A 112706-nucleotide genomic window follows, 5' to 3' on the forward strand; every position below is an offset into this window, starting at 1 on the left:
CGTTGCGCTCACCGATAGAGCCATCAGCGTTAGGCATAAACTTGGGCACGATGAACAGGGAGATCCCCTTGGTGCCAGCCGGCGCATCTGGGAGGCGTGCCAGCACGATATGCACGATGTTGTCGGTCATGTCGTGCTCACCGGCGGAGATAAAGATCTTGGTACCTGTAATCGCGTAAGAACCGTCGTCGTTGGGCTCAGCCTTGGTGCGCAGGATACCCAGGTCGGTACCACAGTGAGGCTCGGTCAGACACATGGTGCCGGTCCAGCTGCCTTCAACCAGCTTGGTCAGATAAACCGCCTTCTGTTCGTCGGTACCGTGCTCTTCCAGGGTGTTCATGGCACCATGGGAAAGACCGGGGTACATACCCCAAGACCAGTTAGCAATACCCACCATTTCACTCATGATGGTGCCCAGAGAGGGCGGCAGGCCCTGACCGCCGTATTCGGGATCGTGGGGCAGCGCCGGCCAGCCGGCTTCTACAAACTGCTGATAGGCCTCTTTAAAGCCTTCTGGAGTGGTGACTTCACCGTCTTTCCAGGTACAGCCCTGCTGGTCGCCGATCTGATTCAGCGGAGCCAGTACGTTTTCACAGAACTTAGCACCCTCTTCCAGGATGGCATCCACGACATCAGGAGTGGCCTCCTCAAAACCCAGAGACTCGTAATGCTTATCTGAGTCCAGCATCTCGCGCATTACGAAACGCATTTCACGCAGTGGCACTTTGATATCGGTCATCCTGATACCCTCAATTCGGTTATGTTAAGACCAGCCAGAAACTGCCCGGTCATATTTGTGACTAATTAATAAGATTGGTTCATCATAGTAGTAAGGCTACAGCCCTCTCTATGGCGAAATCCGTCCAAAGCGGTGACAAATCGAGGCGGGAATTCGAAAAAATGTGACCAGGCCAGTCAAATATCCAGGCCAGCAGCGGCTCGACCCCCGCGGCGGTATTCGCCTGGCGTGATCCCAGTCCACTTCTTAAAGGCGCGGAAAAAAGCACTGGATTCATCAAACCCGAGCATCTCGGCAATCTGTCCATTGGAGAGATCCGGGCAACTCAGGTAGTGGAATGCCGCTTCCATACGGCACTCATCTTTCAGTTTCTGGTAAGAAGTGCCCTCTTGCTGCAGGCGGCGGCGCAAAGTTGTCACCGACATATTGAGCCGCTCTGCCACAGCTTCGGCGGCGGGCATGGACTCGCTGACATCCCTGTTGAGGATGGTTTTAACCTTGGTTTTGATGCTGTTGGCGCTGCCGTCGCTAATCACCAGATGATAAGGCGCGGTGCGGATAAAATCCTCCACCATCTGGGGGCTCTGCACCACCGGGTAATCGAGATAACGTGCATCGTACTCGAGGGCATTGAATGGCTGCTCAAAAGACAGTTCGCCCGCTTCGCTCTGAGCCAAGCTGCGAAACTCTTCCGGACAGGAGAAAGAAAAATGCAAACGTGCCAGCGGGATTTCACGCCCTGCCAACCAGCAGTAGAAACGGTGCCAAACTGCCAAGGTAGTGCGCACCACACTGGGGCTAGTGGCGGCCAACAGCCGATCAAACTCCCCTTTTTCCAGGGAGCTGATACCGTGGATTTCTACCCGCACGCGGCCATTTTCTCCATCCTGCAGCTCCGGCTTCACTTTAAAGCCGCGACAGATCTCCATAAACTCGGCACACAAAGTAATTGCCTGGCGCAGAGTGGCGCAATTGACCACCGCCATACACAGCAAGCGGAAAGAGCCCGAACGCACTCGCCCGCCACTGAGCATGCCAAACCATTCATTTTGGGCCAGCCACATAACCCGCTGGTAAAGACGGCCGTATTTTATCGCCGAAAATGCCGCCACACCCTCCAGCTCATGCTCATCAATACCGACCGACTCGAGCAGTTCGGCTTTGTCGCAGCCGTGGCGTATCGCCTCCTCTAGCAATCGCTCCAGGTAGGCAATGGGTATACGAATATCCTCTTCTGATGCCGCCATCTGTCTACTTTCGCCTGCGTAACCAGCTCAATACGGCCCCAAAACCCAACGCAGCTGCAATAATGACAAACAGCGCTAACAGCAAAAGGACCAGGTAATAAAGGACATCCTTGACAGGCAGGTCCCAGCTAAAGATCGCCGCCGCAACAAATGCGACACAGGCGAGCACGCTGGTAATAAAGGAGCGGCGACTTTTATTGGCCATGGTGATCTGGATACATTGATTTTTAAAACAGGTGAGATAGCCACTTCTTGTGGCGCTACCATTGTATTGTCGGCACCTAAGAGCCTGTAAAAAGCCCCCATGAAACATTGTGAAATTAATCAAATGTTCCCCAGCTACCGACGCGGCGTCGAATCGTGAGGGATCGGCAGGTATCTGTCAACGCCGCAGGAGGCGCAAATGCCCAGAAGAATGCTGGAACCCGAAGATCAGGCTACCCTGCTGCGCCTCTTCCGCTGGATGATACTTATGACACTGATTGTCACCCTGATAATGCTGGGCATCGCGGTCTTTGCCTAACCCCCTCCTATTTAAAGAGTCGCTACTCCCCCACCAATCCTCCCTTCGCCAGATGTGCCGGGTCCAGCAGTCCCTCAAGAGTTTTGCGATCCAAATCGGTCATCTCCAGCGCCACATCCATCACCGGACGACCACTTTTATAGGCCGCTTTAGCAATTTCAGCGGCCTTCAGATACCCGATGACCGGATTCAGGGCGGTAACCAAGATAGGGTTCCGCCCCAGGGTTTCGTCAATATGGGCGCGATTCACGGTAAAGCTTGCGATAGCCCGATCCGCCAGCAACTGCGCGGCATTGGCGAGCAAGTGAACGCTCTCCAACAATGTGCTGGCCACCAGGGGCAGCATTACATTTAACTGGAAATTGCCACTTTGTCCGGCCACTGTGATGGTTGCGTCGTTACCCATCACCCTTGCCGCCACCATTGCGGCAGACTCAGCAATCACCGGGTTCACCTTGCCGGGCATAATACTGCTGCCCGGCTGCAGGGCTTTGAGCTCAATCTCCTTGAGACCTGCCAAGGGACCACTGTTCATCCAACGCAAGTCATTGGCAATCTTCATCATGGATACTGCCAAAACCTTGAGCTGCCCAGACAACTCCACTGAAGTATCCTGGCTGGAAATCGCCTCAAAAAAATTCTCCGCTGGGCGGAATTGCTGAGAAGTGTGTGCACTCAACTTTTGCGCAAAAAGCTCGGCAAAGTCAGCGTGGGCATTGAGACCAGTGCCCACCGCCGTGCCGCCTTGGGCCAACTGTGCCAGGCGCGGCATACAGCCACGGATGCGCTCTCGACCAGCTTCCACCTGTGCCGCCCAACCACTCAGCTCCTGGGCCATAGTGATAGGAACAGCATCCATCAGATGGGTTCGGCCTGTCTTGACCACGCTCTCCAGCTCGACGCTCTTATTGCATATCCCGGTATGAAGATTACGCAACGCTGGCAGCAGCTTGTCGCGCACTGCCAGCAGAGCCGATACATGTATCGCCGTAGGAATCACATCATTACTGCTTTGACTCATATTGACATGATCATTGGGGCTAATAAACAGGCCATTGCCCTCTGCAGCAAGGTGCGCCAGCACCTCGTTCACATTCATATTTGAACTGGTGCCGGAACCGGTTTGGTAAATATCCACAGGAAAATGGCGCGCAAACTCCTCATCGCCAAGTCGATCACAGGCGTCGATAATCGCTGTCGCCCTCGCCTTATCCAGCAAGCCCAGATCCCTGTTGGCCTCGGCAGCAGACTTTTTAATCAGCACTATGGCCCGGAGAAATTCAGCGGGTAGGGGCTTGCCACTGACAGGGAAGTTCTCTACGGCACGCTGGGTCTGTGCTCCGTAAAGCGCCTCCTGTGGCACTTGGATTTCGCCGAGACTGTCCTTTTCAATGCGGAATTTATCGCCCATTTGTGTCCCTCAGGGTGCACTTATGTGCACCGTTCAGAAATGTGGAATTGGCCGGGATCTACTCGACAACAACGGTAATCTTTTTCGATACCACCGGATTCTTGTGAGGCACATGCATATAGTTGCCCAGCACCAGTTGTAGCGTATGTTTACCGGGCGGCAAGGTAACTTGTGTCTCTGTCTGACCACCACCAAAGTGAATGATATTTTCAGTCGCGGGCAGGGGCTTACTCAGGTCCGGCATATCATCCACATCAATCAGCAGGTGGTGGTGGCCGGTATTTTCACGCTCTACACCCGCCGGAGCCACACCCATGCCGGACAGGCCAAATTTTACAGTGAAAGTCTGTGGCACCTTCTCGCCATCTTTCGGGGAGATAATATAGAGCTTGGTTTGCTGCGGGGCCTTTTCCGCAGCTTCGGTCTTGCTGCCGTGTTCCGCAGCTTGTAACAGCGGCGACAACATCAAGGCACTGGCGAAAAGTAGAGAGTTCACTTTGATCATAATCTTTGCTTCCTGATAAGGCGCCTACGGCGCCAATTCTTATCATCTGGCTGAACAGCCCACCAACCCCACATTCTGCGGCGGGGTGGCAAACAGCACTTTACCAGACCAAAGTCCCACTGAAAGGGGGTTCCAGGGAATATAGTTGCCGAACCGAAGGCGAGCGCCAAAATCTGTGACTGACACCTCGCGAAAAGCCTTAGGCAGAGGAGGACTCTGTAAAGAAGGAGTATTAAGAGCTAAAAAAAAAGACCCAGGATACCGGGGATTGAGGCGCGGAGTGAGCTTGCCAAGTTAGACACTCACCCGCCCCTCCTGAGTCCATTCACAGCGTACCTGCATGTCACCACTTCCGGGTTCATGATAGAGGCCAGCAGCTTCCCAACTAAAGGAGTGCACTCCGGAAAGCTCGGTTTCCAAGTGTACAGTGGCGGACACCCAGTACATGCTTCTCAACAATTCCTCAAACTTCTGAATCCACATATCCCATTCATACTCTACCGCACGATAGGAGGCACCAAAGTGGATCACATCCGTTTGGTATTGGGATTGCTTCATTTTAATGGTGGGAATAGAAAACATATCGCGACAGAGAAAGGGCCACTCGTCGGCACTCGGCAGAGCGAGTACCGCATTGCGGTTAATACGACGGCGTTCGCTACCTCCGGCAAGGCTATTGCTGTCTTTGATACAACCGTAGACTATGGATTCCTGATCGCCCTGAAGCATTAATTCCTTTCCTTACCGCAGCGCCACCGGACATCAGGTACCCAGGGCAAAAAAGATCTCGGAGATGCACTTTAACGGCGAAGCGACCAGAAAGCCATAACTCCACGGGTGATCATTGGCATTACCATAATCATCGCCAATTTTTTTATAAATTACTTGTGAGATTTAACGGGAGGCGCGAGCACCAATTCACAGTGCCCGCAGCGACAGATTAAATTTCAAATCCCCGTTGGCGCAACATATCCATCAGACCCTCTTCATCCATCACCGGAATGTCCAACTCCCGTGCCTTGTTCAATTTTGAACCGGCACCGGGGCCCGCCACTACATGGTGCGTTTTTGCAGAGACACTACCAGCCACCTTGGCACCAAGACGTTGCAGGTAATCCTTGGCCTCGCTGCGTGACAGCGTTTCCAATTTTCCAGTCAGCACCCAGGTCTGGCCCGCTAGGGGTTGCTCCTCGGCTGCGACTTCTTCCACCACCCAGTGCACACCCGCCTGGCGCAAGGCTTCGATCTCTTCCTGGGCGTGGGATTGCTGGAAGAACTCGGCAACAAAATGGGCAACAACAGGTCCCACATCTTCCACCTCCTGTAGTGCCTCTTCACTGGCCGCCATCAATACCTCCAAGGAGCCGAAATGACGAGCTAGGTTGCGCGCAGTCGCCTCTCCCACCTCGCGAATACCCAGGGCATAAAGGAATTTGGGCAGGGTTGTATCTTTGCTGCGCTCCAAGGCATCGAGTAGATTTTGTGCAGATTTCTGTCCCATGCGCTCGAGCCCGGCAACCTGCTCGAGGTCGAGGTGGTAGAGGCCGGAAACCGAGTGCAGCAGCCCCTCATCCACCAACTGCTCTACTAATTTGTCCCCCAGGCCATCGATATCCATCGCTTTGCGCGAAGCGAAGTGTTTGATCGCCTGCTTACGCTGAGCGCTACAAATCAAACCACCACTGCAACGGGCAACGGCTTCCCCGGGAGTGGATTCCACCGGCGAATCACACACTGGGCAGTGCGCTGGAAATTCAATTACACGGGCATCTTTCGGGCGCTTACTCTCCACAACCGAAACCACCTGGGGAATCACATCCCCAGCACGGCGAATTACCACGGTATCGCCGATCATCACACCGAGGCGCTGGATTTCATCGCGATTGTGCAAAGTCGCATTGGAGACGGTTACCCCACCCACAAACACCGGCTTAAGGCGCGCCACTGGGGTAACCGCCCCAGTGCGCCCCACCTGAAACTCCACATCCAAAAGCTCGGTCATTTCTTCCTGAGCGGGAAATTTATAGGCCATAGCCCAGCGCGGCGCCCTGGCAACAAAACCCAAACGGCGCTGCAGGGGAATACTATTGACCTTAAACACAATGCCATCGATATCGTAGGGTAAGCCCTCGCGTTTATCGCCGAGCTCGCGGTGATATTCGATGCAGGCCTGAATATCCGCCGCCAAACGCATTTCGCTATTCACCCGAAATCCCCACTGCCCCAGCAACTCGAGCGTTGCCAGATGCTCTTCCGGCAGAGAGGCCCCCTCGACCAGCCCAGTACCATAGACACAAAGCTCAAGCGGGCGCTGCGCGGTAATGCGGGAATCGAGCTGTCTAAGACTGCCCGCCGCCGCATTGCGAGGATTGACGAACAGCTTCTCGCCCGCGGCGGCAGCCTTGCGATTTAACTCGGCAAAGCCCGCCTTGGGCATATAGATTTCACCGCGCACCTCCAGCACTGTCGGATACGCAGTGACCCCCTTTTCTCGACGCAGACGCAGTGGCACCGAGCCCACAGTGCGTACATTCTGCGTTATATCTTCGCCAGTGGTGCCATCACCACGGGTCGCCGCACGCTCCAAAATGCCATTGCGATAGAGCAGACTGATAGCGATACCATCCAGCTTGGGCTCACAGGCATATTCGATTGCGCCCTTGCTATTCAGGCGGTCTCTCACCCGCCGATCAAACTCCAGCAGCTCCTCGTCGCTAAAGGCATTATCCAGAGAAAGCATGGGCACTTCGTGGCGCACTTCCGAAAAGGAGGATAGCGGCTCTGCGCCGACCCGCTGGGTAGGCGAATCCGGGCTCAGCAACTCTGGGTATTGTTGCTCTATATCCTGCAACTCTCTTAGGCGGCGATCGTACTCCACATCCGGTAATTCCGGATTATCCAGCACATAATATTGATAATTAGCTTTTAGGAGCAGCTCGTGCAAAGCCTCTACTCGCTCGCGTATTGACTGGGGTATGGATTGTTTGGTCATCGACAGTTCGAGTGAAAATAAATCAAAAAAATTAAACTCAAATGCAACAACGGCCCCAGCTCGCGGAAAAGCCCTCAGGCTCAACCGCGGCCTGGGGCCGCGTTGTAACAAAGCAAGAATTGTAAAACTATGCGAACAAATAGTGTTGCAGGTTATCAGCCTTGCGCCTTACTCAGGGCCCGGCGACGCTGATACTCCACGACACGCTGACGATAGTGCTCAGCAGTCTGGGCAGTGAAAACACTGCGATTTTCATCTTTCAACTCGCCCCCGAGCAACTCGGCAATTTTGTAAGCGGTAGAAAGCATTTGATTGAATGCCTGGATCGCCTCGCCCTCAACCGGTAATGCCAGGAACATACTGACCCCCGGGGTGGCAAACTCCTCCATTTGTGCCAGGTCAAAAACACCCGGCACCACAATATTGGCCAGGCTAAATATCACTGCACCATCGGCACCGCCTCCCTCGTGGTAATGGAAGATATTCATCTCTCCGAAACGCATACCAGAGGCCACCATTACCCGCAGAAGATCGTTGCCCTCAAAGTAATCGCCTTCGGGTGCCATCACATTAATAACCAGCACTTCATCGCGGACCGAGCTTTTCTCTACAGCGGATTCTTTGCTTGGCGACACAACCGTATCGGCTTCGCGGGCTTGGGGCTCATCCCGCGGGGATATGGGCTCTACCCGCTCTTCGGTGAGCGCATTGAAGCTCTCAGACTCATCCAGCGCCGGCTCAAAGCGCTGCTCCTCGCCCACAGAATCCATCAAGGTGGGCACCTGCTCCTCCAGGTCCAGCACCCCCTGCTCATGCGAGTTGCGCTGCGGTGCACTGCCTGCGAGGGGCTTGCGCGAGGAAATAAAGCTCTCCTGCACTTGGCGGTTCACATGCAGTGCATCTTCCATTGCACGCCTCTGCACAACACGCACCTGACCTGGCAATTCACTGGTTGCCGGTCGCGGCTTTGTCTCTTCCTGGGAATCTCCGGGGGTACCACTTGTTTCAGGCGGGCGAGCCGGTTCCTGCACAAGGGGGTCCGCATCACCCCCCACTTCGGATTGCATCGCTTTGGACAGATTCCGCGATACCTTCACCGCGGCTTTCTGCCGTAAAATTGCGCGGCGTACGCCGTCCAGCACCACTACAAGCAGCACTACCACGAGGATCGTAACCAGCCAGTTATCCATTTAAGCGCTCCTCCTTTTACGCCTTATGCAGAAGCCAGCTCAGCTGCTTCTTCCACATTCACCGACACCAGGCGAGAGACACCCGGTTCATGCATGGTTACACCCAACAGCTGATCCGCCATCTCCATCGCAATCTTGTTGTGGGTAATATAGATGAACTGAACGTGTTCTGACATTTCTTTAACCATTCGTGCGTAGCGACCTACGTTAGCGTCATCGAGAGGAGCATCCACTTCGTCCAGCATACAGAAAGGTGCTGGATTCAAGCGGAAAATAGAGAATACCAGGGCGATTGCCGTCAGCGCTTTTTCCCCACCGGAGAGTAAGTGAATCGTGCTGTTGCGCTTGCCCGGCGGGCGCGCCATGATCGCAATCCCAGTATCGAGCAGGTCCTCGCCAGTCAGCTCCAGGTAGGCGTTACCGCCCCCAAAAACTTTCGGGAAGAGTTCCTGCAAGCCCGCATTGACCTGATCGAAGGTCTCCTTAAAGCGGCTTCTCGTCTCTTTGTCGATTTTCTTAATTGCATTTTCCAGAGTCTCCAGCGCCTCCATCAGGTCACCATACTGGCGATCCAAGTAATGTTTACGCTCAGACTCCTGTTTGTATTCATCAATAGCGGCGAGGTTGATCGGACCCAAGCGTGAGATACGCGCGGCTACCAACTCCAGATCTTCCTGCACCTGGGGAATCGTCAAGTCCCCGGGTAGCTGTTCGAGCAGCTGATCCAAATCCTGTTCGTCTTCGCGCAGCTGTTCTACCAGGCCATTGCGCTGCACTTCGAGGGTTTGTGCGGAGAGACGTTCCTGCTCCAGCTGGGCGCGCACCCCTTGTAAAGCCGCCTCTACTTTGTGCCGCTCCTGTTCCTGTTCACGCAGCCCCGTCTCCACCTCTTCGAGTTTTTTTCGGGCTTCAGCCAGCTCCGTTTCCACCTCAATACGCTCGCCCAGCTTCTCCTCCAGCTCCATTTGGAAATCCTGGGAGGGGTCCTGGGTTTCAGCCATCTGCTCCTGCAGCTGGGCTCGGCGGCTACGCAAGCGCTCCAGCTGCTCACCCATCACTTGCAATGTGCGCTCCAGAGAAACCATCTGAGTGCGCACCGACTGTTCACGCATAGCCAGCTCGTGGGCGCGATCCTTGTCCTCGCGAGCACGCTGTCTGGCGGCATCCAGGGCTTCGCGCAGGGCTTCGCGCCGCTCCATCAGCATTTCGCGACGATCGGTGTCATCGCTCATGGCCTCCACGGCTTCCTGCAGCATCAGGCGCGCCTCGGAAAGCGACTCACCTTCAATTTCCTGCTGCTCACGCACCTCGGCAATTTCCTGCTCGATGCGATTGCGGCGCTCACTCATCTGCTCTGCGCGGGCGCGGTGAGCAGAGAGCTGGCTGCGCAATTCGGCTTCGCGCCGCCCGAGCTGCTCGGAGTCGTTGCGGGCTTGTTCAATCGCCCGCTCAACACCGGTCACTTGTTCGCGCAGAGATTCACGCTGCTCACTGCACTGCTCAATCTGCTCTTCGCACAGGGATATCTCTGCGGACAGTGTTTCCAGATCCTGCTTGCGGGCGAGCACCCCAGTCTCGGCATCGCTGGCACGGCTCACTCGCAACCAGTTAGGACCCAGCCAGAGCCCATCCCGCGTCACAATAGACTCATGGGGTTGCAGGCCAGTGCGCTGTGCCAGCGCTTCATTGAGAGTGTCCGCGGTATAGATGCCGGCGAGCAGACCGGTAAGAGAGGACGGCCCCTGTACAACGCTTGCCAACGTGGGCAGCTGCCCAACGGTCGCTGCTCCCACCACGGTGCTATCGATAAAGACAGCCTGGCCATTTTGCAGCTGCTCCAAGCCCTCGGTCAGACTTTCCAACTGCTCGACGCAGACCGCCTGTAACTGTTGACCGAGAACGGTTTCCACCGCTGTTTCCCAGCCCGCTTGTGCCTGGATTTGGTCAGCCAGGCGTGGGCGATCGCTCAGGGATTGCTGCTGCAGCCAGTTTTCCACTGCCTTACCCTGCCCCAACGCAGCCTGTTGCAGCGCCTCAAGAGAAGCTTGGCGACCCCGGCTGGTTTGCAACTGCAGGCGCAGCTGGTCCAGCTCTGTCGCCAGCTCCCGCTCGCGATTGCGTATTTCCTGCAGGGATTCTGTGCGTTCGGCAGCTTCCTCGCGACGCTCCTGTACCTGCATCTCCAGCTCGGCAAGCTGTTCATTTAGCTGCTGGGTTTCCTCATCATCCTCGGAAACCTGAAGGCCGGACTGCTCTGCGGTGAGCTTGTTAATCCGCTCCAGTAGTCGCTGCCCGGAAGTCTCCAGATGTTGGATGCGAGACTGCTGCACCTCTGCTTTCTGGCGAGAGCCAGAAGCCCCCTGATTAAATTGATCCCACTCGTTTTGCCAGTTGCGCATCTGCTCTTCGGCTTCGAGTAGCCCGGTGGCGGAATCCTCCTCTGCGGCGAGCACCATTTCCAGATCTGGAACAATTACTTCTAGCTCTTCCTCAAACTGGGCTGCCTTCTCGCGATCTACTTCCAGGTTGGTCTCCGCTTCGCGGAACTCCTGCTCGGTCTGGGCCAAATCGGAATGCAGGCGAGTGGAGCGCTCGCGGGCATGGGCGATACTCTGCTCCAGGCGGGCAATGTCCGCACCCACCGCATAGAAGCGTCCCTGCACTTCATTAAAACCATCGGATAACTCGTGATAGCCAACGCGCTTTTGCTCAATGCCGGTATCACAGTTCACCTGCCGGGTTACCAATTCCTCAACGGTAAGCTCCAGTTCGCCAATCTGTTGCTGCTTGGCGACAGCCTGCTCATTGAGTTCGCGGTATTTTAGGGCTTGCAAATTTGCCTTGTGGCTGCGCTCTTCCTCTTTAAAGCGACTGTATTTTTCTGCCGCGGCGGACTGTCGCTCCAGGCGAGACAATTGCCGATCCAGTTCATCGCGAATGTCGGTGAGACGCTCCAGGTTTTCAGAAGTACGGCGCATACGGTTTTCCGTATCCCGCCGCCGCTCCTTGTATTTGGAAATGCCTGCAGCCTCTTCGATATAGACCCTGAGTTCCTCGGGCTTGGCCTCAATCAGCTTGGAGATCATGCCCTGTTCGATAATCGCATAACTACGCGGACCGAGACCGGTCCCCAGGAACAGATCAGTTACATCGCGGCGACGGCACTTCTCCCCATTTAGGTAATAGTTATTCTGGCCTTCGCGCGTGACCTTACGTTTTACCGAAACTTCGGAGAATGCCGCGTAGGCGCCAGTTAATTTGCCGGCAGAATTATCAAATACCAGTTCAATAGAGGCCTGGCCTACAGGTTTACGACCACTGGAGCCATTAAAGATAACGTCTGTCATAGAGTCGCCGCGCAGATTTTTTGCAGACGACTCACCCATTACCCAGCGCACAGCATCGATCGTATTCGATTTACCACAGCCGTTAGGGCCAACCACCGAGTTGAGGTTTGTCGGGAAATAAACAGTGGTGGGGTCAACAAAGGATTTGAAACCCGCAAGCTTGATGCACTTCAGACGCATGTATTCTTAAACTCGGTATTTTTATCTTTGCCGGCCCGATCACCAAGCACTCAATTGTACATGGCGCCACCGGGGCTTTCAGCGCGGCTTTTCACAGTATCTTTTCACGCGGATTATCGGCCGGAATGGCCAGTGGTCAAGTCAAGATCGCGCAATGGCTTTAACTGGTACCCAATGCCAACATTTCAAGCGGCACAAAATCATCACCAGTGGCAAAACAAAATCTATTTCTACCAGTGCGGCTGTGACCGCCCAGGCGCCAAATAGTTCTCAGGCCGCAGCACTCTCCTGAACACTGCAGCCTGCCAACGCGATGCTTGAATAGGGCCTAAAGCTCCCGGTCAATAACGATAGACTGCGACTCACTCCAGCTGGATTTAGGTAGGGTCTTGATAGAGCCCTGCCAATCGCCCGCCGCGGGGCGCGCGTCACCACGCAAAGCCAAGCGTGCGACCAATTGCACCGTATCTACGGTTGAAATGGAGCGCCCAGGCATCATAGCCCGGGATTCATCCAACACCACTTCGGCTGGTAACTGGCCAGCGGTTAGCCGAACAATCGCCAAAGGCATTGGGCTATCAGTGCTGCGGGCATAAATGAACACCGGCGTTGACGGATCTGCTTTAACTTGGTCACCCAAGCTCACTTGCACTCGAATTTCCGCTGCGGCCTCACCCTCAACTCCAGCATTTTCCTCTACAGCGGCTTGTACTATCTCAACCGCACCATCTTTACCATCTTCGCCCAGGGCCTTTTCGGCGCGGGCAACACCCGCCGCCAATGCCTCTGCCGCCGCAGACCCTGGAGCCAGCTGCGCAAGGGCACCCTGCCAATGATCACGCGCCTTGCGGTAATCCTTGTCCTCATAGGCTGCAATTCCCGCCAAGCCTAATGCTGTCCCATTGCTGGGCTGGGCCTCTAGCACCTGATCGACCAGAGCGCGAATTTCATCCGTTATTTTAGAGCCGCCCGCAAAAAATAACGCTTGCGCCAGCTCGGCCTTGACCATAACTGCCTCGGGTTCCCGTGCCAGCACATAGCGATAGGCCTCTACCGCTCCGGCGATATCACCAGTGACCAGAAGCCGTTGAGCCAGAACAAAGCGACTACTCAAGTCCTCAGGGTGAGTTTCTGCCCGCTGCTTTAACTGCTGAGTGATGCGTTCTTCAGCTGAGGAGTCTGTTTGCCCCTGCTGACTGGCCAACATTTCACGGTACAGAGATACTTCCTGGGGGCGCTCAGAAAAGACATAGGCCCCCACTGCAATCGCAGGCACAAGAACGGCCAGACCAATCAGCAACCCGGAGCCTTTACTCGAGGGGGTTACGGCATTCGCTTCTTCTTTGGCACTCAATAATTCGCGTGCCATCTCCGCTTCCAGCTGGGCAAATTGCCGCTCATCCATAGCGCCACTTTGCACCGCTGCGCGAAGCTCCCGCGTGCGCTCTCGATACAGCTGCGCCAGGGCTTCACGCTTATCTCCACCGGAACGCCGGGCACCGGCTCCACGCAATCCCGGTAAAAGGAAGATAAATGCCAACAGCAATAACAGGATCGCTAAACCAAACCAAATATCAGTCATTTGCTCTTCTTCCCAGGGTCAGTCAAATCGTCCAGGTCATCACCTAGCAGTTTTTTCAGACGGCGCCTCTCTTCTGCAGTCAATTCTCCAGAGTCATCGTCCTGACTGGCACCAGTGCCACTGCGAGAACGCACCACAATCACAATCAAAGCCAGTAGACCCACCAAGGCAAAGATGCCTGGAGCCAGCCAAAGCGCCAGAGTATTGCGCTGCACCGGGGGCCTGTAGAGAACAAAGTCCCCATAGCGGGCCACCATGTAGTCGGTAATTTCTTTGTCTGTAAAACCCTCTTCCAGTAGCCGGCGAATTTCCCGCCGCAAATCTGCGGAAATCGACGCATCCGAGTCGGCCAGGTTCTGGTTCTGGCATTTTGGACAACGCATTTCTTCGATCAGCACCCGGTAGCGCTCCTCCAGTTCCGGAGAGGACAACTTCTCCGTCTCCACCACCGCCTGTGCCACTACGGATAGGCACAAGAGGCCAAACGCAAGTAGAAATTGCCCCAACCAGCTCATCTGTTTCACGGCTTACTCCACGCTCACACCCTGGAAATTTACGCGATTATAACAGTGTCGCCACTTGCCGGACACGCCCACCATCTCGTTCTTAAACGCCTTAACTCATTGAAAGACAAAAAAAAATTCAAAAAAGGCGTTGACGCCGCAAAGAATATCATTAAGATACGCAGCTCCTGACACGGGGTGGTTAGCTCAGTTGGGAGAGCGACGGCCTTACAAGCCGTAGGTCACAGGTTCGACCCCTGTACCACCCACCACTTCTCTTACTCTTGCTAGGCAAGAATTATCAAGAGAAGCAGGAATGCGGACCGGTAGTTCAGTTGGTTAGAATGCCGGCCTGTCACGCCGGAGGTCGCGGGTTCGAGTCCCGTCCGGTCCGCCATATACAAAAAAGCCCTGCTCGCAAGAGCGGGGCTTTTTTGTATGTGCAGACATTAATACCCTGTAAAACTCCTTCTCCAAGCTCCTGCGCCACCCCCAACACCCACCTGCAGCAACTCAAGCAATTAACAACAATAAGCGGCAGTAAAAAATCACTCCCCGCACAACCATTATTACCAGCCTCGCGTGCACACAATTTTAATCGCCAGTAACAAGGCAACCAACAATTCCCAACCCCAACAGGTTTCTTCCACTACCATTTAATTGTCAGCAGGATAAAAAACCAGCAAATTATTTTTAAGTTAAATAAATTCAGCGGATAAAACTCTGAAAGAAAACCCACCACCTAACTGATGTTTTTTATCCTAAATCAAGTTTTTAGAATTTTTTTGTCATAGTTGTTGACCGCTAAAAAAATATCATTAAGATACGCAGCTCCTGACACGGGGTGGTTAGCTCAGTTGGGAGAGCGACGGCCTTACAAGCCGTAGGTCACAGGTTCGACCCCTGTACCACCCACCACTTCTCTTACTCTTGCCAGGCAAGAGCCATCAAGAGAAGCAGGAATGCGGACCGGTAGTTCAGTTGGTTAGAATGCCGGCCTGTCACGCCGGAGGTCGCGGGTTCGAGTCCCGTCCGGTCCGCCATATACAAAAAAGCCCTGCTCGCAAGAGCGGGGCTTTTTTGTATATGCTCCGATCCCATAAGAAGCTCAAAGAAATTTTTGTTAAAAAAATTAATTAAATTTCGAAACTATACCCGGCAACCCGTTAAAGGGATGGCGCAAGTCTGAGCGATCGCCAGCCTGCTACAGAAAACCTCATCGAAGTAAATTCTTACCAAAAGCTTCCTTTGTGGACCACACCAAACAATCACTTCACCCGATAAAATTATCTGCCAGCCCACACCGAAATATTCTTTAGGTTTATTTTTTGCTGACGGCCAGCAAAGACAAAACAGCTCTTTATCTGCCGGAAAAACATTCAGCTAAAAGGTAAATTAAAAAAAATAATTGGGAATTGATGATTTTTCGATCTAAATAAATTTTTATTTAATTTTTTTCGTTAAAGCTATTTACCACAGATAAAAAATCATTAAGATACGCAGCTCCTGACACGGGGTGGTTAGCTCAGTTGGGAGAGCGACGGCCTTACAAGCCGTAGGTCACAGGTTCGACCCCTGTACCACCCACCACTTCTCTTACTCTTGCCAGGCAAGAGCCATCAAGAGAAGCAGGAATGCGGACCGGTAGTTCAGTTGGTTAGAATGCCGGCCTGTCACGCCGGAGGTCGCGGGTTCGAGTCCCGTCCGGTCCGCCATATACAAAAAAGCCCTGCTCGCAAGAGCGGGGCTTTTTTGTATGCGCCAATAATCAACAGAGATTGAGGAAAGTAGAATTGCCTAGAGGCTTTTTAGAGTTTGCTGCGCCTCAACTTTCCAGTAACTCACCCTCTTCTCTTTCGATCACTTCGTGCAGCAGTCTACTCAGCTCATCCATTTCAGGCATCTCCGCAAAATGCTCGGCCTGACCACCAATCTCATCCCAGTACGCTTTAGAATCAACGTGTAAGTGGGCCATCACCTTACCGCGAAACTCTCCGTCTAGTAGTCCAGCCGGCACCCAAAAGTGCGTAGTATTACTCATCAGGTGAGGAACAGAGCTACCACATTCACTACAAAAGTCAGAACGGAAACCGGTAGGTTTTCGATAAGAGGAAATTTTGTCCAATCCACGCACCCAGCGAAACTGTTCACGACTGATGAACAATGCGGTATCTGATGCGGAACCACTTAACTTGCGGCAGAGTGAGCAGTGGCATTGATAGAGACCGGGCAGCGGCTCTTCCAGCTGAAACTCAACAGCGCCGCAGAGGCACTTTCCGTTCATTATCTACTCCTTTACCTTAAGTTTGTTATTCAAAATTTTGCTTGGAATCCCACGAGTCACAGAACCATTCTCCATAGCCCTACAACTCATCCCATCACGGCAAGAAGGGGCAACTTAATGAGCCGGAGCCAGGCAACCCTTCTAGCCGGCAGAAACACTATGAAAATTCAAAGGTTCCTTAGGTTAGCAACATTATCCCCCCTTCACACAAGACTCCTACAGGTCAAAGAAGAAGTAAATGCCAATACTGGGCAAACTCCAGTGAAGCCTCCAGCCAACACGCCCCCAGCCTTACTGGCATACATGCAGCTGCCACCCTAGTGGTGAGCACCCGCAGCCCTTTACGGGCTGTCAGGTCCTATTGGCGGCAACTAATCCCTTGAATTTCTTAGGAAGCTTCGACCCAGCTCACTGCCGACCAGATACCCCTTCTCCAGCAACTCAACCTCCTGAGTAAAACGCTTAACGGGAAAGTCCGCAGGAGGCGCTATCACTGACACCCGGCAATCCGGTGGTGGCGCCTGGATAAAGTCTAAAGCGCGGTTGTAGCGCTCTCCGCGCTCCAAGACCGCTTCAAACAGGCGGGCGTGATCGTGGAAAAACTGCTTGATGAACTTAGGAGCTGAACCCACTGGTTTTCTATAACCCAGTGGGCGAGACAGAATCACAGTAATATCCCGCGCCCCCTGCTCGTATGCTCGAATAACCGGGATTGAGTCAGCCAGGCCACCGTCGGTCATTGGTTCCCCAGCAACAGGAGGAAACTCCCGGTAAGCCATGGGGATAGCGCAGGATGCAGGAAACACTTCATGCATATTCTCGGGCGTGACGCATACGTAATGGGGCTGCCCGCTATTGATGCTAGTTGTCACCGCATAGAGAGGCACGCCATTTTCCGTATAGCGCTCAATATTCAGAGGGACATCATTGTAAGAGGCATGCCATAACCAACTGATATCGCAAAAGTGCCCCCCTCGCAAATAGCGCCGCCAGTCAATAAAGTCCGCGCGTGTGGCATGGTCAAGTAAAATCTGGCGGCTACGACCATGGTCTCCCGCCAGGTAACCAATCAGGTTGGTTGACCCCGCAGAAACGCCAATGGCGAAGTCAAAGGGGCAAAAATCCACCTCGATAAAAGCATCCAAGACTCCGGCTGCAAAAATTCCGCGCATAGCGCCACCCTCTACCACAAGGGCTGACGTGCTATCTCGCTCTTCAATCCGATTCGCCATAGTTAATCCATTGTGAAAATCGATGTTGCTCAAAATCTATTTTTGAAAACCTAAGCCGCGCTAAATCTATTTAGCCTCTCCTTTTATAAAGGGCCAATTACATAGACTGTGACTTTGCCAAGCCGATTCCATCAGCACTATGATTGAGACATTCAAACTGTCCATTACTTATTGAGTAATTTATGCCTCTTGTTGTTTTTCAAGCCCCCTGGAGCCGCCAACTGAAAATAATCAGCTCACTGAGTGCTTTTCTACTTTTGGCAATACCCTTCGTGCTGATAGCAAAATCCCAGCAAAGCCCTTCCCTCCTCTATAGCGTTGCTATTGCCCTGCCACCGGTCATTTTGCTACTAGGTGCCGTGTTTGCCATCCGCGGTTATACCCTCGCCAACGACTGCCTGCAGATACTAAGGCCAGGCTGGAGAACCTCCATCTCCCTAGAAGGCTTGCAGGAGGTCAAAGTCGACCCAACAGCCATGCAAGGATCGGTCCGCATCTTTGGCAACTCCGGCCTCTTTGGCTACATCGGGCTCTTCCAAAACCAGCAACTGGGTCGTTATCGGGCCTTCGTCACGGATCAAGAGAAAGCTGTTGTTTTATATTTCCCCGGTAAAACTCTGGTCATCACCCCGGACAAACCCGAACGCATGGCAGAATTACTGCGCCAACGTATTAGATGACCAAGCGGTACCCTTCAATGATGCTCCCCTCCTCACTGAGCGAGCATCTTGGATTTTTACAGGCCCCGCAGCATACTGCGGCCACGAGAGCCACTGCTGAAAGAAAATCAATGAAGAAGTTTTTTCTCACCCTATCGCTATGCCTTGGGTCTGTATTCGTGGGCGCACCGTCAGTAAACGCCCACTCGGCCTGTGTAATATTGCTGCACGGCCTGGCCAAATCGGATAGTTCCATGGCAAAGCTGGAGCAAGCGATCAGCACCGCCGGCTACAAGACCGTCAATGTAGATTACCCCTCTACCCGCTTCCCCATTGAGGAACTGGCCGGCAGGGCCATAGCCCCGGCACTGGATCATTGCGCAGGACAGACCGAAATCAATTTTGTTACCCACTCCATGGGGGGCATATTGGTTCGCCAGTATCTGAGCCAAGTTAAGATTGAGAATCTCAACCGAGTGGTTATGCTGGGCCCTCCCAATAAGGGCAGTGAGGTGGTGGATAAGCTCGGTAGTTTCCCAGGGTTTGAATTTGCCTTTGGAGATGCCGGCCTACAACTAGGTACAGGCGAGCTGAGTATCCCCAATAAACTAGGCAGCGCTAATTTTGATGTGGGTATTATTGCGGGTACTCGCAGTATCAACCTGATACTGTCACGACTAATCCCTGAGACTGATGACGGAAAAGTCTCGGTTGCCAGTACCAAGCTGGAAGGCATGAACGATCACTTGGAAATGCCAGTCACCCATGTCTTCATGATGAAGGACAAAAAGGTTATTGCGCAGGTACTCCATTATCTCGAGCATGGCTCCTTTGCAAGGGGGACTCAGGAAGCCCCTCTCAATTAAATTAGCAACCAGCCACTGGGCCTTTGTGAAAAAATCAGAGGCCCACTACATACTGACTTTTTTTACCCTACCTGCCGGTTTAATATCCAATCTACTCCTAATAAAAAATACAAACCTAGTAAACCAAGAGGCAATACAAGTGCAGTGGCAATGGTGTAGCTTTCAACAACTCTCTATCGATCAGCTTTATGAAATCTTGCGGGCACGCCAGGAAGTTTTTACGGTAGAGCAAGATTGCCCTTATCAAGATGCAGATGGCAAAGATCAAGAAGCCTGGCACCTAATCTGCTGGGACAAGGAAAGCCAATCCCCACGATTGATGGCTTACCTACGAGTGGTATTTCCGGGCAAAAAATATTCCGAGCCCTCAATAGGCCGTGTGCTTACCGCAGAGTCTAGCCGTGGCACAGGGCTGGGCAAAGAACTGATCCGCCGCGCGGTAGAACAAACCCTGAATGAATATCCAGGTTTGGGGATTCGTATTTCCGCCCAAGAGCACCTACGTAAGTTTTATGGAGATTTTGGCTTTGAGCAGGTCTCCACCCCTTACGAGGAAGATGGTATACCTCATATCGAAATGTTGCGCCCGGCATCGGAGTAGATACCGGGCTATACCCAGCTTAGTTACTTCCAACTGCCTCACCAACAGTGGAAGCAAAGGCGCCATCCCGGTGGCGCACCCAGGTATAGAGGCAGGAGGCCGCGATACCTGCAGCAATCAGCAGCCACACAGCATTGGCAACCAGTGAGGCCCTCACAAAGGAATCCGCCCCATACAGGGAAGCGTGAACAACCACAGCCAGAATGCAGGCTGCGGTGGTAGCTCCGCGGAGCAACATAGACCAACCGGCAACAGTCCCCACAAAAGCAGCTATCACACTTAAAACGATTGTGGTCAACCAGAATACCTGAGCGGCAGGAATAGCAAAGGCCAGGTAAGTCACAGCACTGAATGCAATAGCAAAAGGAATTCCCCAGACCTGAGCCATCCAAATACGCTCAAGGCGCACCGCTGGCTGACCCCGCTGGCGCTTGCGCACCAACCAGATATTAATACCTGAAACCACCAGCACACACATGCCAATGCCCAGTAAGAAATAGGCAATTTTTACTGGGAAACCGGAGAAATGCCCGAAGTGCAGACGGAATGTGGAGAGGTATACTTGCTTGGCCGCATCACCTTCAGACCATCCCTCTTTTTCTATCAGGCTGCCATCCCCATTAAAGTGGTAGCGCTCTCCCCAAACCAGCTTTTCGGGAACCCGCGTCCAAACCTCCACTACCTGCCCCTCGCGTCCAGGGAAGGCAACCTCTAGCTTAGTACGTTCCTCACCCGGTGCGATCTGCTCCATTTGCGCAAGAATCGCAGGAAAATCTGGAAGAGGCACCTGTGCGGCATTCTCTTTCATCACCGGGTGCTCGCGATACAACATATGCTCAACTTTCTCGGTATCCCCAGCAAAGAAAACACCAGCAATTGCAAAAGCCGCAACCTGTGAAAGTCCAATAAAAGCGCCGGTAATAGCAATCGCCAAGTGAAATGGTGCAGCCCAGACGCCCAGCCGGTTGTGCAAGTCCACTTGCTGCAAGCGCTTTGAACCCGCCAGGCGCAAAGAGAAAGCATCCTTAATGATTTTCGGGTGTGCCAATAATCCAGAGATAATCAGTGCGGTCATCAATACACCGATCAAACCTACAAGAGGAACCCCCAACCCCAGGGGCAGATTTAGTGCAAAATGCAAATAGGCGAGGAAGTGCGTCCACTCGTGCTGAACCTCACCCAGCAAAGAACCATCCTCATCGACATAACGCTCAATATCACCCACTTCCACAGTCAACCTGGGCATATCTGAGTTGGGGATGGTAAATTTTACTGATTCAAATTCTTCGTTTTGCTCTTTCGCCAGGGCAACCGCCTGTTCGGTAGCAAGCTGATATACAGAGGGACTGACATCGAGATTTTCCAGCTCTGAAGCCTGCTCCCAGCGTTCAAATTCATTGTAAAAAACCGCAAGTGTTCCACTGACACAAACGATATAGAGCAGAGTGGAGATGGCCAGACCGAGAACCGAATGTCCATCAGTCATATCACGCACAAAAGCAGGGGTTGGCTTTAGAGAAAATTTCACGTTGAATTCCTAGTGAGGTCTCTTTGATCTCAAAATCGTTATTAGCTTACGCCGCTGGCATTACGGCAAAGCCACTCGCCAGTGAAAAAACTACTAGCGCCGCACTGGGGCGCAGCAGTTTCTTATCCGCACTACACCAAACCATCGCCAGGGTCCAAACAATAACGGCAACAAAAGCGCCCCCTACAAGACGGGCACTCTCACCAAACCCGGTGAAGCCAAAATAAAGAAGGCCGGCCAAAAGACCACTGGCTGTTGGTAACAATGCGATAGCCAGGAAACGTAAAACACCTCGAAGCCATAATTGCAGCAAGGCCTCATTGGATGCCGCCCCGCCCGATCTCTGTTTTTCCTGCCGAGGGGGGCCGCTCGGCCAATCACCTTTTAATGCGAGCAGGGTCAGGGCGGCCAGCATGGCCAGGAGAGTGGCAATACTCACACCATATTCCCCCCCCACCACTGCACTCCAAGCGAATGCCGATAACAACAACAGGCCCCAGCCACTCCAGCGGCGCAACGGCTGGGAGCCGCTACGCAGCCAGGCTGAATAGAGACTAAAAATACCGGCAGTGGCAAAAATAGTGGCCAGTCCGGCAATCAAATAGAAGGAACTCGGCATAAATATCACACTGGGAGATTTCGGCTCCCGCCCAATAGTGAAACGCAAAAAAGGGAGCTTGCCCACAGACTCCCCCTGCGGACAAACTCCCAGTCTACTCTAACTTAGAAAGTGTAACGTGCCTCAGCAGTCACGTAGCGACGCTCGCCGTAGAAGCAATCACCACGGCTCAAACAAGAGGTGGTGTGAACTTCATCGGTCAGGTTTTTCACATTCAGCTGGAATTTCCAGCTTTCCAGGGTGTAGCCGATGGTTGCGTCATATAAGGTGTAGGATGGATTTTCTGTGGGGAAATCTTCTGCACCAGCCGGAAGACTGCCATAATAGAATGCGTACAGCGGAAGCACTTTATCAATACCGGTATAACTCTCACCAACATGACGAGCACCTGCCCCAACGCTTAGACCGGGAACCCACTCACTAAAGTCATAGTTGCCCCAGAGAGAGAATTGCTCCTCAGGTACAGTCTCGATCTCAGTGCCAACCTCAAATGGATTGCTGCTTTCTAGCACTTCAGTATCCATCTGGCTGTAATTAGCCACTAGCGCCAGATTGCCCCACTGTCCACTGGCCTCAAGCTCAAATCCATCAATCTGCGCCTCACCGATTTGTCGGAAAGATCCGTCAAGACCGTAAGTTAAGCGATTTTTCTGCTTAATCTCAAAAGCAGAAGCAGTCATCAGGATATTAGTACCTTCTGGCTGGTATTTAATACCGGCTTCAACTTGCTCCCCTTTAACAGGCTCGTAGGTACCACCCTGGCTATTCGGATCGGCTAAAACAGCTTCAAAAGATTCTGAATAGCTAACATAAGGCGATACACCACTGTCGAAGGCATACATTAAGCCAAATCTTTTAGTGAGTTCCGTCTCTCTCTGTTTGCCACTTACATTTTTAGCAACATTACTTTGTGTTCTCGATGATAATCTATCTTCACGCAAGCCCAAGTTAAAAATAAAGTTACCAAGGCTAACTTGGTCTTGGAAATAAATACCTACCTGCTCAGCATTGACATCGGTATTTTCTCTATCCCGCTCTTCCAGTCCTTCTGGTACAGAACCATAAACCGGGTCAAAAATATCAATGTCGCCACCAAGGCCACGCTCTCTCAGAATGCTGTTATCGATTTCTGCATTCTGGCTATCAATACCTGCAGAAATCTGATGCTCAAAAGCACCAGTAGTCAACTCGCCTGATAAGCGCAGGTCAAAAATCAAAAGATCGCTTTTCGCATCTTTCATATAGACAGTACGCGACACTTCACGAAGATCTTTTTGTAAGCGCAGATCATGAGTGTAGTCAGCATACATTGAGTTGTAGTCGACATCCCCTTTTGAATAACGGAGGCCTGCATTGATGCCCCAGCTATCGTTTAAGCGATGATCAACCCACAAGCTATAAGCGGTTTGTTCCGTGTCGTACTTATCCCAACCTGGCTCACTAATAAAGGTATCGGTCGGGATTTCACCGTTTACATTATCAACAATGGTGCCGCCCCAGGGCAGGAAGGCCGCAGTGGTACCTGTGTTTTCTTCTTGATGGTTCACCAAGAAAGTAATTTCGGTATCCGCACTGGGACGCCAGGAAATGGAAGGCATGAACAGAATGCTGTCGTCATCGACATGATCAACCTGAGCATCGGCATCACGAGCATAACCCACTACGCGGTAGAGCCACTCTCCATCGCTATCCAGGGCTCCGGTAACATCGCCAGCAATTACCTTACGATCATAGTCTCCGCCCTGCACCATCAGTTCACCACCAAACTCCTCTTTGGGGCGTTTGGAAACCAAGTTGACGATACCTCCAGTAGAACCCTGCCCATAAAGGACTGAAGACGGCCCTTTAAGAATTTCCACGCGCTCAAAAGCGTAGAGGTTTGCACGTGAGCCGGTATAGCTACCGAAGGTTGTTTTTAGTCCATCGACAAACATGACTGGGTCAACAGCACGCACGGTAGACCAGTCGCCGCGAGCATCAACACCAAACAAGCCGCCATTCACTCCAGCAGAGTACTGCAGGATATCCTGCACAGTTTTAGAGCCAGTAACATCGAAGAAGTCTTTATCACGCAGAGAGATAGAGAACGGTGTCTCATCAACCGGAATATCTTGCTTACCAATAGAAGTCTGGCGGGACAGGTTGAGCTCGCCGGTTACGTTAACCTCTTCAAGAATTTCATTTTTATCTTCGGCAGCAAAAGCTGCTGAACTGCCTGCAGCAACAGCCAGCGCCAACAGAGAACGGCTAAGGCCGGAGATAACAGGAGAGGAGTTTTGGCGTAAACCTTGGAAACGAGCGGTGCCCATGGGGATCCCTCAACAATCATTGGAAGATTTTTATTGCCACAGCTGCTGCTGCCGACATTTGATGACGCGGATCTTAATAGGAATCGTTATCACTTACAACATTATTAGAACATTTTTTTACTAGTGCAACTCACCAAATAGACAAAGACTCGTAAACAGACAGGACTAAACCGGGGTAGAAACTTAACTGGCACCCCAAAAATGATAAGTTGAGAACCTTAGGCACGATGGAGCTGATTAATACAGCCAATCTGTAAGAGCAGAAATTAGTCAATATTTTTATATTTTGGCGAGAGCGTGCAGAGCAGGCTGGCAGGTGTTCGGTTAATTTTCAACCGCAGCTGAGAGGGATAAGAGGCACCCAGAATTGGGGCGCCTCTTATAGAGAATTGTTTTGGCTCCAAAGCGGGTAAACACACTCAGGGGCCAACCACTCATTAAGGTGTCGGATAGGTATAGCTCGCCTGCAGCCCCAATGGCATACCCAGGTTCCAGTAAAGAACGAGGAACAGGGTCCAGCAGATCAGGAACACCACCGAATAAGGCAGCATAATAGATACCAGAGTACCTATACCTGTACTCTTCACATAGCGCTGACAATAAACCACTACCAGCGGGAAGTAAGGCATCAATGGCGTAATGATATTAGTGGAGGAGTCACCAACCCGGTAAGCCGCCTGAGTCAGATCCGGAGAGAATCCAATCTGCATCAGCATGGGCACAAAAATCGGGGAGAGCAACGCCCACTTGGCGGAGGCAGACCCTACAAACAGATTGATGAACGCCACCAGTACAATAATCCCCATCAGGGTGATCGGGCCCGGCAGGTTCATAGCCGCCAGTAGACCACCCCCCTCAATCGACAACAGAGTACCTAGGCCTGAGCGGGCAAATTCGGAAATAAACAGCGCACAGAAAAAGGCCATCACGATGTAATAGGCCATGGAACCCATGGTCTTGGACATCGCATCGATTACATCCTTACTCTTATGGAAAGTCCCTGCGGCAAAGCCAAAAACGACTCCCGGGATAATGAACAACAGGAAGATCAGCGGCACAATAGACTTCATCACCGGCGCAGCAAAGGAGGCGAGCTGCCCCTGGGAATCGCGCAATGCGGAGGTCTCTGGCAACATCCAGGCGATAAGGCCAACAATACCGGCAACCATTACGGTAACTGCCAGGTACATCGCCTTCTTCTCGCGGGCGCCCAGCTCCTGCATTACCGGCATATCTTCTTTATCGCCATCAATGGCAACATTCTTCAAGCGGGGTTCGATCACCTTATCGGTCAGCCACCAGCCCAACATGGTGACCACTAGGCAGGACGCAGAGGTGAAGAACCAGTTGTTAAGCGGGTTGACCTGCATCTCCGGATCAACGATCTGTGCCGCGGTTTGAGTAAAGCCCTGGAGTAAGGGATCAATGGCCGAGGGCACAAAGTTCGCCGAGAAACCACCTGACACGCCGGCAAACGCGGCGGCAATTCCCGCCAGTGGATGACGACCGGCCGCATAGAAAATCACACCACCTAAGGGAATCACCAGCACATAGCCGGCATCCACTGCAGTGTGACTGACAATCGCCACCAGAATCAACATGGGGGTAAGCAGCATCTGTGGCGTTATCGCCAGCAGCTTTTTCAACACTGCATTGATAAAGCCACTCTGTTCCGCGACACCCACACCCAACATAGCCACCAACACGACGCCGAGAGGCGCAAAGCCAGTAAAGGTTGTCACCATACTAGAGAGAAAGCGGGCCAGCTCACTACTGGAGAGAAGATTGGTTACCTGAATCGCTTCTCCCGTGGCTGGATGCAAAGTATCAAAATTCACACCAGATAGCAGCCAGGACAGCACCCAAATGGCCACCATCAATACCAGGAAGAGCACCGCGGGGTCGGGCAGTTTATTACCCACGACCTCAATAAAATTTAGAGCCCGGTTGATCCAACCATTTTTGTTATTGGCATCATCGCCCCCAGTGGGGCTTGCCTGAACGTTTTCCATATCGAAACCCTGTACTTTCGTTATTTATTATTAGAGTGAAAGGCGTGGGAAGAACTTCTTAACCGTAGCTTCCCACGTTGTAAAAATGACTACTGGCCAATCTTGCGAATACCCACCGCGTGACGCAACTTCTCGATAAACGGTGCCGAGTAGGCACGGGCCTTGGCTGCGCCTTTCTCCAGCTCCTCTTCAATTTGGGAAGGGTTCTCAAGCAGAGCATTATAGCGTTCACGCGCCTCGCCAATCTGGCCATTGACCAGTTCGAATAGCTGCTTCTTGGCCTCACCCCAGGCAATGCCCTCTGCAAAGGCCTTGCGCATTTCAGCAGTTTGCTCCTGAGTAGCAAATGCCTGCCAAATTTGAAAAACCGTGGAAGTCTCTGGGTCTTTGGGCTCGCCCGGTTCCAAGAGATTGGTCTTGATCTTGTTGATATGCTTTTTCAGTTTTTTCTCAGGCAGGAATAAGGGGATGGTATTGCCGTAGCTCTTGCTCATCTTGCGGCCATCCAGTCCCTGCAGAACAGCCACGTGGTCATCCACGACCGCCTCGGGTAGGGCAAAATGCTCACCATAGTGATGATTGAAGCGCTGAGCGATATCGCGGGCCATCTCAATATGCTGCACCTGGTCTTTACCCACCGGCACCTTGTTGGCATTGAACATCAATATGTCTGCAGCCATTAGGATCGGGTAGCTATAGAGACCCATGGTGACGCCAAAATCGGAGTCTTCGCCATCTGCACGGTTGGAATCCACGGCGGCCTTATAGGCATGGGCGCGATTCATCAAGCCTTTACCAGTCATACAGGTAAGCAGCCAGGTCAACTCGGGGATTTCATGGATATCCGACTGACGATAGAAAACCACATTATCTGTATTCAATCCTAGCGCCAGCCAGGTTGCCGCGATCTCCAAGGTGGACTGATGCACCTGTTCCGGGTCCTGGCACTTAATCAACGCGTGATAATCCGCCAGGAAATAAAAAGACTGGTTGTTCTCGTCCTGGCTTGCGGCGATGGCCGGGCGAATCGCACCAACATAGTTACCCAGATGGGGAGTACCGGTGGTCGTGATACCGGTCAATACGCGCTGTTTGCTCATAAATCCTTCGTTTTCCGTACTGAGTTCAGGCAATAGAGGAGGAATCATAACCTGTTCGCGCCCGAGGTTGTATCAGCCGAAGGCATCCACTTCCAGGCCTTGCTCCAGCCATACCGGAGTACGTATATCGCTGTCCCTAACGCCAAAACACCAGAGAACCCGACTTCAGCAGAAAACTTCCCGCGGTACTGACTGGCTGAAACCCAGAAGGCTCTGCGAAAGTGGTGCAACTTTCAAAACCGACCAGCTGGGCTGATAACTCACCGACTCCAGCGCCTTTCTATGTAGGACACCCCAATTCAACCTGTGCAACCTCACTGTGTGCCAATATGTCTACGTGTAAAGTCTCCCCCTTTCCTGTCATGCTGGTCTCCACTCCTAATAACCAAATTCCTTGCTCGTTCCGACTAAACCACAAAGAAAACGTCATTGGCGCAAAGTTAGCGCTAATTGGCCTTCAGGCCAATCGCAGCGGATAGCAATTATGAGGATACTATTCCTCAGGCAGTGATATTGATCAGATATCGTCCGGCGATGATGGAAGCCAAAAACCGCTGTCCAACCATGTCTCCAACACCAAAACTACATATAGAGGAAGCTTATGTATCAATTGTTTATTGGAAATAAAAACTACTCCTCCTGGTCTCTTAGACCTTGGTTGTTGATGCACCATTTGGAGATACCTTTTAATGAAAAGCTGGTTACCTTTGAGGAAGGCGGCAGTTGGGAAAAATTTCACGGCTTCTCTCCAACCGGACAAGTGCCCTGCCTGAAAACAGAAGACGTGACGATTTGGGATTCCCTAGCGATTACTGAGTACATTGCCGAAGACTTCCCGCAGGTCTGGCCGAGTGAGCGAGTAACTCGTGCCTGGTCACGCAGCGCTTCCGCAGAAATGCATTCTGGTTTTTCTGCGCTGAGAAATATCTGCCCAATGAACTGCGGCCTAAGCGTTGAGCTGCATGAAATTTCAGAGCCCCTGCAAAAAGATATCAAGCGAATTGATGAGTTATGGAATGAAGGTGTCCAGAGATTCGGCGGACCATTTTTGGCTGGCGAGGAATTTACCGCTGTCGACGCCTTCTTTGCTCCAGTAACAATTAGGGCCAAAAACTATCATTTACCTGTTAGCAAAACCGCGAAGCAGTATATTGAGCTGATTCACAATCTTCCTTCAATGCAAAAGTGGATAGCGGATGCGATTCAAGAACCCTGGAGGGAGACCGCTCATGAGGAGGAGGCACGGAGTTTTGGAACGATTGTGGCAGATTTACGCCAAAAATAGCCCTTACTGGCTTTTTTAATTAGATGCATCCGGCTCCCATAAAAATTACTGATTTTTAGTTCTGGAGCATAGTCATTCATACAGCATGCCCCGGTGCAGCCAAGTACAGCTGCATCGGCAACTGCTCTATGGCAGAATGTCTTACAAAAATTTGCTTTGTAAAACTCACTCTACTAGCAGGTAGAGGCAGCAGCCACAAGTACCAATAGCCGTAATGTTACACACCAAGCAAGAAGCACCTTTAAACTATGTTTTTGGATTTATTACAGATGCTTCACCTATTAAGCCCCTGAATTTTTCAGGCCTAGTACTAGAATGCCAATTCGATCAGGACAATTATCAGGATGATTTGTTTTCAAAGCTGGGTATCCAATTTCCATCTGAAATCACCCACGCTTATAAAAAACGCAAAGCCGAATTCCTTGCGGGCAGGTATTGTGCGCACCTTGCACTAAGTTATTTTGGGCTTATGAACACACCTATACCCATTGGCCCCAACCGAAGCCCTCTATGGCCCGCAGATATCTCAGGCTCTATCACCCATGCGGATAACCTTGCCATATGTGCCGTAAATAATAAGCCACAGGCCCTAGGCATTGATTATGAGCCGACAATCGCTATAAACACTGCGAATGAAATAAAAAGCCATATAATCAACCGAGCAGAGGAAGTCCTCCTTAGTGAAAGCGGGTTACCCTTCCGACAGTGGATGACCATTGCCTTTTCTACTAAAGAGAGCTTATTTAAGGCACTCTACCCTACTGTTAAGCAATACTTCGATTTTCTCGATGCCGAAATAGTGCATATTGACTGTAAAAACCACAAATTAATATTAACTATCAAGCGCGATCTGTGTACCGCTGTCAGTAAAGGGCAGCTGTTTTCAGGAACCTATAGGTCCCACAGGGAGGGCATTATTACACTGGTTGAATATCAGGAATTCTTGTAGGCGCTCTTGAACAAAAATCTGGAGCTTCTCGATTGTATCGAAGTTAATATCCAGCCCTTTCATAGGGCCCAAGATTACGTCGATAGATCAATAGCTTACGCTCAAAAGAACACACGCAGGCACCATGTTGGTTGAGAGCACGGGAACTAACATGCAGTAAACCTTGATCGGGGCGTGATTTGGATTTTCGCTTACCCAATACTTCCGACTCCAAATATAAAGTATCTCCAGCGTAAACCGCATCCACTTTGCAATTTACCATGCTCAAGTTGGCAACCACTTTACCAAATGTCCGGGTTGTCAAAGCCATTGCACTCAAAACAAAGGTCTCAGGCACTCTAACTCTGTCACCATAAACTCTACGAGCGTAGCGTTGGTCAGAATATCCAGGGCTCAAATCAAAAGAGTGGCGCGCATAGCGTAAGCAGCTAGCCTCAGAGAAAGTATGGCCTGGCCGGTGCTCGAATACCTGCCCTTCTTCGAAATCTTCAAAGTCAACGCCACAGGTTTCGATATAGGTATTTGGCTCAACCTCCCTGAGAAAATGCAACGAATCCTTCACAACTTTCTCCCAAGCAAAATAGTAATCAATAATTTTTTGCGGAAAATGGCAGATGTTCTCGCTTGTAAAGCAGCATGGTACAACGTATCTCACAAGTTTTTTGTTGTTTTTGATTGGAGCCGCTCAGTAAAATCTCAATCAGCCCGGACTCCGAATCTTTCAGATTGGCACCGACAAACAGCACTTCACTCTCGGCATATAAAGTATCACCTCCAAATACCGGAGCCAGCATATCAATACTACCCCACTCAACAATTCTCTTGCGACGGTAGTAAGTTTTCCAAATCATACCCATTAAACGCTGAACGATCAGAGTTGTATTAATGAGAGGTCTTTTAAATTCGGTGTGTTCGGCATAGTACTCGTCAAAATGAATCATCGCCTGGTTAAAAGTATTCACACACTCTTCGACATTATCTTGCTGACTGATCGTCACCCCCGGTCGGTGACGAAAAACCTGCCCCACCTTAAAATCCTCGAAATCCAAACCATAACGCTCTCGGTAGCGATTATTGCCAAGAAAAATATACGCGGGGAAACGATATCGATCCATAAGAGCCCTCTGCTTTAGGCATTAATACCAGTAGTCCTGCTTGAATTACTGCCTATCTACCAAGGTAACCAATTTTCTCGCCCGTTCTACCACTGGTAGATCCACCATGCGCCCATCAACCACCACTACACCACTGGGGTTCTCTTTAAACGCCTGCACGATTTTTCGCGCTCTTTGCACAGTTTCTTCTGTGGGGGAAAGCCCTTGGTGAACAGGGTCGATTTGCCTTGGATGCAAAACTATTTTTCCTCGAAAACCTAATGCGGCCACATTTTGGGTTTCCTGTAACAAACCCTCAAGATCCTCTAGATCCAGATATGGGCCATCCACAGCATCTATATTCGCGTATGCCGCAGCCTGTAGAATACGCCCCCTAGCATAACGCAAGGATTCCCAGCTTGTATCTGCCCCCACTTCTGCGCAAAAGTCTGCAAAACCAAAACCAATGGCCAGTACATTATCGGAACTAGCGATATCCAAACTGTTCTGCAGGCCTTTTGCCGATTCAACCAGCGGCAAAAGCCCGATTGATTGCTCAACTGGCGCCAGCAAGTCATTAAACCAAGTGATTTCTTCGGCAGATTCCACTTTGGGGAGAATTACAATATCTGGTTTTGGCCCCTGCCCCAACAGTAACAAAACATCTCTTAATCCCGCCTCTGATGACAATTGATTGATACGCAACGCTCTCAAGGACGATTGAGTGTCTGGAGGTGGAAAAAATTCTGCTACATTCTGTCGCGCCGCACTTTTAAACTCTGGGGCGACGGCATCCTCTAAATCTACGCAGGCTATATCTGCGCCACTCGTGAAGGCTTTTTGATACCTATCCGGTCGACTGGCAGGCACAAATAAAATACTGCGACAAAGAAAGCTCTTCTTTAAATGCATGGCAGTAGTATTCACTTATTGGACCCATTCCCCGACCGTTCTTGTACCCATGCATAGTAGCAGCCGACCTCCGCCTTAAAATAAAAGGTACATTAGATTTAGCAATAACCTTGCCTATGCAAAGAACCTTCCCGCTATACGCTTTTTATCTAACCTAAACTTGCACTCACCAATATAGAAATCACCGGGAATGTCACTCTATGCTCCCCCTAAAAGGCGTACGCGTAGTTGCTGTAGAGCAATATGGTGCCGGTCCTTTTGGCACACTCTATTTGGCCAATTTAGGTGCGGAAATCATCAAGGTGGAAGATGTCTCTCAGGGTGGTGATGTAGGCCGAACAGTTGGCCCTTACTTTGTAAAAGGCGAAGAGGAGGAGGAAAACAAGGATAACACCAGCTTATTTTTCCAAGGGTTTAACCACAATAAAAAAAGCCTGTCACTCAACCTTAGAACCAAGGAGGGACAGCAGATACTGCAAAAACTTATTGCCACTGCCGATGGAGTTAGCTGTAACCTTCGCGGCGATGTACCAGAAAAGCTCGGTATCACCTATCAAGCCTTAGAAAAAATTAATCCACGAATAGTGTGTGCCCACCTTACAGCCTATGGTAGGAGTGGAAGCAGGGCAGCCTGGCCCGGTTATGACTACCCCATGCAAGCAGAGGCTGGATATTTCAAATTAACAGGAGAACCCGACAGCCCCCCTACACGTTGTGGGCTCTCTTTGGTGGACTTATCTACGGGAGTGGCTATGGCTCTGGCCCTAGTATCCGGCATCCTCAGCGCCCGGGAAACGGGTCGCGGCCGCGATATAGATGTCAGTTTATTTGATAACGCGCTGTATAACCTCTGTTACGTCGCCATGTGGCAATTAAATGCCGGTCACAATCAACAGAGACCGCCTCGCTCTGCACACTTTTCCCTAACCCCGTGCCAGCTATACACCACCAAAGATGACTGGATTTACTTGATGTGCAATAAGGAAAAATTCTGGGTTGAGCTGTGCAATGCCGTAGGGCACTCAGAGCTGTGCCAAGACCCAAGATTTGTTGACTTTAAAGCGCGCTTAAAACACCGCGACAGCCTAACGACTGAGCTGGACAAAATTCTCTCAAAAAAAACTACAACAGAGTGGCTCAATATATTAACCGGGCGGGTACCTGCAGCTCCTATTTATGATGTAGAGCAAGCCCTGAATAATCCTTTTGTTACGGAAACCGGCAGAATTCGCTCCATGACTAGCGATGCGGGCAACGAGATCAAAATCCTGGCGCCATCAATACACTGTGGAGATGAAACGGTAGAATTCCGGCGAGCTCCACATATGGGGGAAGATAATGAGTCTATCTTACAAGAATTGGGTTACTCAGCCGAAGAGATCGGAAAATTCGCCAAACAAGGTATCATCTAGCCCAAATAGCTCAGCTTCCTCGGGATTATTTAAACACCTCGAGCAAGCTGGAAAAATTAGTCCTGAAACTCAAATGCCTCCGCTAGCAGCAGCTCTCGTAGGGACTGCCATTGATCTTGCGGTAAAGAAATAGACACTGTTACCTTGCTGGCATAATCCGCCTGGCCGCAACTGCCCTGATGACGGGCCACCAGAAAACGCAAGCGGGATTCCTGGGCAAAATCACAACATACAGAAGCCTGCTGTAACGGCACAAAGCTCTCCAAAGGCATAGCCTGTAAAGCAGCACCCACCGATCCCCGATAGGCACGCATCAGGCCGCCAACCCCTAATTTGGTTCCACCAAAATAGCGGGTCACTATAGCGCCCACATTGCCAACCCCCTGCTTGAGGAGCAGCTCAAGCATTGGGCGCCCTGCACTGCCGCCGGGCTCACCATCATCATCGGCTTGCATCATAGTGGGGTTGGCGGGATTGCCGATAATCAACGCCGTGCAGTGATGACTGGCATCTGGGTACTGCTGGCGAATTTGTTTGAGTTGATGCTGAAAAGCCGTTTTATCCGTTACTGGTCCCAACCAACAGATAAAACGGCTTTTCTTCTCTTCAGTCTCACTGACAACGGGAGATGAGGGAATCTGATAGGTCACCGGCAAATGCGTCCCAGTGCTGGCTTTTTAGTTTTTCGTAAAGTGGCTGAAGTTTAGTTTGCCACACCTTATCGTCCACGATGCCAACGTGTTTACAACGGATAGTGCCCTCGGCATCCACCAGGAAGGTTTCTGGAGCACCAAAGACTCCCAGGTCCAGGGCCAGGCGCCCGTCCCTGTCGGCAACGCTAAAGAGATAGGGATTGTGAAATTTATCCAGCCATTTTATGGCCGCTGAATCATCATCCTTGAGGTTAACACCAATAATAGGTACGCCCTGCTCTGCAAGGGCGTTGAGGTAGGGGTGCTCAACACGGCAGGCCACACACCAGGTGGCCCAAACATTGAGAAGGTGCGGCCCCTTGGGCAGGTCGCCTTTTTGCATGACTTGCTTGTTATCAGCAACCTTTTCCAGGGAAAACTCTGGCACTGGCTTATTCAGCAGCGCCGAAGGCATTTCCTGGGGATTCAAAAACAAACCACGCCAAAACAAAAGCGCCAGGGCCACAAAAATTATCAGGGGTAAAAAGAGTTTTAATCTCGACATTTAATTCTTCCCGAAACTTAGGCCGCCGCCAAATTACCGCTGAGAGATGCCTCGCGCGCCGCCTTAGCTTTGCGGTAACGCTTATCCGCCACGGCAATGCCACCACCAATAGCCATTAGCAAGGCACCCAACCAAATCCACACCACAAAGGCCTTGTACTGCAGGCGCACGGCCCAATCCCCACTGGGATTACTGCGGTCCAATGGCTCGCCGAGGGCAACGTAAATATCACGGAATAAGCCAGTATCAATTGCCGCTTCGGTCATCGTGTTGCCGCCAGAGAAATAATTGCGCTTCTGCGGATACAACTCTGCAACCGGTTTGCCATTCTTGCTAACGTGGATCACGCCCTCGAAAGCACGGTAATTTGGGCCTTGTGCCAGGCGTACTCCACCGAAATCAAAGTCGTAGCCAGCCACCTGATGGCTATCGCCAGCACCCATACGCAAATCTTCTTCCACGCTGTATACGGTCGTTAACACTACCCCCAGCACTGCCACCGCCAAGCCTACATGGGCAAGATGCATCCCGTAGTAACTGGCGCGCTGACGCTTAAGGCCGGCGACAAAAGATTTGGCATTGCGGGTTTTGGAAACGATATCTGCAAGACTCGCGCAAAATACCCAGGCACCAATAAAGAGGCCGAGTACCGCACCCCAGTGGTAATGGTCAAAGGCCAGAGGCCAAACCAGAGCCACCACCAGGGCTGCCAGGAATGGCAGGCGCCAGGCGCTGAGAAGCTTGTCCCAGCGGCTGTCTTTCCAGTTCGCACGCACCCCCATCCCCAGCAGCAGGCAAAGCACCACCATCAGGGGCACAAAGAACAGGTTGAAGAAGGGAGGACCAACACTGATTTTGCCCAGGCTCAAGGCATCTGCCACCAGCGGATATAAAGTGCCAGTCAGCACCATCGCCATAATCAAGATCAGCAGGATATTGTTACCGAGCAGGAAGGTCTCCAATGAGCGGAAGGAAAATACACTGCGAGCACTCACTGCTGGCGCGCGCAGCGCAAACAACAGCAGTGAGATCCCCACAACCACCGCCAGGAATCCGAGGATAAAGCTACCGCGCAACGGGTCAGTGGCGAAAGCATGCACAGAAGTAATCACCCCGGAGCGCACCAGGAAGGTACCCAGCAAGCTTAAACTGAATGCAAAAATTGCCAGCAGAATAGTCCAGCTTTTAAACAAGCCGCGCTTTTCCGTGACTGCCAATGAGTGCATTAGTGCGGTGCCCACCAACCAGGGCATCAGCGAGGCATTCTCCACGGGGTCCCAGAACCACCAACCGCCCCAGCCCAATTCATAATAGGCCCACCAGCTACCCAGAGCGATTCCAAGGGTGAGGAAAGCCCAGGCGACTACCGTCCAGGGTCTGGCCCAACGAGCCCAAACCGCATCCAAATGCCCGCCCAAGAGCGCAGCAATGGCGAAAGCGAAGGCGACAGAGAATCCCACGTAGCCCATATACAATAGAGGCGGATGGAAAATCATCCCTGGATCCTGCAGCAGCGGATTCAGGTCGGAACCCTCCATCGGCGGGAATGGCAAAGTGCGATCGAAGGGATTAGACGTCAATATAATAAAGAGGAAAAAGCCGATCAGTACCATACCCAGCACTGAAAGCACTCGCGCTAACAGCTCCGGCGGCAACTGGCGGCCAAATAGCGCCACAGCCGCAGCCCAACCTGCCTGGATCAACAGCCACAGCAGAATAGAGCCCTCGTGACCACCCCACACCGCGGTGACCTTATAGTAAATCGGGAGAATACTGTTGGAGTTCTGCGCTACATAGTTAACGGTGAAGTCACTCTGGATAAAAGCGACCGTCAGGCAGACATAAGCGATAAAAACAAACGCAAAGACGCCCAAGGCTAGTGGCCTGGCGGCCTCCATCCACAGGGGACGTGCACTATAACTGCCAGCTATTGGCAATATCGAAAGCGCAAGAGACAGCAGCAAGCCGACTACTAGCGCAAAATGGCCCAGTTCAGGGATCATATCTTCGCTCCATCGGTGCAGCCTTCGTGGGAAACCATACTTTCCGCAACTTCAGGAGGCGTGTAGTTTTCATCGTGCTTGGCTAGTACCTGATCGGCACGCAAGACGCCACTGGGCATCAGCTGCCCGCTAATCACTGCAGCTTCACCTTCTGCAAATAGGTCCGGCAGAATCTTATCGAACACGACCGCCAATTCCGCCTCACCATCGGTAATAACAAACTGAACATCCAGGCTGTCTTCCGCGCGCTGAACACTGCCCGGTACGACACAACCACCGGCGCGAATGCGCTTCTCAAAAGGCACCTCACCTGCGGCAAATGCGCTAGGAGCATAGAAATAATCCATATTTTCTCGCATCGCATAGGTGACAAAACCTACGGCGGCACTGGAAAGCGCGACCAGAACAAGTACCAGGATCAGACGTTGCTTGCGTACGGGATGCATTGTTTAGGTGAACTCCATAAGTTTTTGATCTTATCTGCCCGGCCGCAGTAGCCACCGGGCGAAAAACCCTATCGATTACCAGCTAGGCTGGCTCTTCCATATCTGCCTGCTGCGCCTTAGCCTTGCGCCGGCGCTGCGCAATGCGCTGCTGCTCAAGCAACTCCCGCTGTAAACGCCGCCGCGCCAACTGCGGATAGAGGGCTAAGGCTGCGAGGGCCGCAAAAGTAACAGCAAAAGAAATCCACACATAAATGCCGTGGCCATCCATCGCCAGAAAGTCTGCAAAATTGGCAAATTGAAACTGCACTTTACTTCTCCCCAGCTAATTCCTGCTGTACCCATTGGGTTTTCATCTCACGGCGTAGTATCAACGCGCGAGTATGCATAAGCAGGGTCCAGGCATAGGTACAATAGAAACCGATAATCATTACCAGCAGCGGGTAAAACATACTGGGATCGATACTGCTGGATTCTGTCAGGCGAATAGTTGCCGGCTGATGAAGGGTGAACCACCAGTCTACCGACTTGTAAATAATTGGGATATTCACCGTCCCGACCAGGGCTAATAGCGCACTGGCCTTGTCCGCCACCTGCTCGCGACTAACCGCTTGGGACAGCGCCATCACACCGATATAAAGAAACAGCAGGATCAACATCGAGGTAATCCTGGCATCCCAAACCCAGTAGGTGCCCCAGGTGGGCTTTCCCCAGACCGCGCCAGTAAAAAGGGATATAAAGGTGAGTACCGCGCCAATTGGAGCCGCTGCGCGCATCACCGCAAAGGAGAGTTTCATCTTCCAGATAAGGCCTATGGCGCCGCTGATCGCCATAATGTAATAGCCCGCCAGGGCCAGGAAGGCCGCCGGCACATGGATAAAGATAATACGGTAGCTATTGCCCTGCTTGGCATCCTCTGGGGCAAACCCCAGGCCCCATACCGAACCCGTCACCAACAAAACAACGCTGGCCAGTGCCAGCCAGGGCAACCACCCAGTGGTTTTTTGATAGAACCAACGCGGTGAACCCAAACGGTGAAACCATTGCCAAGCCAAGAAGACCTCCGAATCAATTATCCAGGCTGATACGTATTGCTCCCGCTGCCGCCAGTGGTGCCAGGGCTGCGGCAGCAGCCAACAGTGCGGCCAGAATCGCCAGCTGCGCGCTGTAGGCATAGCCATCTATTGCCGCCTGCACCGCGCCGGTGCCGAAGATTAGCACGGGCACATAGAGTGGCATAACAATTAACGCCAGCAACAACCCGGGGCGGCGCAGAGCCACAGTGAGCGCTGCACCTATGGCGCCGATCAGGCTAAGGCTCGCGGTCCCCAGAAACAGCGACACGAACAAACACAAATACCCTTCAGAGGGCAGATTCAACATTAACGCCAGGAGCGGAGATAAAAGTGCCAGTGGCAGGCCCGTTGCGACCCAATGCACCAGGGATTTAGCCAATACGGCAAAATACAGGGGCTGGGGCAACAGAGCTAACTGCTCCAAAGTGCCATCTTCAAAGTCTCCACGGAACAAACTCTCTTGAGAGAGCATGGTGGCAAGTAGCGCCATCACCCAAATCATTCCCGGCGCCATTTTCGCCAACAGTTCGGGCTCTGGTCCCACTCCCAATGGTAAGAGGGCGAGAACCGTTACAAAAAATAATAGTGGGTTGGCAATATCTGCTCGCTTGCGCAATGCCAGGAGCATTTCAATTTTAAAGAGCGCCACAAAACCTGGGGTAGCGCGTACTCCAACAGACTGTAATTGGACATCAGTTAAAGACATGCTCTCCCCCCAAATCGTTAAAAGATTCCTCAACTGCATAGTCAGACAAATCGACAAAGTCCAAGCCAGGCAGGTTGAGAGGCTGGTGGGAGGTCAGAAGGAGAGAGCCGCCACATGCAAGATGGTCAGCCATTTGTTTTTCCAATGCCGCAACACCGGTGATATCTAGAGCAGTCAGGGGCTCATCGAGAATCCACAGGCAGGGCGACAGGGGAAGAAAAAGTCGCGCCAGAGCCACTCGGCGGTTCTGGCCCGCCGATAAGCTGCTGCAAAGAGCACCCTCAAAGCCGAATAGATCAACCCTGTCCAGAGCCTCCATCGCCGAGGTCTCTGTAGCCCCATACCAAGTAAGATTCTCCAGAGGAGTAAGCCCCCCCCGAACCCCACCGCGGTGGCCGATATACAAAAGGGACTCACGCATAGCACGCAGTCCCTTGGGAAAGGGGCTATTGCGCCATAGAATCTTCCCATTGAAATCACTGGTGCTACCGATCAAGGTACGTAACAGTGTGGTCTTACCGGCACCATTACCTCCCTTGATCTGGATTGCCCCGCCGGCATCCAGGGAGAAATCAAGACCCTCAAACAAGCGTCGGCCATCTCGCTCACAGGCGAGATCGCGCACTTGCAATACAGCTGGGGACTTGGGAGTCACAGACATTGCTTGGATAAAACCGCTCTGACGAAAATCTGAACGGCATTATACCGGCACTTGTGCTAATTGCATGATATTCAACACCCCTGACCTCATTAACTTGATCTCAAACAAGAATCTTTAGGAATTCAGCGGGTTTTTATACGCCAGTATTGGCCCCGCACCCAAGCTCTGATATTTTCCTGAGGGTTGTGAGTTGGTACCCAGTACCACCCCTCATAGGGATTCGAGGGAGACTCAGCAGTCAACATCAACAGAAACTTTTGATGTAACCCGGTGCTGAATAGAGGCACCGGACCAGCCTGTAAGGACGCACAATAATGACTAGCCTTGCTGTGGATACCCGTCGCTGGCTCGATACCAGCGCCATAAGCGGTGACGATATCCTTCTCAATCGCCAACCCTTCCCATTTTTTGTTGCCCGTGATGTTTTAACCAAGGAGATGATGCCCTCCTTCCTGAAGGACTTTCCACACCTTAAGGGGGCCGGTTACCTCCCCTACGAGAAGCATGAATGTGGAGATTCCATCAATACCCTGATTGAGGAATTTACCCATCCAGAATTCGCCGATACGATCGGGAATAATCTAGGAATAGAAAAACTCTCCCAGTATCCAACCTATGTATCTATCAGCCGCACCCTGAAAAAGCGTCACGGCAGAATTCACACCGATGGCAAATCGAAAATTGCCACGGCCTTACTCTACCTCAATCCTGAGTGGACACTGGATGGCAACGGCTGCTTGCGCTTTCTAAAGCGCATTGACGACTTCGAAGATACCGTCGCCCCAGAAGTTCCCCCTTCTTACGGAACACTTGCTGCTTTTAAGCGCGCCGAGAATTCCTTCCATGGCCACCTCCCCTTTGAGGGACAGCGCCTGGTTATTCAAGTTGCCTGGCTGGTAAGCGCTGCCGATAAAGAACGCAAGGCCAAGCGAGGAAAGTTTTCTTACAAACTCAAGCAGTTGATGGGCTGGTTTGGCGGCAAGAAAAAAGAAGACAAGGAAGATACGGTTACACAAATGTAAATTGTTCTGGCCATTCATGTTTCACAGAGGGTTCTGGCCTATGGCCGGCACCCTCTTCCTACCCAACTCAAAAATTAATTCCCATTTTAAAAATCAACACCAGAGATGGTTGAGAAATACCAAAAACCCTCAGCGTAAGGCTCAATGACAGGTTGTTGGCCGCTTGATTTTTATCAATTGAAATAGACGAAAGAAGATAGGCGAGATACTTATAACGCGGATCCAGCTGGCTTCGATTAGCTGGTACTAATGCAAACCAAGCATTAACAAGAAAGTGTGCAAAGGCGAAAAATTTAATTGTGCGGTGAACCCTGTTAACGCTCTTATATCACCTACATCAACCCGGCAGACACCGCACTATCCTAAGACTATTGGTTAATTGTTTTTTAACTAGGCATCAAAGTCGTAATCCATTAATTCCCGACTTAAGCGTCTTTCCTCCAGTTTATCCTCAACCATGCGACGAGCATCCCGTGGCGGCTGAGATGTAGCTTGCCTTAGTACTTCATTTGCAATTTGTGGAATATCCACATCATCAAAAACCATGTGCTTTTCGTTTACGTTAACACCCATACGAAACTCCATAATCTTGATCCGTGAAAGCAGAAACGTCCTTATCGCACTTTACGGTGCATTGGCAGATTAGCGATGCCAAACAATCCTGGTCAAGCAGAAATTTACAAGACAACTATGACAGGTTTACTGCAGAATCTTTTAAAATTCCGTCATGCAAAATCATCCGCGAATTAACCCATTAAATGTTACAAAGCTAACAAGATAAGTTGAGAAAATTACCAAGAATTGCCGAAAGTGAAAGAGAAGAGAAACTGCGGGAAGTGCAGTAACCCTGTCACCGTCATGTTACTTCAAGTGACAAGGTTCAAATTTTTAGCGGCTTCTGGAAAAGTAAGGGGACATTCTCAGATAGACAGAGAAGATAAACACGACATGACATTTGTTCTCGTAACAGATAGAATGGCCGCCCTTCGCAACCAACTGCGATCTGCCCCCGTCGGTTAACAGGATAAACCACGGACCTCCTAAGTCCGGACTGGTGGTTCGAGTCCACCCGGGGGCGCCATTAATCACTCCCCCGCAACGCATCAGTTTTACTTCAGCACCTCTGTCAGCTTATGAAACCAGTGCTTTAGCTGAATGCATAAAAAGCGCCAGAAAAAGCCCCGCCAGAAGAAGACCACCCCAAAACATCCTAGCAGAGCGGTTTATATTCCTGCCTCGCTTCGCCTCTTCCCTCGCCGTCTTCGTCATAACTCAACTCCCTTTGTTACGCACTATCGGGCAACAATAGCAGCTCCTCCTTAAAACAGCACGCTTAGAGGCCTCCCCAAGCCCCTCTCCCAAACAAGCAGAGCCCGGGCTGAGCCGGGCTTGTATCACCTTAGTTAGCTGATAGGCGCTACTGTTTCTGCTTTTGCTTCTGCATATTATTGTTGCCGCTGCCATCATTAGTGCCATTGGGGGTTGTGCCTGGATTCGTAGTGCCATTCGGGCTGGTACCTGTATTATTGGTACCGCTACCACCCTGCATATTCATCATCTTATTATCAGACTTGTCCTTGCCGTGATGACGCCCCATTTTGTGCCATTCATCCTTAAACTTGGCCCAAAAAGACTCCTTCGGCGCTTTGGTACAAGCCGTAATAATCATCGGTGTCACCTTTTCAGTGCCATCGATATCCAACATGTCACCCTCTTCCTTACCACGCTTTGAGTAAGCTGAAGCCCAATACACCGCCTTTGGCTTAAATTCATCGTCAATAGCCAGGAAGTCGGCACAGGTCCAGTCCTTTGCTGGCTTCTTGGGGTGTTTGTCTGCCAGGGCAGCAGAAGCAGCAAGACTGGCAATTACCAAGGGAAGGATGTAATGCGTGCTTTTCACAATAAAATCTCCAAGGTTTTCAGGGGCATTACCCCGTGAATTGACAGCAGGTAATATGCAATCCGCTCGCTTCCCAGGAGCAGACCAAGCCGACACCGGCTGGTCACTTTGGGCTGTGCGCAATATAGCGAGTTACTACCTTACAGGCCTCACTCCAGCTCCATGACAGCGGAAACACTAGCCAAGGCACCTCGTGAAAGATTACCTGACCCAATGAAAGGATAGACGCTTTTTTCATTTTTTGGCGTGCCATTCAAAAAACCGTCGGAAAATTCTCTTGATCTCTCAGCTACCTATTAACTATCTCTGCTCCCTCCCAATCATTTCCCTCTTGCTCTTTCCCAAGTAGGGAAATTCCAATCCAGATAAACCAGATGATCTGACTTACGCCAAATATTTCCTTAAAAATTTCCTCTGGATAAATAGTGGCAACACCTGCAGTACCAACGAGCAGGCCAACTAGATTCAGGTATCTTGAAAACACTCCCGCTCGCAAAGCGACTGAACTTATTATGAGTACCCAGAGGCCACCCACCAACTCATTGCCACCCCCCAGGCTTTCAACCATCAGGTAAATCACACCCCAAGCTTCAAAGGCCTTATCCGGGCTGAGCTCCATCAATCCAATGGCATAGGCAAGCCCAATATTGGCAATCATACCGCTAGCAATCACCAATCCCACCCAGATTGCCCCAAACAACGACGCCAAAATGGTGGGTCCAGCATTTTTATTTTTTAACTCTTCATATAAACCTACTACCAAACACCCCAACAAAACAGCAAAGACTAAATATATCAATGTGTATACAATATTAAAAAGTAATTGGCTTTCCTCCAAAAACCTCATCTTTTCAGCAGGGCTTCCGGCGGACGGGAAAGCCCAAAATAAACCAAAAAATATAAAAGCAGCGATATAGATTAGCCCCATACCTATGGCCGAAACTCCTGCAATTCTATTCATGCCCCCTCCTCTAACTAAAAAAACTGATTTAAGGAATTACTTTACCAATTTATGATCCCTAACGGACCAAGAATATCTTCAATTATGCAGCCTTCAATAACCACTACCACAATCCCCAACGCACTAGAAGTTCAAGTAATCGCAGAACCTAGCCTTTTAGCCAAAGGTAGAAGGTGTCCCTTATCACTAGGCTGACATTAATGTCAGAATTCTTGGAGAACCACAAAGGGGCTTTTATTGATAGACGTAATACCACTCGGATACAGCAACCAGCTACTAGCAAAAAAATAGCCAACCGAGAGAGTAAATGGGATATTGGAAATTTAAAAATAAGAGAGGGGTTCTATAGCAAAACAAGCAACCTTGAAGCAATATAATTTGATTACAAATTATCACACGCAACATAAGAAATTATTTCATAGCAAGCCAGCAAAAAGTGGCTTGCTATGAAGGGTACCTCTCAATTTTTACTGAGCGAGCCTGTACTTTCTAGCAATAGCCCTGAACTGCTGCATATAAATGGTTCGAGCGGGCTGATAAGGAGGTAACCACTCATCAGGCCCTCGGCCATTCCGGATCAGGCCATGCCCTTTGCCAACCAACCAGGTGTTGGCCGGGTCTTCAGCAAAGACCCTACGTTGATTACTACTCCAGCCCCTACCGCCATGACGAAGAGCCCACGACTCAGGAACAACTGGCTCAACATCCAGATCGGAAGCCTGTTGGATAAACTTGCCGCTATAGGGATCCATCCACAAACCAGAGACCACCTTGCAGCCATCTCCTCCGCCCAGCCTGACTGGAGCCAGGGAAAGGCGGACTAACAACTTATGCCGATTGCTTTCACAATCCTCTGAGGCCTCCCCTTCTTTAGGCCCCACCAAATCGGATGGCGATTGCAATGTACCCTCATTGCAACCAACAATTACAAATATCAATACCATGCATACAAGACGTAAAAACATCAAAAAAAACCCGAAAAAGCAACAACACTTCTAAACGTTTATTCTAATATGTATACAAGCTTCTGATAAGCCAACCCTCCAACAAAACCTAAAGTTGCAGTTAAAATATTCCACCACCCTCCATTACCCCACCCAAAACACCCTTGATGTAGTTAATCCTTCCACCAAACTTAATTACCTCAACTTCCCTCTCAGATAAGTCATTCCTTAACCATATCGTTTTATTCCGGCTAAGGTTCTTAAGCTCCAAATACGTATTGTCACCAGTGAGGCTCGCAAGATCAAAAAACTGAAGCCTATCCCCCTCACCAAAAAACTGATAATCACTCTCATTCCCCATGGTCAATATCAATACTCCGTGATCAATAAGGTTTTTCCTATAGGGCAAAGTAACACTTTTAGCGATAACGCAACGAACACCTAAATAGCGCAAAGTAATTGCCGCATGTTCTCGTCCAGATCCATACCCCAAATTGTGCCCCGCTACAAGAAATAGATCCTCTTCAATTTCTCTCGCTCGCTCATAAAAGGAATTATCAATTCTGGAAAAGGTATGGCGACTCAATTCTGGGATATTTGACCACATTGGCAATACCTCAGCACCAGCGGGAATAATGTCATCCGTAGTGACATTGTCCTCTACTTTCAAAATAACCGGCCCATCAATCACGCTAAGCATCTTCTCCATAACTGGCAGCTTTTTAATGTTGGGCCCTTTTTTTAACTCCACTTTTACAGGAATTTCTTGCGGGGCCCCCATCAGCGGCCGCATATCCAATAATATTTCCGGCTCTTCATAAACGGGATATTCCATATCCATTTCTCTTGGGTCTGTAATTTTCCCAGTGAGCGCACTTACAGTAGCGGTTTCTGGGCTGCACAAATAAACCTGGTCCTCTTTGGTTCCTGAGCGGCCAGGGAAGTTGCGCGGTACCGTTCTGAGGCTATTATGACCACTCGCCGGGGCCTGCCCCATCCCAATACAACCACCACAACCGGTATCATGTAAGCTAGCACCCGCCCCAATTAACCTCTCGAGATCACCGCTCTGGATCAGACCATGTAACACTTGGCGCGAGGAGGGGTTTATATCGAAAGACATATTATCTGGCACATGACGACCACTCACTATTAATGCCGGTATAGAGAAGTCACGTAATCCCGGGTTTGCAGAAGACCCAATATAGCTCTGGGAGACTGGTCTGCCGCTAACTTCTTTAACTTTCACCACCTTATCTGGTCGCGAAGGGCAAGCAATCATTGGCTCAAGCTCGGACAGATCAATAAAGGCCTCTTCATCATAAGTAGCACCTTCATCAGCGCTCAGCTCCGTAAAATCTTCCTCTCTAGACTGCTGGCGAAGAAAAAACCTAACCTGATCATCAGCCGGGAAAACACTGGTTATAGCCCCCATCTCATGCCCCATATTGGCAATTACATGCCGATCCATAGCAGTTAGGTTTTTTAATCCGGGTCCGTGATATTCAACAATCTTATTCCAACAGCCACTTACGGTGTATCTACGTAAAAGCTCCAAGATAATATCTTTTGCACTTACCCATGACTGCAGATTACCCTCCAAATACACCCCTAAAACTTTCGGCATGACCAAGGTGAGTGGACACCCTATCATCGCCAAAGCAATCTCAATTCCCCCTGCGCCCATTGCCAGCATGGAAAGTGAACCTGCAGCACAGGTATGACTATCAGCTCCAAGCATTGTTTTGCCAGGAATTCCAAAACAAGACATATGTACAGGGTGACTAATTCCGTTTCCGGGGCGCGAATACCAAAGTCCAAATTTTCGACAGGCGCTCTCCAGGAAAACATGATCATCCCCATTTCTGTGATCTGCCTTCAGAAGGTTATGATCTACATACTGCGCACAAAGCTCAGCTTTTACAGATCTAGCCCCCAGAGCCTCAAGCTCTAGCATGACCAATGTACCCGTGGCATCCTCACTGAGAACCTGATCAATTTTGAGTTGCAAAACCTCCCCCGGAACCATTTGTCCACTAATCAAATGACTCTCAATCAACTTTTCAGCAAGATTTAACCTGCTCAAACCACCACCCGCTTTCGAGAAGACTAATTGGAAATAATAAAAGTACTCTAATTAGATATTAATCTGCTTGAATAGAAATCAGCAGTTTTGGAGAAAACCAAGTAAAAGGCGAACCTCTAATGATGTTTAAAAGATAAGCCCTGTGAAATTTTTTAAATTAAAATTACAAATATAACAACCCATTCAGCAACTATTATCTAGAATCAGAACCCAATAAATGGGCATTACAAGCACAAACTAATTTACAGCTTCACCCAATCAAAATAATCAGTATTCATCAACGAAATCAGAAATAGAAAACCATTGCAATACCGTCCTTAAATATTTATAACCATAAACTTATAAAAAAAGTCTCTACAAACCTCCACTTCCTAACTTAAGAAAAAAGATCATTATTCTATTTAACCTTAAGAAGAAGGCTTATAAAGAACCAAACCCCAAGAAGAACAAGCGTTCAACTGCTGACCAACAATCAGTTTGAAAGAGCCTGAAAATCAATGTTATAAAAAAAATTTTAGATAGGCTGACCAGCCAGTCAGCAAAGGGCAAAAAGAAAGAAGCCAACACAATCTCGGCATCCAAATCAATAGCCAAGTGCAACCCCTACATCCTCATCGAACATACAACCACTATTGTATACTTAGTCATACACAAGACATTCCTCTAACAGAAGTAGATTTCCGTTTATCCAGCCACTTAATGGTATCTGGATACACTTCTGCTACTATTGGCTGGAATAGTACAAAACTATCATTTGAGATCATAAGAAACTTCTTTACCCTAGATTTCCACACACATTTAACCAGTGTCTCAATTTTTAACTTAACGAGGATTTTTATATTGAAATATTTGCAGCTTACTAGCTTTACTCTGAAGCTACTTTTAATGGGATGTTCTTCAGAAAATTCTGGAGATCCTAGCCCTGGTGTAGGCTCAGATAAGGATAAACATGGATGTATAGCTTCAGCTGGCTACCTTTGGTGCGCAAAAACAAACGCGTGTGAACGCCCATGGGAGCTGGCAGAGAAGGCTGGTTTTCCAAACACCTCAGATGATTTTGAAGAGTATTGTGGTAAGTAAGAGTGACAGTAAAATATTCGCTGACCCTCAATGCCACGCCAAGACTTATTTCTTTAACCCCTCAAGCTACCAACCAAGACAAATACCTCTGCTGATGTAAGCAGGTGAGGTAACAAACCTGCTGTAGCCTCAAACATCTATTGGGAGTTTCACACTCACAGGGAATCGGCTTGTACTATTTACCAGCCTGCTCATTCTGGAACTGAGCCACCCAATGAATGATTGTGAGGCCAGACTAAACAAGCTACAGCGTCTGGAGGGTAGCACTCTGTATATTCCTGAATGATAGAATTGCTGTTGTACTGCATGTTCTTTACGGTCTCATAGCTATAATTCGAAAGAGGCTCTCCGCTAGTTGGCATCAGCTAAATTCTTACCCTTTTTTTGACTCAAAAAGTTCGGGATGCTTATTCTTCCAATTGTTGATTGTTTGCTGTGTTGCCTCAAAGAATTCGCCCAGCTCTTTGTCAGCCAGAACCAATTCAATGAGCTTTGTGGCCTGCTCAATCAACCGCTCCAACTTGCTATCAATGCGCTGGAGCCTGGTTTGAATGTCGCCCTTAAACTCAACCATGTGTTTTTGCCCCAGAACGTGCATAGCTGATTCATGCTGAATTGCCTGGGTGTTGGCGGTTATCCCTTTCTCAACATCAGAACCCTACATGAAAAAACCAGCCACCAATAAGATAATGCTGGCAATTTGGGTAATAATTATGCTTTTGCTAAGATGCCAACATTCTGCTGCTTGGGTCATAGGATTTACCAAGCAGAATTAATTTTCTACGAAATTTGATTGATAGAAGGTTTGCTTTGAGGGCAAAAGGGACTTTGATTATAGCCCTTTAAGTGCCCATATTTCGACATCCCTCGCTTTAAAAAAAGGTCCAAAATCTAAAAATTTATGTCCAAAACTTAAAACCAGCCAAGCGATATCCAAGTAGATTGTTCATGTTAGAGCAAGGTTATTTAGTTAGTATAAAAGTCTACTCATGCCACCTAGTGGTGCTTTTACAAGGAGAGTCACTATGCCATTCGCTGAACCATGGAGAAGATACTGTTCTGGAGACTTTTTTTATGGGTTTTCGGGAAGTAGAGCGAGGCTAATTCAACAGCTAACGCAAAGAACCATGCAGGATTTTGCCAGCAAAAACACGGTCGCATGGCTTGATCAATTACTAACCGGCACTGCTGTACACGATTGTCATTACTTAAATGAAGACTTTAATAATTTCTGTCGTAGTAAAGAGAAATATAAATGTGTTGTCTCAGATGATTCCAGTATAGAGCCACCCCAAACAGGGGAGGAATCTGAAGACAACAAAAGGTTCAGGAGAAAGAGTAAAGCTGGAATCGAGTTCTTAGTAAAACACCATCACTTCATACATTTTGCAATAGACTATGATATGGATTGGAATGCCGTAATTACCAAACCAGGACAAGGTGAAGGTTTGGTAGAAGCAAAATTTCCATTTGAAAGAAAAACAATGTATCAGTATGACTTCGGGAATGGTTTAAAAAACCGTGTAATTACATATGCAGAAATTAGATTTATCTATAGAAACAGGAATGACGCAGATTTCATGAAACGAATACAGTTTTGGTATCAAGATGCCGCTAACTCTGATAGCGCGTTCAGTCCTGAAGCCCCTCCTTGGGAAAGATACCCTGAAATCTGGGAAAACTATAAACCAAAAAGTGAAGCTTGATTAACTGATAACCCTTAAAAATCACTATTTATAGTTTGTCCGTCTGAGTACCATGCGTTTTATCATATGAACGCATGGCGCCCATTCCGAGCATGGCCGCTATCATCGAGAACAGCGCACCAGTTTCTAGCACTAGCGGTGGAGTCACCCCTGTAAGTATTGAACCCTTAGCACTGTAGAGGGCCCAGACCCAACACAGCAATGGATATAAAACAAACTGATAAGCGAAGGCCAAGCCCCCAACCCATCCAATCCAGGGACGCCAGCCAGCGACAAATATGCTTTTATGCCGGGCTTCGGCTTTGTTGACCTCCAGCTGTCCGAGAAGCAATTGAATTTGAGTATTTAGCTCTACCAAGCTGCCCCTTTGCTTGAGTTCCTTCAGCTTCTGTACTTCCCCAGCACATTTAACCGGGTCAGGCTAACTGCGCTCAATAGCCATTGCGCCTGCATCAAAAATTGCTGTTAGTGGATCGTAACTCCACTCTGTAAGGCTGGTGCGCTCGCCTGGCATAGATTCAAGGTCATCCAGGTGAAGGTATCGCCCTTTGAATACCCCCTTCTACTTTAACCCTATACCTGTGAAGTCTTCCTGTTGGGCTATTTGGATTAACCAGCAGGCTCTTCCTAAAGCCACCTGCACATCGACAGCCTGCCCGGCAGCATGAGTCATGGTGGCATTAACACGGGCGTTGTGTGCGGGGCAGCAGCAACCGGAATTAATGACTATTGGCTTGCCATGGCACTCCCTGACTTTAATCAGGCGATTGAGCGTTTCATCTTGAAATGGTTTTTGCCACAACAACAACAGGCGAACTCCGGCTCTGTGAAGTAGTTTTTTGGGGACATTGGCAGCCTCAAATTTTAGGCATAAAAAAACCGGCTGGGGGGCCGGCTTAAGAAAGGATGAACGGTCGCTGCATGAAAACCAGAGCAGCTATGGGTATAGTAACCCCCGCCAACATACACTGTCAATATATACAACTGTATATATACACAGCCACATGCACTGACTTAAGTTTCAACTCGCCAAACTGGAACAAAAAACCCCGCATTCAGGGAATTTCTGGACATTTAGCTAAGGAATTTCGTACTTATCCCAGTATGGGGCTTCTATATAGTTCTGACAAAGGGAGTGAGCGGTAAAAGCCAGTACCCCACCCTCTAAAAACGCCTCCAGCTGGAAACTAAAAGAGTGATTACCAATATCTGAAACAGAAACCTGGATGTCTAGCTCCTGCTCCCAGGTCACGGGGGTCAGAAACTCCAGATTGAATGCTCTCACTGGCGTCATAAAACCCAGCTGTTTCATTTTAGAAATAGCTGGCCCTTCAAGGAGTACTGCCATAGCATCATGAGTTGCCTCCAGAGCAAAGTCGGAATATCTTGGGGTATATACAATACCTGCGGGATCGCAATCGCCGAACAACACCTTGCGTTTAACGGTAATCATTTAACCAGTCCTTTAATTCTTATGCAGCGCAACGATTGTATGGCAAGGCATCGACTCTATTCCCGCCAAATAAGATAACTAAATCCATCAGGCTTTAGGCGGTATTTACTCGATATTTAACCACTAGTTATCGACAAAAGAGTCACTTCCGGTGGAACCAGGAATCGCACGGGAAAAATACTCGTCCCTACTCCTGGGCTTACATACAGATTTTTACCATCTTCATCGATGTGACCAATCGCATATCGCTGCCCGTAATGAGAGGGAACTATCGGGCGCCCAATAAATGGCAGGTAAACCTGTCCTCCGTGGGTATGCCCAGCAATAGTCAGTGAGATATGCTTCGGTAATTCGGGAAATATATCGGGATTGTGCGTGAAAGCCAAAATGCTCTCAGAACTATCAATGCCATCCATCGCTTGTGCAATATCATGCGGCCCCTCCCAAAAATCACTGATCCCCACCAGGCGTAATTTACAAGCGCCACTATTCAGCTTTGCTGATCGGTCTTCGAGTACCGTAATCCCTCGATCAGCGAATGCCTTCTCTACCCGCTTGGCATCAAACCACCAGTCGTGATTTCCCAACACTGCGAAAACGCCCATGGACGCTTTCAACTCCTCCAGTATCTCGGCAACCTCTTCGGGAGAAGCAAAAGAGCCACCTGCAACACCTTGAATAACAAAATCACCTGGTAACAAAATCAAATCAGGCAAACTCGCATTTACTTCATCAACTAACCACCGAAGGCTATCGGTCCCTTTATACGGGGGAAGGTTTCGGGAGCCCACATGTAAATCTGCAAGGATGGCCACCTTCTTGTTATTACAGGCTTCTGGCCAGGAGCCGATCGTTATCGCCTGCTCTCGGATTCTGAAACTATTTGGCTCCGCAAAGAAAGCCCATATAGCGATGATTAGTCCAATAATAAAAAGTATCGCGGAAATGATACGACGTTTTCTCAAGAAATATACTCACTCAATTACCCAAACCTGGAACACTTCAGGCTACAGTACAGTATCAACTATTTAGGGATACTCTGAAAAACCAGCCTTTATGGCTGTAAAACCAGACAATACACTCTCTGAAACGCTATATGGCCCTACTATTTCTCCGTTAACAGATCGTCAATAAAATCATTCATCCGTTTTAGGGCCCATTCGTTCCTGCCGTAATTGATACGCTCCAGCGCACCGTTATTCATGGAGCATTGAACACCCTCTCCTAGCTCAAAGTCCTCATTCAACACCGCTACAGTAATATCATGGTTACGCTGCCAATGATCCCGCATGGTATCCCGCAACTCAGTCGGAACCAGTGTGGTAATAGCGATGGCCGTTTTATCAACGGCCAGGGGCCTGAACTGCACCCAGTCAATATGCTGATGCTGAATCAGCAAGGCCGAGGTAGGAAACAATGAATACAGAGTATGACTGCATTCTCGCAGGGATTGTTGTTCGACAGGTTTCTCCACCACCGTAGCTAAAGCCTTGGTCGGCATTACCACCCGTAGATGAGGCCCCAGGACATCGATGACCGCAGTGTTGTTATAAAAATAAGGGCCAATACTCTCGCGGTGGGCATAGGAAAAATGGTAGGTTTCAATACCGCCTTCTGCCACTATTTTCCAGTTCGTGTTCCAAACCTTGCGATGTTGCGCAAACACAGAGAGCTGATCTAGCTGCAAGGCCGCTAGCGGCTGCGACACACCCTCCAGAGCTTCATCCAAGTCTGGAGCCGAAGCCCCATCAGGGCAAAGCCAAATGAACCCATGCTTTTCTTTAACAGGCAGTTCAAGCAGGCCATTGTCTGACTTATCAAGATCAGGAAAGCACTGCTGCTTACCAGGAACCGAGGCCAACCCGCCATCTGTAGTATATGACCAGGCATGATAGGGACAATTAATGCGTTTTGCCTGCCGGCTTTCTCCCTCCGCTAGTAGTGTGGCACCGCGATGACGACAGCTGTTGTGGAAGGCATGCCATTGGCCTGAAGCATCGCGACTGACAATCAAAGAGCCGAGTGGCGTCTCGACCGCTTTGAGGCTATTCGCTTCAATCAGTTCAGAAGTATGCACCAGAGGCCATGGCCAACGACGGTGAATCTGCGCCATCTCAAGTTCGAACACCTCTTTACTGCGGTATCGCCGTGTATCAGCGCTGGCCGTCTCATCCGCCAGGGTTGTCGTTTTATCTTGTATCAGTCCCCAGCATTGCTGGATAAGATCGAGCTCTGTTTGTCTGTCCATAATCTCCATCCCTTGCGTTATGGCAATCAAAACCTACCAACCGGTAAGTTTATTGACAGGCTACCTACCAATCGGTAAGGTGTCAAGCTGTCAACCCAGCCCATATTGAAGCTCAATGAAGACACGAGAAAAGTTACTGCTCAAGGCCGAAATTCTCTTTTCTGAGAGAGGTTTTTACGGAACCAGCATCAATGATGTCGCCGCAGAACTGACTATGAGCAAACAAGGGCTGCTCCACCACTTCCCCAGCAAAGAAAAACTCTATGCTGCGGTACTTGAATCCGCTGCTACCTATCTGGTTGAGAACCTGGACCCCAATATTGAGCATGAGCTAGCTCCCAGAGAACAGCTGTTGAAATTATTAAACGTACTGGCAGCACCCGACAAAAGAACCCACCGCGTTATTCTTCTTCTGATGCGAGAGCTGTTAGATAATAAAGAGCGCTCTGAACACGCCCATCAGTGGTTTCTAAAACCAGTTCTCGATCATCTAGAAGGACTGGTGAAAGCGGACCAGAAACTGGGACACTTTCAAGATATAAAGCCGCTTGCCTTTATCTACCAATTACTAGGGGCCGTTCAATATTTTTTGATATCTGAACCCACTTTGAAAAAGCTCTACCCTGCAAAAACCTTCAAGATGCTGAAAAAGCAGCACTTGATCGAACTGGAAAGATTGATCACGAGCGCTTACTAATGACGACAAAAGGCTATACTGCCTCTATGTAGGGTAAGGGCAAGAGAAGCAGCAGCCTATGCTAGGCGGTAACGCTGAGCTTCCCTCATTGCGATAACATTCTGAAGCGCTATCAGCATCTGATTGATAAGGGCTTATTTCCATCATCTAGACGTATGCAGAACTTTGCACCTTCTAAACCTGTAGAAATCGATATCATCAAAGAAAAGCTCATCTATTCGCTGGGTAAATTTGTGATTAACTGGAAAGGTCTTATTGCCCTTAACTCCACCTCATGACTAGCTTAATATCACCGTCCTCCCTATAAAAAATCAGGAGCATCTTAGGGAATTTTAATATAAGAGATCTTAGTCATGAATCTCAGTAGATTAGTTTGCCGAAAATTTAACCCTTCAAACCTGGGAATCTGTTTTAGCACAGAATTCGAGATCGCTAAGCACACGCATGACTTCACAGTTGCCTGCAGCTTCCAGGTCGATACATTGATTTCGTAATTACTTCAAACTTTATCGAAGTTGTACCTGCAGACCCATTTGATCCTCAATATGGGGGATATGTTCATCAACCAGCTTATTGATTTCCAGGCGGTTCTCAATTGGCTGCACTTTGAGTTCGAACAGATTTCGAGTATCTTCCTATAGTATGCCCAATGAACGGCAGTGGCGAATGCAGTGTAATTACTCTAAATGAGCTCCAGAATAAAGTTGTAAATTATCTCTGGTCCGCACAGGTTCCGACAACGAGTCCACCTGATCGTAGTAACGCACAGTCTCCACTTCGTAAGCGATCTTACCAGATCGTAGGTGAGAGTTGTATTTAGAGTACTGGGATAGCACCGCTGAATGCCTGGTCATGGAAGGCTTAAAGGGTTGCGCCATCAACAGATAAATATGACTACTCAACAGACGTCCGCCTTCTTGCGGGCAGCATCGCCATATCATGCGGCTGCGGCCATCCCAGCTTTCTCGAGTTGGATATTCCAGGGTAGCAGTGCCTCATAATCCTCAACGGATTGGCAGTGAGGAATCTGCTTAAGCACCTCCACATAATACTTGTATGGGTCAAGGCCGTGGTGTTTAGCAGTGCGAATCAAACTGAAGTGCAGGCACAGTGCTTTTGCGCCATTGACCGAGGATGCAAACAGGAAGTTCTTTCGAGCCATGACAAAGGGTTTGATTTCCTGTTCAGTCAAATTGTTGTCGATTTCTAAGCGACCATCGCTGAGGAATGCACATAGCCCATTCCAATACTTCAGGCAGTAATTCATTGCCTTGCCCAGCGGGGATTTAGGTAGCACCTGCGGATAGTGCTCATCCAGCCAGCACTTAAAGGCAGTCATAATCGGCCTGGACTCCTCTTGTCGCAAATTGTGTCGCTGCTTTATGGTCAGCTGATTCTCTTTGGCTTTCCTCTCAACCCGATAGAGCTTCTTATAAAACTGCATTGCCCGTTTTGCTAGCCCGTCCCCTTGCGCCGCCCTCGCTATGGGTTCAAATTTTCTCCGGGCATGTGCATTGCAGTGATTTGGGTTTACAGCTGTCTGTTCAAATAACAACTCAAAAAATGGATCAGCATCGCAATGTAGCGTGCCTCGAAAGCCGGCAAACCAGTCATTCACAAAATCTTTGTGATCAACGGCATTATATTCATAGAGGATCGCTTCCTTTCCTGGAGGACCACCTCGGAAACAGTAGGCATAAGATTTTCGGCTTGCTGGCCGGCCAGGTTCATTAAGAACCTGCAATGATGTGGCATCCAAAGCTCCAATATCGTAGCCAATGACGCCGTCTTTTAGCAAATTGATCAGTGGTTGTAGAGGCGTAGCACAATCGATAACAGTACGAGCCATGGTTTGACGTGGAAAGCTAAAGCCGGCACGGGTCTCAAACTGTTTTTCCAGGTGATAGAACGGCTGTCGATCATCAAGCTTGCTGGCTATGAGGTGGGCTAGAACGGATTCGGTAAACTTACCCTTGGGTAGGATATGCTTTGGCTTGGGAGCTATAACTATTTGGTCTGCACAGCCCTTGGGGCAGGCAACCTTCTCCCTCAACTCGACAATCACCTCATATACCGGGGGTATGTAGTTCAAGCGCTCATGGCGCTCGTAATCAACCAGATTCTTTTGGCAGCCACATGCACAGGTTTTATCCTGCTCTGAGACAGGAATTACCACCTCTATTCTTGGTAAGTGTTCGGCAAAGGACTTCTTTGTTTTTTTATGACGCTTGTGTGCCGCAATACTAACCACATCGTCCAGGTCTTTGTCGCCATCAGCATCATTTTCCTCTAAGGAACTTTCATCTCGAGCTTCTGAACTTTCGAATAGCAATCCCTGGGGATCATCAGGGTCTTCGTATCGCTCAGAGCGCCGACCAAAGAGAGAACGTTGCAGTTGTTTGAATTGAAACAATAGCTGATTGTAAGCCTTTTCAAACTGCTCGCACCGTTGGAGTGAGAGTTTGAGTTCACATGTAAGCTGTTCAACCTGGCACTGTAACGTATCATCGGTAGCCATTGGGTTTTCCGATGTTAATTTATGTGTGGATTATACCATGGGGTACTATTTTCCAGGCTCTATACGTATCAATAAAAGCGGGAAAAATAGAGTTTTTCTGGTTCTTCTTGCTGAGTAAAATCCAACCCGGAAAGCAGCCACTGTAGCTGTGAAATCGATAACTCTATTGCGTCATTTGAAATGCCAGGAAAGATAAACCTCGACTGTTCATTTCGCTTATACAGGAGCCAGAATCCATTATCTTCCCAGTAGAGCATACGAATTTTATCTGCCTTTTTATTGCGAAAGACAAAGAGATGACTGGATGTCGGATCTTTGTGTAACGTATCAGCCACTAGGAGTACGATGCCATCAATCTGCTTGCGAAAATCGATCGGCTGACGGTAAAACCAGACTTTGCTGTTAAACGGTAGCCACATCGTATTTACAGGTCCATAAGGCAAGGAATTTGTGCCAACAATACCGGGCTATTGATCACCAGCTTTATGCCATTTGGGAACTCCAATATACCTAGGTTTCCCGCAGAGGCTACAGAGGGCTTGATATCCACGGGAACAAAGCCTGGGGTATCAGACACCGAAGTTTGTTCGGATAGCTTGCGGTACCAGTAGAGGAACTGGCTGTAGTTTAGGCTGTGCTTACGAGTATAGGCGCGCTTGGATTGAGAGCTTTTCTCGTAGGCCCTGACATGACTTTGCCACTGCTGCTGATTCATGGGGCTTCCCTCCGAAGTTGATGGAGGGGGGATCATGCCAGTCAGTCAAAGCAAGTTAAATAATGTGGTTCATGTACCGCTTACCAAAGGGAAAGTCAAAGGTTTTCTACTTGCCAATATTGCACCACATTAACTTTTATTGCTTATTAAACTGCCAGCATAGGTTTACCGCTTGACATATTAACTTCGCCTCACATTAAATTTTACATCGCCGCCTAATCAAAAAATGGAGAGGACCAATGAGGGCCTACCCGATAATTTTTGCATTAATAATTAACTTATTTTCTTCAAGTAATACATTCGCCAATAAAAGCATGGATAACGTATTAGAGGATTCGAATTATAATTCGCTAAAATCCGTATCCGAACGTTCAATAGCCAATGAAGAGATTTTTCGCTCAGACTTAGTTCAACTCACAAATAGAGCGCAGTTTCAAGTAGAAGAATCTAACGCATCCATACAGGCAGATTTATCTGTTGATGGTCAATCAGTAAGATTTATTACAGAAAAATCTCAGAGTAACCCAGACTTTCTTAACATAACCATCAGGGTTGCTAGCGCGAACTACAACATAGAGTTAGATCTCGAAAACTCCGAGTATGTAGTGTCTGGTTATGGCTCAAAACTTGGTATTGAAGGAAAACTACTTATTGCCGCTATAGCTTGGAAAATGGAAGAGAATAACTGGCATATATCCGAAAACTTATACAAATCCAAATCATATAGGATCGCCAACTGGTTCTCTGAAATGCCAGCAGGAATGATCATGCATACTATTGATTCAAGAACCAAGCCAGAGAAGGGCGAACCAGACTCTAATAATAGACAATCCATTGTACCCCAAATATAAGTTTTGCCCTTTGACCTTACCTCCCAACTTCAGGGAAATCAGCTGAATCCTCACAACTGCCACCTTTAAGTCCGACAATACCTCTATACGAACTTGGTGATTCCCCGGCTATTCTTTAATCGCCAGGGTGGTAACAAAAAACTGCTGCTTCTGGATTATCACTGCAGTGCGGGTGTAGAGTTTGAACGCTATATCAGTTGCATTTCACAGGCCTTCCAGCGTGGAAGTATTCAGGATGGGCACCGACTTCTTGCTCCTGGCCTGCCACTAAGAGAACTAGCCTAAGCTCTTAGGCGGACTGTATAAGCGGGACCTTCTTTGATTTGTGGATCTCTACCAAATAAACCCTTTCAGCCTCTATATGAATGTTCAGTGCTATCTTCCGGCGTAACTCGTAGAGCGCTTTCTATTGCTTTTCCATGTACTCTACCTTTATTGCTTGACAACCTACATTGCCTAGCATGTCAGCGATTGGTATGCCACGAGAACAACAATTACCTAAATACTTGGCGCTGTCGCTTGCAGCCCCAATGCGCAATATACAGAGGGAATTACATTTATTTGTGGCATGAGCAATAAAAATTACTATGGTGAGGGATATGTAATGGCATCAACCTTAATATCTAGAAAATCTCGCAGCATACCTCGCAGACATAAAGTCGAAGGACCTACAGGTTATAAGCGCAACAGCATTTACCGAATGATTAAAGAGGGCAGCTATCCTCATCAGCGACAAATAGACCCAGAAGCCGTGGGCTGCAAAAGCCAGGAAATCAAGATTTAATAGCAGAACATAATGCTAGGTCGAAGCCGAGCTGCTCTCTATCTACGGCCATCATTGAATAATTGCCTGTTAAAGAGCAAAGCGGAGGCCTGACAGGAGACTGAAGATTCTTGAAACGAAAAAGCCCGGCATTAGCCGGGCTTTAAAATATGGCGGTGAGGGAGGGATTCGAACCCTCGATGCCTTTCGACATACACACTTTCCAGGCGTGCTCCTTCGGCCACTCGGACACCTCACCAAATTGTCACCCTCTGCGAGGGCAATCCTCCTTTCAGAGGAGCTCTCTCTTTAGCAAAATCTTCAAGGAAATCAGGAAGATAGCTGCTGTCTCATCGAGAGAGCGCGCACTTTACCCAAATGTTTCCGGTTGTGCAAGTACTAATTCGCTTTCCACTGTGAAAAAAAATCATCCACTTGTAAATCCGGTGCCTGGCGTGCCGCTTTATCGGGGGTTCCACAGTAGATAAACCCATCAATACGTTCATTTTCAGCCAAACCCAAGCCTTGGGCAACCTGGGGATTATGGGCTAATGGTCCGGTGCGCCAGTAAACACCCACCCCCTCGGCATAAGCGGCTGTGAGCATTGCCTGCACCGCCCCTGCTGTAGACATATGTTGCTCCAGATGGGGAACCTTGGGGTGTTCCTGTAACCGTGTAATTGCCACAATAATCAAGGGGGCGCGCAGGGGCATCGCCAAGGTGCGTTGACGCTGAGCTTCAGTTAGGGGAACACCTTCAGACTGCTCAGCCGCTTTTAGAAATATTTCCCCAAGGCGCTCGCGCTCTTGGCCCTCTACCATTAGAAACCGCCAGGGGCGTAGGCAGGCGTGATCCGCTGCACGCAGTGCTGCGCGAAAGATATTTTGCCGCTGCTGCTCATTGGGTGCAGGCTCGACCAGCTTGCCCGTTGAAACTCTATTATGCAGGGCGGTCAGGGCATCCATCGTTCTCTCCATTTACTGACTGAGCGCTGAGTGTACCCTAACCCATCTGCGCAGCGCATACGTACGCCCCACATAAAAACCCTGTACAGGCATCGGTTTTTTAGCAATCTGGCTTTTGTAGGAGTACACTTCGCCCAGTAAATCAATGCGCAACCACTTGCTCCCAGAACTTTCCGGGACCAATCTGTGGCCTGCCTGCGGTTTGTTTATTACTGCTTAACGGACAAAAAGATAACCACAAATGCAGGACCAGCTTGAGGGGAACAAAGGGCGAAATATCAGCCCGCATTACTCGACTTATTTTCGCTGCCTAATTCTTTTTGCGGCTGCGGGAACCCTGGTAACTGCAATCGAGTGGTCATCTTCTTGGCAACCGGACAAACTGCTCAATGTTGGTGCAGCGGCTTTTATGCTGGTTTATTGCACTTTTGCTCAATTCATACTCTACAGATCCCGCGATAAGAAGGCTTATAAAACCCGTCGCATCCTGAGATTTTCCGATACCGTATTGGTAGGCATTACCGTTGCCCTGGCTAATTTCAGCATGCTGCCATCTCTGTTATTCATTACGATGGTTCAACTCAATGCGCTTTCTCTGGGAGGGGGGCGCCAGTGGTTTGAGCACAACACCGGCCTTTTAGTCGGCGTGGTACTGGGTTACCTGATGCACAGGCCGGCATTATTGATTAACGCCGACCTCACCATAAGCACCATGAGCCTGATTGGTATCCTGGTCTACCTCTGTGCCTATGCCTTTTTTACTCACCGCCAGATTGGCAAGCTCAAGGAAGCCAACCACACCCTGGCAACAGAGCAGCGCGTAAGCAAGGTGCGCTCTTACAAACTCTCCAAGTATTTGCCACAACGCCTGTGGCGCTCCGTAACCACCGGCGATGAAGAAGCACTGACTACCCAGCGCAAGCTGCTTACGGTGTTCTTTTCCGATATCAAAGATTTCAGCCAGTTGACCGAAGAGCTCGAAGCGGAAACCTTTACCCTCCTACTCAACAACTACCTCTCGGAGATGGCCCGAATCGCAGGCCAGTATGGGGGCACCATCGACAAATTTATCGGCGATGCGGTGATGGTGGTCTTTGGGGATGATGAAAGTAAGGGCCCCAAATCCGACGCCCTGCGCTGTGTGGCTATGGCTTTGGCGATGCGCAAGCGGGTGAGGGAAATGAAGCAGGAGTGGTACAACAAAGGGATCTCACGCCCTTTGCAGGTGCGCATGGGCATTAACACTGGCTATTGCACCGTGGGTATCTTCGGCACAGCCAACTACCAGTCTTACACCGTAATGGGCACCCACGTGAACCTGGCTTCCCGCCTGGAAGGCGCAGCACAGCCGGGGGAAATCCTGATTAGCCATGAGACCTGGGCAATGATCAAGCACACTGTTATGTGCCGAGACAAAGGGCATATTACAGTGAAGGGCATCAGCACCCCGGTTAAAGTCTACCAAGTCACCGACTTGCGCAAGAATCTCGGCGGACAGCAGAGTTACCTGGAGGAGCACGCCCCAGGCTTTTCTATGCACCTAGACCTGGATAAAATTCGCAACTACGACAAGGTCAAGGTACTGCAATCCCTGGAAAAAGCCACAACCAGTCTTAAAAGCAAAGTGATTATCTAAGCTTAGCGACCCGTCACATTGTGGTATGCATTCTCATTGCCAGGTTCCCCATGATCCAGGCAGTCCCCAAGACAATAATCAGTAAAATCAGCGTTGAAAAAAGGATCAGAGCCAGGTTATCCCGCCCCTCCTTTTGCGTTGTCACATTCAAGAAGCATTTGAGTTGTACGGCCAATTGGGCCACCCCAAGCAAACCTACCAGTATGAGTACACTCTTGTATTCCTTACCCAGAGCCAGTACCGCCCAGAATGCAGCCAACGTAAACACAACCGACAGCACATACCCGGTAAGATAGGTGCGCAAATGTGCGGAAAAACCGGATTTTTCAGCCATAGACCCAGCCACCAAAATAAACTACTGAGAAAATCCCAACCCAAATCAAATCCAGGAAATGCCAGAACAGCGCCAACCGTAAAAAGCGCAACTTCACCAAATCAGTCATGCCCACTGTAAGTACCTGTGCGATCATGACCAGCATCCACAGGCAGCCAAAGCTTACATGTAAACCATGTAGGGGCACCAAACCAAAGAAGGCTGATAGATAGCCGCTGCGCTGGGGCGTCCCTCCCTTGGCTGCCATTTCAGAGAAATCGAGCAACTCAAGAGTTAAGAAGCCCAGCCCCAACAGTAAAGTCACCACCACCCAAAACAGGAAACTACCCTGGCTGCGCTGGTGCTTCATGGTGATAGTGGCTATCCCCACAGTGAGACTGCTGGTGAGTAGCAACATGGTCTGCGCAAAAAGGCTTCCGAAATCAAATAGCTCCCTGGGACCAGGGCCGCCTGCGGTCGCACCAATCATGGTGATATAGATAGCGAAAACGACCCCGAAAAAAATCAGGTCGCTCATCATAAAAACCCAGAATCCAAAGATCACCATATCAGGGTCTTTATGAATGGCTCCAGGGCTCTCTCTCATCCCCTTATTTAGCGCTGATGAATTCCCGTTCATCGGTAACTAATGCTCCAACTTAGCGTAGCCATGGTTTTGCGGAGTATTTTCCAGATCCCTGCCCACCGGTTCGGTATTTTTCACTAGCGTCAGCCATTTCTCCGTATCCTGCTGTACCTGGCTCGCCGGAATAATTTGCTCACTGTCCCAGCGGAAGGTAGAGGCGATTACCACAATGATAATGGCCAGAACAGAAATCAGGGCCAACCACCACATGTACCAGACCAATGCAAACATCAGGATGCCGCTCAGAGCGCATAGAATAAATCCCAAAGGGTTATTCTTGGGCATCTCTATATCCCGATAGACTTTTGGTGGTAAATAAGCACGCCCCTGCTCCTTAGCCTCATTAAATTCATCCCGGTCCGTTACCCTCGGCAGTTCCGCAAAATTGTAGGAAGGCGCAGGGGCTGGGATCGACCATTCCAGAGAGCGCCCATCCCAAGGGTCCCCCACAGGAACACGATCTTTCTTGCGATCTCGTAAACTGACCAGCAACTGCAATACCAGGCTGATCAATGCGCATAACACCACCATGGCCCCGATAAAAGCCACCACCATATAGGGTTTGAAAGTCAGATCCATATAGCTGAATGAGCGCCTTGGCATCCCCAGTAATCCTGCACCATAAAGGGGAAAGAAAGTGAGCATAAACCCGGCTACCCAAAGATATGCCGACCACTTACCCAAGCGCTCATCCAGGCGAAAACCAAACGCCTTGGGGAACCAGTAGTTATATCCGGCCAGCAAACCAAATAGCACTCCTGGAATTAGCACATTATGGAAGTGCGCCACCAAAAACAGGGTATTGTGTACTTGGAAATCCACCGTAGGGTTCGCCAGAATCACTCCAGACAAGCCACCGATCACGAATAAAATCAAAAATCCGATGGCGTAAATCATCGGAGTAGTAAAACGAATTCGCCCGCGATACATCGTCGCCATCCAATCGTAGACTTTGACCCCGGTTGGCACCGCGATCAGCATGGTGGCGATACCAAATACAATATTGATGGTAGGACTCTGCCCCATGGTAAAGAAGTGATGAAGCCACACGGTAAAACTCAATACGGCAATAGACATGGTGGCAATTACCAGTGACTTGTAGCCATATAGGCGCTTGGCGGAGTAAGTGGAGAACACCTCAGAAAAAATACCGTAGGCCGGCAGCACCAACAAATAGACCTCCGGGTGTCCGAACAGCCAAAATAAATTGGCATAGTTCATCATATTGCCACCGAGATCATTGGTGAAAAAGTGAAAATCCAAATAGCGGTCGAAACCGAGCATTAACGCCGCAACACTGAGTGGCGGCATAGCAAAAATCATCAGGATGGAGGAACACAATACCGTCCAGCAAAACATGGGCATACGGAAAAATTTCATGCCCGCAGCACGGCATTTTAAAATGGTGACGGTAAAGTTAATCCCCGTAAGAGTGGTACCGGCCCCGGAAAATACAATCGCCCACACCCAGTAGTCTGGTCCCACACCGGGATTAAAGTCCGCCCCCGTATAAGGCGGGTAAGCAGACCAGCCCCCAGTAGAGAATTCCCCCACCACCAGCGAGACCATCAACAGAATCCCAGAAGACACGGTGACCGCCAGGCTAATCTGGTTAAGTACTGGGAAAGCAACATCGCGAGCACCAATCTGTAATGGCATTACAAAGTTGACCAGACCCACAACAAAAGGCACGGCAACAAAGAAAATCATAATAGTGCCGTGGGTGCTAAATAGCTGAGCGAAGTGATCTGCGTAGAGGAAACCATCTGGGGCAGCAGCCTGCTGTGCCCGCATCACCATGCCTTCCAGCAGTCCTCTGGTCATCATCACCAGTGCAAAGACTATGTACATGATGCCAATTCTTTTATGGTCTGTGCTGGTCAGCCATTCAGACCATAAAGTGCCCCATACGCGAAACCAGGTCAGTAGAGCGAGGATGGCGATGGTGGCAAAAACAACAATGGCACCAGCGGTACTGGCCACCACTTCACTTACCGAAAAATCGGTAAACAGCTTGCTGAAAACGATAGAATCCCAGCCCAGCTTTCCCAGCCAGCCATAGTCGGTAATATTCATGGCTGCGCACCCTCTGTTTTATCCTCACCCTGACCAAACTTCACCGTGCCGGGTTGCTCTTCCATACTAAGGGGCTTGCCCGAGTGATATCGCATAACAATGCTTTGAAACAGCTCGGGATCGGCAATGGTAAAATAGAGGGCATTGCTGGGCATTTGAGGCGTGGCCAACTGCTTTTGCATCTCTTTGCGGGTACTTCTTTCAGCCAGGCGATTATAGGTCTGAGTATCCAGCTCAACCCCCCTGGCGCGGACCTGTGCCACCCAGGCCTGAAAATCCTCTTCACTCTTAATCAATACATCAAATTTCTGCTCGGTAAATCCCTTGCCGGTATATTGGGTGTTTTCACCCTGGGTTTTACCATTTTTAGTTGCAATAAAATTGAGTCGTGTGGTCATGCCCGGCATCACATAGATCTGCCCCGCTAACGCCGCAATCCAAAAAGACTGCATCACGGTATCGCTGGTTAAAATCATGGAGACCGGGGTGTGTACAGGAACAACCAGTTCACCTACTGTGGCAATTTTTAAGTCTGGGTAGATAAACAACCACTTCCAGTCCAGTCCCACCACTTGCACTTGGACAGGAGGAAATACGCCTTCTATTTCCTCATAGGGGTCCAGAGCAATGGTTGCGCGCCAAAGCATAAAAGAGAGAACAAAAATCACCATAAAGGGAACACCCCACATGACGACTTCCAAAGGGCCGTAAGACTCCCACTTGGGCGCATAAATACCTTTTCCCTTCTTACGGCGATACTTAAATAGAATGACTGGCACCAGAATAAACACGGGCAGCACCGCTACCATGGTAAGTGCTGTCGCCCAGAAAAAATGGGTTTTCTGTTCATGGGCAACGGGCCCCAAAGGCATCAGAAAACTTTCAGTGGCAGAGCTTGAAGAGGGAATCAAAAAAAGAAAAAGAAATGCGAAAAGAAGGCATACTAGCCAGAAGGATCGGTACTCAATACAACCCCAGTAGCGAACCCAGTATTGCACAAACCTGACAGGGGCCACGGTATTCCAATCCATTGCAATGCCTACCGACCTTAGGATTCAGCAGGCATTCCTATCAGATTACCCGCCACAAAAAATTCACCGTACACATAAACCACATCAGGTGCTCAGCACACTCTTCCGTACGGCTCTTCTCACCAGAATAGCTGAACAAATTATGTTTTAACTTCACCTACTCCGCAGTAGGAAATGGTTTGTGGTGACCAACTCCATGAAACGATGGCATCAGCGCCTAGAAAACACCATCCTTCATCATTTGTTGAATAACTGTTTCCACATATTCCAGGGCATCTCCCTCCCTGGGACGGCGAATTTCCCCCATCATATAGTTCGCCAGGAAACTTTCAGATTCCAGGGACCAATACACCTCTTCCGATGGTGCAAAATATAAACGGGTTTCGACAATGGCCACTTGAGAGTTGGAAACATTCCTGTTCAGTTGTTTAAAGCTGATCAACTGTGTCACCAATAGCGTGTCAAATTGATATTCAGCCAGGACATCAGCCAGCTCCCCCATCGTGGGAACCTTGCCATCGGCCGCAAAATCACTCCATGAGAGGGCATTCACGCCATAGCGGCCCAACTGCTCCACCCAAATACTCTCCACATAGATACCAACTATTGGGCGAGGAACCAAGGTAAAGGCCAGGACCAAAGTTTTTCCCAGCGAGCGCTCTGCAACCAGCGGCGAATGCCAAGTGTCAGTCACCACTGTTCTCGGTGAATTACAGGAGGTTAAAAAAACGCATAACAAAATAAAGCGCAACATTATTGATATCGCACATTTGAAACCACTAGAACGAGATGCGGCTGGTGAACTGGGTCCGCCAGACTGAACCATAGGCTCCATCTTTGTCCTCCCTGGTTCCATAAAGGGCCTCAACGCCAAACAGCCAATGCGGCGTCGGGGTCCAGGTCAGATTAATACTGCTGTATTGGGTTTGATAAAATGAGGAGCCCGGCTGGAAGTCCAGATTGTCCTGATGCACCAGCCCATAGGTTGCCACGGTATAGAGGCACGGGCTCCACCAGTGTTGATAAGCCAAATACCAACCGAGAGTTGGAATCGCCTCCAGCCGATTATTGACGAAGTCATAACTCGCGTCGGGGGGCTCATCATCCAGAAGGCTTCCATAGCCATAGCCATAGCTAAAGGAGTAGGAGGCAAAATCCGGCGCAAGCCTACCGGGCATATCAATCACGCCACTTAAATTGATACCCCATCCGGTATCCGAAACAGCAGACTGTGGTTCCCCACTGCCACGCAGGTCCCGCAGGATAAAACTGCCCTGAAAGTTAATGCGGTCTGTTTGGGAAATAACCGCTACCACAAAGTCCGGCCAGCGAGACACTTCCAGTGCATTCTGAAAAACCCGATCAGTTGGCCCATCTAGGGAGACCTGCAGGGTGAGAGTTGGATCATATTTACGGCTCCAACGTGCAACCGGACGCATGAGCGCTAACAGTGAGTTGGGGCCTTCGTAATCCAGGGTGTTTGGTGAGGCGGTTAAATTACTGAACGTGGACCAGTCGAGGCCCAGCCGTAAATCTCCGCCCAGCAAAATATCACTGACCTGGCCGTATGCTTTGCGCAGACGCAGCAAAGGCTCACTGACTGTCGGATCGCGAAGGAAATCCATAGAAAATTCATTTTCGATTAAACGACCGCCCCAGGGCGTTCTTGACTTGAGCACTAGTCTCGATACCTGAACGGAAACATTGGTCTGACCATCCTCACCCTCCGCTGCGGTTCTATTGCTGGTGACAATAGCACTGGTCGTGAACTCAGCCGGGCTGACAATGGCGCCGGTGTCATAGTTAGCATCCAGCTCGGCGAAGCCATTAATTTTTATTCGAGTGCGACTGCCGAGCACAGGGATAGACCCCGGCCAGTCGGTCGGTACACTGGAAATGATTTCTTCGATATCCGTCTGTTCCGGATGCTTTGGGTCTCCCCTGGCCCGAGGGGGCGGTAGGGAGCCAGGCGGGATATCTTTGCGTATGAGCTCTAATTGATCGCGCAAATCATCGAGCGCAACGCCATCCACAGGCTCACTGTATTCTCTCGATGGAGGAACTGACGGCATTGGTACTGCCGGAACTGGCGCAGCCGGGGAATTTTCTGGGGACCTCGCCCTGCGCAGCTCCTCCACCTGTTGCCGCAAAGCCTCTAGATCAGCCTTTTGCTGCCGGATTTGCGCTTCCTGTGCCTCGAGTTGGCGCTGCTGCGCCTCGATCACCTTCATCAATTGATCGGCTTCAACATAAACCTGGGCATTGGCGGGAGTGGAGGAAATAATTTGGATGAAAACCACAAGCACAGCGGGTAGCGCTGGAGACTGTGTTTGGATTTCCATATCTAGGGGGCCTATGGATCTGTGTAAATCATTGGCGATACACCAATTGCAGCTTATTTACTTTTTATCGAGCCAAGAAAAGTGAATAGCCACTAATGTAACTGTACAGGCCCATCGATAGGCTACATCCAATACACCTGCACCCAAAAAGCTATCCAGGAAAGCTTAGCCCAAGAGGGAACAGCGCCACTTGTGACACAAGATTTAAGGCAGGAGTGTTTTGATGCTGTGGGATTTGACGATATTGGCCACAGAAATACCTGAGACCAATATCACCAGTATTAGCAATAATTTACTGACGGGCGAAGCGCGGCGGTAGAGGCTTTTCAATGCGGGTGGAGCGCAGCGGGTTGATATCCAGCCCTCCCCTGCGGGTATAGCGGGCACAAACTGTTAACTCGGAAAAGTCCGCAAGGTTTTGCAGATCGCAAAAAATCCGCTCCACACAGTGTTCGTGAAAATCCTGGTGCTCACGGAAGGAAATAATATAAGCCAATAGCGCTTCGCGCTGCAGCATCGGCCCCTTGTATTCCACCATTACCGTCGCCCAATCCGGCTGGCCGGTAACCGGGCAATTACTGCGCAGCAAGTGGCTGTAGAGAGTTTCAGTAACCTCCACACCACTCTCTTCCAGCGCCAGCAGTGTCGAGTCCGGCTGGTATTGCTCTACGGCAATATCCAGCTGGTCGAGACAGAACCCTTGCGGCCTCTGCACATCCAGGGAGATATCTTCCACCGCCAGCAGGGTCACTTCCACAGCCATACCCACCGCAGCGCTTAGATCCCGCACCAGGGTATCCTGAACCAGCTGCCAGGAATCGAAGCGGCTTTGGTTAAAGGAGTTTAAGTACAATTTGAAGGACTTGGACTCCACCATACAAGGGCTTTCCGCGGGAAAGCTGAAGCGCGCCACCGCCACTTGGGGTTTGCCCCTGATATTGAGCCAGGAGAGCTCAAATCCCCACCACTCATCTTCCCCAAAAAATGGCAGGGCGCCAACGGACAGCCCCAGTTGGGCTCGGGAAATGGATCGCTGAATCGGGTGCAGTAGCTCTGGGTTATAGCTGGATTCGTAAACGGTTTCCCGACCCAGCGGGAGGTTCTGCCAATCTTCTCTACTCATACTCAACCTCAGTGCCTCAATCGCTTGCCGTGACTCATCAGGTAAAGTCCCCAGCTGGCGAGAAGCGCAATAAAAACCAAGACCCCAACAAATGCCCAGGCCACATTAATGTCGGAAACACCCAGGATTCCATAGCGAAAGGAGTTCACCATATAGAGAATCGGGTTCAATTTCGACAATCCTTGCCAAAAGGGCGACAACAGATCGATGGAGTAGAAAACACCACCCAGATAGGTAAGCGGGGTCAAAACAAAAGTGGGAATAATCGATATGGCGTCAAAGCTGTTGGCATAAATCGCATTGATAAAACCCGCCAGAGAGAATAGCGCCGATGTAAGAAACACAATAGCGATGGTGACTCCCAGGTGTTCGACTCTGAGAGAAGTAAAAAACATCGCTACTAGAGTGACAATCAGGCCTACAACCAAGCCACGCGCCACACCGCCCAGTACATAGCCAGCCATCACCGCCCAATTTGGCGTAGGCGAGACCAACAGCTCCTCAACGCTACGCTGAAACTTAGCACTGTAAAAAGAGGACACGACATTGCCATAGGAGTTGGTGATCACTGACATCATAATCAGCCCAGGCACCACAAACTCCATATAAGGGTATCCGCCCATTTCCCCGATACGGCTGCCAATAAGAGAGCCGAAAATCACAAAGTACAACGTCATGGTGATCACCGGCGGCACTAGGGTCTGTGGCCAGATGCGCATAAAGCGGCGCACCTCCCGGCGGAAAATGGTGCTGAAGGATATCCAGGTCAACTTACCGCTCACGAATCCAACCCCTCTTCTTTTTCCTCGGACAACATGGAAATAAACAATTCTTCCAGGCGGTTGGCACGGTTGCGCATACTGGTCACAGTAACGCCCTGGGCCTTGAGCTCGACAAAGACCTCTGTCAGTGACTGCCCTTTTTCTACAGTGATTTCCAGGGAATGATTATCCAACAGGCAGCATTTAAACCCCGTAAGCTCCGGTGCCTTACTTAGGTATTCGCTGCAGTCGAGAATAAATGTCTCGCGGTTGAGAGTCTTCAGCAGGGACTTGATAGAGGTATTCTCAACGATAACACCCTTATCGATAATGGCGATATTGCGGCACAGGCTCTCCGCCTCCTCCAGGTAATGGGTAGTGAGAATAATGGTGGTACCCCGAGCGTTAATTTCCTCCAGGAAGCTCCACATGGAGCGACGCAGCTCGATATCCACCCCAGCAGTAGGCTCATCCAGAATCAGTAGTTTTGGCTCGTGAATCAGCGCCCGTGCAATCATCAGGCGGCGCTTCATCCCCCCAGACAGCATACGCGCCTGGGTGTGTCGCTTGTCCCAAAGTCCCAACTGCTTCAGATATTGCTCTGTGCGCTCCTCTGCCAACTTGCGCGGCATTCCATAGAATCCCCCCTGAGTAGCCACAATATCGAAGACTTTTTCAAACTGACTGAAATTGAACTCCTGCGGCACCACGCCTAAAAGACGCTTGGCAGCGGCAAAATCACTGTCGATATCGACACCAAAAATCGACACGCTACCGGCAGTCTTGCGCACCAATGAGCAGATAATGCCAATAGTAGTGGACTTACCTGCACCATTGGGGCCCAGCAGAGCAAAGAAGTCCCCCGGCTGCACTTCGAAGCTGATCCCTTTCAGGGCCTGGAAGCCGCCTTCGTAGGTTTTTTGCAGGTTATGGATAGATAGCGCGGCGGTCATTGTGAATTCCTATGCTGAAGGCGCCATTCAACGTGCTTGCCCGAATAATTTCAACCGGCGGAAACACAGGGAAGCCCAAAGCCGCGGAGGCGGAATTCCAGGCGCACAGTCGCACTCCGGCAATACCAGTGCAAGTAATAAACTTAGAAGCAATATATCGGAAAATAAAAAAGCCGCTCGATTGAGCGGCTTTTTTATTTTGGAGCGGGAAACCGGGTTCGAACCGGCGACCTCAACCTTGGCAAGGTTGCGCTCTACCAACTGAGCTATTCCCGCGTTTTGTGTTGGCCCGGCAGCATTGCTGCCGGGCCGTATTGGCATCCCCAAGGGGAGTCGAACCCCTGTTACCGCCGTGAAAGGGCGGTGTCCTAGGCCTCTAGACGATGGGGACAGAAACTTTGCACTACAACCTCTTCGGTCCCGTGCTGCCACGCTGTCCATGGCTTTGCCACCTCGCGGTGACTTTACTTTTGAATGGGGCCAAAGATCCATCCAAAAATAAAATTGGAGCGGGAAACCGGGTTCGAACCGGCGACCTCAACCTTGGCAAGGTTGCGCTCTACCAACTGAGCTATTCCCGCAATTTGACCCGGTAGCATTGCTACCGGGTCGTATTGGCATCCCCAAGGGGAGTCGAACCCCTGTTACCGCCGTGAAAGGGCGGTGTCCTAGGCCTCTAGACGATGGGGACAGAAACTTGCACTTCGACCTTACGGTCCGGTGCTGCCATGCTGTCCATGGCAATGCCACTGATTTCTCGGTGGCGTGCTTTGTGAGCTGACTAGAGATCATCTCGCAAAGCGGAAACTTGGAGCGGGAAACCGGGTTCGAACCGGCGACCTCAACCTTGGCAAGGTTGCGCTCTACCAACTGAGCTATTCCCGCGTGGCATCCCCAAGGGGAGTCGAACCCCTGTTACCGCCGTGAAAGGGCGGTGTCCTAGGCCTCTAGACGATGGGGACCCAGAAACCTTCTGTCGTTTCGCTGCGTTTTAAAGTGTAGCTCTGCGTCAGAAGTGGGGCGCATTCTATGTACCGTTCGGGATACTGTCAACACCCGAATTGAATTTTTTTTCTTTTATTGTCAGATACTTACCTAACACTGCCGGTTGCGGGAAGATAATTTAGGCGTCAGAGGGCTCTCCGTACTGCTCGCTGAGTACACGCAGGTGCAGCTCCTCAATAAACTCACGAATACGCTTTGCGTTGGCCCCTAGGTCACTGACTCCCACACGGGAACTGGAACGCACGTCCACCCGCGAGCCACCATCATCTTCCGGCCGTACTCGCACCACTATGTCGTCGGTAAAGCCTAACAACAGGGTTCGGTCGGTTGCCTCGATATGCCCCTTCTCTGGTTCGTAAGACACAATCTTCCAGCCCAGTTTCTTGGCAACCTCCGCCGCCAGCTCAGTGGTGCGGGCTACAGACATATGGACATGCAGTGGATAGATGTCGGAATAGATATCGGTTTCACGCTGCTGGCTCGCCACAGGCTCGCCGCCGTATGCGGCACTATTGTCCCAAGGCTTACGCAAGTCGAGGACTGCTTGGTATGCCGGGGGGTTGCGGGTATCGGTAGTGATATCGTGGATTTTTGGCGCATTGAAATTATCTTTGCCCACCGTAATGAGGGGCACAGCTACTGGCAGCAGTCCCAGCAACGCAGCCCAGAGGGCATTGCTGCGCGCCTGAGGCCTATGATTGCGCGACCCCCAGACAAACACCAGTAAACTCACCAGTGCGACAATCAGTGCCGCCCCACCCGCGTAGGTAAATATCATGAAGACCAATTCGAAGCGCAGCAATCCGAACCGCAGTGCCAAGCCTGCGAGCACAATAATCCCGAGTAGCCCCCACTGCACCCTGAGTAGCCAGCGACTCCAGTGTACTCTCCTCACTTGCCCTCCTCTTCGCCGTCTTCTTCGTTGAACTCCTGATCCAGCCTCACCGACAAGGAATTAACACAGTATCGAAGGCCGGTTTCAGTAGGCCCATCATCGAACACATGCCCTAGATGACTGTCGCATTGACTGCAGCGAATCTCGATACGTTCCATACCAAAACTATTATCGGCTAGCTCTCGAATAATCCCCACGCTAAATTCCTCATCGAAGCTGGGCCAGCCACAGTAGCTCTGGAATTTTGCTCCCGCATCAAACAAAACCTCGCCACAACAGCGGCAGCGGTAGAGACCTTTGTCAAAAACATCCCAATATTCCCCGCTAAATGGCGCTTCTGTCCCCCCTTTGCGACAGACCTCAAACTCCTCATCTGTCAGCTGATCTCGCCAGTAGTTATCGTCTTTTGCTTTTGCCATACTGTCTCGTTCCGTTTTAATCGTTCTCGCAGGAGCGGTAACCGCCGCCAGTGGACATCCCGCCTATCGCGCAGCTCGCTCGCGGCTGAGGCTGCTCCTGCCAAGCTACAGGGCTGCCGCACCAACATGAAGGACATCCATAAATCTGAAAAACTGCACGGCGTCTGCTATGAGATTCGCGGCCCGGTGATGGAGCAAGCCCATCGCATGGAGGAGGAAGGCCACCGTATCCTCAAGCTGAATATCGGCAACCCCGCCCCCTTCGGCTTTAACGCCCCCGATGAAATCATCCAGGATGTCATCCACAATCTCTCCCAGGCCCAGGGCTATGTGGAGTCCAAGGGACTATTCGCCGCGCGCAAAGCTATTATGCAGGAGTGCCAGACCCTGGGTATCCAGGGAGTTGAAATTGATGACATCTATCTGGGCAACGGTGTCTCCGAGTTAATCTCCATGGCCACCCAGGCACTGCTCAACAATGGCGATGAGCTGCTGCTGCCCATGCCCAACTACCCCCTATGGATGGCTGCTACCAATCTCGCTGGTGCCAACCCGGTACTCTACCGCTGTGACGAGGAATCCGGCTGGCTGCCCGATATTGAGGACATAAAAGCAAAAATCACGCCTCGCACCCGCGGCATTGTCGTGATCAACCCCAACAACCCCACCGGGGCTATTTATCCCAAGGCTTTGCTGGAAGAGATTGTAGAGGTGGCGCGCAGCCACAATCTGGTGATTTTTGCCGATGAAATCTATAGCAAGATCCTTTATGACGACGCGGAGTTCACCCCCATGGCCAAACTGGCCCCGGATGTGCTCTGCCTGAGCTTCAATGGCTTGTCCAAATCGTACCGCTTGGCCGGCTTCCGCTCCGGGTGGATGATCATCAGCGGGATCAAGCATCGCGCCAAAGGCTTTATTGAAGGGATGGAAATACTCGCCTCTATGCGCCTGTGCGGCAATGTACCGGCCATGTATGCCGTGCAAACCGCACTGGGGGGCTATCAGAGTATTAACGACTTGATACTGCCCGGCGGCCGCTTGCGCCAGCAACGCGATCTGGCCTACCGCATGCTCAACGACATTCCCGGTGTCAGCTGTGTCAAACCTAGTGGTGCCATCTACCTGTTCCCCAGGCTGCACCTGGACCACCACAAAATCGATAGTGATGAACAGCTGGTATTGGAATTCCTGCGCCAGGAAAAAATCCTGTTGGTACAGGGCAGCGCTTTCCATTGGGACGCGCCCGATCACCTGCGTATTGTCTTTCTGCCCCGCGCCGACGACCTTTCCCACGCAATTGAGCGGTTGGGTTACTTTTTGGAGCGATATACCCGCTGATGTTGGACGATTTACATATCCATGACTTTTATCGCGATGCCGGCAGAATTCTGCTGGCACTGTTTGGCCAGTTCCCCCTGCCCTCCACCATTTACGTAGAGGACATTGCCGGGCCAGACACCCCCGACGAATTCGGCCTGCACTCACCACGGCACCTGGCGTGCCTGGGTGCCCTCAGCTGGTTAAAACAGAGCGGTTACATTCACTTCTCCCAGCTGGTGCGCCAGGAAGCTGCGGAGGAAGTGGTACTGAGCCACCGGGGATTTCTGCTGTTAATCAACAAGGAAGAAAATTCTGGCCAGAGTAACGCACAGCTGCTCAACAGCGCCGTGCGCGATAGTTCCTCTGCAAAGTTACAGGCGCTGGTGGAGCGCCTGATGCGGGAGTTTGCCGCACTGTAAATAGAGTGGTTTGGGCATCACCGCTATTTAGTATCGCTAACTCTGACGACGATATTTAACGTGCAGCATTTTTAGGGCGGCATCCGGGTCCCGATCGGGGAAATCCGGGTTTTGCGCTAGCCGCTCTACCACTTCATAGCCGCTATCGGCACCGAGTATCAACTCGCGAAAGTGCGCTTCGCTGTGGCGCGGGGAGTTGATCACCATCAGCAGGTCTGCCTCATCCGCGAGGCAGGCAGGCAGTTGTTGCAGCAGTTTTTCGTAGTTGTGACTCACATCGAAGCGGCCTTTCTGGCGTGTGGGTGGGTCTACGATAGCGAGATCAAAGGGCCCCCGGCGATCGAAGCGCTTGAACTGGCGCAGCGCATCGAATTGTAAAAATTGAATGCCCCGCAGGGACAGGCCATTCACCTCGTGGTTTTCTCGGCCGCGATTCAAAACGCCCCGATTCACATCCACATTGACGATCTCAATATCCCCAGCGGCTCGAGCCACGGCAGAAAAAGCACAGGTAAACGCGAACAAATTCAGCATCTTCACCGATTCGCGCTCCGAGCGCTCCCGCACCTGCGCTTCAAGCCAGGCGCGGCCGGGTTCGATATCCAGAAAGAAGCCAACATTCTGACGATCAAAGGTCAGCGGAAACTGCAGACCGTTGCGCTGTGCCACTGGTGCGGCCACCGATTCGCCACACAACCACTCCAATGGTGCACCGGGGAGATAGCGACGCTGCGCGGCCACCCCCTGATAACCGTATGATTCGGCCATCTGCCAGAGCTTCTCGCACAACTCCCCTTCCCCCTCGTACTCCTCAAAAAAAGTAACCAGTAATGCAGGGGAAAAACTATCGACACAAACCTGCTCCAGGCCTGTAAAACAGCGACCACGCCCGTGAAACAAACGCCGGCTGTCACCGCCGCCCTGAACTAACTTGGGCTCTACTTGCTGCAGCAACACTTGCCAATCGGTAGACACTCAGACTTCTCCATTGCTTAGGGGGTAGAGGATCGCATCGCGGTAGCCGGTTACCACACGGATAAAGCCGCTCCACTGCCGATCCAGTTCGGGGTCACCACTATCCACTAACAGGGGGCGCCCGCCGAGTTCGGTTATTTTGGTTTTGGTGGCGACAACCACCAGGTTTTCACGACCCACTTGGCTTAGGACTCTGGGGGAGAATTGCTGGTTACCGCGGCCGACCAGATGGCCCTGGCCTCCGATGGCAGTGAGAATAATTTTTACCTGACCATTTTTTTTCACACTCTTGTGTGCGGCAATCGCTGCCTCAATCTGCGGCGCGCTCACATCTTTTTGCAAGAGGGCGCCATCACAGAGCAGGTCCACCCCCAGCAGGGTGCCGTCACACCCCAATTCACTCAAGACAGCTAAGGTAGTTGAACCGGGACCGACGATATACAAGGTATCCGGCTCTAGTTCCTCGACAATCTCCGCGGCGATATCCGCCACAGCCAGCTCTTCCACCTCGCGCCCGGCGTTCTTTACTGCCTGCAGGAAGTAGCCCTCCTGGGGCACCAGCAGCTCGCCGTAGTGGCGAGTGCTCACCCGCCCCTGTCGGAAGCTATTTTCATCGATATCACGCACCTCGCGCTCACACAAATCCACCAGCTCACCGGCCAGTAATTTACGCAAAACTTCTCCACCGGCCTTGGGGGAAATCGCGAAACAAGCGGAGTGCATTTTGACACCGGCGGGAATACCCAGTACTGGAAAGTGATCACCCAGGACGTTGGTCATATTGCGCGCAGTGCCGTCACCGCCAATAAAGACGATCAGGTCGGCACCGGCGTCGCGGATCGCCATTGCCGCTCTCTCGGTGTCCTCGGGGTTTGATGGGGTGGACTCGGCTGCACCCACCTCACGCACGGCAAAGCCCAGTGCACTAGCCGTATCCGCCCCCATATCACCGGCAAAACACAAAAACTCCAGCTGCTGCCGAAACGGTAGCAAGGCCTCCAGGGCAATCGCGGCGCGCTTGTGGGATTGCGGCTCAATACCAGCCGCCAGGGCCTGCGCCACTGTCTCGGCTCCATCGCTGCCCTTAAGCCCCGCTGGGCCGCCAACACCGGCCCAAGGATTGATAATCAAACCCAGTTTCTTAACTTGTTTTTCTAATCGCACATGAGCCCCAGTACTGCCAACTCTTCTCTCTCTTTTTTACCCAGGGCCTGCGCTGCGGCGCGGTAATGGGAAAACTCCAAACGCTCGGGATATTCACGGCGCAGGCGGTCGAAAGCCTTGGCCATAGGTTCTATCCCTCGAGCCGCTTCGCGCAGGCGCGCATCATCTTCGCGTGGGTCGTACATTTGCAATAACAAATTCGCTATTGGCGCCGCCCCACTAATCACCGGCTCAAGTTGCCTTCTAGAGGCTTCAGCTTGCGTATCGCAGGTGGCGCCAATGTTTTCTGGCTGGGCCAGATCCAGCGCATTGGAGAGCGCCTCGCGAATTATACGGGTGCCTGTGAGCTTGCCATCCAGGCTGTACCCGGCAATATGCGGGCTACCCAGGTCCACCAATTCCAACAGTTCAGTGCTGATTCCCGGCTCTCCCTCCCAGACATCCAGCACCGTCTTAAAACGCTTTGCCCGCTGTAACTCCTGTAATAACGCGCGATTGTCCACCACCGCACCGCGACCGGCACTAATCAAAACAGCGCCGTCGCGAATCTGTGCCAAATGCTCAGCACCGATCATATGCAAACTGGGGAAGGGCCCATCTTTAACCAGGGGGGCGTGCAGGCACACAATGTCCTGACTCAGTACTTGCTCAAGGGGGGCAAAGTCGGGGTTATCTGGCAGCCAGGGGTCGTAGACAGCACAGCTCGCACCCAGGGCATGCAAGCGCTTCTGCAGCAGCCCTCCCACATTGCCACAACCGACAATGCCAAAGCTGCGCCCACGCCAGTCCACCTCCAGGGCGGCCAAAGTACAAAATACATATTCAACCACGGAGTTGGCATTGCAGCCCGGCGCGGCGCTCCAGTAAATACCATTGCGCTCCATCCAATCGGTATCCAGATGATCGGTGCCAATGGTACAGCTGCCCACGAAACGTACCGGTGTGCCTTCCAGCAGACTCTGATTCACTCGTGTGACGGAGCGCACCAGTAGGATATCGGCATCAATCAATTGCTCGCGCGTCAGTGTGCGGCCCGGATAGCGTACCAGCGTACCCAGATCGCCAAAATATTGCTCCAGTGCCGGTATATTCTCATCGGCAACAATCTTGAGGCCAACGCCCTGTGCGTGGCTTTCACTCATGTAGATTCTCCTTCAGCGCTCACCAGTGTGCGCTCCATTTTTCCTGCCAGCCCGCCGATCCCGAACTCCTTGGCCAGAGCCGTGGCCAATTCAACATCCACAGGTTGCGGACGCAAATCACTCACCTTAATGCCAAGGGGGATATCCTCCACCAGGCTTGCGAGGCGTTTTGCCAAGCGCAGCTGGTCGGAATATTCCCCCAGCCGCTGGGCGAGCCCTTTTGCACCCCGAATGGGCAGTGTTGTCACTCTCTCTTGCTGTGCCAACAGCGCTTCGACATCATCAAACTCGCCAAGTAATCGCGCCGCAGTCTTGGCACCAATGCCGGGTACTCCGGGAATATCGTCACTGCTATCACCCACCAGCGCCAGGTAGTCGGCAATCTGCGCGGGTTTTACACCAAACTTCTGCTCAATGGCCGCGCTGTCCATATGCTGGTTTGCGGCAAAATCCCAAAGACTGGAGGCTCCACGAGCCAGTAACTGCCCCAAATCTTTATCCCGACTCACAATGATTGGGGCATGATTGCGCAGTTTTCGCGTCAAGCTGGCGAGAATATCGTCCGCCTCATAATGCTCACTGGAGAAACTGGCGATACCCAGGGCTTCCGCCATCTCCCGGCAGGCCGCCAGCTGAAAGGCCAGGGCTTCATCTGGCAATGCGCGACTGCATTTATAGTCCGGGTAAAGCGTATTGCGGAAGCAACTACCGAGAGATTCATCGAAAGCGCAGGCGATGTGACGTGGATTTCTCGCCAAAAGATCCAGCAGGAAGTTGGTGAAGCCGTAGACCGCTTCTGTGTCGTAACCACTGCGACTCTGCCAGTTGGGAGGCAAGGCGAAGTAGTAGCGAAAGATATAGACAGAAGAGTCGACCAGAAAACTACTCACGACAGCTCCCGCAGCTGATAGATATCGCCGCTCAATGGATCTGGCTGAGTAAACACCCCTGCGAGCGCAAGAGCGAAAGTACGCGCCCGCTCATTGGGCCCCTCCGCACAATAGCGCTGAACCTGGCGCCAAATAGCCTCTTTGAAACTGGTGCTGGGACCAAGGCCACTCTCCAAGTTGTCCGCACTGACACGGAAGCGGAGGTCACAGGCACGGGCGAAAATCCACTCCAGCGCCTGGGGTTTGACCTCCACCAACTCGAATTCTGCTTGTTGCTCGGCACTGCGCCCATCTGGAGCATACCAATAGCCATAGTCGGGCAACTGCCGGCGGGCCTCACCGGCCACACACCAATGGGCCACCTCGTGCAGTGCGCTGGCCGCATAGTCGAGAGTGAACTCGACCTGATGATGGCCCTGCTGGCCCCCGGCGGGCCGATAGTAAGGTTCGGAAAAACCACCGCAAAGTCGGGTATTTAGCCCTTCTGGACTGGAAAAACAGCGATTGAAGACCGCCACAATACGCTCGGCAGTGGATCTGGCTGCTAGGGGAGTATTAGAAACTGGAGCCATTTCTAAGTGAGTGACGGGCAAGATATTCTCCGGGATACCGCAAAGGCGGGGACTATATCAACGGGAGCGCCTCGATCAAAGCCGCGCCGCTTCTGCAGGCGTAAGCGGGCCGGTTGTATTTCCGGAAATCAACATATACCTTTACTCACAGGGAGGCCGCTGAACACCTGCCTTTTCAGCGTATTCCCCGAGGAGGGGTCTAATGCAGTCAAATACCCTCCTGCCCCGGTCTTCTTTCAGAGATAGGGCCTTGGCAGTCGCACCTTGATCTGATCGGAGACGGTATATAACCGGCCCTGCCAGGAGGTGTTCCATGACAGACCACAGCATCAACAATGTGGTTGACCTCTTCACCGGCGAGCCGATCGAAACTTCTGCGGACAGGCGCTTTATTCGCCTTTCGCCGGAGCTAGACGGCTTGGAAATGCTCTACTCCAACAACTCCAGCGGTACAGACCTATACAGCTTAAAAATACTCTGCTGGGGGCTTAAAGCGAATGGCGAGGTCGTTGGCCTCGTTCCCTGGTTAAACACCATAGTGGCCTGTCCAGATATCAAGGACCCTTTGGACGGACGCTTCGAAGGCTACTACGATCCCGGTATTGAAGACATCTTCCACCATCCCCCAATCCACAAAGTCGTCGAGTTGGAGACTGCGGCGGAATACTTTGAGTTTGAGAGCAGCAAACCCGAGGAAGTTCTGCAGGAGATTCCCGATACCATCGGCACCCATGCGGTGTTTATGGATAAGGACAGGGAGAACCTGACACTGATCGAGGTCATCAGCTGGAGGCTGCACGCCGACGGCGTTATTCACGGTATGCTGATCGATCACGATGTCGTTGAGACCACTCCGGTACTACCGGGAGATCACTGCCTATACCCAGCACAGGAGAGTGAAGGCTTTCGCTACTTCTTCCAACATCATATCGCCAACAAAATCAAATCTGAGGACCCTGAGGCACTAGCCGCGATCGCCGCTCTAGTAACGGCGCCATAAGAGTTAACAGGCCAAAGAGTCAGTACAAAACTTATTCGGGAGTGTGCCCCCGGTGCCGTCGAAGCGGGACCGGGGCGCTATCTGACCAATTATTCCGCTTTCTTGATCCAATACACGAACTCGTCGTTCTCCTCTGCGTGCTGCACCAGTTCATAGCCGAGAAACTGGCAGAACTTGGGCACATCCCGCTGCGTCGAGGGATCGGTGGCCATCATTTTCAATACTTCCCCATCGGCAACATTTCTCACCGCTGAGTGCAGCATCATTACGGGTTCCGGGCACAACAGGCCGCGGGCATCGAGGGTGTGATCAAACTTCATAGTATTTATTGTGCGCAATTTAGCGCACTTCGTCATCTAGAAACTGGCTGCCGACTCTTCCGCTGACAGCCGCGCTAAAATCCATTTAGGCCCTATCGCATTGTGGGGAGATGATGATCTATGTATTGATAGAGCGAGAAATTGCCGCCGAAATGCAAAGCAGCTACGAGGAGGCCGCACGAAGAGTCCTTACCTGTGCCTACCGCACCGTCGGTTTTATCGAGGGGCAGACCTATATCGAAAAGGGCAATCCATTGCGCCGCTTTACCCTGTCTAAATGGCAGTCAGAACTGCATTGGCAACACTGGTACACCAGCGAGGAGCGACGCGCCCAAATGGCCCAGTTGGCCCCACTGCTAGTGGGGGAAGAGCGCGTCACGATCCTGGAAACCGCCGCATAAATCCCGCCACTTTATAAACCGCAGTCTGCCAGTGTTGGGCTTGGGTAAATCCACTCGCGCGACGGGGCTTAAAATCGTGGTCACCATCGGCCAGCCACTCAATCTCAATAGCCTCTGCCAATCCATAAGTATTCACCTCTGCAAGGCTGCCAAGTGGATCGCGATCTCCCTGCACAATCAAAGTGGGGCAGGCAAAATCTAGCAGGTGCCCAGTGCGGAGCTTCTCCGGCTTGCCCTGGGGGTGAAATGGATACCCCAGGCAGATAAGTCCGGCAACCACCCCCTGCGCATAGCTGTCATTGGCCAGGAGGCTCGCTACCCGCCCTCCCATCGACTTGCCCCCAATAAACAGGGGTAAATCACCGGCAAACTGCTGAATCTGGGCGTTAAAGTTCTCCTGTAACTGCGACATAGTGTTAGGCGGCCGCTTGCCACCTCCGCTGCGGCGCTGGGCCATATAGGGAAACTCGAAACGCACCACTTCGATACCCTGCTCACACAACCCAGTGGCCAACGTCTGCATAAATTGACTGTCCATGGGCGCACCGGCACCATGGGCAAACAGAAAGCGCGCTTGAGGTGCTTGGGGCACATCAATAAGGTATTCAGACATCGGTAGGCAGATCCTCGGCCAGCACCAGATTGACGGTCTCCTCTCCGGGATCGAACCAAATTACCACGTCACCGGACTGCAACTGACGGCGCAGGCTAGCCACCTTCTCCGGTAGTTCCACCTCGCACTCACCATACTCGGTGCCCTCACGGGTAGCATACTCTTCCAATAGGTTCTGCAAAGTGTTGGCATCCAACTGCGCAAAGGGAATGATCATACAACTTTCTTATCCGGGTGAGATGGGAGCGACGAACGCCGCTCCCGGTGTTTACCTGTATTGGTAAATGGTTGTTAAAACTTAGGATTTTGGCTTGCGGAAGCGTAGAGTCATGCGGTCGCTCTCGCCGATGGCCAGGTACTTGTCTTTGTCCTCATCGCCCAAGCGGAGAGAGGGTGGCAAAGTCCAGACACCTTTCGGGTGCTTGGCGCTATCTTTCGGGTTGGCGTTGACCTCACTGCTCTCTTCCAACTCAAAACCAGCCTTCCTGGCTGCTTCGATAACATACTCCTGAGTCACATAACCGCTCTTGACCATATCCTCTTTACTGGTACCAGGCTTGGCGCGATGCTCAACCACACCGAGAACACCGCCGGGTTTCAGAGCGCTGTAAAAGCTGGCAAAAGCCTTATCTTCATAACCGCGGTACATCCAGTTGTGTACGTTGCGGAAAGTCACCACCGCATCGGCACTGCCTGCTGGGGCTATCTCACGGCCGGTTTGCGGTGAAAACTCGGTCACTACGACATTCTTATAGGCCTTCTTGTCGGCAGCTAGCTTGTCTTTAAAGCTTTTCAAAGAACGTTGATAGTAAGAGGACTCGCTATCCTCGGGGAAGTGCGCTGCATAGAGCTTGCCCTTCTTGCCCAGGTAGGGCCCTAGGATTTCGGTGTACCAGCCACCGCCAGGAGTAACCTCCACTACCGTCATATCTGGCTTAATGCCCAAAAATTCCAGGGTTTCTGCCGGGTTACGGTACTGGTCTCGCGCAACGTACTCTTTGCTGCGGTGATCCCCCTGAATGACAGAATTCAAGTCGGCAGCCTGGGCGCCACCAGCCAGGGCCAGAGCGCCGGCCATAGCGAGCAGAGATTTCTTGATATTGATCGTCATAATCGTTCCTGTGTTGTTATCGTTAATCCAGCTTCGATCGCACACTGTCGATCTTATCTTGTAATGACTGGTCCCGGTCTATACGGGTTCCCAATTTCAGACTGGTAGTGATGCGATCGGCGCCCATCGCGTGTACTCGCTCATGGCAGGTTTTTACCGCAGCCATCACCGTATCCCAGTCCCCTTCTATGTTGGTGCCATAGGCATGTAGATGGTGTGTCAGTCCGACTTCCGCCAGTACTTTTTCACACTCCGCAACATACCTACTGACAGACACCCCCACACCCATGGGTATCACGCACAAATCGGCAATGACCTTCATTGACAGTCCCTCGCTAAGTTACCTGTTACCGGGAAAAGAAAAATGGCTTTGAGATTGGACGATAGAGTTATCCGACGAGATCCTATTACAATGCAAATGATACGTCTCCACTGAAGCAAAGGAACACTATATGCAACAGCATCTCGTTATCTCCATGATCTGCAACGATAAGCCCGGTGTTGTGGAAAAGCTTTCTGCAGTCATTGCGGATAACGGTGGCAACTGGGAAGACAGCCATATGGCCCATTTTGCCGGAAAATTTGCCGGTATATTGCGCGTTGCTGTTCCCGGTGACAAAACCCAAGGCTTAAAAGTCGCTCTCACTAGCCTCGCCCAGGATGGCTATAACCTGATCGTTGAAGACGCGATCGCCGTTTCCACTAAGCCTCAACAGACACTGACATTGAAGCTGGTAGGCAACGACCGCCCCGGTATTGTGCGGGAAATATCCCGCGCACTCAGCGCCCACCATATCAATATGGATCAGTTGGAAACTACTTACAGTAGTACTCCGTGGAGTGGCGAGCCTCTGTTTACTGCCGAGTGCAAGATCAATGTGGATGAAGATATGGATCTCGATGGCCTGCGCGACGAACTCGACCAGATCGCCAATGAGCTGGGGGTGGAGATCGACTGCGAGGAGATCGCCACTCCCCTCTAATTGTGGAATAATCCGCTGCCATGCGGAGCCGGGCCCACCGCCCGGCTCAAATCATTCAAGCTAGAAAGTACCGCTCCAGGGCATCCGCCAAGTAATGTTCAAAATTGTTCTATTCCAACCGGAAATTGCCCCGAACACAGGCAATATTATTCGACTTTGCGCCAATACTGGCGCCGAGCTACACCTAATCGAACCCCTTGGCTTCGATATGGACGACAAACGCCTGCGCCGCGCCGGGCTTGATTACAGTGAATACAGCCGCGTGGTTCGACACCCAGACTGGCAGGCTTTTGTCGATAGTGAGAAACCTTCGCGGGTGTTGGCCCTGTCCACTAAAGGCAGCCACAGCCATACATCAGTGGAGTACCAAGACGGCGATGCGATTGTGTTTGGCCCCGAAACTCGCGGCCTGTCGGCGGAGTTTCTACAAATGGTGGGTCCAGAGAACACCCTGCGTATTCCTATGCGCGCCGAGAGCCGCAGTATCAACCTGTCCAACGCCGCCGCCATTGTGATCTATGAAGCCTGGCGACAGCTCGACTTCAACGGCGCCATAGACCAGCAGTAAGAATTTTTTGTTATGCCAAGCTCCCAAGCTCCCATAGGCCTGTTTTACGGTTCCAGCACCTGCTACACCGAAATGGCTGCAGAAAAAATCCGCCAATACATTGGCCCCCAGTGGATCGACCTACACAACGTAGCCGAAGCGGATATTGCCCTGGCCGAAAGCTACGACTTCCTCCTATTTGGCATTCCCACCTGGGATTACGGTGAACTCCAGGAAGACTGGGAGAATATCTGGGACGACCTGGCCGAGCTCGATCTGAGCGGTAAGACTTTTGCTCTGTTTGGGCTCGGGGACCAAGAAGGCTATCCACAGTGGTTCCAGGATGCCCTGGGCTATTTGCATGCCCAACTGCTCGCCTGCGGCGCCCGCGCGGTAGGTTACTGGCCTGCCGAAGGCTATGAATTTGAGGAATCCAAAGGACTGACCGAAGATGGCAGCCAATTTGTCGGCCTCGCCCTCGATGAAGAGAATGAATTTGACCTCAGTGAAGAGCGTATTGGCCGCTGGTGTGACCAGGTAATGCATGAATTCGGCCTTAAGGACGGAGCCTAAGGATAGTAGTGAAGTGAGCAAATCCGGCAAACACGCGGAGATCCAATGGCGCAAAGACGGTCAACCCCTGTCCCTCGCCTATGACGATATCTATTTCTCCACAGCTTCCGGTCTGGAGGAAACTCGCTACGTATTCCTGCAACAAAATGCCCTGGCGGAACGCTGGGAGACCCTGCGCGAGAATGCCACTTTTACTATCGGCGAAACCGGCTTTGGCACCGGCTTAAACTTTCTCGCCGCCTGGGAGCTATGGCAGAAAACCGCTCCAAAAAGTGCACAGCTGCACTTTATTAGTGTGGAGAAATTCCCCCTGCACCCCCAGGATTTGCAGCGTGCCCTAGCACTGTGGCCACAACTGCAGACCTACTCCCAGCCACTGATTGAAGCCTACCCACCATTATTAGCCGAAGGTATTCACCGCCTACAGTTCGGCCCAGTAAAACTAACTCTGATTATTGGGGAGGCCAGCCGGGCTTTGGATAGCCTGCGCTTACATCAAGAGAATCGCGATCGCTACATCGACGCCTGGTTCCTGGATGGTTTTGCGCCGGCCAAGAACCCGGACATGTGGACAGAAGAGCTGTTCACCAATATGTCCCACCTGAGCTGCCCCGGTGCTACCTTCGCCACCTTTACCTGCGCAGGGCTGGTTAAGCGTGGACTGCGAGAGGCGGGCTTCGCCCTGCGCAAAGTAGCGGGGTTTGGCAGCAAGCGGGAAATGCTGTGCGGCACCCTGGAGCAGTTACACGACTGCCAGCAGCACAGCACCCCCTGGCACCTACCCAGCACCGAAGCACAGCATCCGCAATCTGCCACAGTGATCGGTGGCGGTATTTCCGGCGCCACCATTGCCAGAGCACTCGCAGAGCGCGGTGTACAAGTACAAATTATTGAGCGCGGACCTACCCCCGGCAGCGGCGGCTCCGGCAACGACCAGGGCATACTCTACGGCAAGCTCTCCCCCAAACCGGGCCCAAATGGAGACTTCAACCTGCATGCCCTGATGTTCGCCCAGCGATATTACAAGCAACAATGCCCGCAGCTCGCACATTTTAACGGCCTCTTGCAACTGGCTCAGAGTGATAGGGAAAAGCTGCTACAGGAACAGATCGCCGCTAGCCTGGCAGAACACCAAGGGCAAAACCTGGCCAGAATAGTTACTCGTGAGGAGGCCTGTCAGCTCGCCGGCGTAGATCTTCCTTTTGACGGGCTCTACTTCCCCAATGCAGGCTGGCTGGAACCCCAAAAGGTATGTGCTGCGCTACTGGAACACCGAAACATCACTCGATATCAGGGCAGTACAGTAGAAACACTGACGCGCCAATATGGCAAGTGGTTCCTGCGTATCGAAGACAAAGAAATAGAAACTGAAGCGGTCATTCTCTGTGGGGCCAATGATATCCGCAGCTTTGCACCGGCTGCAGCACTGCCCCTGCGGCCAATACGCGGCCAGGTCTCCCGAGTGCGCGCCACAGAGACCTCCGCAAAATTAAAAATTGCCCTCTGTGGTGAAGGCTATATCACTCCGGCCCACGAGGGGCGCCAAAGCTTCGGCGCCACCTTCAAGCTCAAGGAAACCGCCACAGAGTTACGTGAAAGTGAACACAAGGAGAACCTGCAGACACTGGCAGAACTGCTGCCACACTTTGCCGAGGAATTCTCCAGCCAGGATTTCAATGGCCGCGCCGCACTGCGCGCCGCTACACCGGATTACTTGCCAGTTGCCGGACCAATTCCCGACTGGGCATCCATGGACAACACTTACGCAAGTTTGCGTAAAAACCGCAAATTATTCATCCCCGAGCACTCAGATTATCAGGCGGGACTCTATGTAATGGGCGGCCTGGGCTCCCGCGGTTTTACCTACGCACCGCTAACCGCCGAAGTACTCGCCAGCTGGATTATGGGCGGGCCTCTACCTGTTAGCGCAGATCTGGCGAAAGCCCTGCATCCAGCGCGCTTTGCCATCCGCAACCTGGGTAAAAATCGCTAGTCGAGTGGGGCTTAGGCTCCTCTTATCGCAAAGCTTTTAAACGCCCCCTCCCTAAGCTTTCTCTGCCTGAGGCCTCCCCGGTGGGGCCAGCAGGCTAGCGCTACCGGCGCCACAGGCCACGATGGTTTTCATGGCAGCCTCAACGCTAACACCGGGCAGTATTTCCACACACTCCGCCGGCACATGGAAAACAAAACCCGAAGTGGGTACTGGAGCCGTTGGCACGTAAACCGTCATCTCACCATTGGCATGCTGAGAAGTCACAATCGCCGTTACCGCAAGCGGATTATCTGCACCGTGGATACGCACCCGAGCCACAGGCCCGGAAAGTACCCCCTCACCACCACCGCCAATAAATTGCACAACCAAATCTTTAATAGTGCTATACCCAGGTGCCAGGCGACCGAGCCAGTGGTCAACATGGCGATGTAGCCAGTTACCAATGCTGGTCTTTACCAATAGACCAATCAAGAAACAGCCCCCAAGAATCAGTGCTATCACCACAAGTCTGGCGAGGGTATCCTTAAACTCCGTATGGGCTTCCAGCCAGGTAACGGCGGGGGCGACAATTTCACTGACCTGGCCAAACAGCCACTGGAATAAAAGTACTAAGATTGCGATGGGCAGCACTACCGCCAAACCACCCAAAAGGGTCAAGGTGACAAAGGTTTTTACTCTGGTCATAAATAATTGATGTACCGACTTACTATCCGCAGCTACATACTGCTGCTCTTATCCTGCCTGTCCTGCCTGCTGCCAATAGCAGCACAAGCACAATTGAAGGCAACCCCCTTCTCCATTCTGGAGGAGCGTCAACGTGGTGGGAATCATTTCACCCAGGGGCTTTATTTCGATGGCCAGCGCTGGTGGGAAAGCAGTGGCCTTTACCGTCGTTCCTGGCTTGCCGAGTATACCGACCCCAGTGAAAAACCTGTAAGGCGAAAGTGGTTGCCGGGCAGACTATTTGCCGAAGGTCTTACTGTTCTGGGCGATAAGCTCTACCTACTGACTTATAAAGCCGGTGAGCTGCATATTTACAATGCCAGCAACCTACAACATTTGGAGGTTAAGCAATACAACGGCGAGGGTTGGGGCCTTACCAGTGACGGCGAGTCCCTGATTATGAGTAATGGCAGTAATAAACTGACCTACCGCGATCCAGATACTTTTGAAGTCAAGCGCCAGCTCAAGGTACATGGCGCCGGGGAGGTCTGGTCGAATCTGAATGAGCTGGAATTCGCCGAGGGCCTGATCTGGGCCAATATCTGGCAAGACAGCCGCATCATCGCCATAGACCCCATAAGCGGAGAAGTGCACGGTGCTGTTGACCTGAATCGGTTAAATCCCGATGTCCGTAAACACCCTGACACGGTTGCCAATGGGATCGCCTGGGATAAGAAGCGAAATGGGCTCTGGGTAACAGGAAAATTTTGGAAACAACTCTACCTGATCCGGCCTGAAGGGCTGGGGTTTAGAAAAAGCGCAGTCCAATAAAGTTAGCGCCTGCGGTCTATCACCGTCAGCACACCACCATTGCGCAAGTAGTCCATAGAAGAGAGCTGCAACTGCAGCCGAAAGCCATGATCACGACTCTGCAAGCTGACGCCATCAAGCCCGGCTTGCCCATCGTAAAGCATGGTGGATTCCCCCTCTTCACCCTGCCATTGAATCCCTTCCACATTGCGCATGCCGGGGAGTTCCAAAGTTACCAGAGTAAATTGCTCCGGTAACGGCTGTAGCTCAACCTGCGCAACACCGGAAACTGTCGCCAGGGAGAAAACTAACTGATTCTCCGGTGCTGGCCGCCAGCCCAGATGAGTATCCGCTACAACAGATTGCGCAAAACTACGCGGAGCACTAGAGGAACAGCCAGAAAGCCCGGCCAGAACTGTCAACCACAACACAAAAAGCACGATCAATGTGCGCATAGACCTATCCTTAGGCGATCGCTGTGATGAGATGCGGGGTGAGATGTGATTATAACCCGTGAATTCAGTCACAACTCCTAAGCTGCCATTGCAAGGTATTTCAAGGCAACCCCATCCTAAAACCCACCGCACAAAGTCGCTACACGGGGTATACTCCGCCGCCATGAATTCCCCACAACATATTCTCGAACACGTCTTCGGCTATACCCACTTCCGCGATCCTCAGGAAGCGGTAATCAATACACTAATGGCCGGCGATGACGCCCTGGTACTTATGCCCACTGGAGGCGGCAAATCTCTGTGCTACCAGATTCCTGCCTTGGCCAGGCCCGGCTGCGGCGTGGTGATCTCTCCATTAATTGCCCTGATGCAGGATCAGGTGGAAGCCCTACAGGAAGCCGGTATTCGAGCCGCCTACCTCAATTCTTCCATCTCTTATGAAGAGGCTCAAGCCATTGAGAGCCAGTTACTGTACGGCGAACTCGACTTGCTCTATTTAGCCCCGGAACGCCTGCTACAACCCAGAACCTTGGCTCTTCTCCAGAGAGTAGAACTCTCATTGTTTGCCATCGATGAGGCTCACTGTGTCTCCCAATGGGGCCATGACTTCCGCGCTGATTACCTGCAACTCAGCTGTTTGCACGAGCAGTTTCCCAGAGTACCGCGCATAGCGCTGACTGCTACGGCGGACAAACGCACCCGCGCGGAGATTGCCTTGCGCCTCGATTTGGAAAGCGCTCGGCACTTTGTGAGCAGTTTCGACCGGCCGAATATCCAATACCGGATCGAGCCCAAGGACAACCAGCGACGACAGCTCCTGCAATTTCTAAAAAATGGACAAGAAGGCCAAGCAGGCGTCGTGTACTGCTTGTCCCGCGCCAAAGTGGAAAATACCGCCGAATGGCTCAGCCAGCAGGGCTATACCGCCCTGCCTTATCATGCGGGCCTGCCGGCGGAAACCCGCGCAGAACATCAGCGTCGCTTTTTACGCGAGGAAGGAGTAATCGTAGTCGCAACCATTGCTTTCGGTATGGGTATCGACAAGCCGGATGTGCGCTTCGTTGTGCATCTAGACCTGCCCAAAAGCGTCGAGGCCTACTATCAGGAAACCGGGCGAGCGGGGCGCGATGGAGAGGCCTCTATAGCATTACTGCTCTATGGCCTGGAAGATGTAGTCAAACTCGGACAGATGGTGGAATCTTCCGAAGGTAGTGAAGAGCACAAACGCCATGAACGCACACGCCTCAATGCCATGCTGGGGCTATGCGAAATGACCAGCTGCAGACGTCAGGCACTATTGCATTATTTTGCTGAAACTCTCGAGCAACCCTGTGGCAACTGTGATATCTGCCTGGAGCCACCCGCTACCTGGGATGGCAGCGAAGCCGCTATCAAGTTGATTTCCTGCGTTTACCGCACAGGACAACGCTTTGGTGCCAGTCATGTCATTGACGTACTGCGGGGCTCGGATAATGAAAAGGTTCGCAAGTTCAACCACGACCAGCTCACTACCCACGGTATTGGCAAGGATTTCAGCGGCAGTGAGTGGAAGGCTGTGGTGCGCCAATTGATTGTAAGAGGCTATTTGGAAGTTGAAGGTGAATTCCAGGGGCTCAAACTCACAGAAAACTGCCGCCCATTACTGCGCGGAGAGGAAAAACTGCAATTGCGCAAACTCCCCAAGAAAGCCCCTCGCGCGCAAACCCGAAATACGGCAGTTCTAGAAGATCTAGAGCCAGAAGAGGAGCCCCTCTGGCTAGCACTTCGCAGCTGCCGTAAACAACTGGCCGAAGAGCGCGGGGTACCGCCTTATGTCGTCTTTCACGATGCCACCTTGCGCGGAATGGTTAAAGCACACCCGCAAACCCACAGTGAACTCCTGACCGTCTCCGGTGTTGGCGATAGCAAATTGGAACGTTTCGGCGATGCTTTTCTCGCCGTACTTAGGGGCTTCCCCAAACATGATTAAGGACCAAAAACTCATTAAATTAGTAAGAAATTAAAGCGGTACAAGAGGTCCATTCTATTTCGGGCTACAACAACTGATGAATTTTCCCACCTGGGGTTACCTGTGTTACAAAGGCACAAAGAGGTAAAAAATAACGTATAAATCCCCAACGAGAGGAAACCATGAAAGTTATTGGTCACCTGATTAATGGCAAGCCATCTGCCAGCGACGATTCGGCCCAGCACCCTCGCCTACAAGACCTAACCAATCCCTCAACTAATGAAATAATCGGCAAGGTCGCGCTGGCCAGCAAAGCTACCGTTGAAGAGGCTATCTCTGCCGCAGAAGCTGCCTACCCCGCCTGGCGCAATCTACCCACAGCAAAGCGTGTACGCATCATGTACCGCTTGCGCGACCTGCTGGAAGAAAATGCGGAGAAGATCTGCGAGCTGATCACTCTGGAGCACGGCAAAGTGCTTAATGATGCCATGGGTGAACTGCAGCGGGGCATCGAGAACATTGAATATGTCTGCTCTGCACCAGAGATGCTCAAAGGCGAGCACAGTAAGAATGTAGGCCCGGCTATTGACTCCTGGAGTGAATTCCAGCCTCTGGGCGTCTGTGCGGGAATCACCCCGTTTAACTTTCCCGCCATGGTGCCTTTATGGATGTGGCCAATGGCGATTGCCTGCGGCAATACCTTTATCTTAAAGCCTTCTGAACGCACCCCCTCCTCCGCCCTATTTATCGCCGAACTGGGTATCGAGGCCGGTATCCCTGCCGGGGTTTTAAATGTTGTTAACGGCGATAAAGAGGCCGTGGACACATTGCTAACCGACAAGCGTATTCAGGCGGTAAGCTTTGTAGGCTCAACTCCTATTGCGGAATATGTCTACACCACAGGTACTGCCCACGGCAAAAGAGTTCAGGCCTTCGGTGGCGCAAAAAATCACGCCATCATAATGCCGGATGCTGACCTGGACAATGCGGTAGCTGCTTTAATGGGTGCTGCCTTCGGCTCCTGTGGCGAGCGCTGTATGGCAATTTCCGTAGCCGTCGCAGTAGGCGACGATACAGCCAATACTTTAGTAGCAAAGCTTAAAGAGCAAATTGCCCAACTAAAGATTGGCGATGGCATGAACAACCAAAACGATATGGGACCTTTGGTTACCCAAGCACACCTAAACAAGGTGGAAGGCTTAATCAGTGCCGGTATCGAAGAAGGCGCGGAGCTGGTAGTAGATGGCCGCAATATGAAGGTTCCAGGCTACGAAAGTGGCAATTATCTGGGAGCCTGCCTATTTGATCGTGTTACCGAGGAGATGGCGATACACCGCAGTGAAATTTTTGGTCCCGTCCTCTGCGTAATGCGTGTAGATACCATGCAGGAAGCGATGAATATCATTGATGCTCACGAGTACGGTAACGGTACTTGTTTATTTACTCGGGATGGGGAAGCTGCCCGTTACTTTAGTGACAACATTAAAGTAGGCATGGTCGGCATCAATGTGCCTTTGCCAGTACCTGTTGCACACCACAGCTTCGGCGGCTGGAAGCGCTCCTTATTTGGGGACCTGCACGCTTATGGACCTGATTCTGTAAGGTTCTATACCAAGCGTAAGACCATCACCCAGCGCTGGCCGGCAAGTGGGGTGAGAGAGGGAGCACAATACAGTTTCCCAAGCAATGGCTAATTATTAAAGTTAGGGGCGGATACCCGCCCTCTAACCGTTTAAGCACTCCTTCCCCATCTAAACAATCAAGCCTCCCTTGATGTATCGGCAATAACATAAGCCCAGCAATCTTAGGAGATAGATATGTTTCAAAGAACCAATAAAAAAACAAAAATAAAAGTATTTTCAGCCTTACCTTTTTTCTTGCTTACGCTCTCTACATCTTCTATAGCTCTAGCCCAGAGTGCGACGCTGAAACAGTGCCAAAGCTGGAGCAATAAAATTGAGCACTACCAGGAAAAAAGGAAAAAGGGCGGATCAGGTAAAAAAATGGATGAATGGAAAGGAAAAATTCGAAAATACCGAGACAAATTTAGAAAAAATAAATGCAGCAGGTACGGAAGAAGGTTGGGTTAAAGTCGCTAAACACAACGCAGAATAACCTCAACTTCACCCTCCAAGTGTTTATAAAAACAATAAAAAAGGGCGCAACGCGCCCCTTTTCAAAGGATAAGAGTGATTACCAGTTGAAATCAAACTTATAGCCTACACCGATTTGGAACACCCAGGGATCAAACTCGTAGTCGCCACCGAATCTGTGCTCCCAAAAGCGACCGAAGTCATCATCATCATCACGGAAGTTGCGATAGAAGGTATCTACTTCAACATCGGTAGTGACATCATAGTAAATAGCTGCCAGATTGATCAGCCAGCTACTATCGTGACCAAAGGTGAAATCAACACCAATTTGCCATGTATAACCCCAGCTATCGCCAAAATTCACACGGCCATCCCAGTCACGGAAAACCAGATCATCATCATCGTTACGATGCCAGAAGCCCCAGTGTCTTAGGCGCTCATCACTAAAGTCGGTATAGTTAATACCTATACCAATATAAGGCTGCACCAAACAGCTGGGATCCAGTGGATACCAATTCAGGTATGCAGCAGTCGTTTGGGGCTTCCAACGAGCAAAATCACCGCGACGACGACGATCAAATAATATATCGTCATCCCAGTCATCATCCCAAAAACGATAAAGCCAGGGATCACGACTACCACCAGTATGGCGATCGCCTTGCTGGTAACTCAGTGAAACACTCCAGTGATCGATAGGCTTCCATTCAGCATTAATAAACCAACCCCACTCGCCATCTGGATCAAGATTGGTTCGGAAAGCCCCCCAATCACGGAAACGATGATAGTCATCATCATAATCATCGTCATCGTAAAAGCGCAGCCACCGATCAGCAAAGGTTACATTGTCTGAGTTTGGTGACCAGTATGAACCGCCAATCCGTATCTTAAACTCCTGGGTAGGAGGAGGGGGTGGTGGGGCATAGCCAGCAGGTCCTGCCGAAGCGACACTAGAGATTGCTAAGGCGAGGGGCGTCATAACGGGGATCAGAATACGCGTCATCTTCATTTGTGGTAACTCCATTGATATTCAGCAGATCAAACAGCAATCAGCCCAATCAATGGTCAGTCTAGTCGCACGAAATCACAGATGTAGAAAAAACAAACAAATGTTGGCGCTCAAATATAATTCTACGTTTTTATGGCACACAAAATATCTTTTGTCGTTGAAATTCACATATTGGTGTTGCTTCCAAAAGAAAACCAACGACACCCATTATTACTGCACTGCAAATTTGGACAACGTGCACTGCTTCGAATTCCACAACCTGTTTTGAACAGGAGCTGAAATATTCTCACTCAAAGAAAAAGACAAAGACGCCGAAAAGCGCCAAGTTATGATATTTCGGGAGAAGTAAAATCCAACTGGACGCACACAGAGGTTAATTAGCCGGTAAAAGGTAAATAAGAAACAACAAACAGATACACAAGGAAATTGTGACTTTACTGGCGAAAGGGATTCAGGCTATTCAATCCAGTGGAACTCCTGCCAACTTTTTGATCTCAAACGCCCCAACCCATAGCGTATTTCTGAGGAAGGAGCGCCACTAAAACCTGCAAGAAATAGTAGGTTAAATTCGCAAATAAACTCTAGAGTTTGCTCGCTAAACTCTGCTGCTACTTACCCTTTCTTGCTACCACCCTGGCATTCAGGACTTTTTGGAGCATCGCCATCCCACTCATCCGGCGCATAAGTATGAAGAGCAAGGGCGTGGATCGGGCCAGCCATTTCATTCGCAAGCGCTGCATAGACTTTTTGATGGCGCTGGACTTTCCGAACGGAATCAAAAACCTCACTCACAAGCACCACACGAAAGTGCATTTCAGATCCTGCCGGGACATTATGCAAATGACTTTCGCATTGAACCTCAATAAATTGGGGATGGAAATTGGCAGTTAACTTTTCTTCAATTTGCTTTGCAAGACTCATAAACTCTCTTCGCAGTGTTCCAGATGATTATGCAGGGGTTTAAATTCAGAAATTGAGCTGAAACAATCAACCTATGTAATATCTAGCCAGAGCAAACCGCTAAATTACCCGCAGGTTATCCCGCCGTTTGGCAAGCTCTAATACGCTGATACCACACCAGGATTAACTGACAACTTTTGCCTTACTCTTTCGCGCATCAACAATTGCTTCATACGCAACGGTGATACTCTTCATTTGATCTTCAGCGTGGCGCATAAACTCCTCTGGAAGCCCCTTGGAAGCGATCTTATCAGGGTGATACTCAGCAGCTTTGCGGCGATAGGCCAGTTTTAAATCCTTATCGCTAGTTTCCTCAGTGCAACCAAGCACTGCGTAATGCTGCTGAAGATCGGAAGCACTGCCTCCCCTCCCATGCCCAAATTGATTTTGCATGGCATCAAAAAGCGATTCATGTAAACCAAGATCCGCTGTAATTTTCCTGAGAATTACCTCTTCAGAAGCATGTAATTCACCATCAGCATACGCCACTGCAAATAGAAGGCGATAAACCATTTCCCGCATCGCCTGATTCTGCACCAACATCCGATACTGTTTGGCGTAATCGTAAATGCTGTACTTATCCGTTTTCGCATTCTCAAAAATCTTGATGGCATGCTTGCGATCCTCAGCGCCCAGACGAAGATTATTCTGAATAAAATCCTCAATCAGCTGAACTTCTGCTTTGGATACTTGGCCATCCGCCTTAGCCATCTTCGCCAGCATGGAAAACAGGGTAACGATAAAAACTTTCTGGGCCCCTTCCCTATTCAGAACCGCAGCGGCATTACCCAGGCGTTTGAGGCCTGAACCAAAGGAGCTACCTATCCAGGCACCCAAGGCCGCACCAATAGGGCCCCCAAACATAAAACCAAATCCGGCACCTATACCCGCCCCTAACCAGGACATATTCTCTCCTCTGAGCGCCAAATAGCGCTCCACTGTCATCTAAATCAAACATTTATATCCGGCCTATCTTACCACGTGTAAGAGAGCGTCAACGGATAGGCGTGACCAGAAGGTCAAATGAACCTCACATTAAGCCGTCACTTCGATCACTGCCAGGTACATTTAGTTGCCTAACAGTCCCCCGCTATCTGCCACAATGATGTACAGGGCATTCTCATAGGAAATGAGGAACAGCTAAATGAAACTGCGGCAAGAGGTAGACTTATTGCGCCACATAACAATAAGTCTTCTTTTATTACTGGTATTTACAGGATGTGGAAACCGACAGGACACTACCGGTCAGGATAGCCAGTCACAAACTTCCCAGGTTGATAATACTGGCCATCAAGACTGGGAGACGATAGTCGAAGTTCTCCTGCACCCCCGCTGCTTAAACTGTCACCAGCTGGAATTGCCACTTATCAATCAGGGCTCACCCCATGTACCCCGGGTTGAGCGAGGACCCGAAAATATGGGGATGGGGACAATGCGCTGCAGTAACTGTCACTCTGACCAGAACAATCCCGTGACAGGCGCACCCGGTGCACCCGGCTGGGCCATAGCTCCAATAACCCTTAATTGGTCTCGTATGTCCTCGGCCCAAATCTGTGCGCTGTTAACCACCCCCCAGGACAATGGCGGCCGCTCCCCAGAGCAATTGATGCTGTTTATGAGTGAGAACCCCCTAGCTTTATGGGGATGGAACCCTGGGGGTAAACGAGAACCTGTCAATATCCCCCACGGCAAGCTAGTTGAAGCATTGAAAGGCTGGATAGCCGCGGGAACGCCCTGCCCACCCCAGGCACCTTCTAGTTAACCCCTAAAAGTTAACCCCTGGTAAAGCCAAATAAGAGGGGCGCTAATTGAGCCCCTCAATTCCTGAGAGGGCCTGAGCCAAATCCTCTAACCAGCCATCACTTCCCCCTCGCCAAGCAATAAAAATCTCTTCTCTGGGCTCAGTAAAGTTGCCAGCAACATCGATTTTTGCCCCACCGATATCCTCTGCCAGCCCCTCTGGCAATAAGGCAAGAAACTGTCCTGTTTTTACCAGGCCGCACAATACACCGTAATCATTTACCACAACCTGGACCTTACGTACAGGTAGGTTATCCCCCCACCCATCACTGCCAATACCCCTTTCCTCGCCACAGAAAGGAGAGATTCTAGGGGCCGCAAAGGGATACTGCTGGACAACTTCGATTGGCACTTCCGCATTTGCCCACTCCCCAGAAACCAATCGGTGGCCGGGGCCCGCGACAACACACAAGCTTTCTGTACCCAGCTTACGCGTTGCTATCTGGGCGGGGACCTGCCCCAACAGCGCACCGGTAATCATGGCCAAATCCACCTCTCCCCTAACCAACATTCTCAGGGCCAAGGATTCATAGGCGGAAGTTAATGAAAGGCAGGCTTTTGGGTGGACCTCTGCCAGCTTGCTTTGAATAAAAGCAGCCCAAGTCAATTGCAAGACTGCTGGAGCTGCTATCCGACACTCCGAAAACTTTCCTAGCTCACCCAGTTCAAAGTGCACCTGGCGTGCAATGGAAGTGATTTCAGCCGCTTTATCTTGCAGCCGGCGACCAGCATCATTGAGTCGGATTTGCTTACCTACCCGATCGAACACACGAGTATTCAGCGCCGTCTCCAGGCGACGTAAAACCTTACTTAAGGCCCCTGGCGTTGTATCTAAACGGTCTGCCGAGCGCTGCAGGTTTTCTGTCGCGGCAATAACAAGGAATTTTTCAAGATCTTCTATTTCCATATTGGAATCAAAAGCCACCCAAAATGAATCGATTCGTAACTAATGTACGTCTAGAATCGCTTGCTGCCAAGTACGCAGAGGTTTAATAGCAAACCCTGCCGCTAACCCGTAAAGATCAGGAGCTGAATAATTTATGATCACGCTTAATAGGCTCTGGAGTATTACCATCACAGCTGTCTTAGCCATGATCTCCACAATCAGTTATGCAGACGATTCCATTGGCACTCACGGAATGGCGTTATTTTCAGTTAACGGGCAACTTATTGCATCGCATATGCCTCTTCACGGTAAACGCCACGGCCATCAGCTTATTCTTGCTTTGGAATCTAAAAATAAGAAAGAAATGATGAATCTGACCCAGAACACGCCGCTTATCTCTCTCAAGCCTGAAGTTTTCTCTTTAAACCATTTGCGCAACGGTAAGTTAGGCCTCTTTAGCGGCGAAGTATTTAATGGCCACTTTGAGCGAAAAGGCAAAATTCTGCTTAGCTCGATAGAATTCACGGTAACCGACAAGCTATTAGACCTACCCCTTTCCCGTAAAAAGAATGGTCATTACCGCCTGGTGCATCTGGGCGACACGAGTCTACTTATTCATGAAATAGCCTCCCCGCCAAGTTTTGACCAAATCGTCGAAGTTACAGCAAAAGCAACTGTATCCAAATCCATAGATACCGGCAGCAAACTTCCTATATCAGAAAAAAATTGGCCTGAAGCTCTCAAAGAAGCAGGTATTGCTTTTCGTCGACAAGTTTATTTGGAAACACGGGACTTCCAATAAAATGCAAGAGCCAATTCTTATTATCCAGCATGAAGAACATGAAGGGCCTGGATATATTGCAGATTGGGCGAGTCAACGCCAGATTCCGACAATTCTTATCAACCCACAGATCTCAACATTACCCAATACGGGCTTTAGAGGAGTGATTATTTTAGGAGGTATGATGAACGTAAAAGATCACATCTCTCTACCTTGGCTTGCCGATGAAATACACTGGGTAAAAAGTATTATTAATCGGCAAGTCCCCATTGTGGGCATTTGTCTTGGCGCACAAATTCTTGCTCATGCACTGGGTGCCGATATCAAACCAATGAAGCAGGAAGAACTAGGTTGGCACCCAATCCACTGGACAACACTTGAAGCCCTAACCTTAAACAAAGTATTCCAAGCACACAGCTATTTTTTTGACATCCCTAAAAGCGCCAAGCACTTGGCCAGTTCTGCGCTCTGCCCGAATCAGGCATTTCTATATGGAGAAAACGTACTCGGTTTACAATTCCACTTGGAGTGGTCACAACAACAGGTCGTACGGCTTTTCCCAGAGCACTTCCAGAAACACGGTTCCAGCGTGAACAATCACAGCGCCAGTCGCAAGGCGCTCTTTAAGCTACTAAACCAGCACTTTATTAAAGAACTGTCAAACAAATGACTCTTAAATAGATTACAGCCTAAATTATATCTGGCGATTTCTTAGAATAAGAAATTTTTCCTATAAACTAGTTAACCCTTCCCACCTGATTGCCACCACAACCAAACCAAGACCAACGTTATTAAAATGGCTAACAACCATATTTAAAAAGTAGGAAAACACTCTCAACCACTAGTAAATACTTCCCTATTTATTTCTAAAAGCACAACCAAAACACCACCTTTTTATTTTTTATGGCTATCATTTTCTAGCCAAAGCACCCTGACTATATCTCTTTCGCAAACTGCTTTGGCACTTTGATATAAGTGTTATTGTTTTTTACAAGGAAGTTACAAATGAAGATTTTCACCCCCAAACTATTGGCCTCTATAGCCGCCGCTGGGATAGCGCTTGGCTCCTCCTCAACGGCATTATCCCAAGCCACAGACTTCGAAATCAGCATGATCACGCTGACCTTTATGGAAACAATTGATATTGCTTTTGTTGACCCTGTCACCATTGCAGACCCCGTAGCCCCGAACCCAGCAGTAGGTGTAGATTTCTTCTGTGTTGCCGGCACTGGATTTAACAACTTTACTATTGAGTTTTTCAACCCATCCACCACTGGCCCAGACTTTAGACTGGAAAGCGCCAATGCAACTGGGCCAATTTTTTACAACGTGTTTTTTAAAAATGATCTGAGCCCTGGCTTTGGAATACCCGTCACACCCAATATGCCCATCCCAGGGAACATGCTACAAGCAAGTGTCTGCGCAAACCCAGGCGTGGATGACAATGCGAAATTTGATATTGAAATTCCCTTTTTTGAATGGGATTTAAGACAGGGAGACGGTCCATTTACTGGCATGCTGCAGTTAACGGTAACTGCAGAATAATTTTCGTTTTTTGCTGTTGGTTGCGCCAGGACTCATTTCTGGTGCAGCCATTGACCATAAGGAAAGATTGGATTAGACCCGCATGAAAAATATTAATAACACCACCTACATTTATCAAAAAACTCAAAAGCACCATTTAAAAACACCCCACTCAAAACTCTCTAAAAGTAACCACCAAAAGCTTTAGATACACATTATTGGCCGAACCCTGTGCTTATTCATCATTAACCGTCAATATAACAGAGACGCCACTGCTCTTACTAAAGGGAATTCTCAATGAGCTTCTATACCCTAAAAAAATCCATGCTAGCAATTTTATTTTTTTTCACAGCCACCTCATCCCCATATTCACTATCACAGGCACAGGGTAGCGGACAAAGTATAATCTCTTTCACAATCAATGAATTCATTACAATAGAAGATGTAGACAATATAAACCTCAACCCAACTCCTGGAGCCCCCGCCCAGGGCACAGATTTATTCTGTGTTGCCGGCGATGGATTCCCAGCCTTCAGTATTATATTTACAGGTTTAGGCACAGGCCCTGGAACACCATTTACCCTGCGAGGTAGGCAAGGAGCAGAACTAAACTATCAAGTATCCTTTCTAAATGCTACCTCGGGGGGGGCTCCAATTGCAGCTTTACCTGGCGTACCTATCACCAATAATACGCTTCAAGCAAACAACTGCATGAATAACAATGCACTTTTCAACGTTTTAGTGCCCGCTTCAGAGTGGGAGCCTGTGGCAGGCATGGCGCCATTTAGGGGCAGGTTATTGATCACTGTGGAATCGGAATAAATCCGATAGTTCTTTGGCACAGCGAAGCAGGATATAAACCTAAGCAAACGTTTTTAAGCAGAAAGAAACCAACCTCAAACTCAACCTATAAAATATTCCAAACATGAATACAAAATAAGACTGCACCAGCCCCCTGGTGCAGTATCACCTTAAAAAATCACCCGAAAAAATAAAACAACGACCACTAACGACTAACAATCATCATTCCCACCTTTTGAAATCACCCCTTTCAATTCACACCCCAGGATTAGCAGCTATTATTTTTAGACCAAGGCCTCCCCATCAAGCTTCTAGGCTTGTCATGTGTTTTGGTTTTTTCTCAACAGAAGCGTTGCTGTTTTTTACGCAAGGAAGTATCTGATGAACCTCTTCACCTCCAAGACATTTTTATCGACCGCTTTATTTAGCCTGACGCTCTGTTCAGCGACATCTGCACTATCTCAAACCACAGCCAGTGCGCAAAGCATGATCACACTGTCTTATATGAACGCCATTCAAATAGACAACGTAGATAATGTGCCTATCCAAGCGCCACCTGCAGGATCAGGAGATAATGCGTTTGGCTCGGATACATTTTGTGTTGCTGGAACTGGTGGTTTTAATATGTTCGGCATCAGGTTTGAACAACCTGGTAGTGATCCAAACTTTTTGCTCCAATCCAGCGTTGCCGGTGCAAACCCAATGTCATATGAGGTCGGATTTGTAAATAGCACTCAAGGGCAGAGCCAAATGGTTCAGGCCGGACAAACCGTGTCAGGAAACATCCTCCAAGCAAACAATTGTGCAGATGATAATGCAAGGTTTGATATTACCATCCCTCCCGCCCAGTGGGAGGGTAGAGCAGCTGAGGGCCCATTTATGGGCGCGCTGCTAATTACAGTTATGGCTGAATAAATTTTTCAGCATAAAAACATATGCCTATTGAGCGGCCCTCTACCGTTGGCTAGGATTTAGCGTTCATTAAATCTTAGGCAATCAGTAAGGGCCGCATCATTTTCAAATAGCGGGCAAGAAATTTTTGCTACATAGATTCCGCCCAAAAAATCAGGCATTAAAACCCTTCAAATGGCCTACCGAAAGCTTTCCTCTATTTAATGACTTACCACAAGTAATGACTAGCCAACTATTGCCTTGGCCACCTCGCCTCCCCACTCTAGCCTTAAACCAGGCAATTAATCTGACACGTTTTAACACAATCTTTTTAAGCATTGCGACACTTTAATAAACGAGGGAAAAGTGGCAGGGATTGATCAAGTGGGAAATGCATTTACGGCGGCCGCGGCAAGATCGCCTGGCAGCCCTTTTGTTTTAGAGCAGGTAAGACCGACAAAACTAATTGAAAAGTAAAGGTTGGTGAGAATTGTCGCCACTGGCACCTGCCACACCGACGCAATTGCCCGCGATCAAAACTATTTAGTAGCACATCCTATTGTATTCGGTTATGAGTGGGCGGGAATTGTAGAAGCGGTTGAAGATTGGATAATCAAAGTGACTCCGGAGGATCATGCCGTCCTTATTTTTCTTTTATACAGTAGTTGCAGGGAGTGTATTTCTGGTCATCCAGCCTGCTATATAATTTTCTCGATCGGAACTTTTATAGACCTCGGACCGATGGTTGCCATGCGTTTTCCGACCAGCGGGGGAGGACGCTAAACGACCGTTCCCTTGGGCAATCTTCCTTTAGTAAGTACGCCGTAGCCAATGAACAAAATGTGGTTAAAGTACGTAAAAAGGAATTAACATTAAAACCGGCGGTAAGATTTTCCTGGCGCTTGCACCTAAAGGCCCCCAGAAACAGGCAACATCAGCCGAAACTTATCACGCAACTGGAGATCACTACAGCATGGATGAAGCGCCTCAGGTCACAATAAATATCGAACATATCCTCGCATTTGTTGCAGGCTTTGCGGAAGCAATCTGCGTTTTGGGTCTATTTACCAGCTTTACTACCTTTATTACTGGCACAATTGTGCTATCGATTACCGACTTTGCCATCAACAACCCCAATTACATTATTAAACTCTTTATTCTTTCAGCTTTTATTGTACTGCAAATTTTCTGGATCTATCTGATTAAGAGATTAAATTTCCAAAAAAAGAACACAGCAACTATTATGCTCTTTATAGAGAGCGGCCTGATATTTCTCTTCTTTGTTATTGGCAGCTATGCAGGAAGACTTACCTCGCCATACGCCGCAAACACTTTCCTTGTTTCTTTTTTTGCAATTGCCGCTATGTCTCTTCACAGCACTATATTTTTCAGGGTCCTCAACAAGAAGGCACCCACGCACTTTATGACAGGGAACGCCACTAATTTCTTCGCTGCGGCTTTTGAAATACTGGATAACTACCGAACAAAAAGACAGTCGGAGGATACACCCTATCCTCAGGCATTCACCAAAGCCAAATATTATTCCGGGGTGATATTCAGCTTTATCTCCGGTGTCACTCTCGGCACTATCGGCTATCAGTTATGGGGATATCCCTCTCTGGTATTACCAGTATTGCTGATTTTATTAGCGACGCTATTAAGCAGGGGATATGATAGGTCGCCTAAAGCCAACTCATAAGGTAGTGAGCCAGTGATCTTTTTCCAATAAGATTGAAGAGGCGGTATTGTGGAACTCCATTGCGCACAACCCCCTCTCCGCCCCCTTAAACTGAAGTTAATCCAATACTACTCAGCTGAACAGGTAATTCTATTTTCAAAACAAACACCGCCCCGTGTAGAACAGGTTTCCAGTAGTTTGCCTTTGGCCTCTACCTCAGAAAACCCTTTGGAGTGCATACCGCCAGCCCGCATATCTTTCATATAGCAGGCCCATCTGGGGCGTTCCTTTACTGGATGGAGAACAACATCTGGTTGGGCATTGTTAGATTGACCTTCTACCAGGGCCTGTAGGTCCACAATCAGATCCTGCATGGAGCGAATATCTTTGCGCAACCTGACAACCTCTTTCTTGAGTTTGCGCATTTCATCCGCCTCTTGATTTTCATCCTTCAGGGCATGTACTTCTTTGCGAAGTTTTACCATCTCTCTTTTAATCTCGTGCAGATCTTCCGCGGTGCGATGATTGTCGTGGGCCAGTACAGGAGTGGAGAACAGAGCAAGGGAAATTAAAAGCGGCAAACTACGCATGGTCTTACTTCCAGTAAAATTTCTTATTACAAGCCAAAATCGGGAAGGAATATAGCGCAAAAAACCTTAACTCAAAATGAATCGTATCGAGCACCCATTAATACTACCTACGCAGCTCTTGAGAGAATATGTAGTAAGAAGCCATTTAAAAGTATTCAGGGATCTAGGGAGCCGTATTTTGTTTGCCTATCCATCGAAAATCAAACAGGTAAATAGATATTCCTGACAAATACCTTGCAAATACAGCCATATTCCACTTTAAATTTTATCAAAGAAAAAGGCGAACCGAAGTTCGCCTTGTCAGGAATCGCTTTTGTGGGATAAGTCAGCTGCCGGTTAAACTGCGTACCATGCTGATCATGACTCCCGCAGCAACCGCAGAGCCAATAACCCCAGCCACATTCGGGCCCATAGCGTGCATCAGCAGGAAGTTGTGCGGATTGGATTCGAGCCCCACTTTATTGGATACCCGTGCAGCCATGGGCACGGCAGATACACCGGCAGAACCGATCAGTGGGTTTACCTTGTGCTTACTGAATACATTGAGCAGCTTGGCCATCAATACCCCTGCGGCAGTACCGATCGCAAACGCCACGATACCCAGGGCGAGGATTCCCAGAGTTTTGGGGTCAAGGAATTTATCTGCAGCCAGTTTCGAACCGACCGAGAGACCTAGGAAAATCGTGGTGATATTGATCAACGCATTCTGAGCAGTATCCGAAAGGCGAGACACCACACCACACTCACGCATCAGATTACCGAAACAGAACATTCCCAACAGCGGAGCTGCAGCGGGAAGGAACAGGGCAACCAGAATCAGCAGCAACAGCGGGAAGGTAATTTTCTCGCGCTTGCTTACATGACGCAGCTGCACCATCTCGATTTTGCGCTCCTGCTCAGTAGTGAGTGCGCGCATAATCGGTGGCTGAATCATGGGTACCAATGCCATATAGGAATAGGCTGCTACCGCAATCGCACCCAGCAAATCAGGGGCCAAAATGCTGGAAACGTAGATTGCTGTGGGGCCATCTGCACCGCCAATAATACCGATAGCCGCAGCATCGGCGATGGAGAAGTCCATAATCCCCGCAACTGAGAGTCCGACAGCACCCAGTACAGTGGCAAAGATACCGAACTGTGCCGCCGCACCCAGGAACAGGGTACGCGGGTTAGCGAGCAGCGGGCCAAAATCGGTCATGGCCCCCACCCCCATAAAAATCACCAACGGCGCGACACCCGAAGCAATAGCCACAGAATAAAAGTTATACAGCATGCCGTTGCTGAAACCGGCATCGCTGGCAAACTCTGCGGCCTGTAGCTGCACCGCAGCCGGGGCAGCACCCAGGGCAGCTTTTAAATCCTCGAGACTGGCAACAGCATCCAACCCCAAGATCTGGGCCATTTGGGCAAGAACTGCTGCATTTCCCTGGGCCAATGCGGTCTCTGCTGCAGAGAGTGCCAGATCTGCTCCGGGAATATTGGCCAGGATACCGCCGAAGCCAATTGGCACCAGCAACAGTGGCTCAAAGTTTTTGCGAATAGCCAGAAACAGCAGCCCCAATCCAACAAAGATCATGACCAGCTGCCCCGGCATCATTTGTGCGATGCCTGAGGACTGCCAAAGCGTGAGTAAATTATCCACTTGCGACTCCTACCCCAATCTATGCGATAGACAGCAGGGCATCACCCACCGCCACGGAATCGCCCTCTTTTACCGCTACGCTGGCAACATTGCCACTGCGCGGCGCACTCACTACGGTTTCCATCTTCATGGCTTCGAGCACAATAATGGCCTGGCCCTCGCTGACCTTGTCACCAGGCATCACCATCACCTTAAAGATATTGCCCGCTAGGGGCGCATTGACCGGCTCACCATCAGTGGCTGGAACCGAACTGGCTAGACTGGCTGCAGGGGCGGCCGCACCTACCGGGGCAATATTGGTCAGATCGCCACCATCGGCCACTGTCACGGTGTAGCTCTGGCCTTCCACAGTGACCGTATACACCTCTTCCCCGTTGTCATTTTTCACTGCGGCATTTTCGTTGCCAGTAGGCACTGGCTCAAAGGCATCGGCGTTGCCGCGATTTTTCAGGAACTTGAGGCCGATTTGTGGGAAGAGTGAATAGGTGAGCACATCGTCAATTTCACCTTCGCCATTGGTCAGGGCAATGTCCTCTGCCCCGGCTTTTTCCTGTAACTCCAAGGTGAGCCTGTCCAACTCTGGAGCGATCAAATCCGCAGGGCGACAGGTCACTGGCGCTGCGCCTTCCAATACCTTCACCTGCAGCTCCTGATTCACTTCGGCAGGGGTCGCGCCGTATTCCCCTTTCAAAACAGCTGCCGTTTCTTTAGAGACAGATTTATAGCGCTCACCGGTCAGCACATTTAATACTGCCTGGGTGCCTACAATTTGTGAGGTGGGCGTTACCAGGGGGATATAACCAAGATCCTGGCGTACGCGGGGAATCTCTTCGAGTACCTCATCCAGTCGCTCACCGGCGCCCTGCTCGCGCAGCTGGTTTTCCATATTGGTCAACATGCCACCGGGCACTTGGGCCACCAAAATACGCGAGTCCACGCCTTTAAGGGAACCTTCAAATTTCGCGTACTTTTTACGCACCTCGCGGAAATATGCAGCAATTTCTTCGAGCAGATTAATATCCAGACCGGTATCCCGCTCAGTGCCTTCAAGCATGGCAACCAGTGTTTCCGTGGGGCTGTGGCCATAGGTCATGGACATGGAGCTGATGGCGGCGTCCATATTGTCGACTCCCGCTTCGATACATTTGAGAGCGGTGGCAATAGAAAGACCCGTAGTCGCATGGCAATGCAGATGGATGGGAATATCCACCGCCGTTTTAAGGCGCTTTACCAACTCGTAGCCTTCGTAGGGGCGCAATAGGCCGGCCATATCCTTAATGGCAATTGAGTCCGCCCCCATATCCTCAATCTGGCGCCCCAGCTCTACCCACAAGTCCATGGTATGTACCGGGCTCACGGTATAGGAGATAGTGCCCTGAGCGTGCTTGTCTTGTTTTTTTACCGCTGCCAGGGCCGTCTTCAGATTGCGCATATCGTTCATGGCATCGAATACGCGGAAGACATCAACCCCGTTGACCGCGGCACGCTCAACAAATTTTTCCACGACATCATCGGCGTAGTGGCGATATCCCAGAATATTTTGCCCACGGAACAACATTTGCTGCGGGGTGTTGGGCATGGCTTTTTTTAATTCGCGAATCCGCTCCCAGGGGTCTTCGCCGAGATAGCGAATACAGGCATCGAAGGTGGCGCCCCCCCAAGATTCCAGCGACCAAAAGCCGACTTGATCGAGCTTTTCTGCAATCGGCAGCATATCGTCCAGTCGCAGACGGGTGGCGAATAGTGACTGGTGGGCGTCACGCAGGACTACATCGGTAATCCCCAATGGCTTTTTAACCTCAGTCATGGGTTATCTCTCTCGGCAGAAATTATTGGATGTTGTAGTGAAGCGAAATTTGGCGATTAACGTTTTTTTCGATGTTGTTCGATGGCCGCCTTGATAATGGCGTGCAAGCGGGCATTGTCATCGTTACCGCTAGCGGGCGGAGTGGCGACTGGCTCCGCTTCGGGAAAGTGGCGAGTAATAATTCGGGACATGATACCGGTGCCTATCACCAGTAACAGCAGGAAGGTAAAAACAATTCCCATACCGAACAGGGTAATGTCCAACCCCTGTTGAAGTAGCGTATCTTGCACTCTGTATCCCCCTAAGCCTTCGGATAATAAAAGGTTAATATCCGGGCGATTATTCTTCTGCCTGTGGCCGTTTAATGTTAAGCAGCCACTTTGCTTGGGCGCCTATAAAAACTGCCAAACAGCACCGCTAAACTTCCGCACAATTCCCAGCTTGACCAACACCAAGCCACCCCAACTGCAATCCCCAAAATTCTGCGACTGAGCGCAGTGATCTAATTGGTAACCTGCCTGACTGGCAACCCATTTACGCCCGGCAATCTAGTCTTCAAGCAGGGCAAATACAACCTCGTTGGCGGTTCCACCCCGACAAGTAACCATACTATCTACTGCCGGAGGGTTCTTCTGCAGCATGGAAGTGCAGTCAATTTTCTATTATCAATACAAGTTGCTTTTAAAATCAAACACTTAATGGTTTCAGTGGCAACGGTGGCGCATGGTTCATTGCGCCCTTTATTGGTGCAAACACACTCGAATTTGAGTTCAAATCTCCTATTAAAACTACCAGCCGAATGATCATTGTTACGGAATAGCGATCACTTGCTGATAGAATATGCGCCAACATCACACCAATTTTTCCTATTTCCAACTTTATGACCGATAAGACAATTTCCCTGCAGCCGAAGATTTACCAGGCCCCCATGGAAGGTGTTATCGACCACCATGTGCGCAGACTGCTTTCAACGATTGGCGGAGTCGATATCTGTGTAACCGAATTTGTGCGTGTTACCGATACCCGCCTACCCCGCAGGGTTTTTACTCGTCTGTGTCCGGAGCTCTTGGAAGGCGCCAAAACGGCCAATGATATCCCGGTACGCTTGCAACTTCTGGGCGGCAATCCCGAGGCCATGGGCATCAATGCCGCCAAAGCCGTTGCCGTGGGGGCAAAGGCGATCGATCTGAATTTTGGTTGCCCAGCCAAGTCGGTCAATAACAGCGATGGGGGCGCCTGCCTATTGCAAAGCCCGCATCGGGTAGAGGCGATTGTCGGCGCTGTGCGCCGAGCCGTACCGGATCACATCCCTGTCACCGCGAAAATCCGCCTGGGGTTCAACGACCGCTCCACCTATATGGAAAATGCCCTGGCCGCAGCCGCCGGTGGAGCCAATGAGTTGGCGGTTCACGCTCGCTCTAAAGTCGATGGCTACAAGCCTCCGGCCTACTGGGAATATATCGGTGAGATTCGGGAAAAACTACAAATTCCAGTAGTCGCCAATGGCGATATCTGGACACTGGCAGAATTTCAGCGCTGCCACGAGCAAACCGGTTGCCAAGCCTTTATGTTTGGCCGCAGCCTGTTGGCAAGGCCTGATTTGGGACTGCAAATCAAGGCCTTCTGCGCCGGAATAGAATATCAGCCGATGGCATGGCCACAGATTGTCGAGTTACTCTGGGGTTACTATCAAATTACCCGGGAAGTCTACCCGGCCAAGTATCTGGGTAACCGGATCAAGCAGTGGCTCGCCTATCTCAAGCTCGCGTTTCCAGAGGCCCAGGTATTTTTTGAGAAACTTAAACACCTGCGCGAGGCTGAGGCTATTGAAGCCATTTTTTCCCAGGAATTGGAGTCACCCCAGGAAATCATTAACCAGAAAGCTATTGCAGCCGCTTAATAGCGGCTGCAAAGTTCGTTAAAGCTCAGCGGTTGACTGGCGACTTAGGTAAGCCGGGTTGTAATACTTTTCCGGCAAATCATGGGCCTGGACACTCTCATAAATAACCCGTGTCTCTGTGCCAGTATTGATCGTATCCTGCAGCCGCATTTCCGCCACTACCTGCCGCCCCTCTCTTTGCCCTGAGGTAAAGTGCGCAATCTTAGCCAACTTGCCGGATTTCAGGTAAAGCTCGGCTTTTACCGGAAAATTACTTTTGCTATCCACCCACAAGTTAATACGCTGATAACTGGCCCCTTTGGTTTTAGCGGTAAGGCTCAAACGGTTTACCAGCTGATCCTGTAATGTCTCCTGCCCGGCATAAACGCCCTGATAATCCTCACTCCAGGTAAGTGTGGCCACATCCCCCACCGATGCTCCCCCCAATAATTTTTGCATGGGTGTAATCCGTATAGGGCGGCGGCTGCGCGGCATCAGCATCCAATAGTTATCCTGCAGCATTAACATTTTGGTGCCCTCCTCTCCCTTGCCTTTGAATACCACTAGAGATTTGCGCTGTGGGCGGGTGTACACATGGTAATTATCCATACTGTCCAGCTCGCCATTTTTGTAGACCTGCACCTCAGTGACTACTCGCGCGGAATTTTCTTGCAGACGGTAAAAATCGGCTTTGGCAAGCATGCCCTCCACTTGCTGCGTGGTGTAGATAATCTCGTTGCTGGCCCCACTATTGGTATTGAGTGAATTGGCCAATGCCATTGGAGCCATTGCTATTACCAGAGCGCTGCCCAAAACTTTCCAAGCAATTTTTAGTTTCGCTAACTTATACATGTACCAATGCCTCTGTTATCGGTTTGTTTACACCTTTGCGCGCTGCCATAAAGGAAGACAGAACACAGATTGCCGCTACTGCTAACGAGATCATCCAAGCAAGATTCATTGAGAAATACACCACCAGGGGATAGCTCTCGGTTTTACCGGGAGGGGGCGGCATGGTGACTTCAAACACCATCAACCCCATACTCACCGCAGCTGCCAGCAAGATGCCCACGATCGCTCCTACCAGGGACAACACCAATGCCTCCAATACAAAGCCCAGCAATAATTCGGCGCGGGACGTACCCAATGCGGAAAGAGTGCCGATCTCACGGGTTCTTTCTGTAACCGACATCGCCAAGGTGTTGAAGAGAGAAACAAAAATCACCATCGCCATGATCACGCCCATCAGACCAAAAATTCGGTCGTAAAGACTTTTCACCCCTTGATAAAAGAAGGCGCGATCCTCCCAGGTGGTAATTTCCAACTCGGGAGCCTGCTCAGCCAGACGCGCCTTTAATACTTCGGTGTCTTCCAGCTCATAGCCGTACAGGTGCATGGTGCTGACTTTTTCACTGTCGAGAATAAACTGGGCAGAATTTATCGAGAGATACACCTGACGCTTATCCATGTCAGGAACACCAGTTCCAAAAATTCCCTGCACTTTAAAATCCAGTGCGTTAAGAGCCCCATCTACAGTAGTCGACATCAGGGTGATATAGTCCCCTGTTTTTACATTCAGATTTCTGGCCAGATCCTTGGCCAGCATAATCTGCGGATCGGTAGGATCTTCATTCTTACTCAGAATGCCACCTTCGGTCATATTTAAGAAAGGCCCTTTTACCCGAAACTCGCTCGGCAAAATCCCCTGCCCCAAAAATATGGTCGACTTATCTCCATTCGAGATCAAGCCATTCAAATAGATACGCGGTTGTACCGCCTTAACCCGGCTATCGATCAATAAGCGCTTTCTCAATTCATCGGCATTTTCCAAGCCATTTTGTAATGGATACTCTTCATCGCTATTGAAATATCCCGGCTGGGTAAACACCAGATGCCCCTGACTGCGCGCCGCGCCTTCTTTCAGGGATTTATAAGTGTATAGACCAAAGCCCCCGGAAGTCATCAGAGCCATCACTACAATAGCGACAATTGCGACGGTCAAAAGGCTGCGGCGGCGGTTGCGTAATAAATTCAAAACTGCCAGTTTTAAGCGACGCATGGGGCTTCCTCCTGCAAAATCACACCGTCTTGTAAATTGATCACTCTGTCACAGTGCTGAGTCATACGATCATCGTGGCTGGCCACAATAAAGGCCGTTTTCTGTTCCCTGCCAAGGTGTTTCATTAATTCAATAATCTGCTGAGCCGTTACACTATCCAAACTAGCGGTGGGCTCATCAGCTATCACCAATTTGGGCTTGTGCACCAGTGCTCGAGCTATTGCCACCCGTTGTTGCTGGCCGCCTGAGAGGCGGTCGGGGCGATATCGGGCAAACTCCGCCAAACCCACATAATCCAACATCTGCATTACCCGCTGTTTTACCTCTGCAGAATCCACACCATTGAGCTGTAATGGGTAGGCGACATTTTCAAAGGTACTCATCACCGGAACCAAATTAAATTTCTGAAAAATAAACCCCATCTGAGTGCGACGAATCTTCATTGCCTGCTGGTAGTCCCTGGTCATTAATTCATCGGCAAAATGCACCACACCGGAATATTCCTGATCCAATAAGCCACAGATATTTAGCATGGTACTTTTACCGGAGCCTGAGGGCCCACAGAGGGCCACCATAGTACCGGGGCGAATGGCCAGGTTGACATCTCGCAAAGCCTGGTGCTTTATTTCACCTGTCGTATAGGTCTTTTCTATATGTGTCAGCTGCAACATCGGTCTTTCTCCAATCCCAATTACTACTCAATATCCAGCTTACAAAGTGCCAGAGCCCCTCTTGTATTGACCTTTGCCTGCCATTCACTTTTCTGATCTGACTTTTCACCCAAATCCGCAGCCTCCAGGGCACCACAGTAGATCCAACTCACTGCCTGTACCGGCATGTGCGACAGACGCGGATCATTCATCAGCTCCCCATAGAGCTCAAATCCTCGATCAAAAGCATTGAAAAAAGCAGGTACCTTGGTAAAAGTGGTGGCCGCAATCCCTTTAAAAAGCAAATCCCGGGGCACCCCCCTAGCCGAGCGGCCAGGATTTTCAAGCTCCTCCAACATCAATAGGGCTTTGTCCATACGAGCGATCCCATTTTCTGCATAGCTCACCTTCTTCCACGGCAACCAACTCTCCTTGGCCATCAGAGTCTCACTGGCACCCAGGTAGAATAGGGCTGCAGGGTCTGTGGGATCTTGCTGCTGGGCAATTTTGAAAGCCTCGTAAGAAACTTCAATGGCATCCCCACCCTGCTGCGCAGCCTTGTTATATAGCCCTTCTAACTGCGCATCCACTGCGGCAAAAGCGGAAGTAGACATACCCAGTTGAATCAGTGCCGCTGCAATAATCTTCTTCATGATTTCTCTCCTTGCGTTTAGGTTGGGAGCAGATTAGCGCTGGTTATGGAGGTGGTCTTGATCGTGCGACAAAAGGGGAAGGAGAGGGATAAACGGGAAATCTTTGGGCTGAATGGAGTTAGAAGCCACAGATAAGTGGTAAATGGCGAGGCGTAAACTATTTTGGCAAGTTACTTCCTAGGAGGTGGTACAGCAGAACCAGTTAATTGATATTGCTCCTAAGCGACCTATCAAATCAGCTCGAACACATACATAAATATTAGGCCCAACATATTGAGAGGGTAAGCCCAAACTCACCCATCTGTAAGCAAGCCATAGTATTGAAAAATTGATTCTTAGGTATTGTCAGCTATCAACTTGCTAATAAATTTTAAAGCAGAGAAGCCAGGGGTGTTTAATTTTTCTAAATTTTTAACCATTGCTGACGGTAGATAAGGCTTGGCTGCAAACAGAAATTGGTCCGCCCCGGCCGGTGATTCAGTTGAAATCTTAGAAGAATAGAGATTCCATAATTCATAAATGGAAATAGAGCCCTGCTCTTTTAGGTATGTATCTATCGCATTTATAATCAGAAGACCGCAATTATAGTGAATGCGTGGATTCTTACGTGAAGCATCCAGGTAAACCGGATTTTCCTCCAGGCTGGCAAGGCATTTCTGCTCTGCTTGCTTTATCTTCTGCGACAGATAACCCTTAGAAAGGATACTCTCGAACGCCAAACCGGCAAAATAATCAGCCGCTCCCTCATGAAGCCAGGAGTCAACTGTATCTATAACATCGGCGCCCTCTCTCTGATATAAGTGAGCAACTTCATGGGAAAATAGCCA

General features: G+C 50.4%; 115 protein-coding genes and 14 tRNA genes (2 of these 129 running past the window's edge). 41 read left to right on the forward strand and 88 right to left on the reverse strand.

Annotation, left to right across the window (positions count from 1 at the left end; all coding sequences use genetic code 11):
- From ACJJI0_RS08025 to ACJJI0_RS08075, 11 genes are all read right to left on the reverse strand, one after another.
- On the reverse strand, nucleotides 1–739 hold the start of the coding sequence (locus ACJJI0_RS08025; RefSeq protein WP_252085346.1) for an acyl-CoA dehydrogenase C-terminal domain-containing protein. 1055 nt of this gene lie to the left of the window's left edge; 739 of the gene's 1794 nt are visible here — the first part of the coding sequence; the start codon lies at nucleotides 737–739; its stop codon lies off the left edge, out of view.
- Nucleotides 740–915: 176 nt separating this feature from the next.
- Entirely contained in the window at nucleotides 916–1986 is a 1071-nt protein-coding gene (locus ACJJI0_RS08030) for an AraC family transcriptional regulator (protein WP_252085345.1), read from the reverse strand.
- A 4-nt stretch (nucleotides 1987–1990) separates the two neighbouring features.
- Complete coding sequence (locus ACJJI0_RS08035) at nucleotides 1991–2191, reverse strand: hypothetical protein (protein ID WP_252085344.1); 201 nt, start codon at nucleotides 2189–2191, stop codon at nucleotides 1991–1993.
- Between the two features lie 340 nt (nucleotides 2192–2531).
- Nucleotides 2532–3920 carry a class II fumarate hydratase gene (locus tag ACJJI0_RS08040; RefSeq protein WP_444885443.1) on the reverse strand — a complete coding sequence of 463 codons (1389 nt, stop codon included), beginning with the start codon at nucleotides 3918–3920 and terminating at the stop codon, nucleotides 2532–2534.
- Nucleotides 3921–3978: 58 nt separating this feature from the next.
- Nucleotides 3979–4425, reverse strand: a complete 447-nt coding sequence (locus ACJJI0_RS08045) for a DUF4399 domain-containing protein (protein WP_444885444.1) — start codon at nucleotides 4423–4425, stop codon at nucleotides 3979–3981.
- A 294-nt stretch (nucleotides 4426–4719) separates the two neighbouring features.
- Entirely contained in the window at nucleotides 4720–5154 is a 435-nt protein-coding gene (locus ACJJI0_RS08050; protein ID WP_152456343.1) for a hypothetical protein, read from the reverse strand.
- 211 nt (nucleotides 5155–5365) lie between these two features.
- Nucleotides 5366–7417, reverse strand: coding sequence for an NAD-dependent DNA ligase LigA (ligA, locus tag ACJJI0_RS08055; RefSeq protein WP_444885445.1), 2052 nt, complete (start codon nucleotides 7415–7417; stop codon nucleotides 5366–5368).
- Nucleotides 7418–7572: 155 nt separating this feature from the next.
- Nucleotides 7573–8607 carry a cell division protein ZipA gene (gene zipA, locus ACJJI0_RS08060; RefSeq protein ID WP_444885446.1) on the reverse strand — a complete coding sequence of 345 codons (1035 nt, stop codon included), beginning with the start codon at nucleotides 8605–8607 and terminating at the stop codon, nucleotides 7573–7575.
- A 23-nt stretch (nucleotides 8608–8630) separates the two neighbouring features.
- Complete coding sequence (smc, locus tag ACJJI0_RS08065) at nucleotides 8631–12134, reverse strand: chromosome segregation protein SMC (protein ID WP_444885447.1); 3504 nt, start codon at nucleotides 12132–12134, stop codon at nucleotides 8631–8633.
- A gap of 328 nt (nucleotides 12135–12462) precedes the next feature.
- A complete protein-coding gene (ccmI, locus tag ACJJI0_RS08070) occupies nucleotides 12463–13716 on the reverse strand; it encodes a c-type cytochrome biogenesis protein CcmI (RefSeq protein WP_444885448.1) in 1254 nt (417 codons plus the stop codon).
- A complete protein-coding gene (locus ACJJI0_RS08075; RefSeq protein WP_444885918.1) occupies nucleotides 13713–14231 on the reverse strand; it encodes a cytochrome c-type biogenesis protein in 519 nt (172 codons plus the stop codon). Before ACJJI0_RS08075 ends, ccmI begins: the two co-directional genes overlap by 4 nt.
- Nucleotides 14232–14415: 184 nt before the next feature.
- On the opposite strand from ACJJI0_RS08075, the gene ACJJI0_RS08080 reads away from it, so the two are divergent.
- From ACJJI0_RS08080 to ACJJI0_RS08105, 6 genes are all read left to right on the forward strand, one after another.
- Nucleotides 14416–14491 (forward strand) — tRNA-Val (locus ACJJI0_RS08080).
- A gap of 48 nt (nucleotides 14492–14539) precedes the next feature.
- Nucleotides 14540–14616: transfer RNA gene (locus tag ACJJI0_RS08085), tRNA-Asp, on the forward strand.
- A gap of 445 nt (nucleotides 14617–15061) precedes the next feature.
- A tRNA-Val gene (locus ACJJI0_RS08090) sits at nucleotides 15062–15137 on the forward strand.
- A 48-nt stretch (nucleotides 15138–15185) separates the two neighbouring features.
- Nucleotides 15186–15262 (forward strand) — tRNA-Asp (locus tag ACJJI0_RS08095).
- Between the two features lie 471 nt (nucleotides 15263–15733).
- Nucleotides 15734–15809: transfer RNA gene (locus ACJJI0_RS08100), tRNA-Val, on the forward strand.
- 48 nt (nucleotides 15810–15857) lie between these two features.
- Nucleotides 15858–15934 (forward strand) — tRNA-Asp (locus ACJJI0_RS08105).
- Nucleotides 15935–16044: 110 nt separating this feature from the next.
- Here the strand turns inward: ACJJI0_RS08105 and ACJJI0_RS08110 are convergent.
- Both ACJJI0_RS08110 and ACJJI0_RS08115 read right to left on the reverse strand, forming a co-directional pair.
- On the reverse strand, nucleotides 16045–16503 hold the full coding sequence (locus ACJJI0_RS08110) for a GFA family protein (RefSeq protein WP_252085337.1): 459 nt from the start codon (nucleotides 16501–16503) through the stop codon (nucleotides 16045–16047).
- A gap of 371 nt (nucleotides 16504–16874) precedes the next feature.
- Nucleotides 16875–17735: a patatin-like phospholipase family protein gene (locus tag ACJJI0_RS08115; protein WP_444885449.1), complete on the reverse strand. Its 861-nt coding sequence runs from the start codon at nucleotides 17733–17735 to the stop codon at nucleotides 16875–16877.
- A 182-nt stretch (nucleotides 17736–17917) separates the two neighbouring features.
- Between ACJJI0_RS08115 and ACJJI0_RS08120 the strand changes: the two genes are divergently transcribed.
- The 3 genes from ACJJI0_RS08120 (at nucleotide 17918) to ACJJI0_RS08130 (ending at nucleotide 19861) form a co-directional block, all read left to right on the forward strand.
- Nucleotides 17918–18415 carry a PH domain-containing protein gene (locus tag ACJJI0_RS08120; RefSeq protein WP_444885450.1) on the forward strand — a complete coding sequence of 166 codons (498 nt, stop codon included), beginning with the start codon at nucleotides 17918–17920 and terminating at the stop codon, nucleotides 18413–18415.
- A gap of 110 nt (nucleotides 18416–18525) precedes the next feature.
- A complete protein-coding gene (locus ACJJI0_RS08125; RefSeq protein ID WP_444885451.1) occupies nucleotides 18526–19260 on the forward strand; it encodes an esterase/lipase family protein in 735 nt (244 codons plus the stop codon).
- A 139-nt stretch (nucleotides 19261–19399) separates the two neighbouring features.
- Entirely contained in the window at nucleotides 19400–19861 is a 462-nt protein-coding gene (locus ACJJI0_RS08130) for a GNAT family N-acetyltransferase (RefSeq protein WP_252085333.1), read from the forward strand.
- Between the two features lie 19 nt (nucleotides 19862–19880).
- Here the strand turns inward: ACJJI0_RS08130 and ACJJI0_RS08135 are convergent, their stop codons facing one another.
- From ACJJI0_RS08135 to ACJJI0_RS08155, 5 genes are all read right to left on the reverse strand, one after another.
- Nucleotides 19881–21389, reverse strand: coding sequence for a PepSY-associated TM helix domain-containing protein (locus ACJJI0_RS08135; RefSeq protein ID WP_444885452.1), 1509 nt, complete (start codon nucleotides 21387–21389; stop codon nucleotides 19881–19883).
- Nucleotides 21390–21435: 46 nt separating this feature from the next.
- Complete coding sequence (locus tag ACJJI0_RS08140) at nucleotides 21436–22074, reverse strand: hypothetical protein (RefSeq protein ID WP_444885453.1); 639 nt, start codon at nucleotides 22072–22074, stop codon at nucleotides 21436–21438.
- A gap of 38 nt (nucleotides 22075–22112) precedes the next feature.
- On the reverse strand, nucleotides 22113–24317 hold the full coding sequence (locus ACJJI0_RS08145) for a TonB-dependent siderophore receptor (RefSeq protein ID WP_444885454.1): 2205 nt from the start codon (nucleotides 24315–24317) through the stop codon (nucleotides 22113–22115).
- Nucleotides 24318–24754: 437 nt separating this feature from the next.
- Nucleotides 24755–26329: an AbgT family transporter gene (locus ACJJI0_RS08150; RefSeq protein ID WP_444885455.1), complete on the reverse strand. Its 1575-nt coding sequence runs from the start codon at nucleotides 26327–26329 to the stop codon at nucleotides 24755–24757.
- An 89-nt stretch (nucleotides 26330–26418) separates the two neighbouring features.
- Nucleotides 26419–27429 carry a tryptophan--tRNA ligase gene (locus ACJJI0_RS08155; RefSeq protein ID WP_444885456.1) on the reverse strand — a complete coding sequence of 337 codons (1011 nt, stop codon included), beginning with the start codon at nucleotides 27427–27429 and terminating at the stop codon, nucleotides 26419–26421.
- Between the two features lie 601 nt (nucleotides 27430–28030).
- Between ACJJI0_RS08155 and ACJJI0_RS08160 the strand changes: the two genes are divergently transcribed.
- Complete coding sequence (locus ACJJI0_RS08160) at nucleotides 28031–28714, forward strand: glutathione S-transferase family protein (protein ID WP_444885457.1); 684 nt, start codon at nucleotides 28031–28033, stop codon at nucleotides 28712–28714.
- 214 nt (nucleotides 28715–28928) lie between these two features.
- Nucleotides 28929–29663 carry a 4'-phosphopantetheinyl transferase family protein gene (locus tag ACJJI0_RS08165; RefSeq protein WP_444885458.1) on the forward strand — a complete coding sequence of 245 codons (735 nt, stop codon included), beginning with the start codon at nucleotides 28929–28931 and terminating at the stop codon, nucleotides 29661–29663.
- A 43-nt stretch (nucleotides 29664–29706) separates the two neighbouring features.
- Here ACJJI0_RS08165 and ACJJI0_RS08170 read toward each other — a convergent pair whose 3' ends face one another.
- From ACJJI0_RS08170 to ACJJI0_RS08180, 3 genes are read right to left on the reverse strand one after another with little or no spacing between them, the layout of a single operon-like run.
- Nucleotides 29707–30225: a MaoC family dehydratase gene (locus tag ACJJI0_RS08170; protein WP_444885459.1), complete on the reverse strand. Its 519-nt coding sequence runs from the start codon at nucleotides 30223–30225 to the stop codon at nucleotides 29707–29709.
- 25 nt (nucleotides 30226–30250) lie between these two features.
- On the reverse strand, nucleotides 30251–30778 hold the full coding sequence (locus ACJJI0_RS08175) for a MaoC family dehydratase (protein WP_252085324.1): 528 nt from the start codon (nucleotides 30776–30778) through the stop codon (nucleotides 30251–30253).
- A gap of 45 nt (nucleotides 30779–30823) precedes the next feature.
- A complete protein-coding gene (locus ACJJI0_RS08180) occupies nucleotides 30824–31684 on the reverse strand; it encodes an HpcH/HpaI aldolase/citrate lyase family protein (protein WP_444885460.1) in 861 nt (286 codons plus the stop codon).
- A 185-nt stretch (nucleotides 31685–31869) separates the two neighbouring features.
- Here ACJJI0_RS08180 and ACJJI0_RS08185 point away from each other — a divergent pair, with 185 nt between their 5' ends.
- Complete coding sequence (locus ACJJI0_RS08185) at nucleotides 31870–33081, forward strand: CaiB/BaiF CoA transferase family protein (RefSeq protein WP_444885461.1); 1212 nt, start codon at nucleotides 31870–31872, stop codon at nucleotides 33079–33081.
- Between the two features lie 56 nt (nucleotides 33082–33137).
- Here the strand turns inward: ACJJI0_RS08185 and ACJJI0_RS08190 are convergent, their stop codons facing one another.
- From ACJJI0_RS08190 to ccmA, 8 genes are all read right to left on the reverse strand, one after another.
- Nucleotides 33138–33731, reverse strand: a complete 594-nt coding sequence (locus ACJJI0_RS08190; protein ID WP_444885462.1) for an IMPACT family protein — start codon at nucleotides 33729–33731, stop codon at nucleotides 33138–33140.
- The gene (locus ACJJI0_RS08195) at nucleotides 33694–34278 is read right to left on the reverse strand and encodes a DsbE family thiol:disulfide interchange protein (RefSeq protein WP_444885463.1); all 585 of its coding nucleotides are present in this window, start codon (nucleotides 34276–34278) and stop codon (nucleotides 33694–33696) included. The genes ACJJI0_RS08190 and ACJJI0_RS08195 overlap by 38 nt, the downstream gene beginning before the upstream one ends.
- Before the next feature lie 17 nt (nucleotides 34279–34295).
- Entirely contained in the window at nucleotides 34296–36281 is a 1986-nt protein-coding gene (locus ACJJI0_RS08200) for a heme lyase CcmF/NrfE family subunit (RefSeq protein WP_444885464.1), read from the reverse strand.
- A complete protein-coding gene (gene ccmE, locus ACJJI0_RS08205) occupies nucleotides 36278–36727 on the reverse strand; it encodes a cytochrome c maturation protein CcmE (protein ID WP_252085318.1) in 450 nt (149 codons plus the stop codon). Before ccmE ends, ACJJI0_RS08200 begins: the two co-directional genes overlap by 4 nt.
- A gap of 82 nt (nucleotides 36728–36809) precedes the next feature.
- Entirely contained in the window at nucleotides 36810–37034 is a 225-nt protein-coding gene (ccmD, locus tag ACJJI0_RS08210; RefSeq protein ID WP_444885465.1) for a heme exporter protein CcmD, read from the reverse strand.
- Between the two features lies 1 nt (nucleotide 37035).
- Complete coding sequence (locus ACJJI0_RS08215) at nucleotides 37036–37779, reverse strand: heme ABC transporter permease (RefSeq protein WP_444885919.1); 744 nt, start codon at nucleotides 37777–37779, stop codon at nucleotides 37036–37038.
- Between the two features lie 13 nt (nucleotides 37780–37792).
- Nucleotides 37793–38506: a heme exporter protein CcmB gene (gene ccmB / locus ACJJI0_RS08220; protein WP_444885466.1), complete on the reverse strand. Its 714-nt coding sequence runs from the start codon at nucleotides 38504–38506 to the stop codon at nucleotides 37793–37795.
- Nucleotides 38493–39161 carry a cytochrome c biogenesis heme-transporting ATPase CcmA gene (ccmA, locus tag ACJJI0_RS08225; protein WP_444885467.1) on the reverse strand — a complete coding sequence of 223 codons (669 nt, stop codon included), beginning with the start codon at nucleotides 39159–39161 and terminating at the stop codon, nucleotides 38493–38495. Before ccmA ends, ccmB begins: the two co-directional genes overlap by 14 nt.
- Before the next feature lie 320 nt (nucleotides 39162–39481).
- On the opposite strand from ccmA, the gene ACJJI0_RS08230 reads away from it, so the two are divergent.
- Nucleotides 39482–40189 carry a 2OG-Fe(II) oxygenase gene (locus tag ACJJI0_RS08230; RefSeq protein WP_444885468.1) on the forward strand — a complete coding sequence of 236 codons (708 nt, stop codon included), beginning with the start codon at nucleotides 39482–39484 and terminating at the stop codon, nucleotides 40187–40189.
- Between the two features lie 390 nt (nucleotides 40190–40579).
- Here ACJJI0_RS08230 and ACJJI0_RS08235 read toward each other — a convergent pair whose 3' ends face one another.
- Nucleotides 40580–40762: a PA3496 family putative envelope integrity protein gene (locus ACJJI0_RS08235; protein WP_252085312.1), complete on the reverse strand. Its 183-nt coding sequence runs from the start codon at nucleotides 40760–40762 to the stop codon at nucleotides 40580–40582.
- Nucleotides 40763–41194: 432 nt separating this feature from the next.
- Here ACJJI0_RS08235 and ACJJI0_RS08240 point away from each other — a divergent pair.
- A tRNA-Arg gene (locus ACJJI0_RS08240) sits at nucleotides 41195–41270 on the forward strand.
- A 336-nt stretch (nucleotides 41271–41606) separates the two neighbouring features.
- On the opposite strand, the gene hdeA is transcribed toward ACJJI0_RS08240, so the two are convergent.
- The 5 genes from hdeA to ACJJI0_RS08265 all read right to left on the reverse strand — a co-directional run bounded on the left by hdeA (nucleotide 41607) and on the right by ACJJI0_RS08265 (nucleotide 46674).
- On the reverse strand, nucleotides 41607–42089 hold the full coding sequence (gene hdeA, locus ACJJI0_RS08245) for an acid-activated periplasmic chaperone HdeA (RefSeq protein ID WP_444885469.1): 483 nt from the start codon (nucleotides 42087–42089) through the stop codon (nucleotides 41607–41609).
- Nucleotides 42090–42378: 289 nt separating this feature from the next.
- A complete protein-coding gene (locus ACJJI0_RS08250) occupies nucleotides 42379–43050 on the reverse strand; it encodes a hypothetical protein (protein ID WP_444885470.1) in 672 nt (223 codons plus the stop codon).
- A 467-nt stretch (nucleotides 43051–43517) separates the two neighbouring features.
- Nucleotides 43518–43952 carry an HNH endonuclease gene (locus ACJJI0_RS08255; RefSeq protein WP_444885471.1) on the reverse strand — a complete coding sequence of 145 codons (435 nt, stop codon included), beginning with the start codon at nucleotides 43950–43952 and terminating at the stop codon, nucleotides 43518–43520.
- Between the two features lie 163 nt (nucleotides 43953–44115).
- The gene (locus ACJJI0_RS08260; RefSeq protein ID WP_444885472.1) at nucleotides 44116–46080 is read right to left on the reverse strand and encodes an aconitate hydratase; all 1965 of its coding nucleotides are present in this window, start codon (nucleotides 46078–46080) and stop codon (nucleotides 44116–44118) included.
- Nucleotides 46081–46500: 420 nt separating this feature from the next.
- Entirely contained in the window at nucleotides 46501–46674 is a 174-nt protein-coding gene (locus tag ACJJI0_RS08265) for a hypothetical protein (protein WP_444885473.1), read from the reverse strand.
- A 246-nt stretch (nucleotides 46675–46920) separates the two neighbouring features.
- Here ACJJI0_RS08265 and ACJJI0_RS08270 point away from each other — a divergent pair, with 246 nt between their 5' ends.
- Nucleotides 46921–47160, forward strand: coding sequence for a hypothetical protein (locus ACJJI0_RS08270; RefSeq protein ID WP_444885474.1), 240 nt, complete (start codon nucleotides 46921–46923; stop codon nucleotides 47158–47160).
- Nucleotides 47161–47533: 373 nt separating this feature from the next.
- Here the strand turns inward: ACJJI0_RS08270 and ACJJI0_RS08275 are convergent, their stop codons facing one another.
- The gene (locus ACJJI0_RS08275; protein ID WP_444885475.1) at nucleotides 47534–47758 is read right to left on the reverse strand and encodes a hypothetical protein; all 225 of its coding nucleotides are present in this window, start codon (nucleotides 47756–47758) and stop codon (nucleotides 47534–47536) included.
- 427 nt (nucleotides 47759–48185) lie between these two features.
- Between ACJJI0_RS08275 and ACJJI0_RS08280 the strand changes: the two genes are divergently transcribed.
- The gene (locus tag ACJJI0_RS08280; RefSeq protein ID WP_444885476.1) at nucleotides 48186–48866 is read left to right on the forward strand and encodes a hypothetical protein; all 681 of its coding nucleotides are present in this window, start codon (nucleotides 48186–48188) and stop codon (nucleotides 48864–48866) included.
- A gap of 28 nt (nucleotides 48867–48894) precedes the next feature.
- On the opposite strand, the gene ACJJI0_RS08285 is transcribed toward ACJJI0_RS08280, so the two are convergent.
- From ACJJI0_RS08285 to ACJJI0_RS08305, 5 genes are all read right to left on the reverse strand, one after another.
- The gene (locus ACJJI0_RS08285; RefSeq protein WP_444885920.1) at nucleotides 48895–49251 is read right to left on the reverse strand and encodes a 3TM-type holin; all 357 of its coding nucleotides are present in this window, start codon (nucleotides 49249–49251) and stop codon (nucleotides 48895–48897) included.
- 177 nt (nucleotides 49252–49428) lie between these two features.
- On the reverse strand, nucleotides 49429–49674 hold the full coding sequence (locus tag ACJJI0_RS08290; RefSeq protein ID WP_444885477.1) for a D-Ala-D-Ala carboxypeptidase family metallohydrolase: 246 nt from the start codon (nucleotides 49672–49674) through the stop codon (nucleotides 49429–49431).
- Between the two features lie 270 nt (nucleotides 49675–49944).
- Nucleotides 49945–50319, reverse strand: coding sequence for an acyl-CoA thioesterase (locus ACJJI0_RS08295; RefSeq protein WP_444885478.1), 375 nt, complete (start codon nucleotides 50317–50319; stop codon nucleotides 49945–49947).
- A gap of 116 nt (nucleotides 50320–50435) precedes the next feature.
- Nucleotides 50436–51284, reverse strand: coding sequence for a metallophosphoesterase (locus ACJJI0_RS08300; protein WP_444885479.1), 849 nt, complete (start codon nucleotides 51282–51284; stop codon nucleotides 50436–50438).
- A 140-nt stretch (nucleotides 51285–51424) separates the two neighbouring features.
- Nucleotides 51425–52567 carry an aromatic ring-hydroxylating oxygenase subunit alpha gene (locus ACJJI0_RS08305; protein ID WP_444885480.1) on the reverse strand — a complete coding sequence of 381 codons (1143 nt, stop codon included), beginning with the start codon at nucleotides 52565–52567 and terminating at the stop codon, nucleotides 51425–51427.
- Between the two features lie 115 nt (nucleotides 52568–52682).
- Here ACJJI0_RS08305 and ACJJI0_RS08310 point away from each other — a divergent pair, with 115 nt between their 5' ends.
- The gene (locus ACJJI0_RS08310) at nucleotides 52683–53264 is read left to right on the forward strand and encodes a TetR/AcrR family transcriptional regulator (protein WP_444885481.1); all 582 of its coding nucleotides are present in this window, start codon (nucleotides 52683–52685) and stop codon (nucleotides 53262–53264) included.
- Nucleotides 53265–54201: 937 nt separating this feature from the next.
- On the opposite strand, the gene tnpC is transcribed toward ACJJI0_RS08310, so the two are convergent.
- The 3 genes from tnpC to tnpA all read right to left on the reverse strand — a co-directional run bounded on the left by tnpC (nucleotide 54202) and on the right by tnpA (nucleotide 56497).
- A complete protein-coding gene (tnpC, locus tag ACJJI0_RS08315; RefSeq protein ID WP_444885482.1) occupies nucleotides 54202–55782 on the reverse strand; it encodes an IS66 family transposase in 1581 nt (526 codons plus the stop codon).
- Between the two features lie 68 nt (nucleotides 55783–55850).
- Complete coding sequence (gene tnpB / locus ACJJI0_RS08320; RefSeq protein ID WP_444885483.1) at nucleotides 55851–56201, reverse strand: IS66 family insertion sequence element accessory protein TnpB; 351 nt, start codon at nucleotides 56199–56201, stop codon at nucleotides 55851–55853.
- A gap of 5 nt (nucleotides 56202–56206) precedes the next feature.
- Nucleotides 56207–56497, reverse strand: coding sequence for an IS66 family insertion sequence element accessory protein TnpA (tnpA, locus tag ACJJI0_RS08325; protein WP_444885484.1), 291 nt, complete (start codon nucleotides 56495–56497; stop codon nucleotides 56207–56209).
- A 239-nt stretch (nucleotides 56498–56736) separates the two neighbouring features.
- On the opposite strand from tnpA, the gene ACJJI0_RS08330 reads away from it, so the two are divergent.
- Nucleotides 56737–57348 carry a hypothetical protein gene (locus tag ACJJI0_RS08330; RefSeq protein ID WP_444885485.1) on the forward strand — a complete coding sequence of 204 codons (612 nt, stop codon included), beginning with the start codon at nucleotides 56737–56739 and terminating at the stop codon, nucleotides 57346–57348.
- A 604-nt stretch (nucleotides 57349–57952) separates the two neighbouring features.
- Nucleotides 57953–58132, forward strand: coding sequence for an AlpA family phage regulatory protein (locus ACJJI0_RS08335; protein ID WP_444885486.1), 180 nt, complete (start codon nucleotides 57953–57955; stop codon nucleotides 58130–58132).
- Nucleotides 58133–58282: 150 nt separating this feature from the next.
- Here ACJJI0_RS08335 and ACJJI0_RS08340 read toward each other — a convergent pair.
- Both ACJJI0_RS08340 and ACJJI0_RS08345 read right to left on the reverse strand, forming a co-directional pair.
- Nucleotides 58283–58370: transfer RNA gene (locus tag ACJJI0_RS08340), tRNA-Ser, on the reverse strand.
- Between the two features lie 140 nt (nucleotides 58371–58510).
- Entirely contained in the window at nucleotides 58511–59077 is a 567-nt protein-coding gene (locus ACJJI0_RS08345) for a nitroreductase family protein (protein WP_444885487.1), read from the reverse strand.
- A gap of 241 nt (nucleotides 59078–59318) precedes the next feature.
- On the opposite strand from ACJJI0_RS08345, the gene ACJJI0_RS08350 reads away from it, so the two are divergent.
- Nucleotides 59319–60713, forward strand: a complete 1395-nt coding sequence (locus ACJJI0_RS08350; RefSeq protein ID WP_444885488.1) for an adenylate/guanylate cyclase domain-containing protein — start codon at nucleotides 59319–59321, stop codon at nucleotides 60711–60713.
- Between the two features lie 13 nt (nucleotides 60714–60726).
- On the opposite strand, the gene cyoD is transcribed toward ACJJI0_RS08350, so the two are convergent.
- The 17 genes from cyoD to msrB form a co-directional block, all read right to left on the reverse strand.
- Nucleotides 60727–61047 carry a cytochrome o ubiquinol oxidase subunit IV gene (gene cyoD / locus ACJJI0_RS08355; RefSeq protein ID WP_252085298.1) on the reverse strand — a complete coding sequence of 107 codons (321 nt, stop codon included), beginning with the start codon at nucleotides 61045–61047 and terminating at the stop codon, nucleotides 60727–60729.
- Nucleotides 61040–61666 (reverse strand): cytochrome c oxidase subunit 3, encoded by a 627-nt coding sequence (locus tag ACJJI0_RS08360; protein ID WP_444885489.1) that lies wholly within the window; start codon nucleotides 61664–61666, stop codon nucleotides 61040–61042. Before ACJJI0_RS08360 ends, cyoD begins: the two co-directional genes overlap by 8 nt.
- A 6-nt stretch (nucleotides 61667–61672) precedes the next feature.
- On the reverse strand, nucleotides 61673–63748 hold the full coding sequence (locus tag ACJJI0_RS08365) for a cbb3-type cytochrome c oxidase subunit I (RefSeq protein ID WP_444885490.1): 2076 nt from the start codon (nucleotides 63746–63748) through the stop codon (nucleotides 61673–61675).
- A complete protein-coding gene (locus ACJJI0_RS08370; RefSeq protein ID WP_444885491.1) occupies nucleotides 63745–64620 on the reverse strand; it encodes a ubiquinol oxidase subunit II in 876 nt (291 codons plus the stop codon). Before ACJJI0_RS08370 ends, ACJJI0_RS08365 begins: the two co-directional genes overlap by 4 nt.
- A gap of 376 nt (nucleotides 64621–64996) precedes the next feature.
- Nucleotides 64997–65473 (reverse strand): hypothetical protein, encoded by a 477-nt coding sequence (locus tag ACJJI0_RS08375; RefSeq protein ID WP_444885492.1) that lies wholly within the window; start codon nucleotides 65471–65473, stop codon nucleotides 64997–64999.
- An 85-nt stretch (nucleotides 65474–65558) separates the two neighbouring features.
- Nucleotides 65559–67121: a DcaP family trimeric outer membrane transporter gene (locus ACJJI0_RS08380; RefSeq protein ID WP_444885493.1), complete on the reverse strand. Its 1563-nt coding sequence runs from the start codon at nucleotides 67119–67121 to the stop codon at nucleotides 65559–65561.
- Between the two features lie 292 nt (nucleotides 67122–67413).
- Nucleotides 67414–68244 carry an NADPH-dependent 7-cyano-7-deazaguanine reductase QueF gene (queF, locus tag ACJJI0_RS08385; RefSeq protein ID WP_444885494.1) on the reverse strand — a complete coding sequence of 277 codons (831 nt, stop codon included), beginning with the start codon at nucleotides 68242–68244 and terminating at the stop codon, nucleotides 67414–67416.
- A gap of 8 nt (nucleotides 68245–68252) precedes the next feature.
- On the reverse strand, nucleotides 68253–69026 hold the full coding sequence (locus tag ACJJI0_RS08390) for an ABC transporter permease (protein WP_252085291.1): 774 nt from the start codon (nucleotides 69024–69026) through the stop codon (nucleotides 68253–68255).
- Nucleotides 69023–69958, reverse strand: a complete 936-nt coding sequence (locus ACJJI0_RS08395) for an ABC transporter ATP-binding protein (RefSeq protein ID WP_252085290.1) — start codon at nucleotides 69956–69958, stop codon at nucleotides 69023–69025. Before ACJJI0_RS08395 ends, ACJJI0_RS08390 begins: the two co-directional genes overlap by 4 nt.
- A gap of 200 nt (nucleotides 69959–70158) precedes the next feature.
- Nucleotides 70159–70234 (reverse strand) — tRNA-Gly (locus ACJJI0_RS08400).
- A 39-nt stretch (nucleotides 70235–70273) separates the two neighbouring features.
- Nucleotides 70274–70349, reverse strand: a tRNA-Glu gene (locus ACJJI0_RS08405).
- 114 nt (nucleotides 70350–70463) lie between these two features.
- Nucleotides 70464–70539 (reverse strand) — tRNA-Gly (locus ACJJI0_RS08410).
- 34 nt (nucleotides 70540–70573) lie between these two features.
- A tRNA-Glu gene (locus tag ACJJI0_RS08415) sits at nucleotides 70574–70649 on the reverse strand.
- 118 nt (nucleotides 70650–70767) lie between these two features.
- Nucleotides 70768–70843: transfer RNA gene (locus ACJJI0_RS08420), tRNA-Gly, on the reverse strand.
- A 1-nt stretch (nucleotide 70844) separates the two neighbouring features.
- A tRNA-Glu gene (locus tag ACJJI0_RS08425) sits at nucleotides 70845–70920 on the reverse strand.
- 161 nt (nucleotides 70921–71081) lie between these two features.
- Nucleotides 71082–71858, reverse strand: a complete 777-nt coding sequence (locus tag ACJJI0_RS08430) for a DUF1499 domain-containing protein (protein ID WP_444885495.1) — start codon at nucleotides 71856–71858, stop codon at nucleotides 71082–71084.
- The gene (gene msrB / locus ACJJI0_RS08435) at nucleotides 71855–72277 is read right to left on the reverse strand and encodes a peptide-methionine (R)-S-oxide reductase MsrB (RefSeq protein ID WP_444885496.1); all 423 of its coding nucleotides are present in this window, start codon (nucleotides 72275–72277) and stop codon (nucleotides 71855–71857) included. The genes ACJJI0_RS08430 and msrB overlap by 4 nt, the downstream gene beginning before the upstream one ends.
- Nucleotides 72278–72403: 126 nt before the next feature.
- On the opposite strand from msrB, the gene ACJJI0_RS08440 reads away from it, so the two are divergent.
- Together ACJJI0_RS08440 and ACJJI0_RS08445 are read left to right on the forward strand one after the other, a co-directional pair.
- A complete protein-coding gene (locus tag ACJJI0_RS08440; protein WP_444885497.1) occupies nucleotides 72404–73618 on the forward strand; it encodes a pyridoxal phosphate-dependent aminotransferase in 1215 nt (404 codons plus the stop codon).
- On the forward strand, nucleotides 73618–74019 hold the full coding sequence (locus ACJJI0_RS08445; RefSeq protein WP_444885498.1) for a hypothetical protein: 402 nt from the start codon (nucleotides 73618–73620) through the stop codon (nucleotides 74017–74019). Before ACJJI0_RS08440 ends, ACJJI0_RS08445 begins: the two co-directional genes overlap by 1 nt.
- A 36-nt stretch (nucleotides 74020–74055) precedes the next feature.
- Here ACJJI0_RS08445 and ACJJI0_RS08450 read toward each other — a convergent pair whose 3' ends face one another.
- Genes ACJJI0_RS08450 through ACJJI0_RS08470 form a run of 5 tightly spaced genes read right to left on the reverse strand, consistent with a single transcriptional unit; the run spans nucleotide 74056 to nucleotide 78783 of the window.
- Nucleotides 74056–74994 (reverse strand): class I SAM-dependent methyltransferase, encoded by a 939-nt coding sequence (locus ACJJI0_RS08450; RefSeq protein WP_444885499.1) that lies wholly within the window; start codon nucleotides 74992–74994, stop codon nucleotides 74056–74058.
- On the reverse strand, nucleotides 74995–76158 hold the full coding sequence (locus ACJJI0_RS08455) for an ATP-NAD kinase family protein (RefSeq protein ID WP_444885500.1): 1164 nt from the start codon (nucleotides 76156–76158) through the stop codon (nucleotides 74995–74997).
- Nucleotides 76149–77300 carry a 4-phosphoerythronate dehydrogenase gene (locus ACJJI0_RS08460; RefSeq protein WP_444885501.1) on the reverse strand — a complete coding sequence of 384 codons (1152 nt, stop codon included), beginning with the start codon at nucleotides 77298–77300 and terminating at the stop codon, nucleotides 76149–76151. The genes ACJJI0_RS08455 and ACJJI0_RS08460 overlap by 10 nt, the downstream gene beginning before the upstream one ends.
- On the reverse strand, nucleotides 77297–78190 hold the full coding sequence (locus tag ACJJI0_RS08465; RefSeq protein ID WP_444885502.1) for a 5'-3' exonuclease: 894 nt from the start codon (nucleotides 78188–78190) through the stop codon (nucleotides 77297–77299). Before ACJJI0_RS08465 ends, ACJJI0_RS08460 begins: the two co-directional genes overlap by 4 nt.
- Nucleotides 78187–78783, reverse strand: a complete 597-nt coding sequence (locus tag ACJJI0_RS08470) for an elongation factor P hydroxylase (protein WP_444885503.1) — start codon at nucleotides 78781–78783, stop codon at nucleotides 78187–78189. The genes ACJJI0_RS08465 and ACJJI0_RS08470 overlap by 4 nt, the downstream gene beginning before the upstream one ends.
- Before the next feature lie 292 nt (nucleotides 78784–79075).
- Between ACJJI0_RS08470 and ACJJI0_RS08475 the strand changes: the two genes are divergently transcribed.
- Nucleotides 79076–79762, forward strand: coding sequence for a hypothetical protein (locus tag ACJJI0_RS08475; RefSeq protein ID WP_252085280.1), 687 nt, complete (start codon nucleotides 79076–79078; stop codon nucleotides 79760–79762).
- Nucleotides 79763–79851: 89 nt separating this feature from the next.
- Here the strand turns inward: ACJJI0_RS08475 and tusA are convergent, their stop codons facing one another.
- On the reverse strand, nucleotides 79852–80082 hold the full coding sequence (gene tusA, locus ACJJI0_RS08480; RefSeq protein WP_444885504.1) for a sulfurtransferase TusA: 231 nt from the start codon (nucleotides 80080–80082) through the stop codon (nucleotides 79852–79854).
- A 113-nt stretch (nucleotides 80083–80195) separates the two neighbouring features.
- Between tusA and ACJJI0_RS08485 the strand changes: the two genes are divergently transcribed.
- Entirely contained in the window at nucleotides 80196–80483 is a 288-nt protein-coding gene (locus ACJJI0_RS08485) for an antibiotic biosynthesis monooxygenase family protein (RefSeq protein WP_252085278.1), read from the forward strand.
- Here ACJJI0_RS08485 and ACJJI0_RS08490 read toward each other — a convergent pair.
- The 4 genes from ACJJI0_RS08490 to ACJJI0_RS08505 all read right to left on the reverse strand — a co-directional run bounded on the left by ACJJI0_RS08490 (nucleotide 80458) and on the right by ACJJI0_RS08505 (nucleotide 82529).
- Nucleotides 80458–81096 (reverse strand): alpha/beta family hydrolase, encoded by a 639-nt coding sequence (locus ACJJI0_RS08490; protein WP_444885505.1) that lies wholly within the window; start codon nucleotides 81094–81096, stop codon nucleotides 80458–80460. The genes ACJJI0_RS08485 and ACJJI0_RS08490 overlap by 26 nt on opposite strands.
- A complete protein-coding gene (locus ACJJI0_RS08495) occupies nucleotides 81089–81313 on the reverse strand; it encodes a YheU family protein (RefSeq protein ID WP_444885506.1) in 225 nt (74 codons plus the stop codon). Before ACJJI0_RS08495 ends, ACJJI0_RS08490 begins: the two co-directional genes overlap by 8 nt.
- 81 nt (nucleotides 81314–81394) lie before the next feature.
- Nucleotides 81395–82207: a class I SAM-dependent methyltransferase gene (locus ACJJI0_RS08500; RefSeq protein ID WP_444885507.1), complete on the reverse strand. Its 813-nt coding sequence runs from the start codon at nucleotides 82205–82207 to the stop codon at nucleotides 81395–81397.
- 22 nt (nucleotides 82208–82229) lie between these two features.
- Complete coding sequence (locus ACJJI0_RS08505; RefSeq protein ID WP_444885508.1) at nucleotides 82230–82529, reverse strand: MTH1187 family thiamine-binding protein; 300 nt, start codon at nucleotides 82527–82529, stop codon at nucleotides 82230–82232.
- 130 nt (nucleotides 82530–82659) lie between these two features.
- Between ACJJI0_RS08505 and ACJJI0_RS08510 the strand changes: the two genes are divergently transcribed.
- The 4 genes from ACJJI0_RS08510 (at nucleotide 82660) to mnmC (ending at nucleotide 86303) form a co-directional block, all read left to right on the forward strand.
- Nucleotides 82660–83190: a glycine cleavage system transcriptional repressor gene (locus ACJJI0_RS08510; RefSeq protein WP_252085273.1), complete on the forward strand. Its 531-nt coding sequence runs from the start codon at nucleotides 82660–82662 to the stop codon at nucleotides 83188–83190.
- Nucleotides 83191–83284: 94 nt separating this feature from the next.
- Entirely contained in the window at nucleotides 83285–83758 is a 474-nt protein-coding gene (gene trmL / locus ACJJI0_RS08515) for a tRNA (uridine(34)/cytosine(34)/5-carboxymethylaminomethyluridine(34)-2'-O)-methyltransferase TrmL (RefSeq protein ID WP_444885509.1), read from the forward strand.
- 12 nt (nucleotides 83759–83770) lie between these two features.
- Nucleotides 83771–84310: a flavodoxin FldB gene (gene fldB, locus ACJJI0_RS08520; RefSeq protein WP_444885510.1), complete on the forward strand. Its 540-nt coding sequence runs from the start codon at nucleotides 83771–83773 to the stop codon at nucleotides 84308–84310.
- A gap of 13 nt (nucleotides 84311–84323) precedes the next feature.
- Nucleotides 84324–86303, forward strand: coding sequence for a bifunctional tRNA (5-methylaminomethyl-2-thiouridine)(34)-methyltransferase MnmC2/FAD-dependent 5-carboxymethylaminomethyl-2-thiouridine(34) oxidoreductase MnmC1 (gene mnmC, locus ACJJI0_RS08525; protein ID WP_444885511.1), 1980 nt, complete (start codon nucleotides 84324–84326; stop codon nucleotides 86301–86303).
- Nucleotides 86304–86354: 51 nt separating this feature from the next.
- On the opposite strand, the gene ACJJI0_RS08530 is transcribed toward mnmC, so the two are convergent.
- On the reverse strand, nucleotides 86355–86987 hold the full coding sequence (locus tag ACJJI0_RS08530) for a DUF502 domain-containing protein (protein ID WP_444885512.1): 633 nt from the start codon (nucleotides 86985–86987) through the stop codon (nucleotides 86355–86357).
- A 9-nt stretch (nucleotides 86988–86996) separates the two neighbouring features.
- Here ACJJI0_RS08530 and ACJJI0_RS08535 point away from each other — a divergent pair, with 9 nt between their 5' ends.
- Complete coding sequence (locus ACJJI0_RS08535) at nucleotides 86997–87797, forward strand: glutaminyl-peptide cyclotransferase (RefSeq protein ID WP_444885513.1); 801 nt, start codon at nucleotides 86997–86999, stop codon at nucleotides 87795–87797.
- Nucleotides 87798–87799: 2 nt separating this feature from the next.
- Here ACJJI0_RS08535 and ACJJI0_RS08540 read toward each other — a convergent pair whose 3' ends face one another.
- Nucleotides 87800–88231, reverse strand: coding sequence for a hypothetical protein (locus ACJJI0_RS08540; protein WP_444885514.1), 432 nt, complete (start codon nucleotides 88229–88231; stop codon nucleotides 87800–87802).
- 163 nt (nucleotides 88232–88394) lie between these two features.
- Here ACJJI0_RS08540 and recQ point away from each other — a divergent pair, with 163 nt between their 5' ends.
- From recQ to ACJJI0_RS08555, 3 genes are all read left to right on the forward strand, one after another.
- Nucleotides 88395–90200: a DNA helicase RecQ gene (gene recQ, locus ACJJI0_RS08545; protein WP_444885515.1), complete on the forward strand. Its 1806-nt coding sequence runs from the start codon at nucleotides 88395–88397 to the stop codon at nucleotides 90198–90200.
- Between the two features lie 161 nt (nucleotides 90201–90361).
- Nucleotides 90362–91873, forward strand: a complete 1512-nt coding sequence (locus ACJJI0_RS08550) for a CoA-acylating methylmalonate-semialdehyde dehydrogenase (protein ID WP_444885516.1) — start codon at nucleotides 90362–90364, stop codon at nucleotides 91871–91873.
- A gap of 123 nt (nucleotides 91874–91996) precedes the next feature.
- Nucleotides 91997–92269 carry a hypothetical protein gene (locus ACJJI0_RS08555; RefSeq protein WP_252085264.1) on the forward strand — a complete coding sequence of 91 codons (273 nt, stop codon included), beginning with the start codon at nucleotides 91997–91999 and terminating at the stop codon, nucleotides 92267–92269.
- Between the two features lie 103 nt (nucleotides 92270–92372).
- Here the strand turns inward: ACJJI0_RS08555 and ACJJI0_RS08560 are convergent, their stop codons facing one another.
- The 3 genes from ACJJI0_RS08560 to djlA form a co-directional block, all read right to left on the reverse strand.
- Nucleotides 92373–93278, reverse strand: a complete 906-nt coding sequence (locus ACJJI0_RS08560; RefSeq protein ID WP_252085263.1) for an OmpW/AlkL family protein — start codon at nucleotides 93276–93278, stop codon at nucleotides 92373–92375.
- A 612-nt stretch (nucleotides 93279–93890) separates the two neighbouring features.
- Nucleotides 93891–94199: a BolA family protein gene (locus ACJJI0_RS08565; protein ID WP_444885517.1), complete on the reverse strand. Its 309-nt coding sequence runs from the start codon at nucleotides 94197–94199 to the stop codon at nucleotides 93891–93893.
- Nucleotides 94200–94361: 162 nt separating this feature from the next.
- Nucleotides 94362–95144, reverse strand: coding sequence for a co-chaperone DjlA (gene djlA, locus ACJJI0_RS08570; protein ID WP_252085261.1), 783 nt, complete (start codon nucleotides 95142–95144; stop codon nucleotides 94362–94364).
- A gap of 238 nt (nucleotides 95145–95382) precedes the next feature.
- Between djlA and ACJJI0_RS08575 the strand changes: the two genes are divergently transcribed.
- Nucleotides 95383–96000, forward strand: coding sequence for a hypothetical protein (locus tag ACJJI0_RS08575; RefSeq protein ID WP_444885518.1), 618 nt, complete (start codon nucleotides 95383–95385; stop codon nucleotides 95998–96000).
- Nucleotides 96001–96042: 42 nt separating this feature from the next.
- On the opposite strand, the gene ACJJI0_RS08580 is transcribed toward ACJJI0_RS08575, so the two are convergent.
- Nucleotides 96043–96945 (reverse strand): LysR family transcriptional regulator, encoded by a 903-nt coding sequence (locus tag ACJJI0_RS08580; protein WP_444885519.1) that lies wholly within the window; start codon nucleotides 96943–96945, stop codon nucleotides 96043–96045.
- Between the two features lie 133 nt (nucleotides 96946–97078).
- Between ACJJI0_RS08580 and ACJJI0_RS08585 the strand changes: the two genes are divergently transcribed.
- The 7 genes from ACJJI0_RS08585 (at nucleotide 97079) to ACJJI0_RS08615 (ending at nucleotide 102620) form a co-directional block, all read left to right on the forward strand.
- Nucleotides 97079–97726 carry a hypothetical protein gene (locus tag ACJJI0_RS08585; RefSeq protein ID WP_444885520.1) on the forward strand — a complete coding sequence of 216 codons (648 nt, stop codon included), beginning with the start codon at nucleotides 97079–97081 and terminating at the stop codon, nucleotides 97724–97726.
- A 1-nt stretch (nucleotide 97727) separates the two neighbouring features.
- Complete coding sequence (locus tag ACJJI0_RS08590) at nucleotides 97728–98375, forward strand: type 1 glutamine amidotransferase (protein ID WP_444885521.1); 648 nt, start codon at nucleotides 97728–97730, stop codon at nucleotides 98373–98375.
- A 305-nt stretch (nucleotides 98376–98680) separates the two neighbouring features.
- Nucleotides 98681–99250 (forward strand): hypothetical protein, encoded by a 570-nt coding sequence (locus ACJJI0_RS08595; RefSeq protein ID WP_444885522.1) that lies wholly within the window; start codon nucleotides 98681–98683, stop codon nucleotides 99248–99250.
- A gap of 276 nt (nucleotides 99251–99526) precedes the next feature.
- On the forward strand, nucleotides 99527–100051 hold the full coding sequence (locus ACJJI0_RS08600; RefSeq protein WP_444885523.1) for a hypothetical protein: 525 nt from the start codon (nucleotides 99527–99529) through the stop codon (nucleotides 100049–100051).
- Between the two features lie 360 nt (nucleotides 100052–100411).
- Entirely contained in the window at nucleotides 100412–100945 is a 534-nt protein-coding gene (locus tag ACJJI0_RS08605; RefSeq protein WP_444885524.1) for a hypothetical protein, read from the forward strand.
- Between the two features lie 459 nt (nucleotides 100946–101404).
- Nucleotides 101405–101704, forward strand: a complete 300-nt coding sequence (locus ACJJI0_RS08610; protein ID WP_444885525.1) for an alcohol dehydrogenase catalytic domain-containing protein — start codon at nucleotides 101405–101407, stop codon at nucleotides 101702–101704.
- Nucleotides 101705–101894: 190 nt separating this feature from the next.
- The gene (locus ACJJI0_RS08615) at nucleotides 101895–102620 is read left to right on the forward strand and encodes a YoaK family protein (protein ID WP_444885526.1); all 726 of its coding nucleotides are present in this window, start codon (nucleotides 101895–101897) and stop codon (nucleotides 102618–102620) included.
- 107 nt (nucleotides 102621–102727) lie between these two features.
- Here ACJJI0_RS08615 and ACJJI0_RS08620 read toward each other — a convergent pair whose 3' ends face one another.
- From ACJJI0_RS08620 to ACJJI0_RS08635, 4 genes are all read right to left on the reverse strand, one after another.
- Nucleotides 102728–103189 carry a THO complex subunit 7 family protein gene (locus tag ACJJI0_RS08620; RefSeq protein ID WP_444885527.1) on the reverse strand — a complete coding sequence of 154 codons (462 nt, stop codon included), beginning with the start codon at nucleotides 103187–103189 and terminating at the stop codon, nucleotides 102728–102730.
- A gap of 325 nt (nucleotides 103190–103514) precedes the next feature.
- Nucleotides 103515–104831: a sodium ion-translocating decarboxylase subunit beta gene (locus ACJJI0_RS08625; protein WP_444885528.1), complete on the reverse strand. Its 1317-nt coding sequence runs from the start codon at nucleotides 104829–104831 to the stop codon at nucleotides 103515–103517.
- Between the two features lie 19 nt (nucleotides 104832–104850).
- Nucleotides 104851–106638 (reverse strand): sodium-extruding oxaloacetate decarboxylase subunit alpha, encoded by a 1788-nt coding sequence (gene oadA, locus ACJJI0_RS08630; RefSeq protein ID WP_444885529.1) that lies wholly within the window; start codon nucleotides 106636–106638, stop codon nucleotides 104851–104853.
- 56 nt (nucleotides 106639–106694) lie between these two features.
- Nucleotides 106695–106928, reverse strand: a complete 234-nt coding sequence (locus ACJJI0_RS08635) for an OadG family protein (RefSeq protein ID WP_252085251.1) — start codon at nucleotides 106926–106928, stop codon at nucleotides 106695–106697.
- Between the two features lie 590 nt (nucleotides 106929–107518).
- On the opposite strand from ACJJI0_RS08635, the gene ACJJI0_RS08640 reads away from it, so the two are divergent.
- A complete protein-coding gene (locus ACJJI0_RS08640; RefSeq protein ID WP_444885530.1) occupies nucleotides 107519–108538 on the forward strand; it encodes a tRNA dihydrouridine synthase in 1020 nt (339 codons plus the stop codon).
- Nucleotides 108539–108556: 18 nt separating this feature from the next.
- On the opposite strand, the gene ACJJI0_RS08645 is transcribed toward ACJJI0_RS08640, so the two are convergent.
- The 5 genes from ACJJI0_RS08645 to ACJJI0_RS08665 all read right to left on the reverse strand — a co-directional run.
- On the reverse strand, nucleotides 108557–109369 hold the full coding sequence (locus ACJJI0_RS08645) for an outer membrane lipoprotein-sorting protein (RefSeq protein WP_444885531.1): 813 nt from the start codon (nucleotides 109367–109369) through the stop codon (nucleotides 108557–108559).
- Nucleotides 109362–110576 carry an ABC transporter permease gene (locus ACJJI0_RS08650; protein ID WP_444885532.1) on the reverse strand — a complete coding sequence of 405 codons (1215 nt, stop codon included), beginning with the start codon at nucleotides 110574–110576 and terminating at the stop codon, nucleotides 109362–109364. Before ACJJI0_RS08650 ends, ACJJI0_RS08645 begins: the two co-directional genes overlap by 8 nt.
- Nucleotides 110564–111247, reverse strand: coding sequence for an ABC transporter ATP-binding protein (locus tag ACJJI0_RS08655; RefSeq protein ID WP_444885533.1), 684 nt, complete (start codon nucleotides 111245–111247; stop codon nucleotides 110564–110566). Before ACJJI0_RS08655 ends, ACJJI0_RS08650 begins: the two co-directional genes overlap by 13 nt.
- Before the next feature lie 23 nt (nucleotides 111248–111270).
- Entirely contained in the window at nucleotides 111271–111879 is a 609-nt protein-coding gene (locus ACJJI0_RS08660; RefSeq protein ID WP_444885534.1) for a hypothetical protein, read from the reverse strand.
- A 335-nt stretch (nucleotides 111880–112214) separates the two neighbouring features.
- Nucleotides 112215–112706 carry the final stretch of a gluzincin family metallopeptidase gene (locus tag ACJJI0_RS08665; protein ID WP_444885535.1) on the reverse strand. The gene runs 837 nt beyond the window's last position, so only the last 492 of its 1329 coding nucleotides appear in the window; the start codon falls outside the window, past its right edge; it ends in the stop codon at nucleotides 112215–112217.

The sequence above is a fragment of the Microbulbifer mixtoriginis (SeqCode) genome, from assembly GCF_052466695.1.

What these genes read in the sequence shown, in the direction of transcription:
- ACJJI0_RS08160 (WP_444885457.1), top strand. Translation starts at nt 28,031, where the DNA reads ATGTATCAATTGTTTATTGGAAATAAAAACTACTCCTCCTGGTCTCTT.
- ACJJI0_RS08230 (WP_444885468.1), top strand. Translation starts at nt 39,482, where the DNA reads ATGACTAGCCTTGCTGTGGATACCCGTCGCTGGCTCGATACCAGCGCC.
- ACJJI0_RS08590 (WP_444885521.1), top strand. Translation starts at nt 97,728, where the DNA reads ATGCAAGAGCCAATTCTTATTATCCAGCATGAAGAACATGAAGGGCCT.
- djlA (WP_252085261.1), bottom strand. Translation starts at nt 95,144, where the DNA reads ATGTCCTGGTTAGGGGCGGGTATAGGTGCCGGATTTGGTTTTATGTTT.
- ACJJI0_RS08330 (WP_444885485.1), top strand. Translation starts at nt 56,737, where the DNA reads ATGAGGGCCTACCCGATAATTTTTGCATTAATAATTAACTTATTTTCT.
- ACJJI0_RS08110 (WP_252085337.1), bottom strand. Translation starts at nt 16,503, where the DNA reads ATGAACGGAAAGTGCCTCTGCGGCGCTGTTGAGTTTCAGCTGGAAGAG.
- ACJJI0_RS08500 (WP_444885507.1), bottom strand. Translation starts at nt 82,207, where the DNA reads ATGACGATCAATATCAAGAAATCTCTGCTCGCTATGGCCGGCGCTCTG.
- ACJJI0_RS08445 (WP_444885498.1), top strand. Translation starts at nt 73,618, where the DNA reads ATGTTGGACGATTTACATATCCATGACTTTTATCGCGATGCCGGCAGA.
- ACJJI0_RS08350 (WP_444885488.1), top strand. Translation starts at nt 59,319, where the DNA reads ATGCAGGACCAGCTTGAGGGGAACAAAGGGCGAAATATCAGCCCGCAT.
- ACJJI0_RS08175 (WP_252085324.1), bottom strand. Translation starts at nt 30,778, where the DNA reads ATGGATCGATATCGTTTCCCCGCGTATATTTTTCTTGGCAATAATCGC.
- ACJJI0_RS08530 (WP_444885512.1), bottom strand. Translation starts at nt 86,987, where the DNA reads ATGACCAGAGTAAAAACCTTTGTCACCTTGACCCTTTTGGGTGGTTTG.
- ACJJI0_RS08475 (WP_252085280.1), top strand. Translation starts at nt 79,076, where the DNA reads ATGACAGACCACAGCATCAACAATGTGGTTGACCTCTTCACCGGCGAG.
- ACJJI0_RS08200 (WP_444885464.1), bottom strand. Translation starts at nt 36,281, where the DNA reads ATGATCCCTGAACTGGGCCATTTTGCGCTAGTAGTCGGCTTGCTGCTG.
- ACJJI0_RS08030 (WP_252085345.1), bottom strand. Translation starts at nt 1,986, where the DNA reads ATGGCGGCATCAGAAGAGGATATTCGTATACCCATTGCCTACCTGGAG.
- ACJJI0_RS08040 (WP_444885443.1), bottom strand. Translation starts at nt 3,920, where the DNA reads ATGGGCGATAAATTCCGCATTGAAAAGGACAGTCTCGGCGAAATCCAA.
- ACJJI0_RS08075 (WP_444885918.1), bottom strand. Translation starts at nt 14,231, where the DNA reads ATGAGCTGGTTGGGGCAATTTCTACTTGCGTTTGGCCTCTTGTGCCTA.
- ACJJI0_RS08565 (WP_444885517.1), bottom strand. Translation starts at nt 94,199, where the DNA reads ATGAGTCTTGCAAAGCAAATTGAAGAAAAGTTAACTGCCAATTTCCAT.
- ACJJI0_RS08440 (WP_444885497.1), top strand. Translation starts at nt 72,404, where the DNA reads ATGAAGGACATCCATAAATCTGAAAAACTGCACGGCGTCTGCTATGAG.
- ACJJI0_RS08605 (WP_444885524.1), top strand. Translation starts at nt 100,412, where the DNA reads ATGAACCTCTTCACCTCCAAGACATTTTTATCGACCGCTTTATTTAGC.
- ACJJI0_RS08585 (WP_444885520.1), top strand. Translation starts at nt 97,079, where the DNA reads ATGATCACGCTTAATAGGCTCTGGAGTATTACCATCACAGCTGTCTTA.
- ACJJI0_RS08505 (WP_444885508.1), bottom strand. Translation starts at nt 82,529, where the DNA reads ATGAAGGTCATTGCCGATTTGTGCGTGATACCCATGGGTGTGGGGGTG.
- ACJJI0_RS08335 (WP_444885486.1), top strand. Translation starts at nt 57,953, where the DNA reads ATGGCATCAACCTTAATATCTAGAAAATCTCGCAGCATACCTCGCAGA.
- ACJJI0_RS08360 (WP_444885489.1), bottom strand. Translation starts at nt 61,666, where the DNA reads ATGAACGGGAATTCATCAGCGCTAAATAAGGGGATGAGAGAGAGCCCT.
- ACJJI0_RS08640 (WP_444885530.1), top strand. Translation starts at nt 107,519, where the DNA reads ATGACCGATAAGACAATTTCCCTGCAGCCGAAGATTTACCAGGCCCCC.
- ACJJI0_RS08310 (WP_444885481.1), top strand. Translation starts at nt 52,683, where the DNA reads ATGAAGACACGAGAAAAGTTACTGCTCAAGGCCGAAATTCTCTTTTCT.
- ACJJI0_RS08490 (WP_444885505.1), bottom strand. Translation starts at nt 81,096, where the DNA reads ATGTCTGAATACCTTATTGATGTGCCCCAAGCACCTCAAGCGCGCTTT.
- ACJJI0_RS08235 (WP_252085312.1), bottom strand. Translation starts at nt 40,762, where the DNA reads ATGGGTGTTAACGTAAACGAAAAGCACATGGTTTTTGATGATGTGGAT.
- ccmE (WP_252085318.1), bottom strand. Translation starts at nt 36,727, where the DNA reads ATGCATCCCGTACGCAAGCAACGTCTGATCCTGGTACTTGTTCTGGTC.
- ACJJI0_RS08645 (WP_444885531.1), bottom strand. Translation starts at nt 109,369, where the DNA reads ATGTATAAGTTAGCGAAACTAAAAATTGCTTGGAAAGTTTTGGGCAGC.
- ACJJI0_RS08575 (WP_444885518.1), top strand. Translation starts at nt 95,383, where the DNA reads ATGAAACTGCGGCAAGAGGTAGACTTATTGCGCCACATAACAATAAGT.
- ligA (WP_444885445.1), bottom strand. Translation starts at nt 7,417, where the DNA reads ATGACCAAACAATCCATACCCCAGTCAATACGCGAGCGAGTAGAGGCT.
- ACJJI0_RS08535 (WP_444885513.1), top strand. Translation starts at nt 86,997, where the DNA reads ATGTACCGACTTACTATCCGCAGCTACATACTGCTGCTCTTATCCTGC.
- ACJJI0_RS08615 (WP_444885526.1), top strand. Translation starts at nt 101,895, where the DNA reads ATGGATGAAGCGCCTCAGGTCACAATAAATATCGAACATATCCTCGCA.
- trmL (WP_444885509.1), top strand. Translation starts at nt 83,285, where the DNA reads ATGTTCAAAATTGTTCTATTCCAACCGGAAATTGCCCCGAACACAGGC.
- ACJJI0_RS08380 (WP_444885493.1), bottom strand. Translation starts at nt 67,121, where the DNA reads ATGGAAATCCAAACACAGTCTCCAGCGCTACCCGCTGTGCTTGTGGTT.
- ACJJI0_RS08560 (WP_252085263.1), bottom strand. Translation starts at nt 93,278, where the DNA reads ATGAAGATGACGCGTATTCTGATCCCCGTTATGACGCCCCTCGCCTTA.
- zipA (WP_444885446.1), bottom strand. Translation starts at nt 8,607, where the DNA reads ATGGATAACTGGCTGGTTACGATCCTCGTGGTAGTGCTGCTTGTAGTG.
- ACJJI0_RS08650 (WP_444885532.1), bottom strand. Translation starts at nt 110,576, where the DNA reads ATGCGTCGCTTAAAACTGGCAGTTTTGAATTTATTACGCAACCGCCGC.
- msrB (WP_444885496.1), bottom strand. Translation starts at nt 72,277, where the DNA reads ATGGCAAAAGCAAAAGACGATAACTACTGGCGAGATCAGCTGACAGAT.
- ccmB (WP_444885466.1), bottom strand. Translation starts at nt 38,506, where the DNA reads ATGTCTTTAACTGATGTCCAATTACAGTCTGTTGGAGTACGCGCTACC.
- cyoD (WP_252085298.1), bottom strand. Translation starts at nt 61,047, where the DNA reads ATGGCTGAAAAATCCGGTTTTTCCGCACATTTGCGCACCTATCTTACC.
- smc (WP_444885447.1), bottom strand. Translation starts at nt 12,134, where the DNA reads ATGCGTCTGAAGTGCATCAAGCTTGCGGGTTTCAAATCCTTTGTTGAC.
- ACJJI0_RS08125 (WP_444885451.1), top strand. Translation starts at nt 18,526, where the DNA reads ATGAAGAAGTTTTTTCTCACCCTATCGCTATGCCTTGGGTCTGTATTC.
- ACJJI0_RS08495 (WP_444885506.1), bottom strand. Translation starts at nt 81,313, where the DNA reads ATGATCATTCCCTTTGCGCAGTTGGATGCCAACACTTTGCAGAACCTA.
- ACJJI0_RS08035 (WP_252085344.1), bottom strand. Translation starts at nt 2,191, where the DNA reads ATGGCCAATAAAAGTCGCCGCTCCTTTATTACCAGCGTGCTCGCCTGT.
- ACJJI0_RS08120 (WP_444885450.1), top strand. Translation starts at nt 17,918, where the DNA reads ATGCCTCTTGTTGTTTTTCAAGCCCCCTGGAGCCGCCAACTGAAAATA.
- tnpC (WP_444885482.1), bottom strand. Translation starts at nt 55,782, where the DNA reads ATGGCTACCGATGATACGTTACAGTGCCAGGTTGAACAGCTTACATGT.
- ACJJI0_RS08165 (WP_444885458.1), top strand. Translation starts at nt 28,929, where the DNA reads ATGTTACACACCAAGCAAGAAGCACCTTTAAACTATGTTTTTGGATTT.
- ACJJI0_RS08660 (WP_444885534.1), bottom strand. Translation starts at nt 111,879, where the DNA reads ATGAAGAAGATTATTGCAGCGGCACTGATTCAACTGGGTATGTCTACT.
- ACJJI0_RS08460 (WP_444885501.1), bottom strand. Translation starts at nt 77,300, where the DNA reads ATGAGTGAAAGCCACGCACAGGGCGTTGGCCTCAAGATTGTTGCCGAT.
- ACJJI0_RS08345 (WP_444885487.1), bottom strand. Translation starts at nt 59,077, where the DNA reads ATGGATGCCCTGACCGCCCTGCATAATAGAGTTTCAACGGGCAAGCTG.
- ACJJI0_RS08395 (WP_252085290.1), bottom strand. Translation starts at nt 69,958, where the DNA reads ATGACCGCCGCGCTATCTATCCATAACCTGCAAAAAACCTACGAAGGC.
- ACJJI0_RS08510 (WP_252085273.1), top strand. Translation starts at nt 82,660, where the DNA reads ATGCAACAGCATCTCGTTATCTCCATGATCTGCAACGATAAGCCCGGT.
- ACJJI0_RS08250 (WP_444885470.1), bottom strand. Translation starts at nt 43,050, where the DNA reads ATGAATAGAATTGCAGGAGTTTCGGCCATAGGTATGGGGCTAATCTAT.
- recQ (WP_444885515.1), top strand. Translation starts at nt 88,395, where the DNA reads ATGAATTCCCCACAACATATTCTCGAACACGTCTTCGGCTATACCCAC.
- ACJJI0_RS08370 (WP_444885491.1), bottom strand. Translation starts at nt 64,620, where the DNA reads ATGCCTTTGGGGCCCGTTGCCCATGAACAGAAAACCCATTTTTTCTGG.
- ACJJI0_RS08550 (WP_444885516.1), top strand. Translation starts at nt 90,362, where the DNA reads ATGAAAGTTATTGGTCACCTGATTAATGGCAAGCCATCTGCCAGCGAC.
- ACJJI0_RS08305 (WP_444885480.1), bottom strand. Translation starts at nt 52,567, where the DNA reads ATGGACAGACAAACAGAGCTCGATCTTATCCAGCAATGCTGGGGACTG.
- ACJJI0_RS08185 (WP_444885461.1), top strand. Translation starts at nt 31,870, where the DNA reads ATGCTCCCCCTAAAAGGCGTACGCGTAGTTGCTGTAGAGCAATATGGT.
- ACJJI0_RS08580 (WP_444885519.1), bottom strand. Translation starts at nt 96,945, where the DNA reads ATGGAAATAGAAGATCTTGAAAAATTCCTTGTTATTGCCGCGACAGAA.
- ACJJI0_RS08280 (WP_444885476.1), top strand. Translation starts at nt 48,186, where the DNA reads ATGCCATTCGCTGAACCATGGAGAAGATACTGTTCTGGAGACTTTTTT.
- ACJJI0_RS08365 (WP_444885490.1), bottom strand. Translation starts at nt 63,748, where the DNA reads ATGAATATTACCGACTATGGCTGGCTGGGAAAGCTGGGCTGGGATTCT.
- tnpA (WP_444885484.1), bottom strand. Translation starts at nt 56,497, where the DNA reads ATGAATCAGCAGCAGTGGCAAAGTCATGTCAGGGCCTACGAGAAAAGC.
- tnpB (WP_444885483.1), bottom strand. Translation starts at nt 56,201, where the DNA reads ATGTGGCTACCGTTTAACAGCAAAGTCTGGTTTTACCGTCAGCCGATC.
- ACJJI0_RS08600 (WP_444885523.1), top strand. Translation starts at nt 99,527, where the DNA reads ATGAGCTTCTATACCCTAAAAAAATCCATGCTAGCAATTTTATTTTTT.
- ACJJI0_RS08115 (WP_444885449.1), bottom strand. Translation starts at nt 17,735, where the DNA reads ATGGCGAATCGGATTGAAGAGCGAGATAGCACGTCAGCCCTTGTGGTA.
- ACJJI0_RS08150 (WP_444885455.1), bottom strand. Translation starts at nt 26,329, where the DNA reads ATGGAAAACGTTCAGGCAAGCCCCACTGGGGGCGATGATGCCAATAAC.
- fldB (WP_444885510.1), top strand. Translation starts at nt 83,771, where the DNA reads ATGCCAAGCTCCCAAGCTCCCATAGGCCTGTTTTACGGTTCCAGCACC.
- ACJJI0_RS08155 (WP_444885456.1), bottom strand. Translation starts at nt 27,429, where the DNA reads ATGAGCAAACAGCGCGTATTGACCGGTATCACGACCACCGGTACTCCC.
- ACJJI0_RS08275 (WP_444885475.1), bottom strand. Translation starts at nt 47,758, where the DNA reads ATGCACGTTCTGGGGCAAAAACACATGGTTGAGTTTAAGGGCGACATT.
- ACJJI0_RS08145 (WP_444885454.1), bottom strand. Translation starts at nt 24,317, where the DNA reads ATGGGCACCGCTCGTTTCCAAGGTTTACGCCAAAACTCCTCTCCTGTT.
- oadA (WP_444885529.1), bottom strand. Translation starts at nt 106,638, where the DNA reads ATGACTGAGGTTAAAAAGCCATTGGGGATTACCGATGTAGTCCTGCGT.
- ACJJI0_RS08195 (WP_444885463.1), bottom strand. Translation starts at nt 34,278, where the DNA reads ATGTCGAGATTAAAACTCTTTTTACCCCTGATAATTTTTGTGGCCCTG.
- ACJJI0_RS08050 (WP_152456343.1), bottom strand. Translation starts at nt 5,154, where the DNA reads ATGCTTCAGGGCGATCAGGAATCCATAGTCTACGGTTGTATCAAAGAC.
- ACJJI0_RS08540 (WP_444885514.1), bottom strand. Translation starts at nt 88,231, where the DNA reads ATGCGCACATTGATCGTGCTTTTTGTGTTGTGGTTGACAGTTCTGGCC.
- ACJJI0_RS08295 (WP_444885478.1), bottom strand. Translation starts at nt 50,319, where the DNA reads ATGATTACCGTTAAACGCAAGGTGTTGTTCGGCGATTGCGATCCCGCA.
- ACJJI0_RS08045 (WP_444885444.1), bottom strand. Translation starts at nt 4,425, where the DNA reads ATGATCAAAGTGAACTCTCTACTTTTCGCCAGTGCCTTGATGTTGTCG.
- queF (WP_444885494.1), bottom strand. Translation starts at nt 68,244, where the DNA reads ATGAGTAGAGAAGATTGGCAGAACCTCCCGCTGGGTCGGGAAACCGTT.
- ccmI (WP_444885448.1), bottom strand. Translation starts at nt 13,716, where the DNA reads ATGACTGATATTTGGTTTGGTTTAGCGATCCTGTTATTGCTGTTGGCA.
- tusA (WP_444885504.1), bottom strand. Translation starts at nt 80,082, where the DNA reads ATGAAGTTTGATCACACCCTCGATGCCCGCGGCCTGTTGTGCCCGGAA.
- ACJJI0_RS08655 (WP_444885533.1), bottom strand. Translation starts at nt 111,247, where the DNA reads ATGTTGCAGCTGACACATATAGAAAAGACCTATACGACAGGTGAAATA.
- ACJJI0_RS08485 (WP_252085278.1), top strand. Translation starts at nt 80,196, where the DNA reads ATGATCTATGTATTGATAGAGCGAGAAATTGCCGCCGAAATGCAAAGC.
- ACJJI0_RS08555 (WP_252085264.1), top strand. Translation starts at nt 91,997, where the DNA reads ATGTTTCAAAGAACCAATAAAAAAACAAAAATAAAAGTATTTTCAGCC.
- ACJJI0_RS08620 (WP_444885527.1), bottom strand. Translation starts at nt 103,189, where the DNA reads ATGCGTAGTTTGCCGCTTTTAATTTCCCTTGCTCTGTTCTCCACTCCT.